96 protein-coding genes and 2 pseudogenes (2 of these 98 running past the window's edge) are annotated in these 115,343 nt (G+C 61.1%); 46 read left to right on the forward strand and 52 right to left on the reverse strand.

What is annotated here, in order from left to right:
- The 7 genes from tatB to ubiE form a co-directional block, all read right to left on the reverse strand.
- On the reverse strand, positions 1–405 hold the 5' portion of the coding sequence (tatB, locus tag PSJE_RS21425; protein ID WP_090452649.1) for a Sec-independent protein translocase protein TatB. It extends 39 nt beyond the left edge of the window; 405 of the gene's 444 nt are visible here — the first part of the coding sequence; it begins with the start codon at positions 403–405; its stop codon lies beyond the left edge, outside the window.
- Positions 406–415: 10 nt separating this feature from the next.
- Positions 416–688: a twin-arginine translocase TatA/TatE family subunit gene (locus PSJE_RS21430; protein WP_057712370.1), complete on the reverse strand. Its 273-nt coding sequence runs from the start codon at positions 686–688 to the stop codon at positions 416–418.
- Between the two features lie 25 nt (positions 689–713).
- The gene (locus PSJE_RS21435; RefSeq protein WP_007975564.1) at positions 714–1,046 is read right to left on the reverse strand and encodes a phosphoribosyl-ATP diphosphatase; all 333 of its coding nucleotides are present in this window, start codon (positions 1,044–1,046) and stop codon (positions 714–716) included.
- Complete coding sequence (hisI, locus tag PSJE_RS21440) at positions 1,039–1,440, reverse strand: phosphoribosyl-AMP cyclohydrolase (protein ID WP_007989281.1); 402 nt, start codon at positions 1,438–1,440, stop codon at positions 1,039–1,041. The genes PSJE_RS21435 and hisI overlap by 8 nt, the downstream gene beginning before the upstream one ends.
- Before the next feature lie 81 nt (positions 1,441–1,521).
- Positions 1,522–3,126 (reverse strand): ubiquinone biosynthesis regulatory protein kinase UbiB, encoded by a 1,605-nt coding sequence (gene ubiB / locus PSJE_RS21445; RefSeq protein ID WP_090452651.1) that lies wholly within the window; start codon positions 3,124–3,126, stop codon positions 1,522–1,524.
- The gene (locus PSJE_RS21450) at positions 3,123–3,746 is read right to left on the reverse strand and encodes a ubiquinone biosynthesis accessory factor UbiJ (protein WP_057712368.1); all 624 of its coding nucleotides are present in this window, start codon (positions 3,744–3,746) and stop codon (positions 3,123–3,125) included. Before PSJE_RS21450 ends, ubiB begins: the two co-directional genes overlap by 4 nt.
- A complete protein-coding gene (ubiE, locus tag PSJE_RS21455; RefSeq protein ID WP_053153319.1) occupies positions 3,746–4,516 on the reverse strand; it encodes a bifunctional demethylmenaquinone methyltransferase/2-methoxy-6-polyprenyl-1,4-benzoquinol methylase UbiE in 771 nt (256 codons plus the stop codon). The genes PSJE_RS21450 and ubiE overlap by 1 nt, the downstream gene beginning before the upstream one ends.
- Positions 4,517–4,671: 155 nt before the next feature.
- Here ubiE and PSJE_RS21460 point away from each other — a divergent pair, with 155 nt between their 5' ends.
- The 3 genes from PSJE_RS21460 (at position 4,672) to PSJE_RS21470 (ending at position 6,462) form a co-directional block, all read left to right on the forward strand.
- Positions 4,672–4,947 (forward strand): polyhydroxyalkanoic acid system family protein, encoded by a 276-nt coding sequence (locus PSJE_RS21460; RefSeq protein WP_090452653.1) that lies wholly within the window; start codon positions 4,672–4,674, stop codon positions 4,945–4,947.
- A gap of 245 nt (positions 4,948–5,192) precedes the next feature.
- Positions 5,193–5,615 (forward strand): phasin family protein, encoded by a 423-nt coding sequence (locus PSJE_RS21465; protein ID WP_057712367.1) that lies wholly within the window; start codon positions 5,193–5,195, stop codon positions 5,613–5,615.
- 10 nt (positions 5,616–5,625) lie between these two features.
- Entirely contained in the window at positions 5,626–6,462 is an 837-nt protein-coding gene (locus PSJE_RS21470) for a phasin family protein (protein ID WP_090452655.1), read from the forward strand.
- Positions 6,463–6,654: 192 nt separating this feature from the next.
- Here PSJE_RS21470 and PSJE_RS21475 read toward each other — a convergent pair whose 3' ends face one another.
- From PSJE_RS21475 to PSJE_RS21520, 10 genes are all read right to left on the reverse strand, one after another.
- Positions 6,655–7,275, reverse strand: a complete 621-nt coding sequence (locus PSJE_RS21475) for a TetR/AcrR family transcriptional regulator (RefSeq protein ID WP_057712365.1) — start codon at positions 7,273–7,275, stop codon at positions 6,655–6,657.
- A 59-nt stretch (positions 7,276–7,334) separates the two neighbouring features.
- Positions 7,335–9,017 (reverse strand): class II poly(R)-hydroxyalkanoic acid synthase, encoded by a 1,683-nt coding sequence (gene phaC, locus PSJE_RS21480; protein WP_090452657.1) that lies wholly within the window; start codon positions 9,015–9,017, stop codon positions 7,335–7,337.
- Positions 9,018–9,132: 115 nt separating this feature from the next.
- Complete coding sequence (phaZ, locus tag PSJE_RS21485) at positions 9,133–9,987, reverse strand: poly(3-hydroxyalkanoate) depolymerase (protein WP_057712363.1); 855 nt, start codon at positions 9,985–9,987, stop codon at positions 9,133–9,135.
- 157 nt (positions 9,988–10,144) lie between these two features.
- The gene (phaC, locus tag PSJE_RS21490) at positions 10,145–11,824 is read right to left on the reverse strand and encodes a class II poly(R)-hydroxyalkanoic acid synthase (RefSeq protein ID WP_057712362.1); all 1,680 of its coding nucleotides are present in this window, start codon (positions 11,822–11,824) and stop codon (positions 10,145–10,147) included.
- 259 nt (positions 11,825–12,083) lie between these two features.
- Positions 12,084–12,455 (reverse strand): gamma-butyrobetaine hydroxylase family protein, encoded by a 372-nt coding sequence (locus tag PSJE_RS21495; RefSeq protein WP_057712361.1) that lies wholly within the window; start codon positions 12,453–12,455, stop codon positions 12,084–12,086.
- A 213-nt stretch (positions 12,456–12,668) separates the two neighbouring features.
- The gene (gene hslU, locus PSJE_RS21500; protein WP_057712360.1) at positions 12,669–14,006 is read right to left on the reverse strand and encodes an ATP-dependent protease ATPase subunit HslU; all 1,338 of its coding nucleotides are present in this window, start codon (positions 14,004–14,006) and stop codon (positions 12,669–12,671) included.
- Positions 14,007–14,060: 54 nt separating this feature from the next.
- On the reverse strand, positions 14,061–14,591 hold the full coding sequence (gene hslV, locus PSJE_RS21505; protein WP_007975582.1) for an ATP-dependent protease subunit HslV: 531 nt from the start codon (positions 14,589–14,591) through the stop codon (positions 14,061–14,063).
- Positions 14,592–14,875: 284 nt separating this feature from the next.
- On the reverse strand, positions 14,876–15,589 hold the full coding sequence (locus PSJE_RS21510; protein ID WP_090452661.1) for an SPOR domain-containing protein: 714 nt from the start codon (positions 15,587–15,589) through the stop codon (positions 14,876–14,878).
- A 1-nt stretch (position 15,590) separates the two neighbouring features.
- Positions 15,591–17,327: an arginine--tRNA ligase gene (argS, locus tag PSJE_RS21515; protein WP_090452663.1), complete on the reverse strand. Its 1,737-nt coding sequence runs from the start codon at positions 17,325–17,327 to the stop codon at positions 15,591–15,593.
- A 251-nt stretch (positions 17,328–17,578) separates the two neighbouring features.
- Positions 17,579–19,798: a primosomal protein N' gene (locus PSJE_RS21520; protein WP_090452665.1), complete on the reverse strand. Its 2,220-nt coding sequence runs from the start codon at positions 19,796–19,798 to the stop codon at positions 17,579–17,581.
- Positions 19,799–20,087: 289 nt separating this feature from the next.
- Here PSJE_RS21520 and rpmE point away from each other — a divergent pair, with 289 nt between their 5' ends.
- The 3 genes from rpmE to PSJE_RS21535 all read left to right on the forward strand — a co-directional run bounded on the left by rpmE (position 20,088) and on the right by PSJE_RS21535 (position 22,582).
- Positions 20,088–20,306 (forward strand): 50S ribosomal protein L31, encoded by a 219-nt coding sequence (rpmE, locus tag PSJE_RS21525; RefSeq protein ID WP_008047849.1) that lies wholly within the window; start codon positions 20,088–20,090, stop codon positions 20,304–20,306.
- A gap of 35 nt (positions 20,307–20,341) precedes the next feature.
- Entirely contained in the window at positions 20,342–21,130 is a 789-nt protein-coding gene (locus PSJE_RS21530; protein WP_090452667.1) for a thermonuclease family protein, read from the forward strand.
- 183 nt (positions 21,131–21,313) lie between these two features.
- Complete coding sequence (locus PSJE_RS21535; RefSeq protein ID WP_008047852.1) at positions 21,314–22,582, forward strand: malic enzyme-like NAD(P)-binding protein; 1,269 nt, start codon at positions 21,314–21,316, stop codon at positions 22,580–22,582.
- Positions 22,583–22,812: 230 nt separating this feature from the next.
- On the opposite strand, the gene PSJE_RS21540 is transcribed toward PSJE_RS21535, so the two are convergent.
- On the reverse strand, positions 22,813–25,251 hold the full coding sequence (locus tag PSJE_RS21540; protein ID WP_407515167.1) for a penicillin-binding protein 1A: 2,439 nt from the start codon (positions 25,249–25,251) through the stop codon (positions 22,813–22,815).
- 217 nt (positions 25,252–25,468) lie between these two features.
- Between PSJE_RS21540 and PSJE_RS21545 the strand changes: the two genes are divergently transcribed.
- From PSJE_RS21545 to gspM, 24 genes are all read left to right on the forward strand, one after another.
- Entirely contained in the window at positions 25,469–26,533 is a 1,065-nt protein-coding gene (locus tag PSJE_RS21545; RefSeq protein WP_090452671.1) for a pilus assembly protein PilM, read from the forward strand.
- Positions 26,533–27,099 (forward strand): PilN domain-containing protein, encoded by a 567-nt coding sequence (locus PSJE_RS21550; protein ID WP_090452673.1) that lies wholly within the window; start codon positions 26,533–26,535, stop codon positions 27,097–27,099. Before PSJE_RS21545 ends, PSJE_RS21550 begins: the two co-directional genes overlap by 1 nt.
- Complete coding sequence (locus tag PSJE_RS21555) at positions 27,096–27,719, forward strand: type IV pilus inner membrane component PilO (protein ID WP_090452675.1); 624 nt, start codon at positions 27,096–27,098, stop codon at positions 27,717–27,719. The genes PSJE_RS21550 and PSJE_RS21555 overlap by 4 nt, the downstream gene beginning before the upstream one ends.
- Positions 27,716–28,243 carry a pilus assembly protein PilP gene (locus tag PSJE_RS21560; RefSeq protein ID WP_090452677.1) on the forward strand — a complete coding sequence of 176 codons (528 nt, stop codon included), beginning with the start codon at positions 27,716–27,718 and terminating at the stop codon, positions 28,241–28,243. Before PSJE_RS21555 ends, PSJE_RS21560 begins: the two co-directional genes overlap by 4 nt.
- A 13-nt stretch (positions 28,244–28,256) precedes the next feature.
- The gene (locus PSJE_RS21565; RefSeq protein WP_090452679.1) at positions 28,257–30,326 is read left to right on the forward strand and encodes a type IV pilus secretin PilQ; all 2,070 of its coding nucleotides are present in this window, start codon (positions 28,257–28,259) and stop codon (positions 30,324–30,326) included.
- 4 nt (positions 30,327–30,330) lie between these two features.
- Complete coding sequence (gene aroK / locus PSJE_RS21570; RefSeq protein ID WP_057712350.1) at positions 30,331–30,849, forward strand: shikimate kinase AroK; 519 nt, start codon at positions 30,331–30,333, stop codon at positions 30,847–30,849.
- A 151-nt stretch (positions 30,850–31,000) separates the two neighbouring features.
- Entirely contained in the window at positions 31,001–32,101 is a 1,101-nt protein-coding gene (gene aroB / locus PSJE_RS21575) for a 3-dehydroquinate synthase (RefSeq protein WP_057712349.1), read from the forward strand.
- Positions 32,102–32,112: 11 nt separating this feature from the next.
- Complete coding sequence (locus PSJE_RS21580; RefSeq protein WP_090452681.1) at positions 32,113–33,714, forward strand: AAA family ATPase; 1,602 nt, start codon at positions 32,113–32,115, stop codon at positions 33,712–33,714.
- A 350-nt stretch (positions 33,715–34,064) separates the two neighbouring features.
- A complete protein-coding gene (gene gltB / locus PSJE_RS21590) occupies positions 34,065–38,510 on the forward strand; it encodes a glutamate synthase large subunit (protein WP_090452683.1) in 4,446 nt (1,481 codons plus the stop codon).
- A gap of 32 nt (positions 38,511–38,542) precedes the next feature.
- Positions 38,543–39,961 (forward strand): FAD-dependent oxidoreductase, encoded by a 1,419-nt coding sequence (locus tag PSJE_RS21595; protein WP_007997363.1) that lies wholly within the window; start codon positions 38,543–38,545, stop codon positions 39,959–39,961.
- Between the two features lie 253 nt (positions 39,962–40,214).
- Complete coding sequence (gene hemE, locus PSJE_RS21600; RefSeq protein WP_057712346.1) at positions 40,215–41,282, forward strand: uroporphyrinogen decarboxylase; 1,068 nt, start codon at positions 40,215–40,217, stop codon at positions 41,280–41,282.
- 290 nt (positions 41,283–41,572) lie between these two features.
- Positions 41,573–43,039: an N-acetylglucosamine-binding protein GbpA gene (gene gbpA, locus PSJE_RS21605; RefSeq protein WP_090452685.1), complete on the forward strand. Its 1,467-nt coding sequence runs from the start codon at positions 41,573–41,575 to the stop codon at positions 43,037–43,039.
- A gap of 77 nt (positions 43,040–43,116) precedes the next feature.
- Complete coding sequence (locus tag PSJE_RS21610) at positions 43,117–43,665, forward strand: cytochrome b (protein WP_090452687.1); 549 nt, start codon at positions 43,117–43,119, stop codon at positions 43,663–43,665.
- A 4-nt stretch (positions 43,666–43,669) separates the two neighbouring features.
- Entirely contained in the window at positions 43,670–44,212 is a 543-nt protein-coding gene (locus PSJE_RS21615; protein ID WP_090452688.1) for a hypothetical protein, read from the forward strand.
- An 8-nt stretch (positions 44,213–44,220) separates the two neighbouring features.
- Complete coding sequence (gene gspD, locus PSJE_RS21620) at positions 44,221–46,140, forward strand: type II secretion system secretin GspD (RefSeq protein WP_090452690.1); 1,920 nt, start codon at positions 44,221–44,223, stop codon at positions 46,138–46,140.
- Between the two features lie 4 nt (positions 46,141–46,144).
- Entirely contained in the window at positions 46,145–47,617 is a 1,473-nt protein-coding gene (gspE, locus tag PSJE_RS21625) for a type II secretion system ATPase GspE (protein ID WP_090452692.1), read from the forward strand.
- Positions 47,618–47,620: 3 nt separating this feature from the next.
- Positions 47,621–48,826, forward strand: a complete 1,206-nt coding sequence (gspF, locus tag PSJE_RS21630; protein ID WP_090452694.1) for a type II secretion system inner membrane protein GspF — start codon at positions 47,621–47,623, stop codon at positions 48,824–48,826.
- A gap of 3 nt (positions 48,827–48,829) precedes the next feature.
- On the forward strand, positions 48,830–49,285 hold the full coding sequence (gene gspG, locus PSJE_RS21635) for a type II secretion system major pseudopilin GspG (protein ID WP_090452696.1): 456 nt from the start codon (positions 48,830–48,832) through the stop codon (positions 49,283–49,285).
- 3 nt (positions 49,286–49,288) lie between these two features.
- Positions 49,289–49,756, forward strand: coding sequence for a type II secretion system minor pseudopilin GspH (gene gspH, locus PSJE_RS21640; protein ID WP_090452698.1), 468 nt, complete (start codon positions 49,289–49,291; stop codon positions 49,754–49,756).
- Positions 49,749–50,132, forward strand: coding sequence for a type II secretion system minor pseudopilin GspI (gene gspI / locus PSJE_RS21645; protein WP_090452700.1), 384 nt, complete (start codon positions 49,749–49,751; stop codon positions 50,130–50,132). Before gspH ends, gspI begins: the two co-directional genes overlap by 8 nt.
- Positions 50,125–50,667, forward strand: coding sequence for a type II secretion system protein GspJ (locus PSJE_RS21650; RefSeq protein WP_090452702.1), 543 nt, complete (start codon positions 50,125–50,127; stop codon positions 50,665–50,667). Before gspI ends, PSJE_RS21650 begins: the two co-directional genes overlap by 8 nt.
- Positions 50,664–51,515 carry a type II secretion system protein GspK gene (locus PSJE_RS21655; protein ID WP_090452704.1) on the forward strand — a complete coding sequence of 284 codons (852 nt, stop codon included), beginning with the start codon at positions 50,664–50,666 and terminating at the stop codon, positions 51,513–51,515. Before PSJE_RS21650 ends, PSJE_RS21655 begins: the two co-directional genes overlap by 4 nt.
- Positions 51,512–52,618, forward strand: coding sequence for a type II secretion system protein GspL (gene gspL / locus PSJE_RS21660; protein WP_090452706.1), 1,107 nt, complete (start codon positions 51,512–51,514; stop codon positions 52,616–52,618). Before PSJE_RS21655 ends, gspL begins: the two co-directional genes overlap by 4 nt.
- A complete protein-coding gene (gene gspM / locus PSJE_RS21665) occupies positions 52,615–53,046 on the forward strand; it encodes a type II secretion system protein GspM (RefSeq protein WP_090452708.1) in 432 nt (143 codons plus the stop codon). Before gspL ends, gspM begins: the two co-directional genes overlap by 4 nt.
- Here gspM and PSJE_RS21670 read toward each other — a convergent pair.
- Positions 53,039–54,319 (reverse strand): MFS transporter, encoded by a 1,281-nt coding sequence (locus PSJE_RS21670; RefSeq protein ID WP_090452710.1) that lies wholly within the window; start codon positions 54,317–54,319, stop codon positions 53,039–53,041. The genes gspM and PSJE_RS21670 overlap by 8 nt on opposite strands.
- 118 nt (positions 54,320–54,437) lie before the next feature.
- On the opposite strand from PSJE_RS21670, the gene PSJE_RS21675 reads away from it, so the two are divergent.
- From PSJE_RS21675 to PSJE_RS21690, 4 genes are all read left to right on the forward strand, one after another.
- A complete protein-coding gene (locus PSJE_RS21675; RefSeq protein ID WP_090452712.1) occupies positions 54,438–55,340 on the forward strand; it encodes a LysR family transcriptional regulator in 903 nt (300 codons plus the stop codon).
- A gap of 90 nt (positions 55,341–55,430) precedes the next feature.
- Complete coding sequence (locus tag PSJE_RS21680; RefSeq protein WP_090452714.1) at positions 55,431–55,736, forward strand: type II toxin-antitoxin system RelE/ParE family toxin; 306 nt, start codon at positions 55,431–55,433, stop codon at positions 55,734–55,736.
- The gene (locus tag PSJE_RS21685) at positions 55,733–56,020 is read left to right on the forward strand and encodes an addiction module antidote protein (protein ID WP_007943750.1); all 288 of its coding nucleotides are present in this window, start codon (positions 55,733–55,735) and stop codon (positions 56,018–56,020) included. The genes PSJE_RS21680 and PSJE_RS21685 overlap by 4 nt, the downstream gene beginning before the upstream one ends.
- 589 nt (positions 56,021–56,609) lie before the next feature.
- Complete coding sequence (locus tag PSJE_RS21690) at positions 56,610–56,873, forward strand: DUF6124 family protein (RefSeq protein WP_090452716.1); 264 nt, start codon at positions 56,610–56,612, stop codon at positions 56,871–56,873.
- 139 nt (positions 56,874–57,012) lie between these two features.
- Here PSJE_RS21690 and PSJE_RS21695 read toward each other — a convergent pair whose 3' ends face one another.
- The 20 genes from PSJE_RS21695 to PSJE_RS21790 are packed head-to-tail and all read right to left on the reverse strand — an operon-like array spanning position 57,013 to position 75,225.
- Positions 57,013–58,239 (reverse strand): beta-ketoacyl-ACP synthase, encoded by a 1,227-nt coding sequence (locus PSJE_RS21695; protein WP_090452718.1) that lies wholly within the window; start codon positions 58,237–58,239, stop codon positions 57,013–57,015.
- Positions 58,239–58,967: a 3-oxoacyl-ACP reductase FabG gene (fabG, locus tag PSJE_RS21700; protein WP_090452720.1), complete on the reverse strand. Its 729-nt coding sequence runs from the start codon at positions 58,965–58,967 to the stop codon at positions 58,239–58,241. Before fabG ends, PSJE_RS21695 begins: the two co-directional genes overlap by 1 nt.
- Complete coding sequence (locus PSJE_RS21705; protein ID WP_057712326.1) at positions 58,967–59,425, reverse strand: hotdog family protein; 459 nt, start codon at positions 59,423–59,425, stop codon at positions 58,967–58,969. The genes fabG and PSJE_RS21705 overlap by 1 nt, the downstream gene beginning before the upstream one ends.
- Entirely contained in the window at positions 59,422–60,618 is a 1,197-nt protein-coding gene (locus PSJE_RS21710) for a beta-ketoacyl-[acyl-carrier-protein] synthase family protein (RefSeq protein ID WP_090452722.1), read from the reverse strand. The genes PSJE_RS21705 and PSJE_RS21710 overlap by 4 nt, the downstream gene beginning before the upstream one ends.
- On the reverse strand, positions 60,615–61,232 hold the full coding sequence (locus PSJE_RS21715) for a hypothetical protein (protein WP_090452724.1): 618 nt from the start codon (positions 61,230–61,232) through the stop codon (positions 60,615–60,617). Before PSJE_RS21715 ends, PSJE_RS21710 begins: the two co-directional genes overlap by 4 nt.
- A complete protein-coding gene (locus PSJE_RS21720) occupies positions 61,232–61,957 on the reverse strand; it encodes a class I SAM-dependent methyltransferase (RefSeq protein WP_090452726.1) in 726 nt (241 codons plus the stop codon). The genes PSJE_RS21715 and PSJE_RS21720 overlap by 1 nt, the downstream gene beginning before the upstream one ends.
- The gene (locus tag PSJE_RS21725; RefSeq protein ID WP_090452728.1) at positions 61,954–63,201 is read right to left on the reverse strand and encodes an NAD(P)/FAD-dependent oxidoreductase; all 1,248 of its coding nucleotides are present in this window, start codon (positions 63,199–63,201) and stop codon (positions 61,954–61,956) included. Before PSJE_RS21725 ends, PSJE_RS21720 begins: the two co-directional genes overlap by 4 nt.
- The gene (locus PSJE_RS21730; protein WP_090452730.1) at positions 63,188–64,348 is read right to left on the reverse strand and encodes a sodium:proton antiporter; all 1,161 of its coding nucleotides are present in this window, start codon (positions 64,346–64,348) and stop codon (positions 63,188–63,190) included. Before PSJE_RS21730 ends, PSJE_RS21725 begins: the two co-directional genes overlap by 14 nt.
- Positions 64,345–66,684: an MMPL family transporter gene (locus PSJE_RS21735; RefSeq protein WP_090452732.1), complete on the reverse strand. Its 2,340-nt coding sequence runs from the start codon at positions 66,682–66,684 to the stop codon at positions 64,345–64,347. Before PSJE_RS21735 ends, PSJE_RS21730 begins: the two co-directional genes overlap by 4 nt.
- Complete coding sequence (locus PSJE_RS21740) at positions 66,668–67,372, reverse strand: outer membrane lipoprotein carrier protein LolA (RefSeq protein ID WP_090452734.1); 705 nt, start codon at positions 67,370–67,372, stop codon at positions 66,668–66,670. Before PSJE_RS21740 ends, PSJE_RS21735 begins: the two co-directional genes overlap by 17 nt.
- Positions 67,369–67,794 carry an acyl-CoA thioesterase gene (locus tag PSJE_RS21745; protein WP_057712319.1) on the reverse strand — a complete coding sequence of 142 codons (426 nt, stop codon included), beginning with the start codon at positions 67,792–67,794 and terminating at the stop codon, positions 67,369–67,371. Before PSJE_RS21745 ends, PSJE_RS21740 begins: the two co-directional genes overlap by 4 nt.
- Positions 67,787–69,331, reverse strand: coding sequence for an HAL/PAL/TAL family ammonia-lyase (locus PSJE_RS21750; RefSeq protein ID WP_057712318.1), 1,545 nt, complete (start codon positions 69,329–69,331; stop codon positions 67,787–67,789). The genes PSJE_RS21745 and PSJE_RS21750 overlap by 8 nt, the downstream gene beginning before the upstream one ends.
- Positions 69,312–70,253 carry a lysophospholipid acyltransferase family protein gene (locus tag PSJE_RS21755; RefSeq protein WP_057712317.1) on the reverse strand — a complete coding sequence of 314 codons (942 nt, stop codon included), beginning with the start codon at positions 70,251–70,253 and terminating at the stop codon, positions 69,312–69,314. Before PSJE_RS21755 ends, PSJE_RS21750 begins: the two co-directional genes overlap by 20 nt.
- Complete coding sequence (locus tag PSJE_RS21760) at positions 70,250–70,984, reverse strand: glycosyltransferase family 2 protein (protein WP_057712316.1); 735 nt, start codon at positions 70,982–70,984, stop codon at positions 70,250–70,252. Before PSJE_RS21760 ends, PSJE_RS21755 begins: the two co-directional genes overlap by 4 nt.
- Positions 70,977–72,656: an acyl-CoA synthetase family protein gene (locus tag PSJE_RS21765; RefSeq protein ID WP_090452736.1), complete on the reverse strand. Its 1,680-nt coding sequence runs from the start codon at positions 72,654–72,656 to the stop codon at positions 70,977–70,979. The genes PSJE_RS21760 and PSJE_RS21765 overlap by 8 nt, the downstream gene beginning before the upstream one ends.
- Positions 72,653–73,198: a COG4648 family protein gene (locus PSJE_RS21770; RefSeq protein ID WP_090452738.1), complete on the reverse strand. Its 546-nt coding sequence runs from the start codon at positions 73,196–73,198 to the stop codon at positions 72,653–72,655. The genes PSJE_RS21765 and PSJE_RS21770 overlap by 4 nt, the downstream gene beginning before the upstream one ends.
- Positions 73,195–73,449, reverse strand: coding sequence for an acyl carrier protein (locus PSJE_RS21775; protein WP_007992314.1), 255 nt, complete (start codon positions 73,447–73,449; stop codon positions 73,195–73,197). The genes PSJE_RS21770 and PSJE_RS21775 overlap by 4 nt, the downstream gene beginning before the upstream one ends.
- 9 nt (positions 73,450–73,458) lie before the next feature.
- The gene (locus tag PSJE_RS21780) at positions 73,459–73,734 is read right to left on the reverse strand and encodes a phosphopantetheine-binding protein (RefSeq protein ID WP_090452740.1); all 276 of its coding nucleotides are present in this window, start codon (positions 73,732–73,734) and stop codon (positions 73,459–73,461) included.
- Positions 73,712–74,524, reverse strand: coding sequence for a lysophospholipid acyltransferase family protein (locus PSJE_RS21785; protein ID WP_057712312.1), 813 nt, complete (start codon positions 74,522–74,524; stop codon positions 73,712–73,714). Before PSJE_RS21785 ends, PSJE_RS21780 begins: the two co-directional genes overlap by 23 nt.
- Positions 74,500–75,225: a beta-ketoacyl synthase chain length factor gene (locus tag PSJE_RS21790; RefSeq protein ID WP_090452742.1), complete on the reverse strand. Its 726-nt coding sequence runs from the start codon at positions 75,223–75,225 to the stop codon at positions 74,500–74,502. The genes PSJE_RS21785 and PSJE_RS21790 overlap by 25 nt, the downstream gene beginning before the upstream one ends.
- 355 nt (positions 75,226–75,580) lie before the next feature.
- Between PSJE_RS21790 and PSJE_RS21795 the strand changes: the two genes are divergently transcribed.
- On the forward strand, positions 75,581–76,351 hold the full coding sequence (locus tag PSJE_RS21795; RefSeq protein ID WP_015093167.1) for a ParA family protein: 771 nt from the start codon (positions 75,581–75,583) through the stop codon (positions 76,349–76,351).
- Positions 76,352–76,480: 129 nt separating this feature from the next.
- Here the strand turns inward: PSJE_RS21795 and trxC are convergent, their stop codons facing one another.
- The 6 genes and pseudogenes from trxC to PSJE_RS32270 all read right to left on the reverse strand — a co-directional run.
- Positions 76,481–76,915 carry a thioredoxin TrxC gene (gene trxC, locus PSJE_RS21800; protein ID WP_090457726.1) on the reverse strand — a complete coding sequence of 145 codons (435 nt, stop codon included), beginning with the start codon at positions 76,913–76,915 and terminating at the stop codon, positions 76,481–76,483.
- A gap of 73 nt (positions 76,916–76,988) precedes the next feature.
- Entirely contained in the window at positions 76,989–78,452 is a 1,464-nt protein-coding gene (gene selO, locus PSJE_RS21805; protein WP_090452744.1) for a protein adenylyltransferase SelO, read from the reverse strand.
- Positions 78,453–78,500: 48 nt separating this feature from the next.
- Entirely contained in the window at positions 78,501–81,869 is a 3,369-nt protein-coding gene (gene mscK, locus PSJE_RS21810; RefSeq protein WP_090452746.1) for a mechanosensitive channel MscK, read from the reverse strand.
- Between the two features lie 34 nt (positions 81,870–81,903).
- Positions 81,904–83,646 carry a potassium/proton antiporter gene (locus PSJE_RS21815; RefSeq protein WP_057712307.1) on the reverse strand — a complete coding sequence of 581 codons (1,743 nt, stop codon included), beginning with the start codon at positions 83,644–83,646 and terminating at the stop codon, positions 81,904–81,906.
- Between the two features lie 282 nt (positions 83,647–83,928).
- A complete protein-coding gene (locus tag PSJE_RS32265; RefSeq protein ID WP_371319461.1) occupies positions 83,929–84,801 on the reverse strand; it encodes a methyl-accepting chemotaxis protein in 873 nt (290 codons plus the stop codon).
- Positions 84,784–85,554, reverse strand: a pseudogene (locus tag PSJE_RS32270) (MCP four helix bundle domain-containing protein); the annotation flags it as partial. The pseudogene PSJE_RS32270 and the gene PSJE_RS32265, both read right to left, overlap by 18 nt.
- 386 nt (positions 85,555–85,940) lie before the next feature.
- On the opposite strand from PSJE_RS32270, the gene PSJE_RS21825 reads away from it, so the two are divergent.
- From PSJE_RS21825 to PSJE_RS32280, 4 genes and pseudogenes are all read left to right on the forward strand, one after another.
- Positions 85,941–86,171, forward strand: coding sequence for a hypothetical protein (locus tag PSJE_RS21825; RefSeq protein ID WP_090452750.1), 231 nt, complete (start codon positions 85,941–85,943; stop codon positions 86,169–86,171).
- Positions 86,168–86,470: a cell division protein ZapA gene (locus PSJE_RS21830; protein ID WP_057712304.1), complete on the forward strand. Its 303-nt coding sequence runs from the start codon at positions 86,168–86,170 to the stop codon at positions 86,468–86,470. Before PSJE_RS21825 ends, PSJE_RS21830 begins: the two co-directional genes overlap by 4 nt.
- A gap of 145 nt (positions 86,471–86,615) precedes the next feature.
- A pseudogene (locus PSJE_RS32275) lies at positions 86,616–87,644 on the forward strand (HAMP domain-containing protein); the annotation flags it as partial.
- A gap of 132 nt (positions 87,645–87,776) precedes the next feature.
- The gene (locus PSJE_RS32280; protein ID WP_408003797.1) at positions 87,777–88,508 is read left to right on the forward strand and encodes a methyl-accepting chemotaxis protein; all 732 of its coding nucleotides are present in this window, start codon (positions 87,777–87,779) and stop codon (positions 88,506–88,508) included.
- Between the two features lie 142 nt (positions 88,509–88,650).
- On the opposite strand, the gene PSJE_RS21840 is transcribed toward PSJE_RS32280, so the two are convergent.
- Together PSJE_RS21840 and putA are read right to left on the reverse strand one after the other, a co-directional pair.
- Entirely contained in the window at positions 88,651–90,453 is a 1,803-nt protein-coding gene (locus PSJE_RS21840; protein ID WP_090452753.1) for an acyl-CoA dehydrogenase, read from the reverse strand.
- A gap of 257 nt (positions 90,454–90,710) precedes the next feature.
- A complete protein-coding gene (gene putA / locus PSJE_RS21845) occupies positions 90,711–94,661 on the reverse strand; it encodes a trifunctional transcriptional regulator/proline dehydrogenase/L-glutamate gamma-semialdehyde dehydrogenase (protein ID WP_090452755.1) in 3,951 nt (1,316 codons plus the stop codon).
- 461 nt (positions 94,662–95,122) lie between these two features.
- On the opposite strand from putA, the gene putP reads away from it, so the two are divergent.
- Both putP and PSJE_RS21855 read left to right on the forward strand, forming a co-directional pair.
- Positions 95,123–96,607 (forward strand): sodium/proline symporter PutP, encoded by a 1,485-nt coding sequence (gene putP, locus PSJE_RS21850; protein WP_090452757.1) that lies wholly within the window; start codon positions 95,123–95,125, stop codon positions 96,605–96,607.
- A gap of 179 nt (positions 96,608–96,786) precedes the next feature.
- The gene (locus PSJE_RS21855; protein WP_057712298.1) at positions 96,787–97,626 is read left to right on the forward strand and encodes a 23S rRNA (adenine(2030)-N(6))-methyltransferase RlmJ; all 840 of its coding nucleotides are present in this window, start codon (positions 96,787–96,789) and stop codon (positions 97,624–97,626) included.
- A 110-nt stretch (positions 97,627–97,736) separates the two neighbouring features.
- On the opposite strand, the gene msrA is transcribed toward PSJE_RS21855, so the two are convergent.
- The 5 genes from msrA to aceE all read right to left on the reverse strand — a co-directional run bounded on the left by msrA (position 97,737) and on the right by aceE (position 107,823).
- Entirely contained in the window at positions 97,737–98,387 is a 651-nt protein-coding gene (gene msrA, locus PSJE_RS21860) for a peptide-methionine (S)-S-oxide reductase MsrA (RefSeq protein WP_090452759.1), read from the reverse strand.
- A gap of 219 nt (positions 98,388–98,606) precedes the next feature.
- The gene (locus PSJE_RS21865) at positions 98,607–101,300 is read right to left on the reverse strand and encodes a putative bifunctional diguanylate cyclase/phosphodiesterase (protein ID WP_090452761.1); all 2,694 of its coding nucleotides are present in this window, start codon (positions 101,298–101,300) and stop codon (positions 98,607–98,609) included.
- A 234-nt stretch (positions 101,301–101,534) separates the two neighbouring features.
- Positions 101,535–102,929 (reverse strand): alkaline phosphatase D family protein, encoded by a 1,395-nt coding sequence (locus tag PSJE_RS21870; protein ID WP_090452763.1) that lies wholly within the window; start codon positions 102,927–102,929, stop codon positions 101,535–101,537.
- Positions 102,930–103,204: 275 nt separating this feature from the next.
- Positions 103,205–105,166: a dihydrolipoyllysine-residue acetyltransferase gene (gene aceF / locus PSJE_RS21875; RefSeq protein WP_090452764.1), complete on the reverse strand. Its 1,962-nt coding sequence runs from the start codon at positions 105,164–105,166 to the stop codon at positions 103,205–103,207.
- An 11-nt stretch (positions 105,167–105,177) separates the two neighbouring features.
- Positions 105,178–107,823, reverse strand: coding sequence for a pyruvate dehydrogenase (acetyl-transferring), homodimeric type (aceE, locus tag PSJE_RS21880; RefSeq protein WP_057712293.1), 2,646 nt, complete (start codon positions 107,821–107,823; stop codon positions 105,178–105,180).
- Between the two features lie 383 nt (positions 107,824–108,206).
- Here aceE and glnE point away from each other — a divergent pair, with 383 nt between their 5' ends.
- The 5 genes from glnE to rfaP form a co-directional block, all read left to right on the forward strand.
- Positions 108,207–111,146, forward strand: coding sequence for a bifunctional [glutamate--ammonia ligase]-adenylyl-L-tyrosine phosphorylase/[glutamate--ammonia-ligase] adenylyltransferase (glnE, locus tag PSJE_RS21885; protein ID WP_090452766.1), 2,940 nt, complete (start codon positions 108,207–108,209; stop codon positions 111,144–111,146).
- 203 nt (positions 111,147–111,349) lie between these two features.
- A complete protein-coding gene (waaF, locus tag PSJE_RS21890; protein ID WP_090452767.1) occupies positions 111,350–112,384 on the forward strand; it encodes a lipopolysaccharide heptosyltransferase II in 1,035 nt (344 codons plus the stop codon).
- Between the two features lies 1 nt (position 112,385).
- Positions 112,386–113,447 (forward strand): lipopolysaccharide heptosyltransferase I, encoded by a 1,062-nt coding sequence (waaC, locus tag PSJE_RS21895; RefSeq protein WP_046039742.1) that lies wholly within the window; start codon positions 112,386–112,388, stop codon positions 113,445–113,447.
- The gene (locus PSJE_RS21900) at positions 113,447–114,568 is read left to right on the forward strand and encodes a glycosyltransferase family 4 protein (protein ID WP_057712289.1); all 1,122 of its coding nucleotides are present in this window, start codon (positions 113,447–113,449) and stop codon (positions 114,566–114,568) included. Before waaC ends, PSJE_RS21900 begins: the two co-directional genes overlap by 1 nt.
- On the forward strand, positions 114,569–115,343 hold the 5' portion of the coding sequence (gene rfaP / locus PSJE_RS21905) for a lipopolysaccharide core heptose(I) kinase RfaP (protein WP_057712288.1). Its footprint extends 32 nt past the window's final position; the window shows 775 of its 807 coding nt (coding positions 1–775); the start codon lies at positions 114,569–114,571; the stop codon falls past the right edge of the window.

Below are 115,343 nucleotides of genomic sequence, written 5' to 3' on the forward strand. Positions count from 1 at the left end.
TGGCGTCGTCGGCGCGGCGGCTGGAGCAACGGGTTCAACCGGCATCTCTGCCACAACAGGCGCAGGTTCCGCCGTCGGAGCAGGTGTCGGGTCGACAGCCGCGGCAGGCGCAAGAATCGTCTGCGTACCCACATGTTCCACCGGCGTCGGCTCCTGCTGGGTCGGCGTGAAGATTTTCCGCGCCTCCTGCTCAAGCGACAGGATGTGCTCGTTGTGCAGTTGCCGACGAATCTCGTCGGCACCGATTTCACGTTCAACTTCCTGTTTGATTGCGTTGAAGCTGCGCTTCAGGCGCCCGACCCACAGGCCGGCGGTGCGCGCAGCGCCCGGCAAGCGCTCGGGACCCAGCACCAGCAGGGCGACGAGGCCGACGAGCAGCAGTTCAGAGAAGCTGATACCAAACATTAGTCAGTGCTCACACGTCTTTGCGGATCGGCTCTTCGACTTTCTGTGCCTGCACGTCGATGGTGTGCGGCTGGTTCACGGATGCCTGTGGCTGAACCGGAGGAACCGGTTGGGCCGGGGTCGCGTTCGGGTCGGCCGGTTTTTCATCGTCGTTCATGGCTTTGCGGAAGCCCTTGATCGACTCGCCGACGTCAGTGCCGAGGTTTTTCAGTTTCTTGGTGCCGAACACCAGTACCACGACAACCAGGATGACGACCCAGTGTTTCCAGTCAAAAATGCCCATGCTGCTGCTCCTCTCTAATAGTTATTCAGGCGGACGGGCGCGAGGCTTTCTCGGCGTGTCCGGAGAGACCGAAACGACGGTCCAGTTCATCGAGTACAGCCTGTGGATGCTGCCCCAATTGGGCGAGCATGACCATGCTGTGGAACCACAGGTCGGCGGTTTCGTAGATCACATCGCTGCAGTCGCCGCTGACGGCGGCGTCCTTGGCGGCGATGATGGTTTCGACCGACTCTTCGCCGACTTTTTCCAGAATCTTGTTCAAGCCCTTGTGGTACAGGCTGGCGACATACGAGCTGTCGGCGGCGGCGCCTTTGCGCTCCTCCAGTACCTCGGCGAGGCGGGTGAGAGTGTCACTCATGTTTGTGCCCTGCGGAATAGATGGCGTGCGGATCTTTCAGGACCGGGTCGACGGTTGTCCAGTCGCCGTTCTCATAGACGCGGTAGAAGCAGCTCTGGCGGCCGGTATGACAGGCGATGTCGCCGATCTGCTCGACCATCAGGATGATGACGTCGGCGTCGCAGTCCAGGCGCATCTCGTGCAGGGTTTGCACATGGCCGGACTCTTCGCCCTTGCGCCACAGCTTGCCACGGGAACGTGACCAGTAAATGGCACGGTTCTCGGCAGCGGTCAGTTCCAGTGCTTCGCGGTTCATCCAGGCCATCATCAGGACGCGCCCGGTCTTGTGATCCTGGGCAATGGCCGGCACCAGGCCGTCAGCGTCCCACTTGATCTCGTCCAGCCAGTTTTTCATCTTCGACTCCGACAGCGGGCTCGACACTTCAATAGCCGAGCTCAGGCGTTCAAACAGTGTGCCAGTCGTTCACACAACTGGCTATCGGCGCACGACCAGATACAAACCGACCGCCATCATGATTCCCGCCGGCCAATAGGCCAACTGGTTCAGCGGTCCGCCAGCGGCAAGGACGGCGCCACCGGCCAGATGGGCCGTACCGAGCAGGCGCAGGAACCAGTCGTCACGGCGTCGACGCCACGGTGGCGGCGGGTCGTAGGCGTGGGGTTGGGACATGCGTTCGAGCAGGTCGCGGGCCATGTTGGCCAGGTGCGGGATCTGTTCGAATTGGCTGTGCACGTTGCCGAGCAGGGCTTTGGGGCTGACCCGCTCGCGCATCCAGCGTTCGAGGAATGGCTGAGCGGTGTTCCACAGATCGAGGTCCGGGTACAGCTGGCGGCCCAGGCCTTCGATGTTCAACAGGGTTTTTTGCAGCAGGACCAACTGCGGCTGCACTTCCATGTTGAAGCGGCGCGCAGTCTGGAACAGGCGCATCAGCACCTGACCGAAGGAAATATCTTTTAACGGTTTTTCGAAGATCGGCTCGCACACGGTACGGATCGCCGCTTCGAATTCGTTGAGCTTGGTTTCCGCCGGCACCCAGCCCGAATCGATGTGCAACTGCGCCACGCGACGGTAATCGCGCTTGAAGAAGGCGAACAGGTTGCGCGCCAGGTAATCCTGGTCTTCCGGGGTCAGGCTGCCGACGATGCCGCAGTCGATCGCAATGTACTGCGGGCTCCACGGACTCACGGTGCTGACGAAAATGTTGCCGGGGTGCATGTCGGCGTGGAAGAAACTGTCGCGGAACACCTGGGTGAAGAAAATCTCCACGCCACGCTCGGCGAGCATTTTCATGTCCGTGCGCTGGTCGGCCAGAGTCGCCAGATCGGTAACCTGAATACCGTAGATGCGTTCCATCACCAGCACTTTCGGCCGGCACCAGTCCCAATAGACTTGCGGGACGTACAGCAGCGGCGAGCCGTCGAAGTTGCGCTTCAACTGGCTGGCGTTGGCCGCCTCGCGCAGCAGGTCGAGTTCGTCGTAGATGGTTTTTTCATAATCGCTGACCACGTCCACCGGGTGCAGCAGGCGCGCATCGGCCGAGAGTTTTTCGGCGGCGCGGGCGAGGATGAACAGCCACGCCAGGTCCTGGGCAATCACCGGTTTGAGGCCCGGGCGGATCACCTTGACCACCACTTCTTCACCGGTTTTCAGTTGCGCGGCGTGTACCTGCGCCACCGAGGCCGAGGCCAGCGGTTCGACGTCGAAACGGCTGAAGACTTCGCTGATTTTCTTACCCAGCTGTTCTTCGATCAGCTTGACCGACACTTGCGAGTCGAATGGCGGTACGCGGTCCTGCAGCTTCATCAGTTCGTCGGCGATGTCCTCGGGCAACAGGTCGCGGCGAGTGGACAGGATCTGCCCGAACTTTATGAAGATCGGCCCCAGGTCCTGCAACGCCAGGCGCAAACGCGCGCCACGGCTCAGGTCCAGGGTTTTGCGCGGGAACCAGCGCCACGGCAAGGCGTAACGCAGCGCCCGCAAGAACCAGGGCAGCGGCAGGGCGAACAGCAGGTCATCGAGGCGGTAGCGGATCACGACGCGCTGGATGCGCAACAGACGGCGGACGGCAAGCAGCTTCATGCGTTATCGCTTGGGTCGAGGGATCGGGAAAGGCGCTCGAAACGCGCCTCGAGACGTTCAAGATCAAGCTTGATCTGGTCCAGCTCACTGAATCGGGCTTCGGCTTCGCGCTGACCGACAAGGGTGCGCGATTCTTCGGCCAGGTACTCACCTAGGTTCTGGTTGAGGCTGGCGAACCCTTGCTGATACCAGCGGGCGCGGCTGCGCAGGTGACCGCCGACCAGTTGCGTGGCCACAGGTCCCAGCCAGCGCGAGAGTTCGTACTCCCAATCCAGTTCCAGGTCCTGGAGGATCGCCGCCAGTTCCAGCAGCACGCCGCTGTCGCCGTCGAGTTCGACTTCAGGGGCGTGCAGGACCGAGGTCTTGTCCTTGCTCATCGCCAGTTTCAACAGGCTCGAGGCCGGTGCACGCAAGGTGCAGTCGGCGCCGGTTTCCCACTGGGAGGCGAGCATCAGACCTTCGTCGCTAGGCAGGATGAACAGTTGCAGCACCGGGCTGCGGCAATCGACGGCAATCACTTTGCCGGTCAAATGCGCCAGCCGCGGCAGCGCCGTGCTGTCGAGACGCAGCACCCGGTTCAGGCCGAGTTCAACGCTGGCGAGCAGGCCGGCGAGCAACATCAGGGCTTGATGCCGCGGTGCAGGGCAACGATGCCTGCGGTCATGTTGTGATAGGTCACGCGGTCGAAACCGGCCTCGACCATCATCGACTTCAGGGTTTCCTGGTTCGGGTGCATGCGGATCGATTCGGCCAGGTAGCGATAGCTTTCCGAGTCGTTGGTGATCAGCTTGCCCATCAGCGGCATGAAGGCGAACGAGTAAGCATCGTAGGCCTTGGACATCAGTGCGTTGGTCGGCTTGGAGAACTCCAGTACCAACAAGCGGCCGCCCGGCTTGAGCACGCGTAGCATCGAGCGCAGGGCATCTTCCTTGTGGGTCACGTTGCGCAGGCCGAAGGCGATGGTCACGCAGTCGAAATGGTTGTCCGGGAACGGCAGTTTTTCCGCGTCGGCCTGGACGAATTCGACGTTGCCGGCCACACCGAGGTCAAGGAGGCGGTCACGACCGACCTTGAGCATGGATTCGTTGATGTCGGCCAACACGACCTGGCCGGTCGGGCCTACCAGGTGCGAGAATTTTTTGGTCAGGTCGCCAGTGCCGCCGGCGATGTCGAGCACGCGGTTACCGGCACGAACGCCCGACAGTTCGATCGCGAAACGCTTCCACAGACGGTGCATGCCGCCCGACAGAAGGTCGTTCATCAGGTCGTACTTGGCGGCTACCGAGTGGAAAACCTCAGCGACTTTTTCCGCTTTCTGGCTTTCCGGAACGTTTTTGAAGCCGAAGTGAGTGGTGGGTTCGGCATCGCTGCCTTTGCGCTGATCAGTCATATCGCTGTCACCAAAAGAGAATGCGCGACATTCTAATCCCCAAGGCATGCTTTGTCTTGGCAAGGCTGAAGGTAAGATGGGCAACCATCGGGACGTTTTGACGCAGCAGTGGTCAAGATGCCTCGGGAAAGCATCCATAAAGCAGGAGTCATTTGATGGCCCGTATTAGTGTTGAACGTGCCCATGGCCTGGGTAAGGAAGCGGCTCGCGAGAAGGCCGACAAGCTGGCGCAGAAACTTTCCGATCAGTATGGCCTGGAGCCGCAGTGGTCCGGCGACACCCTCAACCTCAAGCGCTCGGGTGTGAAGGGTGCGGTGCATGTCAGTGAAGATTCGATCAAGGTCGACGTGGAGCTGGGCCTGATGATGTCGGCCATGGGCGGCATGATCAAAGCGGAAATCGAAAAGGCGCTCGACAAGGCCCTGGCCTGATTTCCAGCTGTAATGAGATCCCCTGTGGGAGCGAGCTTGCTCGCGATGGCGCAGTGTCAGTCGACATTAATTTTGACTGATGAATCGCTATCGCGAGCAAGCTCGCTCCCACAGTTTTTTGCGTGGCGCTCTCAAAGGTTTATGTCATTTGTTAGGGTGCCGTTTCTAATTTTTCTCCCTACTTTGTGCCAGAGCCCGACACTTACCCGGGCAGTTCCTCAAACCTTCTGCGCGTGAGGTGCACCATGGCCAAAGTTATTTTGAAGAAAAAAATCGACCCGTCGACCGGCACGCTGGGCGACGTCAAATCCTATGCCCGCAAGATCTGGCTGGCAGGCCTGGGTGCCTACGCCAAGGTCGGCCAAGAGGGCAGCGAGTACTTTCAGGAGCTGATCAAGGCTGGTCAGGTTGTTGAAAAGAAAGGCAAAAAGGTAGTCGCTGAGAAGCTTGAAGCGGCCAATGCCGAGATCGATGAAGCCAAGAGTGAAGTCAGCACTTTCAAAGGCAAGGTCGAGGTTCAACTCGACAAGGTCGAGAAGGCGTTCGACACGCGTGTCGCAAGTACCTTGAATCGTATCGGTATTCCGTCTAAACATGACGTTGAGACACTCTCTGCTAAGCTCGATGAGCTGACGGCATTGCTCGAACGTGTCGCGCGTAAATCTTAAGGAGAACGGGATGGCTGTTAAAAAGAAAACCGAAAAAGAAGGCAGCTCGTGGATCGGGAAGGTTGAAGATTACTCCCGAAAAATCTGGCTGGCTGGTTTAGGCGTGTACTCGAAGATCGACACTGACGGCAGCAAACTCTTCGATGCATTGGTTAAGGACGGCGAGAAAGCCGAGAAGCTCACCAAGAGCGCTGTTGGCAAGACTGTCGACGCCGCCAAGGACTCCGCTTCTTCGGCCAAGTCGCGCATCAGCGGCGTGAAAGATCGCGCACTGGGCAAGTGGGATGAGCTGGAAGGTGCTTTCGACAAGCGTCTGAACAGCGCCATTTCGCGTCTGGGCGTACCGAGCCGCAACGAGGTCAAGGCACTGCACAGCAAGGTCGAAACCCTGACCAAGCAAATCGAAAAACTGACCGGTGCCAAGGTTGCGCCTGTTGCGGCGAAAACCGCGGCAGCCAAGCCTGCTGCCAAAACCGCAGCCAAGCCACTGGCAAAAGCAGCGGCTAAACCTGCTGCCAAGCCTGCGGCTAAAACTGCAGCCGCCAAACCGGCCGCAGCCAAACCCGCAGCCAAGCCGGTGGCTGCAAAAGCCGCCGCCAAACCAGCGGCTAAACCGGCCGCCAAGCCTGCAGCGAAAACTGCAGCGGCCAAACCCGCTGCGGCGAAAAAACCAGCGGTGAAAAAGCCTGCAGTTCCAAAGGCCGTCGCGCCAAAACCAGCAGTGGCAGCTGCCAAACCGGCAACGCCGGCAGCTCCGGTCAGCGCTTCGAACTCCGCTACCGCACCGACCCCTGCGGTCACCCCGACTGTCGCGCCAGCTCCATCGACGCCAACCAGTCAGTCCTGATTTTCAGGGCTCAAGAAAACGCCCGGCCTGTGTAGGTCGGGCGTTTTTGTTTGTGTGCGAATCTCTGACCGACACAAGCCCAATGTGGGAGCGAGCTTGCTCGCGATGAGGCCATCACATTCAACATTGATGTTGGCTGATCCGCCGCCATCGCGAGCAAGCTCGCTCCCACAGGGTTGGCGGGTGTCAGGCTTACTCGTGGTCTTCCAGGTACTCCATCGCCATCTGTTCGGTCGCGGCCTTCATCGATGGCAGCAGGTGCGGCGCCACCAGCATCATGATCTGGTAAACCACCAATCGCACTTCGCCCTGACGATCAAGAATCCGCTGATAGTCCAGTGAAAAAAGCAGCGTCATGGTGATCTGCTCCACCAGTTGCCCCAGTGCCTGGGTATCGCTGACCAGCAGCCCTTGCGCCTTCAATCGTGCCAGCAGCGACGCCAGTGTGCGCTTGAGTGCATTAAGCAGGTTGCGAATGCCCTTGGCCAGTTTCGGCAGGCGCCCGGCGAGGTTCGACAGGTCCTGGAACAGGAACCGGTAGTGGGACAGGCGTTCGACGATCAGGTGCAGGAACAGCCAGTATTCTTCGGGTGCCAGTTCGGCATCGGCCGGTGGATCGAGCAAGGGGGCCAGTTCGCCCTGGAAACGCTCGAACAGCCCGAGAATCAGAGGCTCCTTGCCGTGGAAGTGGTAGTAGAGGTTGCCCGGGCTGATGCCCATCTCATTGGCAACTTCCATGGTGGAGACATTCGGTTCGCCCTTCTGATTGAACAACTGCAGGGCACATTCGAGGATCCGGTCGCGGGTTTTCATCCAGTCTTCTTAATGATCGGGTCTTGCCACGGCCGACAGTGGCCGTGGCTCGTTGAACGTCAGCGCACGCGCACGTAAGTACCGGGTGCTGCCTCCATCGGTGGATAGTTCTGGTTGCCGAGCGCCATGTGGGTTTCCTTCTGCGCGCCGGAGCGTTCCTGAATCCAGCCAAGCCATTGGGTCCACCAACTGCCATCGACACGCTTGGCGTCGTAGTACCAGGCCCGTGGGTCGCTGCTGAATTTGCCGTTCTCGACGTAGTTGGCTTTCGGGTTGCTCGGCGGGTTGAGGATGCTCTGCACATGGCCGCTGTTGGACAGCACGAAGCGCCGCTCGCCACCGAGCAACAGCGTCGAGCGATACACCGCGTCCCACGGCGTGATGTGATCGTTGATGCCGGCGACGCTGAAGCTGTCGACGGTGACCTTCTGCAAGTCGATCGGCGTGCCACACACTTCCAGGCCGCCCGGGTGAGTCAGCGGGTTGTGCTTGAAGAAGTCCAGCAGGTCGCCATGCAGGGCGGCCGGCAGGCGCGTGTTGTCGTTGTTCCAGTAGAGAATGTCGAACGCCGGTGGCTCCTTGCCCAACAGGTAGTTGTTGACGAAGTAGCTCCAGATCAAATCGTTGGGGCGCATCCAGGCGAAGACCTTGGCCATGTCGCGGCCGTCCAGTACACCTTTCTGATAGGAGCGGCGTTTGGCGGCTTCCAGAGTCTGTTCGTCGGCGAACAGCGTTGCGGGGCTGTCCATCTGGCTGTCGAGCAGGCTCACCAGGTAAGTTGCGCTGGACACCCTGCGCAGCTGCCGTTTGGCCTGCAGGTGTCCTTGCAGCGCGGCAATGGTCAGACCGCCGGCGCAAGCGCCCATCAGGTTGACCTCCCGTGCGCCGGTGATCGCCCGGCAGACATTCATGGCCTCTTCTACGGCTTCCACGTAGGTCGAGAGCCCCCATTCGCGGTGACGCACATCCGGGTTGCGCCAACTGATCATGAAGGTTTGCAGGCCGTTTTTCAGCGCGTACTGGACGAAGCTGTTGTGGGGACTCAGGTCGAAAATGTAGTACTTGTTGATTTGCGGTGGCACCACCAGCAGGGGCTTGGAATACTGCTTTTCGCTCATCGGTTTGTACTGGATCAACTCCAGCAGTTCGTTGCGAAACACCACGGCTCCGGTGGAGGTGGCGACCGTCTTGCCAACCTCGAATGCTTGCTTGGTGACTTGCCGGGGCAGGCCGTCGTTGTGCAGCAGATCGTCCACCAAATGGCTGATGCCACGCACCAGGCTGTTACCGCCGGAATTGAAGAGCTCCTTGACCGCCAGTGGATTGAGCAGGGTGTTGGAGGGTGATACGGCGTCGTTGAGCAAGGTGAACGCAAAGTGGGCACGGGCGCGGTCGTCCGGGCTCATGTCGCTCTCGTCGATCCAGCTCTTGACCTGTTTCTGCCAGCTAAGATAGGCCTGCAGGCTGCGCCGATAAAACGGGTTGAGGCTCCATGCCGGATCGGTGAAGCGGGTGTCCTGCGGGTTGGTCGGGTGCAGGGTTTCGCCCAGCAGCACACGACCAAGCTGGCCGCCGAGTTTGAGGGCATGTCGGGCACTGTGCACCGGATTGCGCAAGCCATGGGCGGCCACACTACGCAGGGTCGATAACAGATCCCGACCGCGCAGGCCGGTAATCGCACTCTGTGCATTGATGAACGCGGCGGGAGTCGGTAAGGAATCCCTCGCTGGTTTCTCGCGCATGAGTCAACACTCCTTCGTCTTCAGGCTAAAAACAAACACACCGAACCAGAACACCATAGACGCTGTAACGGGTTGTTGCGCGGCGTGGCGTCCTGCCGGCCGCTGATGCAGCGGTTTAGCTGCCCAATGGCGCCGGACGCGGATGCATCACCGCGCGCTGGCGCTCCTCTTCCAGGAATTTCATGATGATCGGGGCCACCGCTTCGGCCCGGGTAATCAGGAACAAATGCCCGTCATCGATGATGTGCAACTGGGCGTTGGGGATCCGCCAGGCCAGCAAGCGCATGTTGACCAACGGGATCAGCGGGTCATCGTCGCCGGCCAGTACCAGGGTCGGCTGGCGGATCTTGTGCAACCAGTGGATGCTGGTCCAGCCGAGGCCGGCGAACAGCTGCCAGTAGTATCCGAGCTTGCCCGCTGAACGCACCTTGGCCGCATGGCTCGCGGCCAGCGTCGGGTCGCGACGGAAAGCGCCGCCGTAGATCATCGGCGCAATGCGGATCACGTGGGACGGTTGGATGTAGCGTCGCGGGCTGGCCATCATCCACAGCACTTTCGGCTTGCCCGGTACCATCACCGCACCCGCCGCCGTTGCCGCCAGCACGAGTTTCTTGCAGCGCTCCGGATAGTCGTAGGCGAACTGTTGGGCCAGGGCGCCCCCCCAGGACACGCCGATGACGTTGACCTGCCCGTAGTCGAGATAGTCGAGCATCCGCGCTGTGAGCTTCGCAAGGCTCGGAAAGCGATACGGCCGGTTTGGTGTCGACGAGCCGCCGACGCCGGGTACGTCGAAGGCGATGACTTCCAGGTCCGGATCCAGTGCAGCGATGAACGGGAACACCAGCTCCAGGTTGGCGCCGATGCCGTTGAATATCAGCAGGGGCGTCAAGTGAGGCTTGCCGGGGCGTACCGCCGTGCGGAGCGTCTGGCCATCCAGATCGACGGTACGGAATATGAAGGGTTGCGGCATGCTTCTGGCCCTGTGTGTCGCTTTCTCAAATTCTTCCCCGATCCCTTTGTGGGAGCGAGCTTGCTCGCGATAGCGGAGTGTCAGTCAGCGCATATGCCAAACCTGCCACCGTCATCGCGAGCAAGCTCGCTCCCACAGGGAAGTCGAGGTGTGTCAGTTACCGCTCATGCACATAGGTGCCTGGCGCGGCTTCACCCGCGGGATAGGCCTTGTTGCCCAATTTCAGCGGAGCTTTTTTCAGGTTGCCCGAACGCTGTGCCTGCCACGCCTGCCAATGCAGCCACCAGGAGTCGGCGTGCTTGGTCGACTCTTCCTGCCAGTCATCGGCATTGGCGGGCATTTCAGTGCTGGTCATGTAGCGCGATTTCGGATTGCCCGGCGGGTTCAGAATGCTCTGGATGTGTCCGCTGCTGGACAGTACGAATTCAACGTTGCCGCCGAACAGTTGCGCCGACTTGTAGCAGGAGCGCCACGGGGTAATGTGGTCGCTGGTGCCGGCCAGCGAGAAGATGTCGGCGGTGACCTTCTTCAGATCGATCGGCGTACCGCACACTTCCAGTGCATCGGCACGGGTCAACGGGTTACTTTTGAACATCTCGATCAGGTCGCCATGGAACGCGGCGGGCAACCGGGTGGTGTCGTTGTTCCAGAACAGAATGTCGAATACCGGAGGTTCGTTGCCCAACAGGTAGTTGTTGACCCAGTAGTTCCAGATCAGGTCGTTGGGGCGCATCCAGGCGAAGACTTTCGCCATGTCGCGGCCTTCGAGTACACCGGCCTGGTACGACTGGCGCTTGGCGGCTTCCAGGGTTTGCTCGTCGACGAACAGGGCCACGTCGCTGTCCAGGGTGGTGTCGAGCACGCTGACCAGCAGGGTCAGGGCGTTGACCTTGTTCTCGCCGATTGCCGCGTAGTGGCCCAGCAGCGCGGTGCAGGTGATGCCGCCGGAGCAGGCACCGAGCATGTTCACGTCTTTGCTGCCGGTGATGGCGGTGACCACATCAACCGCTTCCTTGAGCGCTTCGATGTAGGTCGACAGGCCCCACTCGCGCTGCTCCTTGGTCGGGTTGCGCCAGCTGACGATGAAGGTCTGCATGTTGTTGCGCAGGCAGAATCGCGCCAGGCTCTTTTCCGGGCTCAGGTCGAAAACGTAGAACTTGTTGATCTGCGGCGGTACCACCAGCAGTGGGCGTTCATGCACCTGCTCGGTGATCGGCTTGTACTGGATCAGCTCCAGCACGTCGTTGCGAAAGACCACCGCGCCCTCGGTCACACCAAGGGTCTTGCCGACCTCGAATGCACCCATGTTGACCTGGCTCGGCATGCCGCCGTTATGCACCAGGTCCTTGGCCAGGTGCGAGAGGCCGTCGAGCAGGCTCTTGCCACCGGTTTCGAAGAAGCGCTTGACCGCCGCCGGGTTGGCCGCCGTGTTGGTCGGGGCGAAGGCCTCGGTCATGAGGTTGATCACGAAGTGCCCGCGGCTGACGTCCTTGGCCGGCAGGTTACTGTCGTCGATCCAGTCGTGGAGTTCCTTGCGCCACGCCAGGTAGGTTTGCAGATAACGTTTGTAGAGCGGGTTCTGGCTCCAGGCCGGATCCGCGAAGCGACGGTCATCGCTGGTCGGCAGCAGCTCGGATTTGCCGAGCAGCACGTTCTTGAGTTCAAGGCCGAAATGAGCGACATGCCTGGCGCTGTGTATCGGTTGCTTGATGGCCTGCCTGAGCACCATTCGAGCAGAAGCCAGTAGATCCTTTCCACGCAGTCCAACGACAGGATTCAGCCCCAAGGTGTTTTCCGAGGCTTGACTCTTCAAGTCATCGTTATTCTTGTTACTCATCTACGACGCTCCATTGTCCTGAGACGAGTACCGGGTCCTGCTGTGTAGTCACACAGCCAATGCCAGGTACTACTGCTCGGGGTGACCGTTAATACTGCATCGCTGCTTTTTTAATGCAGAGAGCACTGCAGGGAACTTGCCAGTTCCATTGGTTACCCGAGTTTAATTTTTTTCGCAAGCAGGCCAATCGGCGGCCCTGGAGCGGAGCATTCAAACAGATGAAATTAGAAAATGCCCTCTAATGAGCAAGAGGCTCGGATTAGAGCATCAGCCTGACGACGGATTCGTTCGGATCGCGGGTTTTTCCGGCGGCTTTTAGCTCGGCCAGATAATCTTCCCAGAGTGCGTCATAACGTCGCCCCAGCTCGTACAGATATTCCCAGGTGAACAAGCCGCTGTCGTGGCCGTCATCGAAGGTCAATTTCAGTGCGTACTGACCGGCGGGTTCTACCTTGGTCAGTCCTACGTTGATCTTGCCAAATTGCAGGATGGGTTTGCCGTGGCCCTGGACCTCGGCGGAAGGAGAGTGCACGCGCAAGAACTCGGCGGGCAGGGTGTACTCCTCGCCGGACGCGTATTTGAGCGTCAGGGTTTTCGAGGCTTTGTGCAGCTTGATGTCGGTGGGGATCATGGCCAGATGTCCGTCTTGTGCAGAACCTTGTGGGAGCGAGCCTGTGGCGAGGGGGCTTGCCCCCGTTCGACTGCGAAGCAGTCGTAAAACCGATCACCGCATTCTGATTCAGGATCGCGGTGGCTGGTTTTAGGTGCGCTTCGCGCCCCAACGGGGGCAAGCCCCCTCGCCACAGGCTCGCTCCCACAGGATCTCTATCGCTGTAAGTATGGCTTACAGGATATAACGGGACAGGTCTTCGTTCTGTGCCAATTCACCCAGGTGGCTGTTGACGTAGTCGGCGTCGATCTGGATCACCTTGTCGTCATGGGCGCTGGCCAGGTCGCCGGCGCTGAACGACACCTCTTCGAGCAGGCGCTCGAGCAGGGTGTGCAGGCGACGGGCACCGATGTTTTCGGTTTTCTCGTTGACCTGCCAGGCGATCTCCGCGATGCGCTTGATGCCGCTCGGCTGGAACTCGATGCCCAGGCCTTCGGTTTTCAGCAGAGCGCAGTATTGCTCGGTGAGCGAGGCGTGAGGCTCGCTGAGGATGCGTTCGAAATCCTCAGGGGTCAGGGCCTTGAGTTCGACACGGATCGGCAGACGGCCTTGCAGCTCGGGCACCAGGTCGCTCGGCTTGCTCAGGTGGAACGCACCCGAAGCAATGAACAGGATGTGGTCGGTCTTGACCATGCCCAGCTTGGTGTTGACGGTGCAGCCTTCGATCAGCGGCAGCAGGTCGCGCTGCACGCCTTCGCGGGACACATCGACGCCACCGGAATTGCCACGCTTGGCGACCTTGTCGATTTCGTCGATGAACACGATGCCGTGCTGCTCGACCGCTTCCAGGGCCTTGGCCTTCAACTCTTCATCGTTGACCAGGCGACCGGCTTCTTCGTCACGCACCAGCTTGAGCGCTTCCTTGACCTTGAGCTTGCGGGCTTTCTTCTTGCCCTTGCCCATGTTGGCAAACAGGCTTTGCAACTGGTTGGTCATTTCTTCCATTCCCGGTGGCGCGGAGATATCGACGCCGGCCATTTCGGCGACCTCGATTTCGATCTCCTTGTCATCCAGCTGACCTTCACGCAGGCGCTTGCGGAACAGCTGGCGGGTGTTGGAATCGGCAGTCGGGGCGTCGTCGCTGCTGAAGCCCATGCGCGCCGGTGGCAGCAATGCATCGAGGATGCGCTCTTCGGCGGCGTCTTCGGCGCGGTGGCGAACCTTGACGATTTCCTGTTCGCGCAGCAGCTTGATCGCGGCATCGGCCAGGTCACGAATGATCGATTCGACGTCGCGGCCGACATAGCCGACTTCAGTGAACTTGGTCGCTTCGACCTTGATGAACGGCGCATTGGCCAGTTTGGCCAGACGACGGGCAATCTCGGTTTTACCGACACCGGTCGGGCCAATCATCAGGATGTTCTTTGGCGTTACTTCAACGCGCAGCTCTTCAGGCAGTTGCATGCGGCGCCAGCGGTTGCGCAGGGCAATGGCGACGGCGCGCTTGGCATCGTCCTGGCCGATGATGTGGCGGTTGAGTTCGTGGACGATTTCACGGGGAGTCATGGACATAATATTCAGTGGACCTCAAGCAAGAATGAGCCGTGGTGCGATGGCTGCACGGGCTTACTCGGCGCAGTCCTGCTCCTCAATGGTCTGGGTGTGGTTGGTGAATACACAGATGTCGCCGGCGATACCGAGGGCGGTTTCGACGATTTCCCGGGCTGACAGGTCGGTCTTTTTCAGCAGCGCGCTGGCCGCGGCCTGGGCGTAGGCGCCACCGGAACCCATGGCGATCAGGCCATCTTCCGGCTCAACCACATCGCCGTTGCCGGTGATGATCAGGGAGGCGTCCTTGTTGGCGACCGCGAGCATGGCTTCAAGGCGGCTCAGGGAACGGTCGGTGCGCCATTCTTTGGCGAGTTCGACGGCGGCGCGCACCAGGTGACCCTGGTGTTTTTCAAGCTGGCCTTCGAAACGTTCGAAGAGGGTAAAGGCGTCGGCGGTGGCACCGGCAAAACCGGCGATGACCTGACCGTGGTACAGGCGGCGAACTTTTTTCGCGTTGCCTTTCATCACGGTATTACCAAGGGAAACCTGGCCGTCGCCGCCCATGACGACTTTGCCGTGGCGGCGAACTGAAACGATGGTGGTCAAGGGAAGAGTCTCCACGCAGCGGGGCGAAAATGCCTTATGCCCATTCATATGGGGGTGGTGGAGAGGATTTCAACTGAAGGAAGCGGCGGGGGACGAATGGCGTGCAATAACTGTGGTGAGGGGGCTCGCCCCCGTTCGGTCGCGCAGCGGCCGCAAAACCGGTATCCCGGATTTGTGAAGCAACGTGGTGTCCGGGTTTGGGGGCGCTTCGCACCCCAGCGGGGGCAAGCCCCCTCGCCACAGGGGTTGTGGGCGACCTCAAGCAAGGTGCCCACAGGGAGGAATCAGCGGCCCTGGCGTTGTTGTAACAACAAATTGCTGAAGCCTGCGCCCGCCAATTGTTTCTGCGCGGTGGTCAGTTGCTCGCGGTTGCTGAACGGCCCGACCAAAACCCGATACCAGGTTTCGTCCTTCACCGTGCCGGACTCAACCGCCACGGCCTGGCCCAGCAGGATGATCTGCGCCCGCACCTTGTCCGCATCAGTCTCTTTGCGGAACGAGCCAGCCTGCAGGAAAAACTTCGTCACAGGCGCAGCCTTGACCGGTGGTGCAGGAGGCGGAGTAATCCCGGCCAAGGCAGCCTGGGCCCGTGCGGTGTCGATCTTCGCCGCTTCGGCCGGGGTGACCGGCGTGGTCGGGATGGCCGGCACTTGCGGCGTCGGCAGGGTTTTTTCCGGCACGGCATCCGGCGGCACGATGACTTCCGATTCCGGCAGCAAGGTGTAGAAGTCGTACTTCGGCTTCACCGGTTGCGTCGGGCTCGGCGGGGTCTTGTTGGCCTCGGCGATCTTGCTGGCTTTCTGCTGTTGCTGTTGCTCGACCTTTTCACGCTTGACCGTGTCGCTGCCCTTGCCCGGCTCCAGTTTCATCAAAAACACAAGGAACGCACCGACCGTGAGGCCGATGACCATCCACAACCAACCCGGAATCGGTTGCTTTGCAGGAGCTTGGTAACGGCTGGCGCCACGCTTGGGTGCAGGTTTTTTCTTGGCAGCCAACTTACATACGCTCCAGAGTTTCCAGGCCCAAGAGTTCCAGGCCTTGCTTGAGGGTGCGTCCGGTCAGCGCGGCGAGGCGCAGGCGGCTCTGCATTTGTGCCGGGGTATCGGCGGCGAGGATCGGGCAGTTCTCGTAGAAGCTGGAGAACAGGCCGGCGACGTCGTACAGGTAAGTGCAAAGGATGTGCGGGGTGCCTTTTTCGGACACGTTGTTCAGGATTTCGCCAAACTGCGCGAGCTTCGCCGCCAGTTCATGTTCGTGCGCCGCTTCGAGGACGATCTGGCCTTCGACTTCGCTGAAGTCCTTGCCGAGCTTGCGGAACACGCCGGCCACGCGGGTGTAGGCGTACAGCAGGTACGGCGCGGTGTTGCCTTCGAAGTTGAGCATCAGGTCGAAGTTGAAGCTGTAGTCGCTGGTGCGGTGCTTGGACAGGTCGGCGTATTTCACCGCGCCGATGCCCACCACCTTGGCGATGTTGCGCAGCTCGGCTTCGGCCAGCTCCGGGTTCTTGTCCTTGACCAGGGTGTAGGCGCGTTCCTGGGCTTCGGTCAGCAGGTCGATCAGCTTCACGGTACCGCCATCACGGGTTTTGAACGGACGACCGTCCGCGCCGTTCATGGTGCCGAAGCCCATGTGTTCCATTTCCATCGGATGGGTCACGAAACCGGCCTTGCGCGCCACGGCGAACACTTGCTGGAAGTGCAGGGCCTGACGCTGGTCGACGAAGTACAGCGCACGATCGGCCTTGAGCTTGCCGCTGCGGTAGCGCACGGCCGCCAGGTCGGTGGTGGCGTAGAGGTAGCCGCCGTCAGCCTTGACGATGATCACCGGCAGCGGGTCGCCGTCGGCGTTCTTGAACTCGTCGAGGAACACGCATTGGGCGCCGTTGCTCTCGACCAGCATGCCTGCGGCCTTCAAGTCGTTGACCACGTTGATCAGGTCGTCGTTGTAGGCGCTTTCGCCCATCACGTCGGCCATGGTCAGTTTAACGTTGAGCAGTTCGTAGATCTTCTGACAGTGGGACAGCGAGATGTCCTTGAACTTGGTCCACAGGGCCAGGCAATCGGCGTCGCCGGCCTGCAACTTGACCACCAGGCCACGGGCGCGGTCGGCGAACTCTTCGGATTCGTCGAAGCGTTGCTTGGCGGCGCGGTAGAAGTTCTCCAGGTCCGACAGCTCGTCGCTGGTGATCGGGTTTTCCTGCAGGTAAGCCATCAGCATGCCGAACTGGGTGCCCCAGTCGCCGACGTGGTTCTGACGGATCACGGTGTCGCCGAGGAACTCCAGCACGCGGGCCACGCCGTCGCCGATGATGGTCGAGCGCAGGTGACCGACGTGCATCTCCTTGGCCAGGTTCGGTGCCGACAGGTCGACCACGGTGCGCTGCACCGGGCCGGCCTTGCGTACGCCGATGTGGGTGTCGGCCAGGGCCGCGTCCAGGCGCGAGGCCAGGGCGTCGGTGTTCTGGAAGAAGTTCAGGAAGCCCGGGCCGGCGATTTCGGTCTTGGCGACATTTTCGTCAGCCGGCAGGGCGGCGATGATTTTTTCCGCCAGGTCGCGGGGCTTCATGCCGGCGGGCTTGGCCAGCATCATGGCGATGTTGCTGGCGAAATCGCCGTTCTTCTTGTCGCGGGAGTTTTCCACCTGGATCGCCGGCGACAGGCCTTCAGGCAACACACCTTCGTTGACGAGTTGGGTGATGGCTTGTTGGATCAGCTGGCGAATGGTGTCTTTCATGGTCTTCTCTTTCGACCGCAGGCGCGGCGGCGCATCATGCGCTGGTGGAAAAACTGGGCATTATCCGTTGCGAAGACGGGCTTGCCAACCTTAGCAGGCAGGATGTGGATGTGTGGTGACAATTAGGGCCTCTTCGCGAGCAAGTCGAATCGTCGCACCGCCGCTCCCACAGGTTTTGAGGTGGATACAAAATTTAGTTCCACCAGAAAACCACTGTGGGAGCGAGCTTGCTCGCGATGGCAATCTCCAAATTAATACAAATCGACCGGATCAACATCCAAGGACCAACGCACCGCCCGCCCGCTCGGCATCTGCTCCAGCACCAGCAACCAACTGGCCAGCAATCGATGCAAGGGTGCTCGCGCCGTAGCCTGTACCAACAGCTGTGCACGATAACGCCCGGCCCGGCGCTCCATCGGTGCCGGGACCGGTCCCAATAACTCGATTCCGGTCAGATTCTGCTCGGCCAGCAAACGCTCCGCCTCGCTGCAAGCCTCATCCAGGAAGCCTTCGGCCTGACCCGGTTTATGCGCCTCGGCCCGCAGCAGCGCCAGGTGCGCAAACGGCGGCAGACCGGCCGCGCGGCGTTCGCTCAAGGCCTGTTCGGCAAAGGCGAAATAGCCTTGCTCGGTCAATTGCACCAGCAGCGGGTGGTCGGCCAGGTGCGTCTGGATAATCACCTTGCCCGGCTCTTCGGCGCGACCTGCGCGGCCGGCGACCTGCACGATCAATTGAGCCATGCGCTCGCTGGCGCGGAAGTCGCCGGAGAACAGGCCGCCGTCGGCGTCGAGGATCGACACCAGCGTCACCCGTGGAAAGTGGTGACCTTTGGCAAGCATCTGCGTGCCGATCAGGATGCACGGCTGGCCTTTTTGAATGGTCGCGAACAACTGGTTCATCGCATCCTTGCGCGATGTGCTGTCGCGGTCGACCCGCAGCACCGGATAGTCCGGGAACAGAATCGCCAGGCGCTCCTCGGCCCGTTCGGTGCCGGCGCCAACGGGGCGCAGATCGACCTTGTTGCACTTCGGGCACTGGCGCGGCACACGTTCGACGTAGCCGCAATGGTGGCAGCGCAACTCGCCGTAACGCTGGTGCACGGTCATTCTCGCGTCACAGCGCTGGCACTCGGACATCCAGCCACAGTCATGACACAGCAGGGTCGGGGCGAAGCCGCGGCGGTTGAGGAACACCAGGACTTGCTGTCCGGCGGCCAGAGTCTGGCCGATGGCTTGTTGCATCGGCCCGGAAATGCCGCTGTCCAGCGGGCGGCTTTTCACGTCCAGACGCAGGAAGCGCGGCTGTTTGGCGCCGCCGGCTCGCTCGTTCAAGCGCAGCAGCCCGTAGCGGCCGGTGTAGGCGTTGTGCAGGCTTTCCAGCGAAGGGGTGGCGGAACCGAGGACAATCGGGATGTTTTCCTGTCGCGCCCGCACCAATGCCAGATCACGGGCGTGGTAGCGCAAACCTTCCTGCTGTTTATAGGAGCCGTCGTGCTCTTCGTCGATGATGATCAGGCCGGGGTTCTTCATCGGTGTGAACAGGGCCGAGCGGGTGCCGATAATGATGTCGGCCTCACCGTCCCGCGCGGCCAGCCAGGCCTCGAGGCGTTCGCGGTCATTGACCGCCGAATGGATCAGCGCGATACGGGCATTGAAACGCTGTTCGAAGCGCGCCAGGGTCTGCGGGCCGAGGTTGATTTCCGGGATCAGCACCAGCGCCTGCTTGCCGGCCTCGAGGGTTTCGCGGATCAACTGCAGATAGACTTCGGTCTTGCCGCTGCCGGTGACGCCGGCCAGCAGGAACGCGTGATAACTGTCGAAGCCAGCGCGAATCGCCTCATAGGCGGCGCGCTGCTCCGGGTTTAGGGGGAGTTCCGGTTGCGCCAGCCAGTGTTCGTGGCGTGCGCCCGGGGCGTGCCGGCGGATCTCGACCTGCACCAGGTCCTTGGCCAGCAGCAAATCCAGGCTGTCCTTGCTCAGCATCAGTTTGCTCAGCAATTGATGGGCGACGCCATGGGGATGTTGGGCCAGCGTGGCCAGGGCTTCACGCTGGCGCGGGGCGCGGGCGATGCGCGGATCGTCGAGGCTGGCCCCCGGCGCGGCGGACCAGAAGCGCTCCTGGCGTGCTTCGGCTAATTCACCCTGGCGCAGCAAAACCGGCAGCGCCCAGCTCAAGGTGTCGCCGAGGCTGTGCTGGTAATACTGGGATGTCCACAGGCACAGCTTGAACAGCGCGGGCGGCAGCGGTGGCGTAGCGTCGAGCAGGGCCAGGGCCGGCTTGAGTTTCTCGACCGGCACTTCGCTGGTGTCGGTGACTTCTACCAGAATACCGATCATCTCCCGTCGGCCGAACGGTACCCGCAGGCGCATGCCGGGGTGCAACTGGGCGCGCAGGACGCCAGCCGGAGCGCGGTAGTCGAACAGGCGGCGCAGCGGCGAAGGCAGGGCGAGGCGCAAAATGGCGTCGGGCACGCGGGGGATCTCGATCAGCGGAAGATAAAAGCGGGGTTGGATGTCCCCCTGTGGGAGCGAGCTTGCTCGCGATAGCGCCGTGTCAGGCAACGCATATGCCGAATGACACACCCTCATCGCGAGCAAGCTCGCTCCCACAAGGATCGCGTATTGGGCCGGGAGCCTAGCAGACGGTCGGTCTCAGGGACAGCTTGCGTGATTGGCATTGTCTGGTAGAATCCGCGGCCTAATTACGTGCGGTATTCAACAATAGTGTTGGGTGGCGGCACGCTAGCCTGAGGAAGACACCATGAAAGCTGATATCCATCCAGAATACCCAGCAGTTGCTGTTACCTGCAGCTGCGGCAACAAGTTCGAAACCCGTTCGACCTTCGGCAAAGCCCTGGCGATCGACGTTTGCAACGAATGCCACCCGTTCTACACCGGTAAGCAGAAGACTCTGGACACTGGCGGCCGCGTACAGCGCTTCGCCGACCGTTTCGGTGCTTTCGGCGCGAAAAAGGCCTAAGGCCAATCAACTTGGGAAGCCGTTGCGGTTTTTCCATGCTGATGAAAAAGGCGTCCCTCGCGGGCGCCTTTTTTATGTCCGCGATTTGGCTATCCGGCGCCCAGGCGTTTTGCCCGGCACCCAGCGGCCTGGCGCCCGTCGCGGTGCAGCGGGTGGTGGACGGCGACACCCTGCGCCTGAGCGATGGCCGCAGTGTGCGCATGATCGGCTTGAATACGCCGGAGCTGGGCAAGAATGGCCGTTCCGACGAACCGTTCGCCGTGGTCGCGCGCAAGCGACTCGAAGCCCTGGTGGCGGCTAGCGACGGGCAGGTTGGTTTGCTGCCTGGCAAAGAAGGCAAGGACCATTACGGCCGCACCCTGGCTCATGTCTACGGTGCCAATGGCGCCAACCTCGAAGCGCAAATGCTCGCCGAAGGCCTGGGTTTTCAGGTGGCCGTGGCGCCGAATGTCGATCTGGTCACCTGTCAGCAAGCTGCAGAAACCAGCGCTCGACAGGCCGGGCTCGGTGTATGGCGCCAGTCGCCTGTACTGAAGGCGGAGCAGATCAGCACTTCCGGTTTCGCCGTGCTCAGCGGTCGTGTGAGCAAGGTTCAACGCAATCGCGGCGGGGTTTGGATCGAGTTACAGGATTCGGTTGTATTGCGCGTTGCACCCAATCTGCTGGGGCGGTTTGATACGGCCTTGCTGGAAAGGCTCGAAGGCAAGCAGATCGAGGCGCGCGGTTGGGTGCTGGATCGTTCGCGACGTGGCGGACTGAAAGAAGGTCAGGCGCGCTGGATGTTGCCCTTGACCGACCCGGCGATGTTTCAAGTCGTGCAGTGATAAAAAATTGTAGACATTTTTTGCGCTGATTGTGAACAGTCTAACCCTTGTCTGCCGTGGCTCTTGGCCCAAAGTCGTAGGGCCGGGCGCTTGACAGGGGTGACCAGTCAGTCTTGTGGGGACTTTGCGAGGCGCGTATCCTCGCTGACCAGTCTGTCCAACAGTAAAAAGCGGAATGCCAAAATGTCTGATCTGAAAACTGCCGCTCTCGAATATCACGCCAATCCTCGTCCAGGGAAGCTGAGTGTCGAGCTCACCAAGGCCACTGCTACCGCTCGCGACCTGTCGCTGGCCTACAGCCCGGGCGTAGCCGAACCAGTACGCGAGATCGCCCGCGATCCTGAACTGGCCTACAAGTACACCGGCAAAGGCAACCTGGTTGCAGTCATTTCCGATGGCACCGCGATTCTCGGTCTGGGTAACCTCGGCCCATTGGCTTCCAAGCCAGTGATGGAAGGCAAAGGCGTACTGTTCAAGCGCTTCGCCGGCATCGACGTTTTCGACATCGAAGTCGACTCCGAAAGCCCGCAAGCCTTCATCGACACCGTCAAGCGCATCTCCATCACCTTCGGTGGCATCAACCTGGAAGACATCAAGGCACCAGAGTGCTTTGAAATCGAGCGCGCTCTGATCGAGCAGTGCGATATTCCGGTATTCCACGATGACCAGCACGGCACCGCTATCGTGACCGCCGCCGGCATGATCAACGCCCTGGAAATCGCTGGCAAAACCCTGCCGGAAGCCAAGATCGTCTGCCTGGGTGCCGGCGCTGCCGCCATCTCCTGCATGAAGTTGCTTGTGAGCATGGGCGCCAACATCGAAAACATCTACATGGTCGACCGCACCGGCGTGATCCACTCCGGCCGTGACGACCTGAACCAGTACAAGGCTGTGTTCGCTCACGCGACCGACAAGCGCACCCTGGCTGACGCCCTGCAAGGCGCTGATGTGTTCGTTGGTCTGTCCGGCCCGAACCTGCTGAGTGCTGAAGGCCTGCTGTCGATGGCGCCTAACCCGATCGTGTTCGCCTGCTCGAACCCTGATCCGGAAATCTCCCCGGAGCTGGCGCACGCTACCCGTAGCGACGTGATCATGGCCACCGGTCGTTCCGACTACCCGAACCAGGTCAACAACGTACTGGGCTTCCCGTTCATTTTCCGCGGTGCCCTGGACGTTCGCGCCAAGCGCATCAACGAAGAAATGAAAGTGGCTGCGGCCAACGCCCTGCGTGAACTGGCCAAGCTGCCGGTACCTCAGGAAGTGTGCGACGCCTACGGCGGCATCAAGCTGGAATTCGGTCGTGAGTACATCATTCCGAAGCCAATGGATGCCCGTCTGATCACCCTGATCTCCGATGCCGTGGCCAAAGCTGCCATCGAGACCGGTGTGGCGACCCTGCCGTATCCGAAGAACTACCCGCTCAAAAGCGTGGATGACGTGTTCAACGGCTAAGCCGTTGTAGCGCTTCAACGAAAAGCCCCGGCTTGTGAGAGTCGGGGCTTTTTTGTGCCTGAAGGTTTTGTGGGGTTTCTGATGGCCTCTTCGCGAGCAAGCCCGCTCCCACATTGGAATGCGTACCCCTGTGGGAGCGAGCTTGCTCGCGATGGCGATATGACAGGAAGCCCGGATGCAAAAAAGCCCCGCCTTCTACAGAAGAGCGGGGCTTTATGTTGGTCCTGCAATCAGAACAAATCGATCGGCGCCGCTTCATCCGCCGGCAGTGGGCTGCCAGGTGCCAGACCGTTGCCCAGCTCGTTCCCGGACGGTGGCGTATCTTCGACCTTGAACAGTTCAAAGTAGGCCCCCGGGGTGCCCGGGCTGGCCGCGCGACCGCTGATCGGATCGACTCGCAGACTGAGGATGCCTTCGGGCTCCGGTTGAGTATGCGGTGGTTTGCCTTTGAGCGCGGCGCCCATGTAGTTCATCCAGATCGGCAGCGCGACGGTGCCGCCGAACTCCTTGCGACCCAGGCTTTCCGGTTGATCGAAGCCGGTCCACACGGTCGTCACGTAATCGGCGTTGTAGCCGGAGAACCAGGCGTCCTTGGATTCGTTGGTCGTACCGGTCTTGCCGGCAATGTCAGGGCGGCCCAGGGCGAGCGCGCGGCGACCGGTGCCGAGCTTGATCACATCCTCAAGCATGCTGTTGAGGATGTACGTGGTGCGCCCATCAACGATGCGTTCGGCCACGGCGGGTGCTTGTGGTGTCGGCGTAGTGCCCGGTGCCTCGCCCGGCGTTGCGTTGACCGTGAAGGCTTGGGCGGCTGGCACGGCAATGCCATCGCTGGCAGCGCCGCCCTGAGGCACGCTCGGCGGGTTGGCGACGAACAGTGTGTCGCCGTTGCGGCTTTCGATCTTGTCGATGATGTACGGGGTGATCTTGTAGCCGCCGTTGGCGAAGGCGCTCCAGCCGGTGGCGATTTCCATTGGCGTCAGGGTCGCAGTGCCCAGTGCCAGGGACAGGTTGGGTGGCAGGTCCTGTTTGTTGAAGCCGAAGCGCGTGATGTAGTCGATGGTCTTGCCGACGCCCATCGCTTGCAGCAAGCGGATCGACACCAGGTTGCGCGACTTGTACAGCGCTTCACGCAGGCGAATCGGGCCGAGGAAGGTGTTGGTGTCGTTCTTCGGGCGCCAGACCTTGTCCAGGTACTCGTCGACGAACACGATCGGTGCGTCGTTCACCAGGCTGGAGGCGGTGTAGCCGCTATCCAGTGCGGCGGCGTAGACGAACGGTTTGAAGCTCGAGCCCGGCTGGCGCTTGGCCTGCAATGCGCGGTTGTAGTTGCTCTGCTCGAAGGCGAAGCCCCCGACCAGCGAACGAATGGCGCCGTTCTGTGGGTCCAGGGACACCAGAGCGCCTTGGGCCTGCGGGATCTGGCTGAACTTCAGCGAATTGTCCGGCTGACGCTGCACGCGAATCAGATCACCGACCTGGGCCACGTCCGAGGGTTGTTTCGGGTTGGCGCCCATGCTGTTGGTGTTCAGGAACGGCCGGGCCCACTTCATGGTGTCCCAGTTCACGTGTTCCTGGCCGGTGCGGGTCAGTACCTGCAGGCCGGTCTTGTCGACCTGGGTCACGATGGCCGGTTCCAGGCCGCTGATGATGCGTTGTTTGGTCAGCTCGGTTGCCCAGGCCTCGCGGGTCTTGCCCGGCAGCCGCGACTCTGGCCCGCGATAGCCGTGACGCTGGTCGTAGGTCATCAGGCCTTCGTGGACCGCGGTGTTGGCCAGCTCCTGGAGGTCGCTCGGTACCGTGGTCGTGACGCGGAAGCCTTCGGTATACGCGTCGCTACCGTAACGCCCGACCATTTCGGCACGGGCCATTTCGGCGATGTACGGGGCGTTCACTTCCGGGGTCGGCACGTGATAGCTGGCGTTCAGTGGCTCGTTGACTGCAGCGGTGTAGTCGGCCTCGCTGATTTTTCCGAGCTTGTACATGCGCCCCAGGATCCAGTCGCGACGCTCCTTGCTGCGCGCCGGGTTGGCCAGCGGGTTGAAGCGCGACGGCGCCTTGGGCAGGCCGGCGATCATCGCCATCTGCGCCAGGCTGACATCGCGAATCGATTTGCCGTAATAGACCTGCGCCGCCGCCTCGATGCCGTAGGCGCGGTTACCCAGATAGATCTTGTTGACGTACAGCTCGAGGATCTCGTCCTTGGTCAGCTGCTGTTCGATCTGCAGGGCCAGCAGGATCTCGGTGGTCTTGCGTGAAAAGCTGCGTTCGCTGGTCAGGAAGAAGTTCTTCGCCACCTGCATGGTGATCGTGCTGCCGCCGGACTGGATGTGTCCGCTTTTGACCAGTTGGGTCGCGGCACGCATCAGGCTGCTCGGATCGACGCCGTAGTGGTTGGCGAAATTGTCGTCTTCAGCACTTAGTAACGCATTGATGAAATTGGGGGGAATGTCGGCGAAACGGATCGGTGTACGGCGCATTTCGCCAAATTCTGCGATCAACTTGTTATCGCTGCTGTAGACCCGCAAAGGGATCTGCAACTGGATGCTTCTCAGCGCCTCCACGGACGGTAGTCCGGGACTAAGGTAAAGGTACGCCCCGCTCAGACCCAGAAGGAGTCCGCAGAAAACCGCGACGATGGACCAACCGAAAAACTTCAGCAGACGAATCAAGGCTTTTGGATATCCAGGGTAAAAAATGAATTGGGCAACAGGGTTCAGGCTAAACGAGAACGACCCGCGCTTGAGCAAAAGCGGAAAAAAACGCTGGGCATTATAAGCATTTTTCTGATCGGGAGCGTGGCTGGCGCTGCTGTCAAGACGGGTGGATTGAACGCAATGGACATTGCAGAGTCCGTAACTCACGGAAAGTCATAGGGAATTGGTAGTGCCAGGACTCTTCAACAAAAAATCCAATACGCTGCTGGGAATCGACATCAGTTCCACCTCGGTGAAACTTCTTGAGTTGAGCCGTCAGGGTGAGCGCTATCGGGTCGAGGCCTATGCGGTCGAGCCATTGCCGGTCGGCGCGGTGATCGAAAAGAATATTGCCGAGCTCGAAGGTGTGGGGCTGGCCATCACTCGCGCGCTGGCCAAGGCCAGAACCGCCCTCAAGAACGTGGCCGTGGCCGTGGCGGGCTCAGCGGTGATCACCAAGACCATCGAGATGGATGCCGGTCTTTGCGAAGACGAAATGGAAAGCCAGCTGAAAATCGAGGCTGACCAGTACATTCCTTATCCCCTGGACGAAGTCGCGATCGACTTTGAAGTCCAGGGCACCTCCGGGCGTAATCCCGAGCGCGTCAACGTGCTGCTCGCCGCTTGTCGCAAGGAAAACGTCGAAGTCCGCGAGGCCGCCCTGGCCCTGGCGGGGCTGACCGCCCGCGTGGTCGATGTCGAGGCCTACGCGCTGGAGCGTTCATTCGAACTTCTGGCCAGTCGACTCGCGGTTTCCGAGAAACCTTTGACGGTCGCAGTGGTGGACATCGGCGCCACCATGACCACCCTGAGCGTGCTGCACAACGGGCGGATTATCTACACCCGCGAACAGCTGTTCGGCGGTCGGCAACTGACCGAGGAAATCCAGCGTCGCTACGGCCTGACGCTCGAGCAGGCGGGGCTGGCGCAAAGGAAGGGCGGTTTGCCGGATGACTATGCCGCCGAGGTCTTGCAACCATTTCGAGAGGCGCTGGTGCAGCAGGTGTCGCGCTCGTTGCACTTCTTCCTGGCTTCCGGCCAGTACAGTGCCGTCGATCATGTCCTGCTGGCCGGCGGTACGGCGTCGATCCCGGGGCTGGACCGTTTGATCGAGCAGCAATTGGGCACGCCGACCCAGGTCGCGAACCCGTTTTGCGAAATGACTCTGGGCAGCAAGGTCAATGGCGCTGCCCTGGCGAGTGATGCCCCGGCGTTGATGATCGCCTGCGGTCTGGCCCTCAGGAGCTTCGACTGATGGCACGGATCAACCTTTTACCCTGGCGCGAGGAGCGGCGTGAAGTCCGCCGCAAGCGCTTCCTGCTGGTCCTGGTGGCGGCAATGGTGGGCGCGATGGGTGCGGTGCTGGTTGCGAACCAGGTCATTAGCGGTGCCATCGACCAGCAAGTCGCCCGTAACGATTACATCGGCAAGCAAGTCGCCGTGGTCGATGAGCGAATCAGCCAGATCAATGATCTCAAGGCGCGCCGTCAGCAATTGGTCGAGCGCATGGGTGTCATCCAGGGCCTGCAGGGCAATCGCCAAATCAGCGGGCGAATATTTGACCAGTTGGCGCGAGCCCTGCCCGACGGCGTGTATTTCACCGAAGTGAAAATGACCGCAAAGACCTTGTCCATCACCGGTGCCGCGCAATCCAACAACCGCGTTTCAGAATTGATGCGCAACCTCGAGGCATCAGACTGGTTCGATGCGCCGAGCCTGACCGAAGTCAAGGCCACGGCTGTCGGCCAGTTGGAGCAGGCAAACGTCTTCCAGTTGACCGTCCGCCAGACTCAACCCGCAACACCGGAGGGGGGCAAATGAGTCTGTCCGAATGGTTCGAAGGGCTGCGCAAGATCGACATCAATGATCTGGATACCAGCAACATGGGCGCCTGGCCGCCGGCGATCAAGTGTCTGGTGGCTGCTTTGCTCGTGTTTCTGGTGGTGGCCTTTGGCTATAACTTTTCCACCCGCGACCTTGTGAGCCAGCTCGATCTCAAGCGTGAGGAAGAGTCGACGCTCAAGGAGCAGTTCGCCAGCAAGGCGCGCATGGCGGCGAACCTGGATCTCTACACCCGGCAGTTGAAAGAGATGGAGAACACCTTCGTCGTGCTGTTGCGGCAACTGCCCAGCGATACCGAAGTGCCCGGCTTGCTCGAAGACATCACGCGTACGGGCCTCGGCAGTGGCCTGGAGTTCGAAGAGATCAAGTTGCTGCCGGAGGTGGCCCAGCCGTTCTACATCGAGCTGCCGATCCAGATCACGGTCACCGGGGATTACCACGACCTGGCCACCTTCGTCAGTGGTGTGGCCGGGTTGCCGCGAATCGTTACCTTGCACGATTTCGATCTTGCTCCTGTCAGCCCTGAGGGTGGTCCGAAACTGCGCTTGACCATCCTCGCCAAGACTTACCGCTACAACGACAAGGGGCAGCATCAATGAGCCCGGCACGTTGTTTTTCGGTGGTGGTGTTGCTGTCTGCCCTGTCCGGTTGTGGCGGGGGGGATGACTACACCGATCTGGACGCGTACATGAACGAAATGCGCCTGCACGGGCCGGGGAAGATTGAACCAACGCCAGTATTCCAGTCTTACCCTGCATTCACTTACAACGCGGCGAATCTGCGCAGCCCGTTTTCGCCACAGATCAGCACTGATCTGGCGGCCCGGCGGCGGGGTTCGGGTAACGTCAAACCCGACCTGGGTCGGGTCAAACAATACCTCGAAGGCTTCAACATCGAGCAGTTTGAAATGGTCGGCACCCTTTCCAATGCGTCGGGCTCCTATGCCCTGCTGCGCGGGGCGGGTGGGGTGCACCGGCTGAAAGTCGGCGATTACCTGGGGCGTAACGACGGACGGATCGTTGCGATCAGTGGCTCTCAAGTCGATGTGGTTGAAATTGTCTCTGATGGTCAGGGTGCGTGGCTGGAGCGTCCCCGGACCATCCCTTTGAAAGAGCACTCATAGTGGAACTCCAATAATGAACAGGATTCTTTCCACCGTCGGCCTTTCGCTATGGATAGCGTTGTTGTCGCCGATGGTACAAGCGGCCAATCTCAAGGCGCTGGATGTCGCAGCGCTGCCGGGTGACCGTGTCGAGTTGAAGTTGTCGTTCGATGCGCCGCCCCCGGTGCCCCACGGCTACACGACGGATTCGCCAGCCCGGATTGCCCTGGATTTGCCGGGTGTCGCCAGTCAGCTGGCGAGCAAGACTCACGATCTGGGCAGTGGAAATGCCCGAAGTGCGACGGTGGTGGAAGCCCGGGACCGTACGCGATTGATCATCAACCTGACCCAGCCTGCCCCGTACGACTCGCGAATAGAAGGTAACAATCTGCTGGTCGTTGTCGGGCAGGGAGTCAAACCGTCGACATCCAGGCCGGCGGCCGCAGCAATGCCGGTTCCGGCACGAGCCGTCGCGACGGCAGGCAAGGCCATTCGGGGTGTGGATTTCCAGCGGGGGACCCAGGGCGAAGGCAACGTGGTGATCGACTTGTCGGATCCATCGATTGCGCCCGACATACAAGAGCGCGAAGGCAGGATCATCGTCGGATTTGCCAAGACCTTATTGCCCGAGCGATTGCGCGTGCGTCTGGACGTGAAGGATTTCGCCACGCCCGTGCAGTTCGTCAATGCCAGCGCGAGCGGCGATCGAGCCACCATCAGCATTGAACCCGGCGGCACGTTCGATTACTCGACCTATCAGACTGACAATAAGCTCACGGTCAGCGTTCGCCCGGCGACGGTCGACGAACTGCAAAAACGCAATGCCGGGCAACAGGCCTACAGCGGCGAGAAGCTATCGCTGAACTTCCAGGACATCGATGTGCGCTCGGTGCTGCAACTGATCGCCGATTTCACCAACCTCAATCTGGTGGCCAGCGACACGGTCCAGGGGGGAATTACCCTGCGCTTGCAGAACGTACCGTGGGATCAAGCGCTGGATCTGGTGCTGAAAACCAAGGGGCTGGACAAGCGCAAGGTCGGCAATGTCCTGCTGGTTGCGCCGGCCGATGAAATTGCTGCCCGTGAGCGTCAGGAGCTCGAATCGCAGAAGCAGATTGCCGATCTGGCGCCGTTGCGTCGGGAGCTGTTGCAGGTCAATTACGCCAAGGCGGCGGATATCGCCAAGCTCTTCCAGTCGGTGACCAGTGCCGAAGCGAAACCCGACGAACGGGGATCAATCACCGTCGATGAACGCACCAACAACATCATTGCCTACCAGACCCAGGACCGGCTGGATGAGCTGCGCAGGATCGTCACGCAGCTGGATATCCCTGTGCGTCAGGTGATGATCGAGGCGCGCATTGTCGAAGCCAACGTCGACTATGACAAAAGCCTCGGGGTGCGCTGGGGTGGTTCGATACAGAACAAGGGCAACTGGAACACCTCCGGCGTCAGCAATGGACTCAATGGGTCATCGACCATTGGCACGCCCGGCAGTACCAGCACCAACTCACCGTTCGTCGACATGGGCGTAGCCAACAACACCTCGGGAATCGGCATCGCCTTCATCACCGATAACGTCTTGCTGGACCTGGAGCTGACGGCCATGGAGAAAACCGGCAACGGGGAAATCGTCTCCCAGCCCAAGGTGGTCACGTCCGACAAGGAGACCGCCAAAATCCTCAAGGGCACGGAAATTCCCTATCAGGAAGCCAGTTCCAGCGGCGCGACTTCGGTGTCGTTCAAGGAGGCTTCGCTGTCGCTGGAGGTGACGCCGCAGATCACGCCCGACAACCGGATCATCATGGAAGTCAAGGTGACCAAGGACGAACCGGACTACCTGAACAAGGTTCAGGATGTACCCCCCATCAAGAAAAACGAAGTCAACGCCAAGGTCCTGGTCAACGATGGCGAGACCATCGTCATTGGTGGTGTTTTCTCAAATACTCAGAGCAAGGTTGTAGATAAGGTGCCATTTCTTGGCGATGTGCCGTATCTTGGCCGCCTTTTCCGGCGTGATGTGGTTTCGGAGAAAAAATCCGAGCTGTTGGTATTCCTCACTCCGCGTATCATGAATAATCGGGCGATTGCTGTGAGTCATTGATTCTGTGCGAAATTTGATTCTTGTTGGACCGATGGGTGCTGGAAAAAGCACCATCGGCCGGTTGCTGGCCAAAGAGCTGCGCCTGCCATTCAAAGATTCCGATAAGGAAATTGAATTGCGCACGGGCGCCAATATCCCTTGGATCTTCGATAAGGAAGGCGAACCGGGTTTTCGTGATCGCGAGCAGGCAATGATTGCCGAGCTGTGCGATTGCGACGGTGTGGTGCTGGCGACAGGCGGGGGCGCGGTCATGCGCGAAGCCAATCGTCGGGCACTGCATGCCGGTGGGCGGGTGGTTTATCTGCATGCGTCAGTCGAGCAGCAGGTCGGCCGCACGTCCCGCGACCGCAATCGGCCATTGCTGCGCACCGCCGATCCGGCCAAGACCCTGCGGGATCTGCTGGCGATCCGCGATCCGCTTTATCGGGAAATTGCCGACCTGGTGGTCGAAACCGATGAGCGGCCGCCACGAATGGTCGTACTCGACATTCTAGAGCGTCTGCAGCAGTTGCCACCCCGTTAAAGCGCCGCGCGAAATGCGCTATCCTCGGCGTCCCGCCATGACCGTTCGAGGTTGTGGCGGATGGCTACCGAACGGCGTCACACCAGCAGAGGCCGTGGATATTCGTTAACTCAAGGCAGTACGCCTGATTCCATCTTCACTGTGGGGACACATGCAGACACTCAAGGTCGATCTAGGCGAGCGCAGCTACCCGATTCATATTGGCGAAGGTTTGTTGGATCAGCCCGAGCTGCTGGCCCCGCACATTCGCGGACGGCAAGTAGCGATCATCTCCAACGAGACTGTTGCGCCGCTCTATCTCGAGCGTCTGACCCGCAGCCTGGCGCAGTTCTCGGTGATTTCCGTGGTACTGCCCGACGGCGAAGCCTTCAAGACCTGGGAAACCCTGCAACTGATTTTCGACGGTCTGCTGACCGCCCGGCATGACCGCCGCACCACGGTGATCGCCCTTGGCGGCGGTGTGATCGGTGACATGGCCGGCTTTGCCGCCGCCTGCTACCAGCGCGGCGTCGATTTCATCCAGGTTCCGACCACGCTGCTGTCGCAGGTCGACTCCTCGGTGGGCGGCAAGACCGGGATCAACCATCCGCTGGGCAAGAACATGGTCGGCGCCTTCTATCAGCCGAACGTGGTGCTGATCGATACCGCCAGCCTCAATACCCTGCCGGCGCGCGAGCTGTCCGCCGGGCTGGCCGAAGTCATCAAGTACGGGCTGATCTGTGATGAGCCGTTCCTGACCTGGCTCGAAGACAACGTCGACCGCCTGCGCAATCTGGACCAGCAAGCCCTGACCTATGCCATCGAGCGTTCCTGTGCGGCCAAGGCGGCAGTGGTCGGTGCCGATGAGAAAGAGACAGGCGTGCGTGCCACCCTGAACCTGGGCCACACTTTTGGCCACGCCATTGAAACCCACATGGGCTATGGTGTGTGGCTTCATGGTGAGGCTGTGGCTGCTGGCACCGTAATGGCGCTGGAAATGTCCGCGCGCCTCGGCTGGATCAGCGAGCAGGAGCGCGATCGCGGCATTCGTCTGTTCCAGCGTGCGGGGCTGCCGGTCGTTCCGCCGGAAGAAATGACAGAAGCCGATTTCCTCGAACATATGTCCATTGACAAAAAAGTGATCGACGGTCGTTTACGCCTGGTGCTGCTGCGCCACATGGGTGAAGCGGTGGTGACCGACGATTATCCGAAAGAGGTTCTACAGGCCACGCTGGGGGCAGACTACCGCGCCCTGGCTCAGCTTAAAGGTTAAATAAGAACACAATGACTAGTTTGCATGCCGACGAGGCCTTCCTCGGCCATTACCAGTTGAGTCATGACCCTTTTGCTCCACGGGTGCCTGGCTTCAAATTTTTCCCGGCCCAGCGCAAACCCGTGCTGGGACAACTACATCACCTGGCCCGTTACAGTCAGTTGCTGCTAGTGGTCACTGGCCCAGAAGGCAGTGGCAAGACCCTGTTGCGTCAGGCTCTGGTCGCCAGCACCAACAAGCAATCGGTCCAAAGCGTGGTGGTTTCTGCCCGCGGCGCCGGCGATGCGGCCGGGGTATTGCGTCAGGTGGCCCAGGCGTTGAACGTCGGCCAGGCTGATGCCGACGCTATTCTGGCCCAGGTGGTGCAGCTTGCACTGACCGGGCAAGAAGTCTATCTGCTGGTCGATGACGCCGAACAACTCGACGAGTCCGCCCTTGAGGCTCTGATGGTCCTGGCTGCCGGTGCGCCTGAAGGCCGCCCGCATGTGTTCCTGTTCGGTGAGACCTCGCTGATTGCTCAGCTTGAGGCTTTGCATCTCGAGGAAGAGCGTTTCCACGTCATCGAGTTGCAGCCCTACACCGAAGAGGAAACCCGCGAATATCTGGAGCAGCGGCTCGAAGGCGCTGGTCGCGGTATCGAACTTTTCACCGCGGATCAGATCTCTGATATTCACGAAAGCTCCGAAGGTTGGCCTGGCAGCATCAATCAGGTCGCCCGCGATGCAATGATCGAAGCCATGATCGCCAGCCGCTCAGCGGTCAAGCGTCCAAAAATGGGGTTCAATATGCCGAAGAAACACGTGTTGGCGATTTCCGCCGTGGTCGTGGTCGCGGTAGCTGCCGCCTGGTTGATTCCAGGTCGCAACAAGGCACCGACCACCGGTGCGCCGGCCAATGAACAGGCGCAACTGCCGCTTGGCCAGGGTCAGCCAACAGCGAATGGCGGCGCTCCGGCCGTAGAATTCGCTGGCAACACGCAGCCGATGCCATTGCCGTTGGTCGGTAACTCGCAACCGGTGATGCGCGGTCCGCTGGCTGAAGCGGCAGGTGGCATTACCGAAGGTGACGACGGGGTGCCGGTTGAAGGCTCAAGCGCCACTCCGCCGACCGTGACCACCACTGCGCCGCCTGTGGGCGTTCCTGCCGGCCCTGCGCCGACACCAGCGGCCAAGCCGACGCCTGCGCCGACTCAGGTCGCCACCGCCAAGCCAGCGCCTGTACCAGCGCCTGCTCCAGTGGCCAAGCCTGCACCAGCGCCAGCCAAGCCAGCCGTTGCTGCGGCGGCCAAGCCTGCCGAGAAACCGGCTCCGGCGGCCAAGGCCGCTGGCGGCACCTGGTACGCCGGTCAGGCACCGGGTAACTACGTGGTGCAAATCCTCGGCACCAGCTCCGAAACTGCCGCACAAAGCTTCGTCAAGGAGCAGGGCGGCGAGTACCGTTATTTCAAGAAAGTCCTCAATGGCAAACCGCTCTACGTGATCACCTACGGCAACTTCGCCAATCGTGATGCAGCCGTTTCCGCCATCAAGGCCTTGCCAGCGAAGGTTCAGGCTGGTAAACCTTGGCCTCGCACTGTCGCCAGCGTCCAACAGGAACTGGCAACAACTCGCTGAAGATTCGGCGGCCTTACCCAGGCCGCCTCTCCAAGCACCTCAAAATTTCTACAAGTGCGCGCAGCCTTCCGGGCTGCGTGCCTTGTGGTGTCTGCGTCACAGTAGTCTTTGAGTCGTTGCGGTCAAAATTAAAAAAAGTTTTGACTAGCACAGCAGATCGCTTTAAACCTTTCACAAATGCGACATAGATTTGCGACATTTCGTCGTCAAATTTGTGAGCCTCTGTGTCGGTGTGTACAATGACCTCCCTTTTGCCCCCGCAAAGCTGGCGTACGTTCGGCGCGGAGTGCAAGTGGTTGAATTGAAAAGAAATTTGCTTCGATCAGAAGCAGCCTGGTGAGAAAGTGTCTATGAAAGCAGGTCTGTACCAACCAGATGAATTCAAGGATAACTGCGGTTTCGGCCTGATTGCCCATATGCAGGGCGAGCCCAGTCATACCCTTTTGCAAACGGCCATCGAGGCCCTGACCTGCATGACCCACCGCGGTGGGATTAATGCCGACGGCAAGACCGGTGACGGTTGCGGTCTGCTGATTCAAAAGCCGGACGTGTTCCTGCGAGCCATCGCCCAGGAAACGTTCGGCGTCGAAATGCCCAAGCAATACGCTGTGGGCATGGTTTTCTTCAATCAGGACCCGGTCAAGGCCGAAGCCGCTCGCGAGAACATGAACCGCGAGATCCTGGCCGCCGGTCTGCAACTGGTCGGCTGGCGCAAAGTGCCGATCGACACCAGCGTCCTCGGCCGTCTGGCCCTTGAGCGCCTGCCGCAAATCGAGCAAGTGTTCATCGGCGGTGAAGGCCTGAGCGATCAGGACATGGCCGTCAAGCTGTTCACCTCCCGTCGTCGCTCGTCCGTGGCCAACGCCGCCGACACCGACCACTACGTCTGCAGCTTTTCCCACAAGACCATCATTTACAAAGGCCTGATGATGCCGGCGGACTTGACCGCCTTCTATCCGGACCTGAGCGATGAGCGCCTGCAAACCTCGATTTGCGTGTTCCACCAGCGCTTCTCCACCAACACCTTGCCGAAATGGCCACTGGCTCAACCGTTCCGCTTCCTGGCGCACAACGGCGAGATCAATACCATCACCGGCAACCGCAACTGGGCCGTGGCTCGTCGCACCAAGTTCACCAACGACTTGATGGACCTGGAAGAACTCGGCCCGCTGGTCAACCGCGTCGGTTCCGACTCCTCGAGCATGGACAACATGCTGGAGCTGATGGTCACCGGTGGCATCGACCTTTTCCGTGGCGTGCGGATGATCATTCCGCCTGCGTGGCAGAACGTCGAGACCATGGACCCGGATCTGCGTGCGTTCTACGAATACAACTCGATGCACATGGAACCGTGGGACGGCCCGGCCGGCGTGGTAATGACCGACGGTCGCTACGCGGTGTGCCTGCTCGACCGTAACGGTCTGCGTCCGGCGCGTTGGGTCACCACCAAGAACGGTTTCATCACCCTGGCCTCGGAAATCGGCGTCTGGAACTACCAGCCTGAAGACGTGATCGCCAAGGGTCGCGTTGGCCCGGGCCAGATCTTTGCCGTGGACACCGAAACCGGTCAGATCCTCGACACCGATGCGATCGACAACCGCCTGAAGTCCCGTCACCCGTACAAGCAATGGCTGCGCAAGAATGCCCTGCGCATCCAGGCGACCATGGAAGACAACGACCACGGTTCGGCGTTCTACGACGTCGATCAGCTCAAGCAATACATGAAGATGTACCAGGTCACGTTCGAAGAGCGCGACCAGGTGCTGCGTCCGCTCGGCGAGCAAGGCTACGAAGCCGTGGGCTCGATGGGTGACGATACGCCGATGGCCGTGCTGTCCCAGCGCGTGCGCACGCCGTACGACTATTTCCGCCAGCAGTTCGCGCAGGTCACCAACCCGCCGATCGACCCGCTGCGCGAAGCCATCGTCATGTCGCTGGAAATCTGCCTCGGTGCCGAGCGCAACATCTTCCAGGAGTCGCCGGAACACGCTTCGCGCGTGATCCTCAGCTCGCCGGTCATTTCCCCGGCCAAGTGGCGCTCGCTGATGAACCTCGATCGTCCGGGCTTCGAGCGCGCGATCATCGACCTCAACTACGACGAAAGCGTCGGTCTGGAAGCGGCGATCCGCAACGTTGCCGATCAGGCTGAAGAAGCCGTGCGCGCCGGTCGCACCCAGGTTGTGCTGAGTGACCGTCACATCGCCCCGGGCAAGTTGCCGATCCACGCTTCTCTGGCCACTGGTGCGGTGCACCATCGCCTGACCGAAAAGGGCCTGCGCTGCGACTCCAACATCCTGGTGGAAACCGCGACCGCTCGCGATCCGCATCACTTCGCCGTGTTGATCGGGTTCGGCGCCTCTGCCGTTTATCCGTTCCTGGCATATGAAGTGCTGGGCGACCTGATCCGTACCGGTGAAGTGCTGGGCGACCTCTACGAGGTGTTCAAGAACTACCGTAAAGGCATCACCAAGGGCCTGCTCAAGATCCTGTCGAAGATGGGCATCTCGACCATCACCTCCTATCGCGGAGCACAACTGTTCGAAGCGATCGGCCTGTCCGAGGAAGTCTGCAATCTGAGCTTCAAGGGCGTGCCAAGCCGCATCAAGGGTGCGCGTTTCGTCGACATCGAAGCCGAGCAGAAAGCCTTGGCCACCGAAGCCTGGAGCCCGCGCAAGCCGATCCAGCAGGGTGGTTTGCTGAAGTTCGTCCACGGTGGCGAGTACCACGCCTACAACCCGGATGTGGTCAACACCCTGCAAGCCGCTGTGCAGCAGGGCGACTACAGCAAGTTCAAGGAATACACGTCGCTGGTGGACAACCGTCCGGTGTCGATGATCCGCGACCTGCTGAAAGTCAAAACCCTCGACACTCCCCTGGATATGAGCGAAATCGAACCGCTGGAGTCGGTGCTCAAGCGCTTCGACTCCGCCGGTATCTCGCTGGGCGCCCTGTCGCCGGAAGCTCACGAAGCCCTGGCCGAAGCCATGAACCGCCTCGGTGCGCGTTCCAACTCCGGCGAAGGCGGCGAAGACCCGGCGCGCTACGGCACCATCAAGAGCTCGAAAATCAAGCAGGTGGCGACCGGTCGTTTCGGTGTAACCCCGGAATACCTGGTCAACGCTGAAGTGCTGCAGATCAAGGTTGCCCAAGGCGCCAAGCCAGGCGAGGGCGGTCAACTGCCAGGCGGCAAGGTCAATGGCCTGATCGCCAAGCTGCGTTATGCAGTGCCGGGCGTGACCCTGATTTCGCCGCCGCCGCACCACGACATCTACTCGATCGAAGACTTGTCGCAGCTGATTTTCGACCTGAAACAAGTCAACCCGCAGGCGCTGGTCTCGGTGAAGCTGGTAGCGGAAGCGGGCGTCGGCACCATCGCCGCCGGCGTGGCCAAGGCCTACGCGGACTTGATCACCATCTCCGGCTACGACGGCGGCACCGGCGCGTCGCCGCTGACCTCGATCAAGTACGCGGGTGCTCCGTGGGAACTCGGCCTGGCCGAAACCCACCAGACCCTGCGTGGCAACGACCTGCGCGGCAAAGTGCGGGTGCAGACCGACGGCGGCCTGAAAACCGGCCTCGACGTGATCAAGGCGGCCATCCTCGGCGCTGAAAGCTTCGGCTTCGGCACTGCGCCAATGATCGCCCTGGGCTGCAAATACCTGCGCATCTGCCACCTGAACAACTGCGCCACCGGCGTCGCGACCCAGAACGAGAAGCTGCGCAAGGATCACTACATCGGTACCGTCGACATGGTGGTGAATTTCTTCACCTATGTCGCCGAAGAAACCCGTGAGTGGCTGGCCAAGCTGGGCGTGCGCTCCCTCGAAGAGCTGATCGGCCGTACCGATCTGCTGGAAGTCCTCGAAGGCCAGACCGCCAAGCAGCATCACCTGGACCTGACCCCGTTGCTGGGCAGCGACCACGTGCCGGCGGACAAGCCGCAGTTCTGTGGCGTTGAACGCAACCCGCCGTTCGACAAGGGCCTGCTGGCCGAGAAAATGGTCGACATGGCCACCTCGGCGATCAACGACTTGAGCGGCGCTGAATTCGACCTGGATATCTGCAACTGCGACCGTTCCATCGGCGCACGGATCTCCGGCGAAATCGCGCGCAAGCACGGCAACCAGGGCATGGCCAACGCGCCGGTCACGTTCCGCTTCAAAGGCACGGCCGGGCAGAGCTTCGGCGTGTGGAACGCCGGCGGCCTGCACATGTACCTTGAAGGCGATGCCAACGACTACGTCGGCAAGGGCATGACCGGCGGCAAGCTGGTGATCGTTCCGCCGAAGGGTAGCGTCTACCGTACCCAGGACAGTGCCATCATTGGCAACACCTGCCTTTACGGCGCCACTGGCGGCAAGCTGTTTGCCGCCGGCACCGCGGGCGAGCGTTTCGCCGTGCGTAACTCCGGTGCCCACACCGTCGTGGAAGGCACTGGCGATCACTGCTGCGAGTACATGACCGGTGGTTTCGTCTGCGTATTGGGCAAGACCGGTTACAACTTCGGCTCTGGCATGACCGGCGGTTTCGCCTACGTGCTCGACCAGGACAACACCTTCGTTGACCGGGTCAACCACGAACTGGTGGAAATCCAGCGGATCAGCGGCGAGGCGATGGAAGCCTACCGTAGCCACCTGCAACGCGTGCTGAACGAGTACGTCGAGGAAACCGACAGCGAGTGGGGTCGCGAACTCGCCGAGAACCTCGATGATTACCTGCGCCGTTTCTGGTTGGTCAAGCCGAAGGCTGCCAGCTTGAAAACGTTGCTTTCCAGCACCCGTGCCAACCCGCAGTGATATGCGCCTGAAGAGTTTGATGAGGTTTTAAAATGGCTGAACGTCTGAATAATGACTTCCAGTTCATCGAGGTCGGGCGCAAGGATCCGAAGAAGAAACTGTTGCGTCAACGCAAGAAAGAGTTCGTGGAAATCTACGAACCCTTCAAACCCCAGCAGTCGGCCGACCAGGCCCACCGCTGCCTGGGTTGCGGTAACCCGTATTGCGAATGGAAGTGCCCGGTGCACAACTTCATTCCCAACTGGCTGAAACTGGTGGCCGAGGGCAACATCCTCCAGGCCGCCGAGCTGTCGCACCAGACCAACACCCTGCCGGAAGTCTGCGGCCGGGTGTGCCCGCAGGACCGTCTGTGCGAAGGTGCCTGCACCCTCAACGACGGCTTCGGCGCGGTGACCATCGGTTCGGTGGAGAAGTACATCACCGACACCGCATTCGCCATGGGCTGGCGCCCGGACATGTCCAAGGTCAAGCCGACCGGCAAGCGTGTCGCGATCATCGGTGCGGGCCCGGCGGGCCTGGGTTGTGCCGACGTGCTGGTGCGCGGTGGCGTGACCCCGGTGGTGTTCGACAAGAACCCGGAAATCGGCGGTCTGCTGACCTTCGGTATCCCCGAGTTCAAGCTGGAAAAGACCGTGCTGAGCAATCGTCGCGAAGTCTTCAGCGGCATGGGCATCGAGTTCCGCCTCAACACCGAGGTGGGCAAGGACGTGACCATGGAGCAACTGCTCGAAGAATACGATGCCGTATTCATGGGCATGGGCACCTACACCTACATGAAGGGCGGTTTTGCCGGTGAAGACCTGCCGGGCGTGTACGACGCACTGGACTTCCTGATCGCCAACGTCAACCGCAACCTTGGCTTTGAAAAGTCGCCGGAAGATTTCGTCGACATGAAAGGCAAGAAGGTTGTGGTACTCGGCGGCGGCGACACGGCGATGGACTGCAACCGTACGTCGATCCGCCAGGGCGCCAAGTCGGTGACCTGCGCCTATCGTCGTGACGAAGCGAACATGCCAGGCTCGCGCAAAGAGGTGAAGAACGCCAAGGAAGAAGGCGTGAAGTTCCTCTACAACCGCCAGCCGATCGCCATTGTCGGTGAAGACAAGGTCGAAGGCGTGAAGGTGGTCGAGACCCGTCTCGGCGAGCCGGATGCCCGTGGCCGTCGCAGCCCCGAGCCGATCCCGGGCTCCGAAGAGATCATCCCGGCCGACGCCGTGGTTATCGCCTTCGGTTTCCGTCCGAGCCCGGCGCCGTGGTTCGAACAGTTCGAAATCCAGACCGACAGCCAGGGCCGCGTGGTGGCGCCTGAGCAAGGTCAGTACAAGCACCAGACCAGCAACCCGAAAATCTTCGCCGGTGGCGACATGGTTCGCGGTTCTGACCTGGTAGTGACGGCGATCTTCGAAGGCCGTAATGCGGCTGAAGGGATCCTGGATTACCTGGGCGTCTAAAACCCGATTTCAATTTGAAATGGGATCAAATGTGGGAGCGAGCTTGCTCGCGATAGCGGTGGATCAGTTGACAGAAATGTTGAATGTGACACCGCCATCGCGAGCAAGCTCGCTCCCACAGTTGTTTCGTGGTGTAACGAATACTGCGTTTACATTGCGACAAATTGACCCGATAGACAAAAGGCTGACCTGCAACCGTGCCTTTTGCGCCCGGCTCTGAGAAAATGCCCTCACTTTTTTTCCGGATGCCGACATGACTGCCCTGAAGAACGACCGTTTCCTGCGCGCCCTGCTCAAGCAACCCGTAGACGTCACCCCCGTGTGGATGATGCGTCAGGCCGGTCGCTACCTGCCTGAATACCGCGCCAGCCGTGCCAAGGCCGGTGATTTCATGAGCCTGTGCATGAACCCGGCGTTCGCTTGCGAAGTCACGATGCAGCCGCTCGACCGCTATCCACAACTGGACGCGGCGATCCTCTTCTCCGATATCCTGACCATCCCCGATGCCATGGGCCAAGGCCTGTACTTCGAAACCGGTGAAGGTCCGCGCTTCAAGAAAGTCGTCAGCACCCTGGCCGACATCGAGGCCCTGCCGATTCCTGATCCGCACAAAGACCTGGGCTATGTGATGGACGCGGTCAGCACCATCCGCCGCGAACTGAACGGCCGTGTGCCGCTGATCGGCTTCTCCGGCAGCCCATGGACACTGGCCACCTACATGGTCGAAGGCGGTTCGTCGAAAGACTACCGCAAGACTAAAACCATGCTCTACGACAATCCGCAAGCCCTGCACCTGCTGCTGGACAAGCTCGCGCAGACGGTCACCAGCTACCTCAACGGCCAGATCATGGCCGGTGCGCAAGCGGTGCAGATCTTCGACAGCTGGGGCGGCGCCCTCTCGGCGGCGGCGTACCAGGAGTTCTCCCTGGCCTACATGAAGAAAATCGTCAGCGGCTTGATCCGCGAGCACGAAGGCCGCAAGGTGCCGGTGATCCTGTTCACCAAGAGCGGCGGTCTGTGGCTGGAAAGCATCGCCGACGCCGGTGCTGATGCACTGGGCCTGGACTGGACCTGCGACATCGGCAGCGCCCGCGCCCGTGTCGGCGACAAGGTCGCACTGCAAGGCAACATGGACCCGACCGTGCTCTACGCCAAGCCGGAAGCGATTCGCGCGGAAGTCGGACGTATCCTGGCCAGCTACGGCAAAGGCAGCGGCCACGTGTTCAACCTCGGCCATGGCATCACGCCGGAAGTCGATCCGGAACATGCTGGCGCGTTCCTGCGCGCGGTACATGAGCTGTCGGCGCAGTATCACGAATAGCGATTGCCCGTTTCGACAAAGCCTGTCCCGCCTCGTGCCGGACAGGTTTTTTTGTGCCGTTCAAAAGCTCAATCGATAAAGCATCACTTGTTGTAAGAATGTTTTCTTTCTTTGTCGGACCGAGGAATGGAGAGACTGTTCCTGCCTCGTGCGGCGATTACTCCTACATAGAATTTTCTTCCATCCCCGTAAGGTTCCAGGCCCTTGTCCGGCGTATCGCCGAACAATCACGAAGCGAACAGGGGCGCCCACAAGGCGCCCTGTTTTCGATAAGCAGTCTGGAATACATCATGAAAATCAAGTTTGAAAAGAGAAGTGCCTTAACCGCCTGCACTTCATCGATGATCCTGTTATCGGCAATGCTGGCCTCTCAAACCGTTTCCGCCCATGGCTATCTGGAAGTGCCGCCTTCGCGCGCGCTGGCTTGCCAGAAAGGCTTGAACACCAACTGCGGTGGCGCCCAGTACGAGCCGCAGAGTGTCGGTGAAACCTTCAAGGGCTTTCCGGCAGGCGTCGGCGGTGCTCCCTTGCAAGGCCCGGTCGATGGCAAGATCGCCAGCGGTGGTCACTCGCTGTTCTCTGCCATGGACGCACAGTCCGCCACTCGCTGGCACCTGACAGAAATCAAGGATCGCAACATTGATTTCCAATGGCATTACAAGGCAGTTCATCCGGCCACCAAACACGAGTACTTCATCAGCCGCAACGGCTGGAATCCGAACGAATCGCTCAAGCGCGCCACCTTCGAAAGTACCCCGTTCTGCACCGTCGATGGCGGCAATAAAATGCCGTCTAACAGCGACAAGCACAACTGCACTATCCCGGCAGATAAATCCGGCCAGCATGTCATCCTGGCGATCTGGACCGTCGGTGATACCGATGCAGCGTTTTATAACGCCGCCGACGTGAACATTCTCGCTGAACCGGCGCTACCGGGTGGCTGGTCTTCCGTAGGCAGTATTTCCGCCGCGACCGAGCTGCTGGTCGGCGACAAGGTCAAGGCCCGCGCATTCTCCGCCAATGGCGAGAACCCGGATTACAGCGTCGAAATCAGCATCGACAACGCTGAGGAAGGCTCGCCGCAAGACTGGTCCTTCAAGCTGGCGGAAAAAATCAACGCGACCCACAAGCTCATCCGCGCCGGTATTCGTGATGAAAACGGCAACATCGAGCCGATCCGGGGCAACAACACGCTGTACGCACAAAAAGAAAGCGGTGTAACCCGCTACGAAGTGCAACTGGACATGAAGGAAGACACCGCAGCGCGCATGTCGGTGGCCTCGCAGCAAGCCGAATACGTTCTGGATAAAGGCCGGGCCAAGGTCGAGTTCAGCATGATTGCGAACCGCCCGATGAACGTCGAAGCGACCTTGCTCGACCAGAACAACAAACCGGTAGGCACCACGTCGGCACAAGTGGCCAGCGGCTCCACCTGGCTGTCCATGGATGTACGCAGCAACCCGGGTGCGCACACCCTGACCCTGGTCGGCACCACCCTGGATGGCCGCACCACCCGTCAGGACACCCAGACCACCCAACTGACTGGCGAAGGTGCCGGCGTCGAATACGATTTCGTGTTCCCTGAAGGCCTCGGCGACTACACCGCCGGTACCAAGGTTCTGCAACCGAAGACCAACGAAGTCTTTGAGTGCAAGCCATTCCCCGAGTCGGGTTACTGCAAGCAGTACAGCCCCACTGCCAACGGTTTTGAACCAGGTGTCGGTGCTCACTGGCACATGGCGTGGAACAAGTTGTAAGTCCCCCTTGTAGCACTTCAGGCGATCGGTAGCCGATCGCCTGAAGCTTTATTCTTCTGACGTTGATCGAGTTGAAAATGACTGTTTCGGGTTATTCCAGACAGCGCGTGCTGCTGCATTGGTTGTCTGCCGCGGTGATCCTGTGGACCTTGCTGTCTGGTTTTCTTGTGGCCGGTTTCGAGGTGTCAGCGCACATCAAGGAGTCGGTTGCGTTCTTCAATGTTTCGCTGACGACAGTGTTCATACCGTTTTACCTGTGGCGCCTGTTTCTGTTTTTCACTCATACCCGTTTTTCGGGCATGAAGTCGTTGTCGCTTGTCGAAGTGCTCGCATTGTTTGCCCACGCATTGATTTACCTCTTCGTCGGTGCCGTTCTGGTGACCGGCGTGTTGATGATGGATCGCCCGATCGATGTATTCGGGGTGATCGAGATCGATCAGCCGTTAAGCGATCCACAACTGATCGTTCTGTTCGTCACGGTTCACACGTGGGTATGTGTGGTGCTGTCGCTGCTGCTGGTCGCGCACATCGGCGCCGTCATCGTGCATGAGGCCTGCAACCACCGGGTGCTGCAACGGATGTCTTTGCGCCTGTGTGGCAAGCCTGGGTCCGGGCGACTTGAGTGAGGCCATGGTGATGTTTTCGCGCGAACGCTTGACCGGACTTGCCTTGCTTTTGAGCAAGGCGAGCCTGCTGGTTGTGCCGCTGGCCTATGGGGCGTTCCTGGGCTGGCAGGAGTGGCGCTATCGCGAACAGTTGGTGCTGCCGGCACCGGTCGAAACCTCGCGAACCGCTCCCGCACCCCGTCAAGCGCTCGACGCAACGGCGGTTGCAACGGTGCTCGGTCTGACGACGGGTGCCGAATTGCTGCCGAGCGCGGAACCGCTGACCTTGAAGGCAAGCTTCGTCGTCACTCACGGCTTGTCCCGGGTGTTGCTGGCTGACTCGCAAGGCGCGCGCATCTACCAGGTCGGCGAGCGCTTGCCCGGTGGCAGCATCTTGCGTCGCGTTGAGCCCGATCACGCGGTGTTGTGGAGCAAGGGCCGAGAGGAACTGTTGACGCTCCAGCCTCCCGTCACGGGTTTCCTGCAACGGCTCGCCCCCCACGGCAAGCCGCAAGTGCCGAACGTTTCTCCGCGTTTTTTTAGCCCGCTTGCCGGGCCGACAGAGTGATCAACTTCATGAATAGCTTTCTCGGTGTACAAGCACTGCGGTCGGTGCTTTTTTTCGTCGCCATGGCGCTAACGCTTTCCCACGGCACACTTCAGGCCGAGGAAGAAAAATGGCAATTGGCGATGAACAACGCAGAGCTGCGCGACATCGTCGAAGAGATCTCCAACATTCTGGGGACCACCGTGGTACTGGACCCCAAAGTCTCCGGTCGAATCACCGTCATGTCCCGGCAGGCCCTCGATCGTGAAGGGGTGCGCCGGTTGTTCTATTCGGTGCTCGATGCCCATAACTTCACAGTGATCGATGAGGGCGACCGGATTCTCATCACCCCGGTTGCCGAGGCCAGGACACGGGCCGGCCAGGGCACGGTAAAAACCACCACGGCGTCGCAGTTCGTAACCGAAGTCATCGGCTTGAACACCGGTAGCGCCACCGATATTGCCGGGTTGGTGCGGCCATTGGTCTCTGCCAATGGTTATGTCGGCCCCTCGGTGTCGGCCAACGCGTTGGTGCTGACCGATACGGCCGCCAATGTTAAGCGCATCGCCCGGGTGATCCGCGAACTGGATTCCGGTCAGAACAACCTGCACGCGGTGGTCCAGCTCAAGCATGCCCAGGCGGGCGATGTCGCGCCGGTGATCGAGGCCTCCATGGGCAAGCGCAATGCCGAGTCAGCCATACAGGTGCTGGCCGACACCAGGACCAATCGCCTGATTTTCATTGGTCCGCCGGTCGTCCGCCAGCGCTTGATCGAGCTGGCCCGAGGTCTCGATACGCCTGCCACCACGACCCTCGACAATGCCCGGGTGATTCGCCTGCGTCACAGCGATGCCAAGCAGTTGGCCGAGATTCTGGAGTCGATGGGGCAGGGCAGAAAGCAGACTTCCGCCGTCGGCAGCGCCAAGGACACGACTGGCGGTGCAGCCTTCATGATCAAGGCCGACGAAAGCCAGAACGCGCTGGTGCTGATCGCCGAACCCGCGCAGGTGCGGACCATCGAAAACATCGTGCGTCAGCTGGACCAGCCACGGGCCCAGGTGTTGATCCATGCCGCCATCGTCGAAATCTCCGGTGACATCGCCGAGGCCGTCGGCGTGCAGTGGAACCTCAACACGGGTGACGCCAAGGGCTTCATCAACTTTCCCGGCACCGACATTCCGATCATCGGCGGGTTGAAGTTCGACGAGAAAAGATCGGCGCCGGAAGGGGCGATCCTGCAACTGGGCGGCGACCGCTTCGGTGCGCTGGTTTCGGCCCTGGCCAGCAACACCCACAGCAACCTGCTGTCCACGCCAAGCCTGTTGACCCTGGACAATCAGGAAGCCGAAATCATCGTCGGCCAAAACGTGCCGTTCAAGACCGGCTCCTATGCCACCAACAGCAACGGCGCGGAGAATCCGTTCACCACCGTCGAGCGCAAGGACGTCGGCATCAGCCTGAAGATCAAGCCTTACATCAACGAAGGCTCGACGTTACGCCTGGAGGTCGAGCAGGAAGTGTCGGACATCGCGCCTTCGGTGTCGGGCATTGATTCCTCGGACCTGATCACCAACAAGCGAGCGCTCAAGAGCACCATCCTCGCCGACGATGGCGAAATCATCGTGATCGGCGGCCTGATCAGGGACAGCGTGCGTACCCAGAAAAGCGGCGTGCCGCTGTTGAGGGACATTCCCTACCTCGGCGCTATCTTCCGCTGGAATCGTGACACCCAGACCAAAAGCAACCTGATGGTGTTCTTGCGCCCGACCATCGTGCGCAGCAAGGAAGACCTGTCCCAGGTCAGCCAGCAGCGTTACAACGCGCTGCGTGACTTGAGCAAATCAGGGGCGGGGGAAAACAACTCGTTGTTGCTGCCGTCCGAGGCGCGCGGGTTGTTCGAACCGGCCACCGACGCGCCAGTGTTCGATTTGCGCGGCAAGGCGAAATGAATCCATGAGCGAACTCTGCGAGCAATTGCCCTTCGGCTTCGCCCGGCGTTTTGGTGTGTTGCTGGAGCATGACGGCGACGACCTGCGCCTTGCCCTGCGTAGTGATGCGCCGCTCACCGCATTGGCGGAAGCGCGCCGGGTGTGCGGACGGGCGTTGCCGTTTCAAATCGTCGGGGCCGATGAGTACGCCTCGCGCCTGGCGGTGGCCTATCGCGAGGGGCGCAGTGCGGTGGAGCAAGTTGCCCAAGGGCTGGACGAAGAACTGGACTTGCTCAGCCTGGTCGATCAGGTCCCGCAAACCGCCGACCTGCTGGAGCAACAGGGCGACGCGCCGATCATTCGCCTGATCAACGCGTTGCTCGGTGAAGCGGTGCGTGAGCATGCCTCGGATGTGCACCTGGAAACCTTCGAACAGTACCTGTCGGTGCGTATGCGGGTGGATGGCCAACTGCGTGAAATGCTCAGGCCCAAGCGCGAACTGGCGACACTGCTGGTATCGCGGATCAAGGTCATGGCGCGCCTGGACATCGCGGAAAAACGCGTACCCCAGGATGGGCGAATGGCGTTGCGCCTGGCCGGGCATGAAGTCGATGTGCGGGTCTCGACGCTGCCTTCGGCCCACGGCGAACGGGTGGTGCTGCGTTTGCTCGACAAGCAGGCCGGGCGCCTGGAACTGCAACGGCTGGGCATGCCGGACGATATCCTCGCGGCCCTGCGCCATCTGTTGGGCAAGCCCCACGGTATTGTGCTGGTGACCGGGCCGACCGGTTCCGGCAAGACCACCAGCCTGTACGCCGCCCTGAGCAGCCTGAACGACCAGACCCGCAACATCCTCACGGTCGAAGACCCGATCGAATACCACCTGCCGGGGGGCGGCCAGATGCCGGTCAATCCGAAGGTCGACATGACCTTCGCCCGGGGCCTGCGGGCGATCTTGCGCCAGGACCCGGACGTGGTGATGGTTGGCGAAATCCGTGACCGCGAAACCGCCGAAATCGCTGTCCAGGCGTCCTTGACCGGGCATCTGGTGCTCTCGACCTTGCACACCAACAGCGCGGCCGGCGCAGTCACGCGGCTGGTAGACATGGGCGTCGATGCCTATCTGCTGGCGTCCTCGCTGGTGGGCGTCCTGGCCCAGCGTCTGTTGCGCACCTTGTGCCCCCATTGCAAGGTTTCGTACCTCGCCGATGCGGCGGCCTGCCAGCGTCTTGGGCTCGACACGAGCACGCCGCACACCCTGTTCAAGGCCTCGGGCTGCGAACAGTGTCAGCACGGCTATCGCGGCCGCATTGGCATTTACGAGCTGATCAGCGTCACACCCGCCGTCTCGGCGCTGATCCATCAGGGCGCCAGCGAGCAAATCCTCGTCGACGAAACGCGCAAGGTCTCGCGCAGCCTGTTCCAGGACGGGCGCCAGCGGGTGCTGGAAGGATTGACCAGTCTCGATGAGTTGCTGCGTGTGACCCAGGAGAACTGACCGGTGCCGACCTTCGACTACCGCGCCCGCGATGCCCGGGGACGATCCTGCAAGGGACGGCTGGAGGCCGATGGGCCCCGCCATGGGCGACAGTTGTTGCGTGAACGTGGTTTGTGGCCGCGTGTCTTGACCGAGGTCAGGGGCGGCGGTGCGGGTCAGCAGTCGCGAGGTGGACGCCTGAGTGCTGCTGATCTGGCGTTGTTGACGTTGCAACTGTCAACGCTGGTTCAGGCCGGACTACCCCTGGAGGAAGCGCTCGATGCGGTGGCGAAGCAGAGCTCGAAGCGCAAGGTTGCGAGCTTGCTCTGGGCGGTCAGGAGCCGGGTGATGGAAGGCCACGCACTGGCCTCGGCATTGGGGCAGTTTCCCAGGGCCTTCCCCGAGTTGTTTCGCGCCACCGTGGCCGCCGGGGAACGCTCGGGGCATCTGGGCCATGTGCTGGAGCAACTGGCGGCCTACACCCAGGCCCGCCAGGCCTCGCGGCAAAAGATCCAGATGGCCCTGGTGTACCCGTTGATCCTGATGTTGGCCAGCCTGGTAATCGTCGGTTTTCTGCTCGGATATGTGGTGCCGGATGTGGTGAAGATCTTCGTCGACAGCGGTCAGCCGTTGCCCTGGCTGACCCGGGCGCTGATTGGCGTGAGCAACGGCCTGCGCAACCATTTCCTGTTGTTGATGAGCGTGCTGGCGACGCTGTTCGGCCTGTGGCGCTGGAGCTGGCAGCAGCCGCAGTGGCGCCTGCGCTGGCATCGTTGGGTGCTGAATGCGCCAGTCCTCGGTGAAGTGCTACGTGCCATGGAAGCCGCACGGTTTGCCAGCACCCTGGCAATCCTCGGCAAAAGTGCCGTGCCGTTGGTGGACGCCCTGGAAATTGCTGCCGCGGTCATCGGCAACCTGAGCATCCGAGCGCGGATGGTCGATGTCGCCCGCTCGGTCCGCGAAGGCGCAACGCTGACCCGTGGCCTGGAGCTGAGCGGTGACATCCCGCCGATGATGCTGCACATGATCGCCAGCGGCGAACGTGCCGGCGAACTCGACCGCATGCTGGCCCGGGCCGCCGAACAACAGGAAAACAGCCTCGCCGCGCGCATTGCGCTGGTGGTGGGCCTCTTCGAGCCGGCCATGCTGGTGTTGATGGGCGGCGTCGTGCTGCTGATCGTCATGGCCATCCTGCTCCCGATTCTCAGCCTCAACCAATTGGTGAATTGATCCATGCAACCTGTCTGCAAAAACCTCTCCCGCGCGCAACGCGGTTTTACCCTGATCGAAATCATGGTGGTGGTAGTCATCATCGGCGTGCTGGGGGCTATCGTGGTGCCACAGTTCATGAGTCGCCCCGATCAAGCCAAGGTCACTGCCGCCAGAATCGATATTCAGGCCATCGCCACAGCCCTGGAAATGTATCGCCTCGACAACGCCCATTACCCATCGACCCAGCAAGGCCTGGAAGCGCTGGTCAAGCGCCCCTCCGGACTGCCCGTGGCGCGTGGCTGGAACCCTCAGGGCTACCTCAAGAGCATGCCGGTCGACCCGTGGAACACGCCTTATCAGTACCTCAACCCGGGTGTGCGGTCGGTAGACGGCACTTACGACCTGTATTCCCTGGGCGCCGATGGCGTTGCGGGCGGCGAAGGGTTTGCAGCCGAAATCGGCAATTGGGGCCATTGATCCGTGGGTTACCGCTGTCGGGGGTTTACGTTATTGGAGCTGATGATCGTGATTGTCGTGGTTGGCGTCTTGCTGGGCATGGTGAGCTTTGTCGGTGGGGGGAGTCCCGCGCGCGAAGTCAGGCAGGAAGCCGAGGCGATGGTTCAGGTGATTCATCAGTTGCGTGAGCGTGCGGTGTTCGAAGGCCAGGAATATGGCCTGCGACTGAGTGCCCGTGGCTACCGGCTGATGCATCTGGGAGTTCGTGGGTGGAAGCCGGTGAAGGAACTGACTGACTGGCCCCTGAGCGTGCGAGTACGTTTGCAGCAGGACGGCTATGCGGTAGGGCTGGACGCTGAAGAAGGCCCGCCGCAGTTGCTGTTGCTCAGCAACGATGAAACCAGTGCCTTCACGCTGACATTCGAGTCCGGCAACAAGACCTGGTTGAGCCTGTCCGGCGATGGCATCGGCGAGGTGGCGATCGATGGCTAGCCGGTCATCCTTGTCGTCCATGGGCGGCTTCACGCTGCTGGAAATCATGGTGGCCCTGGCGGTCTTCGCGACACTGGCGGCAGCCGTGCTGTCGGCCAGTCAATATGCGGTGAAACAGCGCAACGCCGTCGAGACACGGCTGTTCGCGGCGTGGCTGGCGGATAACCGGTTGAACGAGCTGCGCCTGCAATCCGGCCTGGCGGCCGGCCAGCAACAACAGGTCGTGTCCATGGATCAGCGCGACTGGGTGCTGCAACAGCACATCAGCGCCACCCGCAATCTGCGTTTACTCCAGGTCGACATTCAGGTCAGCCCGGCGAACAGTGCGCACGCGTTGTATCGTGCCAGCGGCTGGATACCCGCGAGCCATGAGTAGGCAGCGTGGGTTCACCTTGCTGGAGCTGGTCATCGCCATGGCCATCTTCGCCGTGCTGGGGCTGGCCAGTTGGGGCTTGTTCGATAGCGTGCTGCGAGTGCAACAGGGCACGGCGGCCCACGAGCGAGAGCTGAGGAACCTGCAACGCGCGATGGCGGTGATCGAGCGGGATCTGCTGCACGTCGCTGCGCAGCCGATGGTGCTCGCACCGCCGCTTTTTCAGTTCCAGCGCAGTCACTGGCGCAATCCTCTGGACCAACCGCGCAGTGAGCGCCAGATGCTGACCTATCGACTCGAAGGCAGCGTGCTGTGGCGCGAAAGCCAGGGCGAAGGTACGGAGTTCGTGCAACGGCAAAGACTGCTCGAAGGTGTTCGTGAGTTGCGCTGGCGTCTGTTCGACAGCCAGTCCGGCTGGGTCGCTCATTGGTCGGCCGGGCAGGATACGAAGGCGCTCATGGCGCTGGAGGTGCAAATCTCGGCCGGGCGCTTCAAATCGATTCGTCGGGTGTTGCCGATGCCGGGTGCATTGCCATGAACGGGCGCCAACGCGGCATTGCGTTGATCAGTGTATTGCTGGTCATGAGCCTGGCGCTGCTGATCACCGGCGGCTTGTTGCGCAGCCATCACCTTTCGCTGCAAAGCAGTGGGCAACAGTTGCTGCAGATACAGCTGCGGCAGCTCGCATCGGGCGGGGAAACCTGGGCGTTGTTGCTGTTGCGCGACGCGTTACAGGACTCTGAAAAAACCGTCGAGCGGTTTCAAGGCTGGACGGCCATGGCGCCGGGTTTCGACGTTGAAGATGCGCAGATCCGAATTGATATCGATGACCTCGCCGGGCGCTTCAATCTCAATGCGTTGTTACGCCAGGGGCAGGTGGATCAGGTCACCCTCAACCGTTGGGCGCGCCTGCTCGAACTGCTCGAACTGCCTCCTCTGCAACTGAGCCAGGTGGGACCGCTGGAGGAACTGAGCCAGCTGCGCTTGCTGCCTGGCATTGACGCTCGCCTGCTGCAGCGGCTGGAGCCCTGGGTGACGCTGCTGCCCACCGACACCGCCTTGAACATCAACACCGCGCCGGCGCTGCTGGTGAGAACACTCGGCGAGGTGGACGCCGCGACCGCCGATGCGCTGGCGCGTCAGGCGGCAACCACGCCCTGGGCGAGCGTCCAGGCGTTTACCCAGGACCCGCTGCTCTCCGGGCAGGGCCTGAGCAATCACGGACTTGGTACCCAAAGCCGCTGGTATCGGATAAGGGTGCAGGTGACCCGGGACGGGCGCGAACTGCGCCTGGCCACGGATGTCGGACACGACCCCAAGGCTCGACAACTGACGGTGCTGCAACGACGTTTTCTTCCCATGAGTAGCCACGAGAGACCGCGATGAACACTTGGCTTTACCTGACCGCCGAGGGGCAGGACGCGCCATCCGGCCTCTGGCCCTGCGTCCTGTGGTCGCCAACCTGTCAACGTCAGCCGATGCCACTGAATCAGGCGGCCTCGGCATTGCAGGGGCAGGCGGTTGATGTGCTGCTGCCCATGGAACTGTGCAGTTGGGTTCGCAGCGAGCCATGGCCTTCGCGACGCAGGCCCGAAGCCCAGGCCATGGCTTACGCCGTGGAAGATCAACTGAGTGAAGCGCTGGAAGTTGTGCATCTGAGCGTTGGCGCTCGTGATCGTGAAGGCTGCTACCCGGTCATGGTCATCGGCCGCGAACGGTTGGCCGCCGTGCTCGACTTGCTGCGCGAGGCGGGTATTGAGGTGCGCGGGGTGTTCGTCGATGCCGATCTGTTGTCCGGCGATCAGCCGTGCGGCGCATGGTGGTTCGGGCGCTGGTTGTTGGGTGCAGGCCTGTCGGCGCGCCTGGCGATGTCGCAAGACGACTTGGCGCTGCTCACTCCGTCATTGCCCAACGACATGCAATGGCTGGATGAGCGTGAGTCCCCCGCCGTCATCGACCAATGCCTGACTCAGCGCCCGACCCGGGCCATCAACCTGCTGCAAGGCGCATTCGCCCCACGGGGCAAGCGTCTGCCCTGGCGTGCCGGCGGGTGGGCGCTGTTGATGCTGGCGCTGTTGACCTGGGGTGCCAGCGAAACGCGGATCCGCTTCCTCGACAGCGAAGCCAGCCGCCTCGCAGTCCAGAATGAACTGCGATTCAAGACGCTCTACCCGGAGCAAAGCCGCATCGTCGACATGGCCGCGCAACTCAAGACCCTGCAAAGCCAGCCTGTCGAATCGCAAAACACCCGCATTGCCGGGCTGGTCCGGTTGATTGAGCAGGTGATTGGCGCCAGCCCGGTCGAGGTCCAGCGCATCGAGTTTCGAGCAGGCGAAGGCTGGAAAATCCAGCTGACCGCCAGCGGCTTTACCGAGCTGGAGCAGTTGCGGGAGCGCGGACGACAACAAGGCATGCCCGTGAGGCTCGATAGCGCGAACAAAGCCGCTGACCGGGTGCACGCCACCCTCACCGTGGAGGACGAGGCATGAAGCAGGCATGGCGGCGCATTTCCGTGCGCGAACAGCGGCTGTTGCAGGTATCGGGGGCTTTTTTGTTGGCGGTTGTGGCTTTCAGCCTGATCTGGCAACCGACCCGGCAGCGGCTGGAAACAGTCGAGCGACAGTATCAACAGCAGGCGGGGCTGGCCGCGCAACTGCAGCGGGCGTTACCGCGCAGCCATGTCCCCGTCGACAGCGAAAAACCGCTATCGCTGCGCATCAGCGAAAGCGCCACGGCGGCGGGGCTGGAAATCCGTCAGATGGAGAGTGAAATCGATCTGCTGCGCGTGACCCTCAATGGCAACGCGCAAACCTTGATGCAGTGGCTCGATGGGATCGAGCGCGATGGCGTCGCGCTACAAACCCTGACGCTGGAGAAGCGTGACGACGTCCTCGAGGCGCGGGTGGTGCTCAAGTAGCCGAGGTGTTCTGCGGCAACAACGGCAACTTCGCCAGCTTCAACGCGATCAGCAGCGCAATCACCAGCAGCGTGCCGATGAACAACCCGATCCCGTTCCAGCCGCCCAGGTGCCAGAACACGCCACCCACCGTACCGGCGATGCTTCCCCCGGCGTAGTAGCTGAACAGGTACAAGGACGATGCTTGCCCCTTGGCCCTGGTGGCGCGGCGGCCGATCCAGCTGCTGGCCACCGAGTGGGCGCCGAAGAAGCCGAAGGTAAAGATCAGCATGCCGATGATCACCAGCGGCAATGGCGTAAACATCGTCAGGGCAAGACCACCGATCATCAGCGCGATGGTGCTCCAGAGCACTTTGCGGCGGCCGAGTCTGTCGGCCAGCGAGCCGATTTTCGCTGAGCTGTAGATGCCCGACAGATACACCACCGACAGCAACCCGACGAAGGCCTGTTCCATGTGGTACGGCGCGGCCAGCAGGCGGTAGCCGATGTAGTTGAACAGCGTGACGAACGCGCCCATCAGCACAAAGGCTTCTAGAAACAGCAGCGGCAGGCCGGCGTCGCGAAAGTGCATGGTGAAACCGTCGAGCAGGCTGCGCGGGTGCAGCGAGCGGGCGCGGAAGTTGCGCGATTCAGGGAGGATTTTCCAGAACACCGCCGCGGCAATCAGCGCCAGGCCACCGATCACCAGCATCGCCGTGTGCCAGCTGACGAAGTCGATCAATACCCCGGTGATCAAGCGTCCGCTCATCCCGCCAATCGCGTTGCCACCGATGTACAAACCCATGGCGAGGCCGATGTGCTGTGGGTGGATCTCTTCGCTCAGGTAGGTCATGGCGACCGCCGCCAGACCGCTCAACGACAATCCAATCAGCGCACGCATCAGCAGCACACCGTGCCAGCTCGGCATCATTGCACTGGCCATGGTGCACAGCGCAGCGGCGAACAGAGCTGCCACCATCACCGGTTTACGTCCGATACGGTCGGAAATCGGGCCAGTGATCAGCAGGCCGATGGCAAGCATGCCGGTGGCGATAGACAGGATCAGGCTGCTTTGCGCCGCGTTGATGGAGTACTCGTCGGACAGCAGCGGCATCATCGGCTGCACGCAGTAGAGCAGGGCGAAAGTCGCGAAGCCGCCGCAGAACAACGCCAGCACCGTGCGCATGAACGCCGGGGTGCCTTTTTCGATGTAGATCTCCGCCAGCTCAGCGGCGATAGCGTCCGGCGCTGAAGGTGAAACTTCATGGGCGAGTGGGGCGACAGCAATTTTCACGTTGGACCTCGGAGGGCGCAGCCGGTCAGGCAGTGAAAAAAGCATATAGCTGGCTAATGATTCAATCCAATATATTGTTCGACCTGTTTGATAGCTTTTACGACCTAATGGGGTTTCCATGGAATTGCGTCATCTGCGCTACTTCATCGCCGTCGCCGAAGAACTGCATTTCGGCCGCGCCGCACAAGTGCTGGGTATCTCCCAGCCACCGCTGAGCCAGCAAATTCAGGCGCTGGAACAGGAAGTCGGCGCCCGGTTGTTCGAGCGTACCAATCGTCGGGTCGAACTGAGCGAGGCCGGTCGGCTGTTTCTGGAAGAGGCGCGGCTGGTGCTGGCGCAGGTCGACAAAGCGGCAGATGTCGCGCGACGTGCGCAACTGGGCGAGTTGGGTGAGCTGAAAATCGGCTTCACCTCGTCGGCACCCTTCAACTCGACCATTCCCCAGGCGATTTTCTCTTTCCGCCAGCGCTTCCCCGCGGTGCACCTGAACCTGCGGGAAATGAGCAGCACCCAGGTGGCCGATGCGCTGGTGGACGAGTCGATTGAAGTCGGGATCATGCGCCCGCTCGGGCTGCCGGACTGCCTCAGCGTGGTCGAGCTGATGCGCGAACCGCTGGTCGCGGTGCTCAGTTCCAAGCATCCGCTGGTCGAGGGCAGCGAGGAGGGCTTGTTCCTGTCTGCCCTGGCGCTTGAGCCCTTTGTGTTTTTTCCACGCAGCTACGGCAGTGGCCTGTATGCGCAGCTGCTCAGCCTGGCCAGGGACTCCGGCTTCAGCCCGCACTTCGCCCAGGAGGCCGGCGAGGCGATGACCATCATTGGTCTGGTGGCGGCGGGGCTCGGTGTGTCGGTGTTGCCGGCGTCTTATCAGCGGATGCGCATTGATGGCGTGGTCTATCGGCCCTTGCTCGATCCGGCGGCGGTGTCGGCGGTGTGGCTGGTGCAGCGCAAGGATCAGAAGTCGCCGATGGCCAAGGCGTTTGTGGAGTTGTTGACACGGAAAGTTGAGCCGTTGGAGGTGTGACTGCTTTGCAGTGAATTGATTTGTCTGCCGGGCGTCGACACATCAGAAAGACTGGTTGAGCGGGTGTAGCTCAACGGCTACACTCGGTGCATGACGGAGATCCTTCGAAGTTCAACATTCTCTGGCTGGCTGTTAAAGCTGGCCGATAGTCGCGCCAGGATGCGTATTCAGGTGCGAATTGACCGCATGGCCGATGGGAATTTCGGTGATGTAAAAGCCATCGGAGAAGGGTTGAGTGAAGCACGTATCGACTATGGTCCCGGTTATCGGATCTATTTCATGCAGCAAGGCAGCCAGTTGGTCATTCTCCTTTGTGGCGGAGACAAAAGCAGCCAACCCCGTGACATCAAACAAGCCAGGCTCATTGCGAAATCCTGGCAGGAGCAAAACCCATGACCGAACAATTCACTCGCTGGGACTCTGCCGAGTACCTCAAGACCGAAGAGGACATGGCTAATTACCTGGATGCTTGCATGGAAGAGGCGGGAGATGACCCTGCGTTCATCGCCAAAGCACTAGGGACTATTGCACGTGCTCGCGGCATGACTCAGGTCGCACGGGATGCGGGGCTTTCTCGGGAAAGTCTTTATCGTGCATTGTCAGGTGAGGGGAATCCGGAGTTCGGCACCATCCTGAAAGTCGTTAAGGCATTGGGCTTGAAATTACACGCCAGCACCTGAAATACTGCCGATGTCCCCGAACGGGGCTTGTGAGACTCTGAGGATCCTGGGCAACCAGCTATCGCAGAGCCAGGCAGGTACAGGGCGATGACAAGCCGACCTGTCTGTGAAGGGGCGCCGAAAGGCGCCCTTTGTCGTTTCTGGGTTTTTGACTGTAGGAGCGAGCCTGCTCGCGATGAACTAAAGAACGCCGCGTTAATCCAGGAAACACGCGTCATCGTTAACGACCATCGCGAGCAGGCTCGCTCCTACAGAAGATCAGAAGCTTCACCACTGTTTGTGGGACTTTTCTGAAGTGCTTCCGACAGGCTACAGCGCCTTGCGGCGTTACCTACAACTACTCCAGAATCCGCCGGCTTGTGCGCTTTGAGGGGCATCGCTAACTTGATTCGCGTCACTGATTGTCAGTGGTCGGGTTTAGTAGCCCGCTTTCCATATCTAGCGCATTGGCGCTCCTGATAGGCAGGTATCTCTATACCTGCCCTTGACGGTAGCTGTGCGCAGGGCGCCTTCGGGTGCGCCGGATTGATGTGGACCGGTCTACTAACCTGCGTACAGCTGCCACCCTTCTTTTTCAGGACGCTGAATCATGACCCATACGCCAAAGCCACCGGATACCGATCCAGACGCGCCACGCCAACCCGGCACGATCTTCCTCATTGCCCCCGACATCGACAACCACACCTTGCTGGAATACGCCTGTATGTCGCTGGCATCAGCCAATGTCATGGCCAGTGACTTCGCCAGAGGCCTGAAGGGATCACAGGGCCACACACTGTTGGGGATTCAGCAGTCGATCATGTTGGGGGAGCTGGCGGTGAATCGGGTGCTGGATAACCTTGATCCACCGTGATCGTCCGGGGCGGCGAGAACCCTTGTGGGAGCGAGCCTGCTCGCGATGGACGTCAACGATAACGCGGGCAGCCTGAATGAACGTGGTGCCCGGACGTTTTTCGCGAGCAGGCTCGCTCCTACAGGGGAAATATTTCAGGTTACGGCCAGCGCTTGAAAATCAGCGACGTATTCACCCCGCCAAACGCAAAGTTGTTGTTCATCACGTACCGGTTGCTCATCTGCCGAAACTCGCCGCGCAGGTAGTCGAGCTTGCCGCAATGGGGGTCGACTTCGTCGAGGTTGAAGGTGTGGGCGTACAGGTCGCGGTTCATCATTTCGATGCTGAACCATGATTCCAGCGCACCACAGGCGCCGAGGGTGTGGCCGAGGAAGCTCTTTTGCGAGCTGATCGGCATGTGTTCGCCGAACAGGCTGCTGGTGGCCAGGGTTTCGGCAATGTCGCCCTGTTCGGTGGCGGTGCCGTGGCCGTTGACGTAGCCGATGTCCGAAGGTTTCAGCCCGGCGTCCTCCAGGGCCAGTTCCATGGCCCGGCGCATGGTGATTTGTTCGGGACGGGTGGTGTGCTGGCCGTCGGCGTTGCTGCCGAAACCGACGATCTCGGCATGGATGCGGGCGCCACGGGCCAGGGCGTGTTCCAGTTCTTCGAGCACCAGCATGCCGCCGCCTTCGCCGATCACCAGGCCGTCGCGTGCGGTGTCGTAAGGGCGCGGGCTGCGTTGTGGGGTGTCGTTTTTCAGGCTGGTGGCGTAGAGCGCGTCGAAGACCATGGCTTCGGTCGGGCACAGTTCCTCGGCACCGCCGGCGAGCATCAGCGGCAGGCGCCCGAACTTGATCGCCTCGTAGGCATAGCCGATGCCCTGGCTGCCGCTGGTGCAGGCGCTGGACGTCGGGATCAAGCGACCGGTGAGGCCGAAGAAGATGCTGATATTGGCCGCGGTGGTGTGCGGCATCATCCGCACGTAGGAGTTGGCGTTCAGGCCTTCGGCCACTGAGTTGAGCAGCATGTTGCCAAACGCCTTGATCTCGTCGGTGCTGCCGGTCGAGGAGCCGCAGGCGACGCCCATGCGCCCGTCCTTGATCGATTCGTCGCCCAGCAGGCCGGCATCGGCCAGCGCCATCTCCGCCGCACCCACGGCAAGCCGCGAGACCCGGCCCATGCTTCGCAGTTGCTTGCGGGTCCAGTGGCTCGGCACCTTGAAGTCATCGATGGGGCCAGCCAGACGCGTGTTGAGCTCGGTAAAACGATCCCACTCGTCCATCCGGCGGATGCCGCTGCGGTTGGCCGCGAAGTTGCCGGCGATGGTGTCCCAGTCGCTGCCCAGTGAGGTGATGCCGGCCATGCCGGTGACGACGACGCGCTTCATCAGCACAGGCCTCCGTTGACGGCCAGAACCTGCCGGGTGATGTACGAGGCTTCCGCCGACATCAGGAAATTCACGGCGCCGGCCACCTCTTCAGGGGTGCCCATGCGTTGTGCGGGGATCATTTTCATCAGTTCTTCCACCGGCACATTCTCGTCGAGCATGGCTGTGTCGATCAGGCCGGGTGCGACACAGTTAACGGTGATTTTGCGCTTGCCCAGCTCGATCGCCAATGCTTTGGCCGCGCCGATCAAGCCGGCCTTGGAGGCGCTGTAGTTGACCTGGCCACGGTTGCCGATCAAACCCGACACCGAGGTGATGCAGACAATCCGCCCGGCGGCGCGACGACGGATCATCGGCATCATCACCGGGTGCAGCACGTTGTAGAAACCGTCGAGGTTGGTGCGCATCACCACATCCCAATCCTCCTCGCTAAGGGCGGGAAAGGCACCGTCGCGGGTCAGGCCGGCATTGAGCACTACGCCGTAATAGGCGCCGTGGGTTTCCACGTCGGCTTCGAGAATTTCCTTGCTGCGGGCGCGGTCGGCCACGTCGAACTGCAGGATGCGCGCACGACGGCCCAAGGCCTCGACTTCGGCCTTGACGGCTTCGGCGTCGGCCAGGCCGCTGCGGCAATGCAACACGATGTCGTGCCCGGCCTGGGCCAGGCGCAAGGCGATGGCGCGGCCGATGCCACGGCTGGAACCGGTGACCAGTACGGATTCAGTCATCACTGGACTCCTTCGGGTTCATGGAGATATTGAGCGGCCTGGGGTGGGCGGAACACATTCAGACGGGCGGTAACGTGAATGCCGGGGGCGTTGATGTGGCATTCGAACACGCCCATGCCGTTATCGTCTTCCAGGGAGCGAATACCGTGGATGGTCAACTCGGTGCCGGCCGGAAAACTTTCGACGTTGCATTCGAATTTTCGGCTGCCGAGCAGGAATCCCAATTCCACCTCATCACCGCGCTGGCGCGCATGGCAACCGGCGAAGGCGGCCACGCTCTGGGCCATCAGTTCGATGCCGACCCAGGCCGGCAGGCTGCCGTCGGGGAGGTTGAACAGGCCATCGGGCTTGACGGTCAGGCGCGTGTGAATCTGCTCTTCATCGAACGCCAGGATCTGATCGATAAGAATCATGTCACCCGCGTGGGGCAGCAGTTCGGCGATCGGCCAGTCAATCATGGGGCGTCTCCGATAATCAGGCTGACGTTGTTGCCACCGAAGGCAAAGGAGTTGCTCATCAGGTAGCGGGGTGCAATGGACGTCAGGCGAGTGGCCGGGGTCACCCATTGCAGCGGCGGCAATTCGGGATCGGGCTGTCCGTCCCAGACGTGGGGCGGCAGGGCATGCTCGCGATTGTCCGGGCTCAGGCTCAACCAGCAGAACGCCGCCTCCAGCGCCCCGGCGGCACCGAGGGTGTGGCCGGTCATGGGTTTGCTCGACGAACAGGGTACGCCAGTCGGGAACAGGGTCGCCACGGCCTGGCTTTCCATGGCGTCGTTGTGCTGGGTGGCGGTGCCGTGCAGGTTCAGATAAGCGATCTGCTCCGGTTGCAGGTTGGCGCGGCCCAGGGCTTTGCGCATCGCTTGCAGGGCGCCACGACCAGTCGGCTCCGGGGCGGAGATGTGATGCGCATCGGAACTGGCGCCGCTGCCGAGCAAGGCAATCGCCTGGCTGTCGGCTGCACGTCTGGTCATCAGGAACAGCACCGCCGCTTCGCCAATGTTGATGCCATTGCGGTTCACCGAAAACGGATTGCAGCGTTGTTCCGAGACCGCTTCGAGCGCCGAGAAACCGTTGAGTGTCAGCTTGCACAAGGTGTCGACACCGCCACACAGCACCGCGTCGCACATGCCAAGGTCCAACAGGCGCTGGGCGCTCATCAAGGCCCGGGCGCTGGAGGTGCAGGCCGTGGAAATGACATAGGTCGGCCCGCTCAATTGCAGCCACTCGGCGAGGAAGTTCGCCGGCGCCCCGAGTTCCTGTTGCTGATAGTCGTACTCGGCAGGGAACTGCTTTTCACGCAGGTAATGCGCCAGTCCCTGGCTGGCCTCGTCGATACCCGAGGTGCTGGTGCCCAGCACGACACCGATGCGGTCGCGGCCGTAGGTCTGGATCGCGCTGTCGATGTCCGGGCGGATTTGCAGCGTGGCCTCCAGCAACAACTGATTGTTGCGACTGTGATGGCGCGACATGTCGGCCGGAATGCTTGCCAGTTTGCCCAGGACCGCACCGACCGGCAGTGTGCGTTGCGGCACCCACCCGGTTTGTTCGCGCATGCCGCCGCAGTCGCCGGCAAACAGGTTGCGGGCGACTTCCTGTTTGTCGCGGCCCAGTGCGCAGACCAGTCCGAGGGCATTGAGGTAAACCGTCATGGCGTTTCACCGCTCAGGGGCGTGACTTGATAGCTCGGACCATGCGGTAGCTTCAATTCAAAATTCTGCGGTTGTGCGTAGCGAATGTCCCAGCGCTCGGGCAGGGACCGTTGTCTGCCGTACTGCCAGGCACCGGGATAGTTGGCCGCCAGTTCTTCTTGCGGCGTCAGCGCAAACAGCAGCGCCGCGAACAGTTCCCGGGCTTGCGGATTGGGCGGCAGGAAACCATCGGACTCCCAGGTTTTATCGATCAATTTCTGGCGGGCCTGGGGAATGCCCAACAGGTCCATCATCGACCAGCGAATACCCGTCTCTTCACGCTGGATCACCAGCACCCAGTCCTGGCGGTCGTCGGGCTGCAAGAGCTGGATGTGCAGTTGCAGCGGCAACGGCAGATCCGGGTTTTGCTCGGGCAGCGGCGCCCGGCCGGCGCAGGCGCTCAACAGCAGGGCTACGGCAAGTAACAGAAATCGCATAACGCCGGTTACCCCTGTGGGAGCGAGCTTGCTCGCGATGGCGGCGATACATTCAACATTGATATTGACTGACCCACCGCTATCGCGAGCGAGCTCGCTCCCACAGGTTTGGTGTTTCAAGCGGTTGGCAATGAACATCACACAGTTCCTTCAAAAGGTTTGCGCGCCACCACATTGACCAGGGTTTCTTCCCGTTGGCCAAAGGGTTTTGGCTTGCACACACCCAAATATTCGAGCAGGCCGAAATCCTTGGCGCGACTCCACCAGAGATACGGATAAGACACGTTTTGCGCGGTAAATTCGAAACCTTGCCGGCGAATCATTTGCAGGTACTGCGCAGCGCTTTTTTGCACGTGCATGGGGTGGCGAAACAACCAACGGATCACCCAGGTATCAATGTAAGCCTCGGTGGATTCGGCGAACAGCAGATAACCGCCGGGTTTGAGTACGCGGTAGAACTCGGCCAGTGCCTGTTCCTGCTCCACCAGGTGATGGAAGGTCTGGTGACAGAACAGCAGGTCGATACTGGCGTCCGGCAGGTTCAGGCTGGCGCAGTCGCCGCCGATCAACTCCACTTCCATGCCCTGGCGGGCCGCTTCTTCGCGGCTCTGGATCAGGCTTTGTGGATCAGCATCGACGCCAATCAGACGACCGGGCGCAAAGGCCTGGCGCAGCAGCGGGAATGACTTGCCCTGGCCGCAACCGGCATCCAGCAGCACCGGGCTGACAGGCAGCGCTTCACTGAACAGGTTGTGCAAGTCGTTGATCGCCAACCGCAGCACATAGTGTTGCCAGATCTGGCTGCGCAGGAACCACAAACCGAAACGGGTTTCTTCGACGTAGTTGTCGCTCAAGTAGTTCATGACGCATCCCTTGCACAGAACTCCGAAATCGCCTTCAACCGGCGCCTGGCTGCGCTGACGAACGGATTGCGTCGGTCCCAGGCATATCCGGCAAGAATGGAACTGATCATCCCGCGGATTTCCGGTGAGCTGCTCTCATGGAAAATCACGTCCTGGAATGTCCCCGCGTACCAGCCTTCGACATAGCAGCGGAACGTGTCGACGCCGCGCTTGAGCGGTTCGGCGAACTCGGTTTGCCAGTCGACGGCTTCGCCTTGCAGCTGACGGTGCAATACCCCAGCGGCCATGCTCGCCGAACGCATGGCGATGGTCACGCCGGAGGAAAACACCGGGTCGAGGAATTCCGCGGCATTGCCCAGCAGCGCGAAGCCCGGGCCGTGCAGGGTTTTGACGTTGGCCGAGTAACCGCCGATGGTTCGGGCCTCGGTGTCCCACTGCGCATTTTGCAACACGCGGGCCAAGCTTGGCGTCTCGGCGATAAAGCCGCGCAGGCACTCGTCCAGATTGTCGCTGCGGCCTGCGAAACGCTCCTCTGCGGCGACCACGCCGACCGAGCAGCGCCCGTTGCTGAACGGGATGGTCCAGAACCAAACATCGCGCTGGGTCGGATGAGTGGTCACGAGGATTTTGCTGCGGTCGAAGCCCGGGTGGTCGATACGGTCTTCGACGTGCGTGAACACGGCCTGGCGCACCGGGAAATTCGACGGCGCCTCGAGGTCGAGCAAGCGCGGCAGCACGCGGCCGTAACCGCTCGCATCAAGCAGGAAGTCAGCCTCGATGCGGTACTCGCTACCGTCTTCGCGGCGCACGCCGAGCTGCGGTTTCCCCGGGGCAATGTCGACGCTGACGATGGTTTCGCCATAGCGGATCTCCACGCCTTGCAGCGCGGCCTGATCGGCCAGCAGCTTATCGAAATCGGCGCGCTGGACCTGAAAGGTCGTCGATTTGCCGTGGCTGAACGTCTCGCCGAAATCGAAGGCGCTGTAGCGCTCGCCCCAGGCAAACGCGGCACCGGTTTTCAGCTGGAAGCCGGCGGCGTTGACGGCGTCGAGCATGCCCGCTTCTTCGACGAAATCCAGGCAATGGGCCAATAGGCTTTCGCCGATGGAAAACCGTGGAAAATGCTGCCGCTCGATCACCAGCACATCGTGTCCCTTGCGCTTGAGCAACGCGGCGGCGATGGCGCCGGAAGGTCCGGCGCCGATGATCACGACCTGGCGGCATTCCATCTCAACGGTTGGCATGGGGGCTCCTTGCGGGGACAGCGGCTTTCAGGGGGATACGGTGCATGCCGGTCAGGGCTGGCAGCAGTGTAGCGATCAGGCCCATCAGCATCAGGGCAAAGTACAACGGCGGGCTGATGAGTTGCTGTTGCAGCAGCAGGTTGAGAAAAACGATCTCGCTCAAGCCACGGATGTTCAGCAGCACACTTTCCCGCCAGCGGCTGGCACCCTGGAACGAGGTCCCGGCCCAGCCGAGGCCGAGCCAGTTGCCCAGCAGTTTGCTCAGCATCGGCAACAGCAGCAGGGCGACCAGTTGCATCCAGCCGAGGCTGTCCATCGCGCTGTGCACGTTGATCTGCACGATGCCGAACGTGAGGATCAGCGGGATGGCGATGTACGTCTGCAAGCGGCTCATCCACATGGCCGGCAACGGCAGGACCAGTGGGGCTTTCAGCGCGGCCATGATCAACACATAGCCGATACCGAAAATCAGTGCATTGAGCTTGAAGTGTTCGGCGACGACCAGCAGGGCGAAAAAGCTCAGGCTGTAGAGCCACGTCTGGCGCAGGCCCAGCAGCCGCAGCAGCACCGGGAGGCACGCGCCGGCCAGGGGCAGCAACAGGCTGCTCAGGTGCAGGCTGCCCTGGGCGATACCGAACAGGGTCCAGCAGGCGAGGTCGATGAGGATCGCGGTTTGCACCAGTCGCCGGGTGGCGGCGGGCGGGTAATCGATGTGCCGCAGGTACAGGTACAACACTGGAATCGCGGTGATGGCGAACAACAGGCCGACGGCCAGCGAGCTGATCCACGGTTGCGGCGGCAACAGCCAGATGGCCGTGGCTAGGCCGCAGGCAAACGGAATGCAAAAACTGGGCAGGGCGATTTTCAGGCTTTGGCGATCCAGTTGCAGGTCGATCACATCGCTGAGGATGTAGCCCAGCAACAGGGCAAAGCTCAGGCTGTAGAGGTTCTTCAGCCAGCCCGGCGACACCAGCTGCGCACCGCTCAATTGCCATTGGGGCTCGATCCAGAAATACATCAACAGCGGCAAGCCGAGGGTCGCCAGCAATAACTGGCTGACGATGGGAATCAGGCCGAAATGCCGGCCGACACGGGTCGCCAAGGCGAACAACACCAGTGCCATCGCCCAGAACAGAACGACCATCATGTTGCCCGCTCCACGGCCGTGGGCTCATGCACCTGGCGACCGGCCCATGGTGCGAGCAGGAAGCTGAAGATCAGGCCCAGGCTCACCGACAGTCCGAAGTTGCTCACCGCCGGGGTGCTCGATACCGCCAGCAGGCCGAACGACAGCCAGGTGGTCAATGCCGCCAGCAGGGTGCCCAGCAGGCTCACGGCTGCGCCGCCGACCTGTTCGCGCATCAGGATCGCGTAATCGACGCTGATCGCCGTCACCAGCAGCAGGCCGAACAGGCTGAACAGGGTCAGCGGCTGCCCTAGCCAGCCGAGGCTGGCCAGGCTGCACAACGCCGCCAGCAGGGGCAGGGATACGATGCGCAACGCGCCGCCGAGGCCGAACGGCAGGATCAGCACCAGCACGATCAACACGCAGGAGGCGAGTTTCAGTTCCGCGGCACTGATTTGGGTGGCCGCGAAGACGTTGTTCAACTCGCCCAGTCGATCCACCAGTGTCACGCCGGGTAAATCCTCGCCCTGGAGCCGCAGCAGGGCCGTGTTGTTGATGCCTTGCAGGCTGACCATTGCCGCCACGCCGTCTTCGGTCGGCCCCAGCCACAGGGCCCGGTAGGGTTCTGCCAACGGGCCGCTGAGCGCTGCTTCGATGTCCACGGTCGGCAATGCCTGAAGCTTCGCCAGCTCGGCTTGCAGCGCCTCGACCGGTACGCCGATTTCGAGCAAGGGTTGCCAGAACGTAGACAGTTTGCTCAACGCTGCGCGCACCTGTTGCTGTTCGTTCGGCGGGCTGACCAGTTGATTGAGCGACAGATAACCCTGGAGCTTTTCCAGGCCTGTCAATTGATCCAGTCGTTCTCTCAGAGCGGTCTGGCGTTCGAGCAGTTGCTGCTGGTTGGCGGCGCGTATCAGGAAGAACTGGCTGGTGGGTTGATAGCCGGTGATTCGAGCAATGGCCTGGGCTTCGTCGGTCAATTGTTGCGGTGCGCTGATCCACTGGCGGATGTCGTTTTTGCTGCTCAGCTGCAACAGGCCGCCCACGCAAAAGGCGACCAGCAGCGCCAGCAAGACTGGCGTTTTCAGCTGTTTGAGCAGCGCTTCACGACATCCCAGCAAAAACTCGCAAACGCGCAATGGCCAGTGCGCCGGGCGCAGGTCTACGCCCTTGAGCAATGCCGGCAGCAGGCACACGGCGGACAAATAGGCGCCGAGCAACCCTGCGGCAGAGAACGCGGCAATCTGGGTCAGCGCCGGGAAGGGTGTCCAGGCCAGGGCCAGGTAACCGATGCCGCTGGTGATCAGGCTCAGGGTCAAGCCGGGCAAGGTCAGGCGCAGGGCTGGCCAGCTGCGCCAGGGTTTCAGGCTCCAGCTCTTGGACAGGTAATGCAGGGGGTAGTCGACCGCGACACCAATCAGGCTCGAACCCAGCACCAGGGTCATCACGTGCATATGGCCGAACAACGCCACGCAGGCCACCGCACCGAAGAGCATGCCCACCAGCACCGGCACGAAGGCCAGCAAAACGCGCCAGCGCCGGAAGGCCAACAGCAGCAGCAACAAAATCCCCACGGTGGCACCGCCGCCGACCCAGGTCATCTCCCGGGCGGCCTGCTGCTGCCCGCTGGCTGCGTACAACAGGCCGCTGGCGGCGAGCAGTTGCACGTCGTGCCGGGCGGCTTCTTCGCGGCTGTGCTTGAGCAGGTCCGCCACTTGCAGCGGCAGGTTCATGTCGAAGGCGTTGCCGGTGGTGCGCGCGCGCAGGAGCACCCAGCTCTTGCCATCGGCATCGGCGACCAGGGCGCCGCTACCGATGTCCAGTTGCACCGAACCACGTTGCGGCTGGCTGTTCTGGATGCGCCCGGTCAGGCCCAGCCAGTCGTCCTGGCTCGGTACCAGGCTGTAACCGTTGAACGGGTCGAACAACGCCTGCACCCGCTGCTGGATAAAGGTGTCGGGGTGCTCGATCAGAAGTTGTCGGTCCGCCGCCTGGAGCATCGCCAGGCGACCTTGCAGCAACTGCGTGCGCAGCGCCGGCAAGTCGGCTTGCAGGGTCCACTGGACTTTTTCGAACAAGCCGCTGGCCTGCCATTGCTCGCCGAGTGTCTGCGCCATGGCGACGGCCTGCTGGCGATCGCTGTGGCCGACCAGCACCAGCATTTCGCGGTTCAGCGGTTCTTGCATGCGCTGTTCGGCGCGCAGTTCCAGGGCATCGGGCGCTGTGCCGGGCACCAGATCCATCAGGTTGGCCGACAGCGGCGCGCCGTCACGCCATTGCCAACCGGCGAGCGCCAGTACTGCCAGCAGCAGGATCAGAAACAGCCGTGGCAACCACCGTTCACTCGGCAAAGTCATGCTGCTCCGCATCGCTCAACGGTTGGGTGCTGGTGCTGTCCTGCATGCGCAACAACGTGCTGTCGCCCTGGGTCTCGAGCAGTTCGATGCTGTGTACCAGTTCTGCGCCGGTAATGTTGATCTGGTTGAACACTTGCTTGAGCAGCATCGAGCGTGGCAGCAGCGTGAGCTTCCAGTTCTGCGCGTCGCCGCTCAGGGACAGCTCGAAATCCCGTTGCAGGCCACTGCTATCGCCTTGCAGCACGGCGAGGAACAAACGGTTCTGCTCGGCACCGGCGCTTTTGCCCGGCAGCATTTGCCAAACACTGCCGTCACGTCGGGCAATGCCTTTGGCGGTGATGCGGTAGTCCTGTTGCAAGGGCGTTTTCAACAGCCATAACAGGCCGTGGTTTTTTGCCAGCACGAACGTGCCCTTGCTGGTCAGCGGCTGGGGCAGGGCGCGCAGGTGTTTTTCCTGGATGAAATTGCCGTGGATCACCTCGGGTCTGGCCAGTTGATCGCTGAGCTGTTGCAGATCGAAGGCATGGGCCAGTCCAGGAATACCCAGTAGCACGCAGAACACTGTAGGAGCGAGCTTGCTCGCGAAAAACCTGAGAGCGCCACGGGGTGTCAGATACCCAGCGTTATCGTTAACGACCATCGCGAGCAGGCTCGCTCCTACAGGGGAACGGGGATGGCAGAAAATCATGGCAGGGCCTTCTCAACAGCGTCGGTGAAGACCTTCGGCGAGGCCAGTTGCATCTCGCGGCTGGCAATGTCGACGGCGACCTGCACCGACATGGCCCGGGTCAGACGCTCACCGGTTTGCAGGTCGCTGATCAGGTAGTTGATCTTCAAGCGGTTCTCCCACTCCACCAGGTTGGCGCGCACGTTGAGCTTCTGACCGAACACCGCCCCGCGCACGTAGCGCAATTGCAGGTCGATCACCGGCCACGCATAGCCGGATTCGTTCATCGCCGTGTAGTTGTGGCCGATCTTGTCCAGCAGCGCACAGCGGGCGACTTCCAGGTATTTGACGTAATGGCCGTGCCAGACCACGTGCATGCTGTCGACGTCAAAGAACGGTACGACGATTTCCGTGTCGGTGTAGAGAAATCCCTTGCTACGCATGCAGCCTCCAGTGTTGTTCGGCGATGCGTTGCAGGCACAGGCGCAATTCGCCTTCCAGTGCGCGGTCTTCAATGACCGGTGGGAAGTCCTTGGCCAAGGCTTCATGCATGGCGGCCAACGCGGGTGGCAGGGGGCGTGCATCTTCGGCCTGGCCGCGCAGCCAGACGCCCTGATTGGCCGCCAGCAGCGTAGCGGCCGCCACCTGTTCGGTGAGTTCCAGCACGCGGATCGCATCCCGGGCGGCGATGGTGCCCATGCTCACTTTGTCCTGGTTGTGGCATTCGGTGGAGCGCGAGAAGACGCTGGCCGGCATGGTGTTCTTCAGCGCTTCGGCGGTCCAGGCGCTGGTGCCGATTTGCACCGCCTTGAAGCCGTGGTTGAGCATGGCGCGGTCGGCCGTGGCGCCCGACAGGTTGCTCGGCAAGCCATGGTTGTAGCGCTCGTCCACCAGCAGCGCGAGCTGCCGATCCAGCAGATCGGCGACGTTGGCCACGAGGTTTTTCAGGCTGTCCATGGCGAACGCAATGTGCCCGCCGTAGAAGTGCCCACCGTGCAGTACGCGCTCGGCCTCGGCGTCGATGATCGGGTTGTCGTTGGCGCTGTTGAGCTCGATCTCGATGAACGAGCGCAGCCAGTTCAGGCTGTCTGCCAGTACGCCCAGCACATGGGGCGCGCAGCGCAGGGAATAACGGTCTTGCAGGCGATGCAGTGGGGCAGTCGGCGCGTCGATGGCCAGATCCTTGCGCAACCACGCGGCGACCTGCATCTGCCCCGGGTGTGGCTTGGTCGCGAACAGGCGCTCGTCGAAGTGCTCCGGGTTGCCTTGCAGGGCGACCACGTTCAGCGCGGTGATGCGCGTGGCCAGATGCAGCAGGTAATCGGCGCGGGCGTACGCCAGGCAGGCCAAACCGGTCATCACCGCGGTGCCGTTCATCAGCGCCAGGGCTTCTTTTGGACGCAACACCAGTGGCTGCCAGCCGAGTTCGCGGTGCACATCGGCAGCCTGCCGGCGCTCGCCGCGGAACATCACTTCGCGTTCGCCGGACAGCGTGGCGGCAACGTACGAAAGCGGCGTCAGGTCACCACTGGCGCCCACCGAACCTTCCTCCGGAATCAGCGGCAGGATGTCGTGTTCAAGGAACGCCTGCAGGCGCTCCAGCAGCTCCACGCGCACCCCGGAAACACCGTGGCACAACGACTGCAAACGCGCCGCCAGTACCGCGCGGGTGGCCTGGGCGTCGAGCAGTTTGCCCAGGCCGCAGCCGTGGAAGGTGTACAGGTGACGGGGCAGCGCCTCGACGTGATGCAGCGGCACCGCGACCACGCAGGAATCGCCATAGCCGGTGGTTACGCCGTAGATCACGCCTTCCTTGTCCAGCAGAGAGTCCAGAAAACGCGCGCCCTTGGCGATGCGCTCGCGGTAGGCAGGGTCGCTTTGCAACTGCGTCGGCACCTTGCGGTTGGCCAGTGCCAGCACATCTTCAATGCGCAAAGGGCGTTCGCCGAAGGTTACCGGCTCAAGCGTTGGCGTCGTCATCGGTCTTCCAGAAAGGGTAAAAGTTAAACCATTGTTGGGGCGCTTCGAGGCAATAGTGACCCAAGCGTTCGGCGTAGCGGGAGGCCCACTGATGAATGACCTGTTCACGGTCGCTGCGCTTCCAGGTGATTGCGTCAGCGAAGGGTTCAATGGTCAGTCGATAGTCGCCGTCGGGCTTTTTCAGGCACAGCAGCAGGTTGACCGGGCATTTCAGCAGGCCGGCCAGCAGCCACGGGCCCTGGGGGAACCTGGCCGGATGACCGAGAAAGTCCACGGTCGCGCAGCGCCCGCCATGCAGCGGCACTCGGTCGCCGGCAATCGCCAGCCACTCGCCGCGTTCCAGGCGCTCGCTCAGTTGCAGCATGATCCCGGGGTCCAGTTCGCTGACCTGGATCAGGCGCAAATTGGTCGCCCCGGCTTCGCCCAGCAAACGGTTGAACTGTTCGGCGTGCTTGGTGTGCACCAGCACGTTCATCGTGACTTTCTCGCCGAGCTCCGCCAGTGCGCGGCAGACTTCCAGATTACCCAGGTGCGCGCCCACCAGCATTTGCCCGCGGGCGCCGCGCAACTGGTCGCGCAGCAGCGCCGGGTCGATGATTTCGATCTGTTCGATGCTCAGCTTGCCGTTCCATACGTCGAGTTTGTCGAGCATGGAATCGGCGAAAGCCATGAACTGGCCGAACACTCGCCAGTGGCTCGGGCGCAATTCGCTGCGACCGCTCCAGTCGGCCAGGCGTTGTTGGTATTGCCAGGCGCTGTGTCGGGCGCTGCGGCCGAACAGGAAAAAGTACAACACGATGCCGTACAACACTGGGCTCAGTACTCGACGGCCCAGCACTTTGGCACCGAACGCGGTGAGCTTCATCAGCCAGAAACTGCCCCGTTCTTCGCGGTCGGCCCAATGCTGCTTGTCTGAACTCATGCCCGCCACCGTCGCCAGAGGATCACTGGCGCGCGCAGCAACATGCCGAAGAACAGCCGCGTGTGCATGCTGGAAATCAGGACGTTGTCGTGGAACATCCGAAAATGCGAAACGCCGTCCAGCGGGTAATGGACTTTGGTTTGCAGCCATTGCATCGGCTGATTGCGCCAGGTCAGGCGCACCAGGATGTCCGAGTCGAAGTCCATGCGCTTGCCGATTTTCGCTGACTCGATCACCGCCAGGACCGGCGGCAATGGGTAAACCCGGAAACCGCACATGGAGTCGCGAATCTGCAATGACAGGGTGTTGATCCAGACCATGACGTGAGTCAGGTAGCGCGCATACAAACGGCCTTTCGGCACGCTGGCGTCATATTGCGGATAGCCGCAAATCAACGCTCGTGGGTAGCGGCGTGATTGTTCGATGAAACGCCTGACGTCCTGCAAATCGTGCTGGCCATCGGCATCCACCTGCAAGGCATGGCTGAAACCCAGGCGCGAAGCTTCGCGCAAACCGGTCATGACCGCGCCACCCTTGCCCTGGTTTTCGGCCAGCCGGATCAGGTAAACCATTTCACGCTGGGCCAGGCGATCCAGCACCCGGGCGCAGCTCGGGCTGCTGGCATCGTCCACCAGAATGCACGGCAGGTTGCTGGCGATCAGGGCATCGACCACCGTGGTGATGGCGCTTTCGTGGTTGTACACGGGGACGACGGCGCAGGGGCTATGCATGCTCCGCCTCCAGCAAGATCCGCCCGCTGGAACACGTGGCGGTTTCGTTGCGATAGGCGAAATACAATTTGCCGCGCGCCGGGTCGTAGCGCAGGTGCAGCTGGATTTCGTCGCCCGGGCGCACCAGTTGCTGGAACTTCAAGACTTCCATGCCGGCGAATTTTTTCGGCAGGTTCATCAGTTGCCGGCCCAGGCTCAGCGCCCAGTCCACCTGCACCACGCCAGGCAACACAGGCGCCTTGGGGAAATGACCGCTGAAATAGGCCAGGTCCGGTGGCACGGCCAGTTGCAGGCTCCACTCGCCATTGCTTTCGACTTGCTCCAGCACCTCGGGCGCTTTGGGGCGCGGCGCCAACAGCAGGGCGTCGACGTCGGCCTGGGGCAGTTTGCCCTGAGCGTTCAGTGGCAGTTGTCGTAGCAGGCGCCAGCGTCTTGGCAGGGCCAGGGCTTCGCAGTGTTGGCTCAGGTGCTGGCGCAATTGCTCGGTGAGGCTGCGTCGACCGTGATTGCGCAGCACATGCAAACCGGCCTCGCTCAGCACCAGCAACGCCCCCAGGGAGGCGCGGTTTTCCTGAACGACGCCGAGCCGAGCTTCGATGACCCATTCATGGGCCGTCAGCGCCTGTTCCAGCATCGGCAGCGAGATGCGTTTTTCTTCCAGTTTGACGATCCGGTCCAGTCGCCCGAGCAACTCGAAGCGACCATCGATGGCGATGCGCGCTGAATCGGCCGTGTGTTCGATTTGACCGACGGGTAAGTAGGGCGAAGCGATCAGCAGCGCCCCATCACTGTCTTGTGTCAGCGTGACATCGGCAAAGGGTCGCCACAGTTCCGCGCCCTGACGCCAGGCGATGCCGCCGGTTTCCGAGCTGCCGAAGATTTCCGTTGGCCATTGCCCCAGACGCTCATGCAGGCTCTGTGCGGCCTCGACCGGCAATGCGCCGCCGGAGGAAAACACCCGGCGTACGGCGCTCAAGGCCGGCCAGTCGAGGTTGTCGCCCATGCGCTTGAGCAGCGCCGGGCTGGCCACCCAGGTGAAGGCCGGGTATTCGCGGCTGGCGCGTTGCAGGTCTTCCGGAAAGGCCAACTGCCGACGCAGGAACGGGCGCCCGGCGCACAGTGGCCAAAGCACCCGAAACAGCAGGCCGTAGATGTGCTGGGTGGCGACGCTGCCAATGATGCACGCCGGGCCCAGGTCGGCGCCCCACAGCTGTTCCAGGGCTTCGACTTCATTGGCCAGTTGGCGCAGGTTTTTTTCGATGCGCTTGGGTTCGCCGCTGGAGCCGGATGTGCACAGGCTGAGTCGGCAGTTATCCAGGTCCAGCGCGGCGGCACTAAGCGGCGACTGTTGGAGGTCGCCAAGGTGCGCATCGTCGGGCTGATCGCTCAGCCACAGATCAACATCACCTGACCAGCGTTGGCGGGTCTGCGGTTGCAGGTCGGACGGCAGCAGCACACTGACCCCGGCACGCCAGGCGCCGAACAGGGCAATCGCCAGGTCGGCGGCATCCTCAAGGTGCACGGCCATCTGCCGGACACCCCGGGCTTGCAGGCCGGCGGCCAGGCGCAGCGCCTGTTCGCACAGTCGGGCGTGATCCAGTGCCGGAGCAGTGGTTACGGCGCGCTCCGGCTGAGCCTTGAGCAGCAGGTGCTCAAGTTTTATCCAATTCATGGGTGGCCTCGTACCCTTATTCGTATGAGCCATTCAATGGCAAACATCAGGCCTATCAATCCGTAGGAAATCAGACCGGTGTACAACGTCCACCAGCTCAGCGGCGCCCAGAGGGTCAGGGCGGCGGCACACAAACCGTTGCAAAGAAAAAAAACGCTCCAGGCGATGGTCACCTGACGGGTATAGCGAATGCCCTCGGCCGGCAATTGCGGCTCGCGTACCCGGGCCAGGCGTTCAACGATCGGAGGGCCGAATGTCAGGCTCGATCCGAACAGCACCAACATGAAGCTGCTGATCAACACCGGATACCAACGCAATAGCGCCGGGCTGTCGAACAGTGCCAGCAACAGGCAGAACACAATGGCCACCGTGGCCATCCACAGGCTGCCAGGCCGTCGTTTGCCGGTCAGCGCCCGGGCCAGCCACAGCCCGCCCAGCAGCAGCCCGAACTGCCACGGGGCGAAATGCTCCATGCCGAAATACACCGCAAAGGGATACAAAAGGCCTGCCAGCAGCAGGCCGAGGCCAATCAGTCGATTCATGCGGCGGGTTGAACCAGACGGTAGACCGCCTCGACCACGTCACTGACGGTACGCACCGATTTGAATTCTTCGGCGGCGATTTTCTTGCCGGTCTGACGTTTGATGTGATCGATCAGGTCGACCGCGTCGATGCTGTCGATTTCCAGGTCCTGATACAGGTTGGATTCCAGGCTCACACGCTCAGGGTCCAGTTCGAAAAGCTCGACCAAGGCATCGCGCAGGGTGTTGAAAATGTCGTCACGAGTTTGCATGGTCCGGTCTCAAGCTGCCTGTTTTGCGGTGACGAACGCCGCAAGGCTCGCCACGTTACTGAAGTGGTTGCGTGTGTCCTTGGCATCGGCGTCGATTTTGATGCCGTACTTTTTCTGGATGGCCAGGCCCAGTTCCAGGGCGTCCACCGAGTCCAGGCCCAGGCCTTCGCCGAACAGCGTCTGCTCGTTGCCGATGTCTTGGGCGCTGATGTCTTCGAGGCCCAGGGCGTCGATGATCAGTTCTTTGATTTCCAGCACCAGGCTAGGGGTGTTCAGATCGCTCATCTTCGGCGAGCTCCTTGATGAAGTAAGAATGCAAATAATCGTTGAGCTTGCGCGAGGCCTGCGGAGCCGGCCCCTGCGTGGCGAAGGTCTTTGGGTCTATATCGGCCCCGACCCGGAAACTGAAGTGCACGCGCCGCTTGGGGATGCGATACCAGGGTTCGGCCTTGGTCAATGTGGTCGGGCTGACCTTGATAATGACCGGGGTGAGGATTTTCGCACCACGCAGGGCGATTGCCGCGCCGCCCCGATGAAAGGCCGGCGGCTGGCCGGGCTGAGTGCGCGTACCTTCCGGGAAAATGATCAGGGTCTGACCGTCTTTCAGCGCGTCGGCAGCCGCGTCGAGCATGTCCATGCTGCCATCGTTGCTGATGTATTCGGTGCAGCGCAGCGGCCCGCGGGTGAAAGGGTTTTCCCAGAGGCTTTGCTTGACCACGCAGTTGGCGTGACGCACCAGGCCGATCAGAAACACCACGTCGATCAGCGATGGGTGATTGGCAATGATCATTTGCCCGGGGCGACCGAGTTTCTCCGCACCCTCAATGTTATAGGTCAGTACCCCGGTACGGGCCATGAAACGCACAAAAATCCAGAAACAGCGGCTGACCGTTTGCCGGGCCCGCAGCCGATGGGTCCGGGCGTCGCCCGGCAGCCAGTTCAGTACAGGGAAAATCACCAGGCGCAGGCACAGCCCGCCCAGCCCGAACAGGGCGAAGCTCGCGGCGGTGGCCAGCAAACGCCAGTAATAGGCGTCGCGGTTTTTCTCGGTCATGGGTTGCGTTGCCAGGTCCATACACGATTTTTCCAGGCATGTTGGCAGGTGGTTTGCTGGCCGAGCAGCGCACACAGCAGATTCAGCGCGTGAGGCCAGCGGGGTTTGGACAACGCATCCGAGGGGCTGTTCAGGGACAACTGCCAGTCGGTACCGGGTGTGATCAGCAAGCCGACGGCATAAGGGAACGGCACGTCGTCGATCCAGGTCGAGTAAGCCTCGGGTGGCTTCTCTTCGGTGACCACCAGCAGTACCGCGCGAGCGCCTTCAGCCAGCAGCGCGGCAGCTTCAAGCATGCCGTGTTCCAGGCCATCGCCTGCGGCGGCCAGGGCGGTCATTTCGCTGGTTTCACCCCGCATGATCGACCACAAGCCGATGATCGCGTTATGCACCGACAAGCTGAACCGGGTCGGCGACAGCGGCTGGTCGGCGGCCAGATCACTGAGAATATCGACGGTGCGGGGCGTTTCGCCGTGACGGGAAACAAAGACCAATGGCAGATCCTGCCGACCTTCGGCCAAAGGCCAGCCGACACTGAATGCCATGCGCGCCAGACGGCTGAGCCGTCGACGCTGCATGGCCGGCAGAAAGGAAACGTCGGGAGCGGCATCGCTGTCCGGCAGCACGACCGGTTGTCGGCACCAGGCCTGCCAATCGGACACGCTATCAAGCCCCGGGGCCCAGGCGCGCCATTGGGCGATGTTGAAGTTGATCACAGACATTCATCCCACCCTCACGGGCTTACTTGACGCGGGGGAGTGGCCGAGGGCCGAGACTTACCCTGCGTGGCGTTTGGCGCCGAGTGGCGCGCATTATCCCGGTGCCGGGAACGTGTAGCAAATGCTGGTTACATTTTGCTCAGAAGATGAAGCGGCTGGTTCGCAAAAATTGAATGATTGGCAACTATTCACAGAATTATTACCCCGTCTGTCGGTTCTGGCGTCGAACCGCCGGGCCGCTCAGGGCTTTTCATGCAAGAGAAGGCAACTGACTGTGTAGTCCTTGCACTGGTGAGGTAGCGTAGCCATACCGTGGACCACTACACTCGGTCATTCTTTGATACACGGAGGTTTTGACATGCGGCGCGTGGTGTTCAATCAGAAAGGTGGCGTTGGCAAATCCAGCATTGCCTGCAATCTGGCGGCAGTCAGTGCCAGCGAGGGTTTTCGCACCTTGTTGGTGGACCTCGATGCCCAGGCCAACTCCACTCAGTACCTGACGGGGCTCACCGGTAGCGATATCCCGATGGGCATCGCCGATTTCTTCAAGCAGACGCTGTCTTCCGGGCCGTTCTCCAAAAAGAATCAGGTCGATATCTATGAAACCCCGTTCGATAACCTCCATGTCATTACCGCCACCGCCGAGCTGGCGGACTTGCAGCCAAAGCTTGAAGCCAAGCACAAGATCAACAAGCTGCGTAAGTTGCTTGAAGAGCTGAGCGAAGACTACGACCGGATTTACCTCGATACCCCGCCCGCACTGAATTTTTATGCGGTTTCAGCGTTGATTGCCGCCGATCGTGTGCTGATTCCCTTCGATTGCGACAGTTTTTCACGCCAGGCACTGTACGGCCTGATGGCGGAAATCGAAGAGTTGAAGGACGACCATAATGAAGGCCTGGAAGTCGAAGGCATCGTCGTCAACCAGTTCCAGGCCCGCGCCAGCCTGCCCCAGCAAATTCTCGATGAGCTGATCGCCGAAGGCCTGCCGGTGCTGCCGGTGTACCTGGCCAGCTCGGTACGCATGCGTGAATCCCACCAGGCCAATACGCCGCTGATCCATCTCGACCCGCGGCACAAGCTGACCCAGCAGTTTGTCGAGCTGCACAACCTGCTGGAAAACGCCTGATTCTGGCTGATAACACAGAACCCCTGTGGGAGCGGGCTTGCTCGCGAAAGCGGTGTATCAGGCGACATCTCTTTTGAATGTCAGCCCGCCTTCGCGAGCAAGCTCGCTCCCACAGGGTTCCGTGTTGTTTCAGATGCCTTGACTACGCAACCAGTTCATCAGTTGCTGTAACGGGAACGCCCCGCTCTGCCGGGCGACTTCCCGGCCGTTCTTGAACAGGATCAGGCTCGGAATCGAGCGAATCCCCAACTGCGCCGACAACTGCTGGTTCGCCTCGCTGTCCAGCTTGGCCAGGCGACACTTGCCCGCCAGTTGCCCGGCTGCCTGCTCGAACACCGGTGCGAACGACTTGCACGGCCCGCACCAGTCCGCCCACACATCCACCAGCAGCGGCAGATCGCCCTTGATCTGGCTGGCGTAGTCGCCTTGCTTCAATTCAAACGGTTTGCTCAACAGGACTTCGGCCTTGCAGCGCCCGCATTTCGGGTGGTCGTTGAGGCGCTCGGCCGGGATGCGGTTGAGGCCATTGCAGTGAGGGCAGGGGATGAGGAGTGGGTCGGTCATGACAAATCGTCCAATCGAAAGCGAATGATCCATATCTGGAGACATGACTCCAGATTTTCAATCGTGCAGTGCCTCACGATGAACAACTGATCTCCAGATGCTTGCCCCATTCCGGTGGCCGCTCGGCGTAGCTTTCCATCCCCGGTTGTTCCTCGAACGGATTGCTCAGCACCGTGTGCAGTCGACGGACTTCCGAGTAGTCGCCGTTCTGCGCTGCCTCGATGGCGTTTTGCGCCAGGTAGTTGCGCAGGATGTACAACGGGTTGACCGCGTGCATCCGCTGGCGGCGCTGCTCTTGATCAAGCGTGCCTTCACGGGAAACCCTGGCGACGTAGAGCTCGCCCCAGGCGTCAAAGCCCTTGAGGTCGACGAAGTCATCACGCAAGCGGGTGATGGCCTGTTCCGGCGTTTGATCACCCAAACGGCGGAAAAACAGGCTGTAGTCGACGCTGCTGTTTTGCATCAGTTGCAGCAAGCTCTCCAGCAGTTTCTGGTCGTCATCCTCGGCGGTGGTCAGGCCGAGGCGGCGGCGCATCAGGTCCAGGTAATGGGCCTGGAACAGTGGCAGGTACAGGCCGAGGGTTTCGCGCAAGGCTTCGACGCTGATGAACGGCGTCAGGGCCTGGGCCAGGGCGCTGAGATTCCACTGGCCAATCGGCACCTGGTTGCTGAAGGAGTAACGGCCCTGGTCGTCTGAGTGATTGCAGATGAAGTTGGCGTCGAAGTCATCGAGGAACGCAAATGGGCCGAAATCGAAGGTGATGCCCAGGATCGACATGTTGTCGGTGTTCATCACCCCGTGGCAGAAACCATAGGCCTGCCATTTGGCGATCAGTTCGGCGTTGCGCTCCACCACTTCGCGGAACATCGCCAGGTACGGCTCCGGTTGTTCCAGGCACTGCGGGAAGTGCATGGCCAGCACGTGATCACCCAGCTCTTTCTGTTGCTCGGGGCGCTTGGTGTAGTAGAAATATTCGAAGTGTCCGAAGCGCACATGGCTCGGCGCCAGGCGCAGGATCATGGCTGCGCGTTCCTGCTTTTCGCGCCACACCGGGGTGTCGGAGCCGATTACGCACAAGGCGCGGGTGGTCGGGATATTCAGTGCGTTCAGGGCTTCGGAGGCGAGGAATTCGCGGATCGACGAGCGCAGTACCGCCCGGCCATCACCCATGCGTGAAAATGGCGTCTGGCCGGCGCCCTTGAGGTGCAGGTCCCAGTGTTCGCCGGCCTCGTTGTACACCTCGCCGAGCAACAGGCCGCGACCGTCGCCCAATTGCGGGTTGTAGGAACCGAACTGATGCCCGGAATAGACCATCGCCCTTGGGATTGCGTCGGCCCAGAGCTTGTGGCCGCTGAACAGTTCGGCGAACTCCGGGGTTTCGGCCACGCTCGGGTCGAGGTCCAGCAGCGCCATGGCGGCGGGGCTGGCCACGACCAGGCGTGGATTATCGATGGGCTCGGGCAGCACATGGGCGGAAAACGCATCGCCCAGGCGGTCGAAGCGATTATCGAAGGTGAGTTCGTCGAGGGCTTTCAAGGGCCGGCTCCAGCAGAATGTCCGAGCATTCTGCTGGGGAATGGCCGGTTAGTCGAGTTTGGCGGCGGGCGGTTCTTGCGCGGGCCTGCCGTCGACGATCGGCACGATGGTTTTCGCTTCCGGCTCGATCGGCACCATCTTGTATTCCTGGCCGTGCAGGTTCTTGAGGTAGACCTCCATCTGCCGGAACGAGATGTTGATGTGCTGCTTCTTGAACTCGCGGTTGATGAAGCGGTTGACCTCGTCGAGCACCGGGTTGCGGTCGCCGAGGTCGCGCACGTGCATGCGCAACTCGTGGTCGAGGGTACTTTCGCCGAAATTCAGGAAGTACACGTGGGGCTCCGGGTCTTTCAGCACGCGCGGGTTTTCGCGTGCGGCCTTGAGCAACAACTCTTTCACCAGGTCCAGGTCCGAGCCGTAGTCGACGCCGAGCTTGAGGGTCACCCGGGTGATGGTGTCGGTCAGCGACCAGTTGATCAGTTGCCCGGTAATGAACGTCTTGTTCGGGACGATGATGTCCTTGCGATCGAAGTCGGTGATGGTCGTGGCGCGGATGCGGATCTTGCTCACGGTGCCCGACAGGTTGCCGATGGTGATGGTGTCACCGATCCGCACCGGACGTTCGAACAGGATCATGATGCCGGAAATGAAGTTGGCGAAGATCTCCTGCATGCCGAAACCGAGGCCGACCGACAGCGCCGCCACCAGCCATTGCAACTTGTCCCAGCTCACGCCGAGGGTCGATAGCGTCGAGACGAAACCGACGCCGGCGATCACGTAGGACAGCAACGTGGTGGTCGCGTAGGCGCTGCCCTGGGCAAGGTTGAGCTTCGACAGCACGAACACTTCGAGCAAGCCCGGCAGGTTGCGCGCCAGGGCGAAGGTGATGCCGATGATGATCAGTGCGCCGAGCATGTCGCCGATGCTGATCGGCACCATGCTCATGTTGGCGCCGGTACCGCTGGTGTATTCGTAGAGGGTGACGTTGTCCAGATACGAGAACACCGTGATCAGGTCGGCCCAGACCCAATACAGTGCCGCCATGAAGCCGCCGAGCAGCGCCAGGCGGATCAGGCGCAGGGACTGTTCGTTGACCTTCTCGATGTCCATCGTCGGTTCTTCGATCACGGCTTCGCCATCGCCGGCCTCTTTGGCGGCCAGCCGCTTGGCCAGGGCGCGCTGGTAGGCCAGGCGCCGGGCCGCCACACTGAGGCCGCGCACGAAGGTGGCTTCGATCACCAGCCAGAACATCAGCAGGTACAGGGTGTTGATCAAACGGTCGCTGAGCTTCAGCGCGGTGTAGTAGTAGCCGAAGCACACCGCCACGAACAACGCGATGGGCAGGGCGGTGAACAGGATCCCCACCAGTTTGCGGAACAGCGAAGCGTTTTCGTGGGTCGGGCTGCTGATGAGCAGGCGGCTGAGCAGCAAGGTCATCAAGGCGTAGCAGATCAGCACCACCGGCATGCCGAGCACGTCATCGGCCAGTGCCGCCGGTTGCAGTTCGGCAACGGCGACTACGGTCACCAGTGCCATGACCACGATGCCGAGGCGGCGGATCCATCTGCGCAGGAATTCCACCTGGGGCTTTTCCCAGCGGAAATGCAGTTCTGCCACGCCACCCGGCGCGAGGATCCGGTAGGCGGTGTAGAACACCAGCCAGGCCCCGGCCATTTGCAGCAGCGCCGCGCCCATATTGGCGTTCTGCCCACGGGCGTCGATTTGCAGGGCCAGCCCGCACAATGCGAGGCCCAGTGAAACCGGCATCGCCAGGAGAATGTTGATCAGAATTGCCTGCGGCGTATGCCACTGGCTGTCGCGTTTGAAGTGACCGATGTCCTGGTGAACCTTGTTCAGTCGCGCGTATAGACTCTTGCGCCGCCACAGCAGTGCGCCGATCAGCAAGGCCAGTGGCAGGAACAGCAGCGGGCGCTGGGTCAGGCCGTCGGTCAGTTCGCTCAGGCTTGAAAGTACCGGCAGCGTATCGACTTGCCGCTGGAGACGGTCCGGCACACTGTGAATCCACTCCAGGTCCAGCGGCTTGTTGCTGGGAATCCAGAACATCTGTTCATCGAGGGTCGCCCGCAGGCTTTGCGCGGTGCTGAGCAATTGCTTCTGGTTCAGTTGCAGGGTGATGGATTCATTGAGCACCGCGCTCAGTTCGCGGTTCAGTCGCTCCAGCAGGTCGGCGCGGGTGGTGGCCAGTTCCATCAGGCTTTTGCGCAGCTGCGCCGTGACTTGCTCGGGGGGTTGGGTCGACAGCAGGTTTTCGACGTAGGTGGTCGGATTGCTCAGCAATTCCCGTTGCTGGCTGACTTCGAACTGATAAAGGCGAATGTCGGCGATCTGATCGGCCAGGTTGCGGTCGAGCCGTAGGCGTGGCAGCGCCTGTTTCTGTTTGTAGAGAATCTTCGAGAGCAGCAGGCTGCCTTTGAGCACGTTGATTTGCTCGTCCAGGGCCGCATCGCTCTGGGTCAGGCTGTCCAGCTGCTGCTTGGTCTGCAGGTTCTGCTGGGTGACTTCGTTGAGGCGGTCGGTGCTCTTGAGCAGGTAGTCCGAGAGCTTCAGGTTGGCCGCGCTTTCGGTGGCCAAAAGGCTGCTGCCGCCGGCCTTCTGCGCTTCGATGGATTGCTGGGTGACCGTTTCCTGGGACAGCGCCAGACGCTTCTGGTTGATCAGGGTTTGCAGTTCCTGGATTTCCTTATCCAGGCGGTCGGATCGCTCCGACAACAGGTCATGCTGGCTGTTGCCGAGGTCTTGCAATTGGGTATTGCCGGCCAGTTCCTGGCGCCGCAGCGGGATCAGGGCGTTCAGCGCCGCCAACTCGGCATTGAGCTGGTCGCGCTGCTCGGCGCTCAGGGTCTTGCCAGCGTCCTTGCCGTTCTTGAGGGTGGTGTTTATCTGCTGAATGCGCGTCTGGCTGCTGGATATCTCCGCCTGGGCGCGCTCGGGGCGGGTCTGGGCGGTGATGATCAGGCTGTTGGCATCGGCCAGGGCCTTTTGCAGGTCGCTTTGCTGGGTGGAGCGCTCGGTGAGCAATTGTTCAAGCTGCTGGATCGGTTCCTTGGCGAAACGCTGCGCCACCGGCACCACGGCACTGGCCTTGAGGCGGGTCAGTTCACGCTGGTTCTCGATGGTCTGTTTGGGCGCATTGCTCAATTGCTGCTTGAGCGCGACCAGCTTCTGCTCGTAGTCACGCTTGTTGTTGAGCTGGCTCAGCGTGCCTTGCAGGACCGATTGCAGGGCCTTCAGATCGGCTTCCGGCAGTTTGCGGTCGGCGATCTTGTCCAGGCTCGCTTGCACGGCTTCGCTGGAAGGCGGTTCGGCCGCTTGCGCCGCTTGCGATAAACCAAGGGTGCTGACAGAGAGACTCAAGCCCAGCAGGGCGACGGCGAAAATGGAGCGCAGATTAGGCATAAAGACCGGTCAAGCAAGTGATAGTGGAAGCAGTTTAGAGGAAGAGTCCGGGACCCGGGCGACTTCCTTCGGGGAATCTGACGCCCACTTTACCGATCTTGTTCCCGTCCATGACGGCCACGGTCCAAATGGTGTTGTTCCATTCCACCTGGTCACCCACCACCGGCGCACCGCCAACCTTCTGGGCAATGAAATGGCCCAGGGACATGTCCGGATCGATGCCTTCGACCTTCAGGCCATAGAGGGCCGCAACCGCGGCCAGCTGGGCGTCTCCTTCGAGTACGAAGTCGCCGAAGAAGCGCAGATCGAGGCCCCGTTGTGGCGCCTGGCTGAAGAGTTTTCCGAGGGCTGGCAGGTTGTGTTCATGGCCGATAACACACAGCAAATCATCGACTTCCAGCACCGTACTACCCGACGGATGGAGCAATTGCTGGCCACGAAACAGGGCGGCGATACGGGTGCCTTCGGGCATATTCAGCTCGCGAAGGGGCGAACCGATGCACCATTTTTCCGCGCCCAGGCGATAGACGAACAGTTCCCACTCGCTGGTGACGTGCACTTCCAGGGCCGAGCGGGAGATGGGTGCAGGCTCCGGGGGCACCGTCACCTTCAGCAGCTTGGCGACCCACGGCAGGCTCGTGCCCTGAACCAGTAGCGATACCAGCACGATAAAGAACGCGAGGTTGAAGTAGAGCTGAGCGTTGGGCAGGCCGGCCATCAGCGGGAACACCGCGAGAATGATCGGGACCGCGCCGCGCAAGCCGACCCAGGAAATGAACGCCTTCTCGCGACCATGGAATGCCTTGAACGGCAGCAGGCCAACTATCACCGACAGTGGCCGGGCAAACAGAATCATCCACAGCGCCAGGGCCAGTGCCGGCAAGGCGATAGGCAGCAGGTCGTGGGGCGTCACCAGCAGCCCCAGCACCAGGAACATGCCGATCTGCGCCAGCCAGGCCATGCCGTCGAGCATGTGCAGGATGCCGTGGCGGCTGCGCACCGGACGGTTGCCGATCACCAGGCCGCAGATGTATACCGCCAGGAAGCCACTGCCGTGCAGGGCGTTGGTCAGCGCAAACACCACCAGGCCGCCGGCAATCACCAGGATCGGATACAGGCCGGTGGCCAGGTTGATGCGATTGACCAGTTGCAGCATGAGCCAGCCACCGCCCAGGCCGATGACTCCGCCGATGCCGAATTCGCGCAGCAAGTGGGTCAGCAGGCTCCAGTGCAGGCCGGTCTGGCCGCTGGCAAGCATGTCGATCAGGGTGACGGTGAGAAACACTGCCATCGGGTCGTTGCTGCCGGATTCGATCTCGAGGCTGGCGGTTACCCGTTCGTTCAGGCCCTTGCCGCCAAGCAGCGAGAACACCGCGGCGGCGTCGGTAGAACCGACGATGGCGCCGATCAGCAGGCCTTGAATCAGGTTCAAGTCGAACAGCCAGGCGGCCGCCATGCCGGTCAGCCCGGTGGTAATCAACACCCCGACCGTCGCCAGCGACAGCGCCGGCCATAACGCCACGCGAAAACTCGATACCCGGGTGCGCAAGCCGCCGTCGAGCAGGATCACCGCCAGCGCGAGGTTGCCCACCAGATAAGCCGTGGGGTAGTTATCAAAAAGAATGCCGGCGCCATCGACACCGGCCGCCATGCCGACGGCCAGGATGATCACCAGAATCGGGATGCCGAGACGGGACGAAAGTGAGCTCACCAGAATGCTCGCACCTACCAGCAACGCGCCGATCAAGAACAGGCTGTTGATGGTCGTCGCATTCAAAGGCAGTACTCCAGAAAGCTGAAAGGCGGGCGCAAACTGACCATGCAGTCTGCGTGCCAGCGATTCTAACCTGTTGAAATGTGATGCTGTCAAAAAGCTTTTTGCAGGCGATTCTTCACGCCGGGTGAAATCATTGTGGCGAGGGGGCTTGCCCCCGTTCGGCTGCGAAGCAGTCGTAAATCCGGTAGATGCGATTTAATGGATGTACGCGGTTAACAGGGAAGGGGCCGCTGCGCAGCCCCACGGGGGCAAGCCCCCTCGCCACAGAGTCAGCGGTGCTCGTTAAAGGCTAAACCGCCCAACCAGGGTGTTCAGGTCTACCGCCAGGCGCGACAGTTCATTGCTCGCCGCACTCGTCTGATTCGCCCCGGTGGCCGACTGCACCGACAGGTCACGGATGTTAACCAGGTTGCGATCCACTTCACGGGCCACCTGTGCCTGTTCTTCAGCGGCGCTGGCGATCACCAGGTTGCGCTCGTTGATTTCGACGATGGCGCTGTTGATGGTGTCCAGCGACATCCCGGCGCCGCGGGCGATGTTCAGGGTCGATTCGGCGCGTTCGGTGCTGTTGCGCATCGAATCCACCGCGTGCTCGGTGCCGCTCTGGATGCTGCCGATCATGCGTTCGATCTCGCTGGTCGACTGCTGGGTGCGGTGAGCCAGGGCACGTACCTCGTCGGCCACCACTGCAAAACCACGACCGGCCTCACCGGCGCGCGCGGCTTCGATGGCGGCGTTCAAGGCCAGCAGGTTGGTCTGGTCGGCCAGGCCACGGATCACATCCAGTACCTTGCCGATGTCACGGGACTCGTTGGCCAGGTCGCCGATCAGGGTCGCGGTGCTCTGCACGTCGGCGCTCATGCGTTCGATGGCGCTGACGGTTTCCTGCACCAGGTCACGGCCGTCACCGGCAGATGTGGTGGCGTTCTTCGAGGCCTCGGACGTGCTGACCGCGTTGCGCGCGACTTCTTCCACGGCGCTGGTCATTTCGTTGACTGCGGTGGCAGCCTGTTCGATTTCGTTGTTCTGCCGGGTCAGGCCACGGGCGCTTTCGTCGGTGACGCTGTTGAGTTCTTCGGCAGCGGATGCAAGTTGCGTGGCCGAGCCGGAAATGCGCTGCAGTGTGTCGCGCAGTTTTTCCTGCATCTTCGACATGGCCAGCAGCAAACGGCCGGCTTCATCCTGGCCGTCAACGGTGATCGGGCGCGTCAGGTTGCCTTCGGCAATCTGTTCGGCGGCGCCCAGGGCATTGGCGATCGGTTGGGTGATGCTGTTGGTCAGCAACCAGGCGAGCAGCAGCGTCAAGGCGGTGGCGATCACCAACAGGGTGATTACCAGGTTGAACGCCGAATCGTATTGATCCGCCGACTGCTGGTTGGTGTCGTGGCTCTGCTGGGTATTGATCTCCAGCAGGCGGTTCAGCACGGTGTTGACCGCTTCGGAGTTGTTGAGCAAATCGGTGTTGAGCAGGCTGCGCAATTCATCGATCTGATTATTGCGCGACAGGGTCTTCATCCTGTCTTCGATCTGGCGGTATTGGCCCAGCAGCTGTACGTATTGATCGTAGGTTGCGCGTTCCTGTGGGCTGGCGATCAGCTTTTCGTAGGTTGCCTGGGCGGTGCGAATCTGCTGGTTGCGCGTCTCCAGCAATTCCATGGTTTTCTGCTGCACATCAGGCTCGCGGTTCACCAGCAAGCGATAGGACAACACGCGCAGGCGCAAGGTGAGCTGGGTGAAGTCGTCCAGGCTCTTGATGCTCGGCACACTGTTGTTGGTGATGTTCTCGGCCGCGCCACGGATCTTGCTCATCTGATTCAAGGCAAACACCCCCAGAACCATCATCAAGCCGCCAATCAGGGCAAAGCTGAGGAACGCCCGAGGGGCGATATTCATATTACGAAGGGACATGGCAATCACCGAAAAGAGCGCATCCGTGCGGGGCTGAGGCTGCTGTATGGATGACTTATCGGTCGCCGGACTGAAGTCTTGAGTCCTTGCGCGTTTTTACTGCGACCGGGTGGTTACCTTTTAGGAGCGAGCCCGCTCGCGAAAAACGCATGGACAACGCAATCATTCAGACAGGGCGCGATATCGTTCGCGTCCATCGCGAACAAGCTCGCTCCTGCATAGGCGGGCGACGAAGTGCAGGAACCAGATCGGGGTATCACAGTCTCTACAGTTCGCGAGAAAGGTCACTCGTCAGCAAAATCAAGGCTTTGCGCCTGTATAACCCTGGCATCCAGGGTGACTTTTCTTTATCGTACGCGCCCTTTGAAAAAGCCCGGAAAATCAAAATGTTGGAAGCATCCCTAAGCCAATTGGAACAACTGGTCAGTGACCTGGTGCAACAGAACCAGACGTTGCTCGGCACCAACCAGACCCTGACCGCAGAACTGGCCCAGGCCAAGGATGAAAACGAAAGCCTGCAACTGAACCTGATGGAGCAGGAAGAGAAGCAAGGCGCCACGGCGGCTCGCATCCAGGCCCTAGTTGAGCGCGTCAGCGCAGGCCCTGTCAGCGCATGAGTTACAACGCCGCAGGGGTAAAAGTCGTCTCGATCCTGGGGGAGGACTATTCGATCAAGGCACCGGCCGGGGAAGAACAGACCCTGCTGGACGCCGCGATGATGTTGAAGGCAGCCCTGGCCGAAACCAAGAGGAAGTACCCGACGCTGATCGGTGACCGACTGCTGGTGCTGGCGGCGATGAATCTGTGCTCCCAGCAGATCGAAATGCAGAAACAGCACAAGCTCGACCTCGACCGTTACCAAGAGCAAGTCAGCGCCACGGTTGAAGTGATTTCCAAGACGATCAATCAGGCCTGATCGGCTTTGCGCACAACCAAAGAATAAATTGTCGGTTGGTTTGTATACAATCGGCATGGCTGTTGCAGTGTTTCAGCCTCTTATTCTTTGGGGGTGCTCCATGCAGTTCTGGCGACGCAGTATTCAATGGCAGTTGATCCTGAGCATGGGCACCGCCCTGCTGGTCAGTATCCTGATCGTGGTTGGCATTTATACCCTGGTGGTCAACCGCCTCGCCCAGAGCTATCTGGTCGAGCAAGCCTTGCCGTCGAGCATCGAAGCGATGCGCAACGACATCGAGCGGATCCTCGTCCAACCCCTTACCGCCGCCAAGGACATCGCCAGCAACAGCATGGTGCGCGACTGGCTGGCCGGGGGTGAGGACAGCGCCAAGACCGCCAGCTTCGCGCAGTATCTGGAAGGCATTCGCGCCGAGCACAAAGCCTTTACCGCGCTGATCATCGGCACCGCGTCCAGCCATTACATTACCGAAAAAGGCCTGGATCGCACCCTCAGTCGTTCCAATCCCAAAGACGCCTGGTTCTACTCGTTCCTCGACAGCAACCAGCCGCGCACCCTCAATATCGACATCGACACGGCCACCGGAGAACTGGCGCTGTTCATCGACCTCAAGGTCGAGCAGGCCGGTAAAGTCGTGGGCGTTGCCGGGCTTGGCCTGAGCATGAAAGAGCTGTCGGAGCTGATTCACAATTTCAGCTTCGGAGAGCGCGGCAAGGTCTATCTCGTGCGTTCCGACGGTTTGATCCAGGTTCACCCAGAGGCGCAATTCAGCGGCAAGCGCACCTTGACCGAGCAGATTGGCGAGTCAGCCGCGCAACCGGTCATGGGTCAAAAAACTGCCACCAACAGCAGCTTCCAGCGTGATGGCGAAGACTTTCTCGCGTTGAGTCTGCCTTTGCGCGATCTCGGCTGGACCCTGGTGGCCGAAGTGCCGCAATCACAGATTTACGCCGAAGCCCGACGCGCCATGTGGATGAGCAGCGGTATCGGCCTGGCGGTGGCGATTGTGTGTCTGTTGCTGGTGGTGGTGCTGGCCCGTGGGTTGGTACGCCCGATTCGTCAGGTAACAGCGGCATTGGTTGCCATTGGTAGCGGTGGTGGAGATTTGACCCAGCGGTTAGACTCCAGTCGCGCCGATGAACTGGGCGACCTGGCGCGCGGCTTCAATCGCTTTCTCGACAGCCAGCGCGACATGATCGGCGAGGTGCTGACCACCAGCGAGCGACTGCGCACCGCTGTCGGCCAGGTTGCACGGGTGGTGGATAACACCGCTGAGCGCTCCGGCCGCCAACAGGAAATGACCGACATGGTGGCAACCGCTGTCCATGAAATGGGCCTGACCGTTCAGGAAATCGCCCATAACGCCGGTAATGCGGCGCTCGCATCACAAACGGCTCGGGATGAGGCGATGCAGGCACGGGAAGTGGTGGGTGGCTCGATCCGCCATATCGAAAGCATGTCTGACGAAATCGGCGTCGCGGCCACAGCGGTGGGTGAACTGGCCCATCAAGTGGCGTCGATCGACCAGGTGCTGGCGGTGATTCGGGGGATTTCCGAGCAGACCAACCTGCTGGCGCTCAACGCCGCTATCGAAGCGGCGCGAGCCGGGGACATGGGGCGCGGGTTTGCCGTGGTGGCCGATGAAGTGCGGACTTTGGCGCGGCGTACGCAGGCATCTACCGATGAAATCCAGCAGATGATCGGCAGTCTCAAGCAAGGTGCGGAGAATGCGGTGTCGTCGATGCATTCCGGGCAAGCCGCGACCGGCACGGGTGTCGAGTCCAGCCAGCGTACCGGGGCTTCGTTGACCGCGATTACCGGGCAAGTGGAGCGCATCAGCGACATGAATCATCAGGTGGCGACGGCGACGGAAGAGCAATCGGCGGTGACCGAGGAGATCAACCGGAACGTACAGGGGATTTCTGACCTGGCGCGGGCGACGGCGGGGGAGGTCAGGGCCTGTCGGGAGGATTGTCAGACATTGCAGCGGTTGGCGGATGATTTGGCGCGGCAGATGGGTGGGTTCAAGCTGAGCTGATGTATTGATAGTGCTGACGCCATCGCGAGCAAGCTCGCTCCCACAGGGTTTGTGTGTTGAACACAAGATTTGTGGCCAACAGGGATTCCTGTGGGAGCGAGCTTGCTCGCGATTGGTTTTCAGCTACACCACAAAGGTTGGATCAGAACCACTCATTCTGCATGCCCAGGCACACATCATCCCGAGCCTCAAGAATTGCCAGCTCATGATGGCAACCCGGCACTTCCCACGTCAGGAAGTAGCGCGCCGCCTGCAGCTTGCCTTTATAGAAGGCCACATCCGCCGCATTACCCTTGGCCAAACCTTCCTCGGCACGAATCGCCTGTTCCAGCCAGCGCCAGCCGATCACCGTGTGACCAAACACTTTCAGGTACAGCGCCGAGTTCGCCAGGCTGCTGTTGACCTTGCCTTGGGCCAGATCAGTCAGCAGGCCGATGGTCACGGCTTGGAGGCGTGCCACCAGTTTCTCCAGGGGCTCGCGCAGCGGCGTCAATGAATCAAACGCCTGTGCTCGTTCGCCAGTGTCGGCGATCAGGCGGATCAGTTGCTTGAGCCCCGCGCCACCGTTCTGCGCCAGTTTGCGGCCCAAAAGGTCCAGCGACTGAATACCGTGGGTGCCTTCGTGGATCGGGTTCAGGCGGTTGTCGCGGTAGTACTGCTCCACCGGGTACTCACGGGTATAACCGTGGCCGCCGAGGATCTGGATCGCCAGTTCGTTGGCCTTCAGGCAGAACTCTGACGGCCAGGATTTGACGATCGGTGTCAGTAAATCCAGCAGTTCATGGGCCTGTTTGCGTTCGGCTTCGGTCGCAAGCGTGGTGGTGTCATCGAACAGTCGCGCCGCATAAAGACCCAAGTCAAACGAGCCTTCGACGTAAGCCTTTTGCGTCAACAGCATGCGTTTCACGTCGGCATGCTGAATGATCGCCACTGGTGCAGTGTTCGGGTCCTTGCTGTCTGGCACGCGTCCCTGCGGACGCTCGCGGGCGTATTCCAGCGAGTACAGATAGCCGGCGTAGCCAAGCATCACCGCGCCCATGCCGACGCCGATCCGGGCCTCGTTCATCATCTGGAACATGTAACTCAAGCCATGGTGCGGCTTGCCCACCAGATAGCCGACGCACTCACCGTTATCGCCGAAATTCAGTGCGGTGGAGGTGGTGCCGCGCCAGCCCATCTTGTGGAACAGCCCAGCCAGCAGCACGTCATTGCGCTTGCCCAGGCTGCCGTCATCGTTGACCAGGAACTTGGGCACGATGAACAGCGAAATGCCCTTCACCCCGGCCGGTGCGTCCGGCAGCTTGGCCAGCACCATGTGCACGATGTTTTCCGACAGCGGATGATCGCCACCGGAGATGAAAATCTTGTTGCCCTTGAGGCGATAGGTGCCGTCAGACGCAGGTTCTGCGCGTGTACGAATATCCGACAGCGATGAGCCTGCGTGGGGTTCGGTCAGGGCCATAGTGCCGAAGAAACGGCCATCGATCATCGGTTGCAGGAAGCGGCGCTTCTGCTCTTCAGTGCCGAAGCTCTCGATCAGGTTCGCCGCGCCCATGGTCAGGAACGGGTACGACGTCGAAGCCGCGTTGGCCGATTGAAAGTGCGCGAAGCAGGCCTGGGACAGCAGCGTAGGAAGCTGCATGCCGCCAGCGTCGAAACTGCGCGCGGCGTTGAGGAAGCCGGCTTCGAGGAAGGCGTCTACCGCCGGTTTCACTTCCGGAATCAGAATCGCCTGACCGTTCTCGTAGCGCGGCTCGTTCTCGTCGCCCTTGCGGTTGTGCGGGGCGAAGAACTTCTCGGCGATGTTGCGGGCGGTGCCAATGGCGGCATCGAAGGTTTCGCGGTTGTGCTCGGCGAAACGCTCACGCTGGGTCAGGCCCTCGGCATCAAGGACTTCATACAGCTCGAAAGCCAGATTACGGGAACTGAGCAACGTCTCGGACATGGCGGCCTACCTTTTATTGGAATGGGCCGAGTCTAGGCTTGTGAATTTATGCTGAATAGCATGATTGATGAGCGTGATGGTGGGGCAGAGCAGAGCCTTAGCAGGAGCTACAAAACAACTGTGGGAGCGAGCTTGCTCGCGATGGCGGCAGATCAGTCAATATGGAAGGTGACTGATGGATCGCTATCGCGAGCAAGCTCGCTCCCACAGGGGGATTGCATACCGGGCGGCCAATGCGGCAGCCCGGCTTATCGGTTTTAGCCGATGGTCATCAAACTGGCATTACCACCCGCCGCAGCGGTGTTGACGCTCAATGCACGCTCAATCACCAGACGCTCCAGCGCAATGTTGGTTTCGCCCTGCGACAGGCCCTGAACCCCAACGATGGCGCCGGCACGCTTGGCAACCTGCTGGCACACCGCACGCAACTGGTCGGAATGGCCGTGATGCAGAACCGCATCAAACACCACTTCGTCCTTGTTCCAGTCGGAAACCAGCTTGATGCGCGCCTGAATGTCCTTCGGCAGGCGTGCGAACAAGGCTTTGGTCATGTCAGCTTCCGGCCATACCGCCGAACCGCCGACAGCCAATACCGCCGCCAGTTGCGTCAGCAGGTCGCCTTCGACTTCCGCCAGGCACAGCACGTGTTCCCGTGGCAGGATCGCATAGCTGTTGCGTTCGCCGGTCGGGCCGGCCAGGAGGCGGGTGATACCGCTTTGCGATTGCGCGGCGAACTGCACGCACAGGGAGCTCAGGTCGGCGAACTTGTGGTTGTCGGCCCAGGCTTTCAAGGCGGTCAGCGGCTTGCTCATGGCATCGCGCAGACGAACGTCCGGTGCCGCGGCGGCATCGCCGCGAGCGAAGGATTGTTCGATCGCATCCGCAGGGCGGGTCGACAGCAGGCGGTACAGGTACAGCGGGCCGCCGGCTTTCGGGCCGGTACCCGACAGGCCTTCGCCGCCGAATGGCTGCACGCCTACTACTGCGCCAACAATGTTGCGGTTGACGTAGACGTTACCGGCGTTGACGTTGTCGATCACCTTGGCAATGGTCTCGTCGATGCGGGTGTGCACGCCCAGGGTCAGGCCGTAGCCGGAAGCGTTGATCTGACCGATCAGTTGATCGATGTCCTTGCGCTTGTAGCGAACCACGTGCAGCACCGGGCCGAAGATCTCCCGCTGCAGTTCGTCGAAGCTTTCCAGTTCGATCAGTGTCGGCATCACGAAGGTGCCGCGTTTGACTTCTTCGGCGTCGGCGATGGCCACCTGGTACACACTGCGACCTTTGTCGCGCATGGCCTGGATGTGCTTCTCGATGCCAGCCTTGGCTTCGGCGTCGATCACCGGGCCGATGTCCACGGACAGACGCTCAGGGTTGCCGAGACGGCTTTCAGCCATCGCGCCCTTGAGCATTTCGATGACGCGGTCGGCGGAATCTTCCTGCAAGCACAGTACACGCAGAGCCGAACAACGCTGGCCGGCGCTGTCGAACGCCGAGGACACCACGTCGATCACAACCTGTTCGGTCAGTGCCGAGGAGTCGACGATCATCGCGTTCTGGCCACCGGTTTCGGCGATCAGCGGGATTGGACGACCCTGGCTGTCCAGGCGGCCGGCGATGTTGCGTTGCAGCAAGCGCGCGACTTCGGTGGAACCGGTGAACATCACGCCTTTGACGCGATCGTCGCCGACCAGGCCGGCACCGACGGTTTCGCCACGGCCCGGCAGCAGTTGCAGCACGCCTTCCGGGATGCCGGCTTCGAGCATCAGGCGCACGGCCTGAGCGGCGACCAGCGGCGTTTGTTCCGCAGGCTTGGCCAATACCGGGTTACCAGCGGCCAATGCAGCAGCCACCTGACCACTGAAGATCGCCAGCGGGAAGTTCCACGGGCTGATGCATACGACTGGGCCCAACGGACGGTGAGCGTCATTGGTGAAATCGTTGCGTGCCTGCACCGCGTAATAACGCAGGAAATCCACGGCTTCACGCACTTCGGCGATGGCGTTGGCGAAAGTCTTGCCGGCTTCGCGGGCCAGCAGGCCCATCAGCGGCTGGATCTCGGCTTCCATCAGATCGGCGGCACGTTCCAGGATCGCGGCGCGCTCGGCGGGCGGCGTGGCCTGCCAGATCGGTGCAGCGTTGAGGGCGCACTGGATCGCGTTGTCGACGTCTTCGACGGTCGCTTCCTGCACATGACCGACCACGTCACGCAGATCGGACGGGTTCAAGACCGGTGCCGGGGCTTCGCTGCTGGAAGCGCAACCGAGCATCGGCGCCGCTTTCCAGTGGTTGTGTGCGGTTGCGAGAAGCGCGCAGGACAGGGATGCCAAACGATGTTCGTTGGCCATGTCGATGCCGCTGGAGTTGGCGCGCTCGGAACCATACAGGTCACGCGGCAGCGGAATGCGCGGGTGCGGCAGGCCGAAACCACCTTCCACGGTCGCCATTTGCTCGATGCTGGCTACCGGATCGGCCACCAGTTCCTGGATCGAAATCGACTGGTCGGCAATACGGTTGACGAACGAAGTGTTCGCGCCGTTTTCCAGCAGGCGACGCACCAGGTAGGCCAGCAGGGTTTCGTGGGTGCCGACTGGAGCGTACACGCGGCACGGACGGTTCAGCTTGCCTTCGGAAACTTTGCCTACAACCTGTTCGTACAGCGGTTCACCCATGCCGTGCAGGCACTGGAACTCGTACTGGCCCGGGTAATAGTTCTGACCGGCGATGTGATAAATGGCCGACAGGGTGTGGGCGTTGTGCGTGGCGAACTGCGGGTAGATGACTTCCGGTACCGACAGCAGCTTGCGGGCGCAAGCGATGTAGGACACGTCGGTGTACACCTTGCGGGTGTAGACCGGGTAGCCTTCCAGGCCTTCGACCTGGGCGCGTTTGATTTCGCTGTCCCAGTACGCGCCTTTTACCAGGCGGATCATCAGGCGATGACGGCTGCGGCGAGCCAGGTCGATCACGTAGTCGATCACGTACGGGCAACGCTTCTGGTAAGCCTGGATCACGAAACCAATGCCGTTCCAGCCAGTCAGTTGCGGCTCGAAGCACAGGCGCTCGAGCAGATCCAGTGACAGCTCCAGGCGATCGGCCTCTTCGGCGTCGATGTTCAGGCCGATGTCATATTGCTTGGCCAGCAGGGTCAGCGACAGCAGGCGCGGGTACAGCTCGTCCATCACGCGCTCGTATTGGGCGCGGCTGTAACGCGGGTGCAGGGCGGACAGCTTGATCGAGATGCCCGGGCCTTCATAAATCCCGCGACCGTGGGAGGCTTTGCCGATCGAGTGGATGGCTTGTTCGTACGAGGCCAGGTACTTCTGCGCGTCGTGCTCGGTGAGTGCGGCTTCACCCAGCATGTCGTAGGAATAGCGGAAACCTTTGGTTTCGAACTTGCTGGCGTTGGCTAGGGCTTCGGCGATGGTTTCGCCGGTCACGAACTGCTCGCCCATCAGGCGCATGGCCATGTCGACGCCCTTGCGGATCATCGGCTCGCCGCTCTTGCCGATGATGCGGCTCAGGGACGAAGTCAGGCCGGCTTCGTTGTGGGTCGACACCAGTTTGCCGGTCAGCAGCAAACCCCAGGTGGCGGCGTTGACGAACAGCGACGGGCTGTTGCCCAGGTGCGGCTGCCAGTTGCCGGTGCTGATCTTGTCGCGGATCAGGGCGTCGCGGGTGCCTTTGTCCGGGATGCGCAGCAGCGCTTCGGCCAGGCACATCAGCGCCACACCTTCCTGGGACGACAGGGAGAATTCCTGCAGCAGGCCCTGGACGATGCCGGCACGGCCGCCAGCGCTCTTCTGGTTGCGCAGTTTTTCAGCAATCGAGGCGGCGAGTTTGTTGGTGGCTTCGGCCATCGGTGCCGGCAGGCGAGCCTGCTCGATCAGCATCGGCACGACTTCCGGCTCAGGGCGACGGTAGGCGGCGGTGATCGAGGCGCGCAGTACCGATTGCGGCAGGATGCTTTCGGCGAATTCGAGGAAACACTGGTGGGCGTGATCCAGAGGCGCGTCGACGGAGTCGTCGGAATCCTTGGTCGAACCGTTCAGCTCGGACAGGGTTGCACCACCCTCGAGTTTTTCCAGGTAATTGAAGATTGCCTGCTTGATCAGCCAGTGCGGCGTGCGATCAATCGAGGTCGCGGCGGCCTTGAGGCGTTCGCGGGTCGGGTCGTCAAGTTTGACCCCAAGGGTGGTGGTAGCCATGTTTTTATCCTCATGTTTGCCACGACTGCGTGGCATCAGCTGGCGGCAAGATTAGCCGTGCGACTGTTGAGGTGCAACCGGGTGCAACCCTTTTTTTGTCGGAATATTACGCAGCTCGTCAGGAAATAAATTCTGGTACGGCGGTGCTGCCTTTGCTTGGTGCTTTTTAGGGTGGTTGGCCCGAGTTCTTGCTCCGAAAAGGAGCAAAAAACCGGGTTTGAAATTTATTTCCGACTGGGTGCAACTTATTCTCAAGAAACTGGTTGCACCTTATTTGCTTTGTTGAATAGCATTCGCGCCCAAGGTGCAACCCGGTCGAAACCCGGGTGCTCCGGCTGATGGCTTTCCTGGGGAAACATCAGTCATAAATGCGCGGGAATCCGGATCGTCTGTCAAACGTATGCGTTTGCGAGCGGTTCACCAGCCGCAGCTACATAAAAACAAAGCCAGGGCGTAACTTAATGAGCGTAAGCAATCCAACCCTGATCACGTTCGTGATCTACATCGCAGCAATGGTGCTGATCGGCTTGATGGCCTATCGCTCCACCAACAACCTTTCCGACTACATTCTGGGCGGTCGTAGCCTGGGCAGCGTCGTGACCGCACTGTCCGCCGGTGCCTCCGACATGAGCGGCTGGTTGTTGATGGGCTTGCCCGGCGCGATCTACATGTCCGGTCTGTCCGAAAGCTGGATCGCCATCGGCCTGATCGTCGGCGCCTACCTGAACTGGCTGTTCGTCGCCGGCCGTCTGCGTGTGCAGACCGAGCACAACGGTGATGCACTGACCCTGCCGGACTACTTCGCCAGCCGTTTCGAAGACAAAAGCGGTCTGCTGCGGATCATCTCCGCGGTCGTGATCCTGGTGTTCTTCACCATCTACTGCGCTTCCGGCATCGTGGCCGGCGCCCGTCTGTTCGAAAGCACCTTCGGCATGTCCTACGAGACTGCGCTGTGGGCCGGTGCTGCGGCGACGATTGCCTACACCTTTATCGGTGGTTTCCTGGCCGTGAGCTGGACCGATACCGTACAAGCCACCCTGATGATCTTCGCGTTGATCCTGACGCCGGTTATCGTGTTGCTGGCCACCGGCGGCGTAGACACCACTTTCCTGGCCATCGAAGCGCAAGATCCAAGCAACTTCGACATGCTCAAGGGCACCACCTTCATCGGCATCATCTCGCTGATGGGTTGGGGTCTGGGCTACTTCGGCCAGCCGCATATCCTGGCGCGTTTCATGGCTGCCGATTCGGTTAAATCGATCGCCAACGCCCGTCGCATTTCCATGACCTGGATGATCCTGTGCCTGGGCGGCACCGTGGCAGTCGGCTTCTTCGGTATCGCCTACTTCTCGGCGCACCCGGACGTGGCTGGCGCAGTCACCGAGAACCACGAGCGTGTGTTCATCGAACTGGCCAAGATCCTGTTCAACCCATGGATCGCGGGTATCCTGCTGTCGGCCATTCTGGCTGCCGTCATGAGCACCCTGAGCTGCCAGTTGCTGGTGTGCTCGAGCGCCCTGACCGAAGACTTCTACAAGACCTTCCTGCGTAAATCCGCTTCGCAGCTGGAACTGGTGTGGGTCGGCCGTGCCATGGTGTTGTTGGTTGCCCTGGTGGCGATCGCCCTGGCGTCCAACCCGGAAAACCGTGTACTGGGTCTGGTGAGCTACGCCTGGGCCGGTTTCGGTGCCGCATTCGGTCCGGTCGTGCTGATCTCCGTGATCTGGAAAGACATGACCCGCAACGGCGCACTGGCCGGTATCCTGATCGGCGCGATCACCGTGATCGTCTGGAAACACTTCGAACTGCTGGGCCTGTACGAAATCATCCCTGGTTTCATCTTCGCCAGCCTGGCGATCTACTTCGTCAGCAAAATGGGCACGCCGACTGCCGGCATGTTCCAGCGTTTTGCTGCTGCTGAGGCCGATTATCGCTTGAACAAGTGATCGGGATGAGTGCATGCGCTGACCCGATGACTTGAAAAAAATGGCCCGCGTCCTTTTGGACGCGGGGCATTTTTTTTGCATTTTCACTGCAGTGTTCTCCGCGGCTGACCCGCTCAGCCGCCAACCCCTGACTTGCCGGCCGGTAAAAGGTAAACTTCCCGGCCTTCGCAGGAGCAGCCATGAATTATCGTCACGCCTTCCATGCCGGCAATCACGCCGATGTGTTCAAACACCTGACCTTGACCCGCCTCATCGCCCTGATGTCGCGCAAGGAGCAGCCGTTTGCCTATCTCGATACCCACGCCGGCATCGGTCTGTATGACCTTCAGGGTGATCAGGCCAATCGTACCGGTGAGTACCTGGAAGGCATTGCGCGTTTGTGGGATCAGCCGGATCTGCCGATCCTGACCGCTGATTACATGCAGGTGCTGCACGAGATGAACCCGGATGGCCAGTTACGCTATTACCCGGGGTCGCCGGAGTTGGCGCGGCGTCTGACCCGTCCGCAGGATCGTGTGTTGCTCAACGAGAAGCACCCGGAAGATGGCGTGCTGCTCAAGGACAACATGGCCGGTGATCGCCGGGTCAAGGTTCACCTGGGTGAAGGCTGGCACGTGTCCCGGGCCTTGCTGCCGGTGCCGGAGAAGCGTGCGGTGATGTTGATCGATCCGCCGTTCGAGAAGCTCGACGAGATGCAGCGCTGTGCCGCGTCGTTGAAGGAAGCGATTGGCCGGATGCGTCAGACCGTGGCGGCAATCTGGTACCCGGTGAAGGATCAGCGCGCGCTGCGCCGCTTCTATCAGGACCTGGCCGGTACCGGTGCGCCGAAGTTGTTGCGGGTGGAGTTGCTGGTGCATCCATTGGATACGCCCAACAGCCTGAACGGTTCCGGGCTGGCGATCGCCAATCCGCCGTGGGGGCTGGAGGAAGAATTGCGTGAGCTGCTGCCGTGGTTGTCCGAGAAGCTTGGGCAGACCCAGGGTGGGTGGCGGATGGATTGGTTGATTGCCGAGAGTTGATCTGTAGGAGCGAGCTTGCTCGCGAAGGTCGTGAACGTTAACGCGTAAAACCGGATGCCCAGCGGCGTCCTTTGGTTTTTCGCGAGCGGGCTCGCTTCTACAGTCAGTTGTCAGATCGGGCAGGTCACGCCTGTGCCGCCAATTCCGCAGTAGCCTTCCGGATTTTTCGCCAGGTATTGCTGGTGATACGTCTCGGCAAAGTAGACGGTCGGGGCCTGGTCGATTTCGGTGCTGATTTCACCGAGACCGGCCTTGGACAGCTCGGCCTGGTAGGTTTCCTTGCTCTTGAGCGCCGCGTCCAGTTGTTCCGGGCTAGTGGCGTAGATCACCGAACGGTATTGGGTGCCGATGTCATTGCCCTGGCGCATGCCCTGCGTCGGGTTGTGCAGTTCCCAGAACATCGCCAGCAGTCCTTCGTAGCTGACCTTGGCCTTGTCATACACCACCAGCACCACTTCGGCGTGACCGGTCAGGCCCGAGCAGACTTCTTCGTAGGTCGGGTTCGGCGTGAAACCGCCGGCGTAGCCGACCACGGTGCTGACCACGCCTTCACGCTGCCAGAAGCGGCGTTCCGCGCCCCAGAAGCAGCCGAGGCCGAAGATCGCGAAGTCGACATCTTCGAAGAACGGGCCGAGCAAGGGGGTGTCTTTAAACACAAAGTGCTTTTCAGGCAGGGTCATCGCGGTTTCGCGGCCAGGCAGAGCTTGTTCTTTAGTAGGGAGCACGTTTTTGTTCACCAGAATTTCCGAGCGCAGAACCATGATCAGTCCTCTCAGTCAGGTTGGGTTGTAAATAAACAGACTGTCAGTGTGCCCAATACCTGCCCGATACGCACTACCCCTGTAGGGGTGAGCCTGCTCGCGATAGCGGTGTGTCGGTGTCATGGGGGGCTGACTGGTCCACCGCTATCGCGAGCAAGCTCGCTCCCACAGGTTTTTTGCCTGCCACAGAGTTTATGTCTGCCACAGGTTCTGTGTCTGTCAGGCGATTGGGCCACGCGGGTAGCGTTTGAGCTTGTCGATCAGCTCATTGCCCGGGATCGGACGGTCGAACAGGTAGCCCTGGCCGACGTCGCAGCGGTGACGGCGCAGGAACGACAACTGCTCGGCGGTTTCGATGCCTTCAGCCACGACCTTGAGTTTCAGGTTGTGGGCCATGGCGATCACCGCGGAGGTGATTTCCATGTCGTCCTGGTTGTCCGGGATTTCGTGGATAAAGCTTCGATCGATCTTGATGATGTCGATGGGGAATTTTTTCAAGTAACTGAGCGACGAGTAACCGGTGCCGAAGTCGTCCATGGCCAGGGTCAGGCCCAGGCGCTTGAGCTGGTCGAGCTGCAAGTGGGTGTCTTCGGTAGCCTCCAGCAGCAGGCCTTCGGTCAGCTCCAGCTCCAGCAAATGCGCCGGCAGGGCTTCTTCCTTGAGGATGTTGGCAATGGAGGCCACCAGGTCCGGGTCGGAAAACTGCTTGGGCGACAGGTTGATCGCCACTTGCAGGTTGCCCAGGCCGGCGGCGGTCAGCGCTTTGCTCATGCGGCAGGCCTGGCGGGCGATCCACTTGCCGATCGGAATGATCAGCCCGGTTTCCTCGGCGACGCTGATGAACTGATCCGGGCGGATCATGCCCTTTTCCGGATGGTCCCAGCGCAGCAGGGCTTCCATCCCCAGCAGGCGACCGCTGCGCAGGCACAGCTTGGGCTGGTAGAACACGTCGAGTTCGTTCTGGGTCAGGGCGCGGCGCAGGTTGTTTTCGACGAACAGCTTGTAGCTGGCCTCGGCGTTCAGCGCTTCGGTGAACACCTGCACCTGATGTTTGCCGTTGGCCTTGGCCTTGTGCAGCGCCAGCCCGGCATTGCGCATCAGGGTTTGCGGGTCGCGCCCGTGCAGTGGCGCACAGGCCAGGCCCACGGAGCCGGTGACGCTGATCAACTGGTTGTCGACGAACATCGGTTTGTCGAGGGTCGCCAGCAACTGGTTGGCCACTTGCTGGCCCGTCGTGAGGTCGCTGTTGTCCAGCAACACGGCGAATTCGTTACTGGCGAATCGCGCCAGGCTGCCGCTCGGGATCAGGCTGTTGCGCAGGCGCCGGGCCAGGCTGATCAGCAGTTTGTCGCCGGTCTGGTGGCCGAGGCTGTCGTTGATCCGCTTGAAGTTGTCGATGTCCACCAGCAACAGGCTGATCGGCGCGTCGCTGTCCCGAGCGAAGCGTTCATCGAGGTTGCGGATGAACGCCGGGCGGTTGCCGAGGTTGGTCAGGTTGTCGGTGTAGGCCAGGCGCTCGATACGTTGTTGGGCGAGCTTGGTCTGGGTGATGTCTTCGTAGATGCCGATGTAGTGGGTCAGCTCGCGGTTGTCGCCGTAAACCTTGGAGATCGACAATTGGCCCCAGTAGGGTTCGAGGTTTTTCCGGCGGCTCTTGAATTCACCTTGCCAACTGTTGCTCTTGGCCAGCGCCGAAGGTGCATCGAACAGCAGTTCGCTGAGGTTCTCCAGGGCCGGTAGTTCTGACAGCCGCTGACCGTGCACTTCTTCGGTGGAATATTGGGTGATCGCGGTGAAGCTCGGGTTGACGTATTCCACCACGCCATCGCAGTTGACCAGCAAAAAGGCGTTGGCACTTTGTTCGACCGCGCGCTGGAACAGGTGCAGGGCGCTGGTGGCGGTTCGCCGGTTGTGGTTGCTGATGACCTGGGCAAACTGGTCCGCCAGTTCTCCGGCGAACGCGATTTCATCCGACTGCCAGGCGCGGGTTGCCCCGGTTTGCTCCAGGCACAAAACGCCGACCACCTGGCCATCGACGCGGATACTGGCGTCGAGCATTGCGTTGACGTCCCGCGGGCGCAGGCTTTCGGCCATCTCCCGGGTGCGTGGGTCGCGCATGGCGTTATGGGCGTCGATGGCACGGCCGGTGTGCAGGGCGTCGAGGTAATCGGGGAAAAGACTGACGTCGATCGGTTGCGGCAGCAGGTATTCCTGATTCGTGCGGTGATAGGCCGAGATCGGCACCAGCATCGAGCCTTCGAGGTGCCACAGGCTGGCACTGTCGATTTCGTAGATGTCGCAGGCGCTGCGGGTGATCAGCTCGGCGGCTTCGCGCAAGGAGTTGTTGCTGCTGTAGCGTTGACGGGTGAGCAGCAGGATCAGATCCTGCTGGGCCCGCACCCGCTCCAGATGCAGCAGTTGCTCCTGCTGGGCACGCTGATTGAGTTCCAGGGCGATTTGCAGGCGCGAGTTCTGGGTTTCAAGGTCCATGGCCGGTTGCAGCGGGTCATCCTCGAACAGGCCGTCGATGACCAGCAGGTAGCCGCGCAACAGGTGTCGATTGTGTTGTTTGTAGGCTTCGCCCAGCTCCAGCAAAGTCAGGGAGCCAGCGGCGGTGTGCAGGGTATAGCGGATCAGGTAGTGCGGGCTTTCAGTCAGCTGTTGCTGGACTGCGTCGTGCAGTTGATAGCGCGCTAGCGGCTCCATCAGGCTGGCGTAGGGCGAGCCCACCAGCGCACACAGTTCCACGGCTGGCAGGCCGAACTGGCGTTCGCAATTGGGATCGAGAAACAGCAGCGCCCAGCTGGGTTCATTAAGCCGTTCGAAACGCAGCATGCCGAGCCGCGAGGGCACAGGCAACTGCGTCACTACCTCGGCCACCATACGGCTGGCGGCATCGGGCTGGCTTTTCATGGAGGGAAACTCGCTTCGAATATGCTGAACGCGCTGGGCTCTCGCCCTCTTTACTGTTGCCTGCGGCAAGGTTGCATCATTGCGACACCGACTGACAAGAGAGATGAAGGCCAAGTGCTATAAGAATATGTCGGCAGACGACAAGTTTTCTTCAGTCGGTGGCAAAAAGTATTGCCAGTCGCTGAAAAATCGCAGTTTTGCAAGTATTGCCAGTGACTGCGATCTGCTTCCGGGTCAGCGAATCGGGATGCCAATGGACTGCAAATGCTTGCCCTCCCGGTCGTGGAAATTCACCTGAAGCTGCCCGGCATCGACGACCAGGTGTGCAAAATTATCCTGGCTGATCACCTTGCTGGTCAGTTCATGTCGATAGTCGCCTGCGGCGGTGCGGACCAGGGGGTGATCGAGGACGAATGTGGCCGTCGTGGCATAGGGCAGCATTTTGCTGTTGCACAGCGGTGACGAGACGATGGTGTGGACCTCGAAGTCCGCATCCTCGCTGTGGCTCAGCCGACTGGTCAGCGAGCCGTGGACATCGCCGGAAATGAAGAAGACATTCTTGATGCGGTGTGTGCGAATGGTCTCCAGCAACCGTAGCCGTTGTTCTGGAAAGGCCTGCCAAGCGTCATCATCCGTGCGTTTGCGGTCAGGGTAGAACATGACACTGGTGACCACGAATTTGACCCGTGCCGGGCTGTGGATCAGCCAGTCGCACAAGGCTTGTTCCTGGGCTGCGTCGAGAATGCGTCGGTCAGTGGCCGACAGATTGCGTCGGGTCCGACTGTCGGTAACAAACCATTCGATATCACCTTCAGTAAATTGATACCAGTATTTGTCCAGTCGTTTATTTGTCAGTCCATCATCAGTTAGTGCATGGGCAGGACTATGACTGGCCTGATACAACTCATAGGCCCTGATTGCGTTTGCATATAAGTACTCATCGGACTTGCTCTTGTTGGCGGGCCAGTTGTCCTCTATTTCATGGTCGTCAAGGATCATGTAAGTGGGCAGATTGGACATTAACCTGGCGATATTTATCTGCGAAAACGCCACGCGATATTTATGGAGGATTTCCTTGAGTTCCCGATCAGGGGCAATAATGTTCAAGTCATCGACATAGATTTGGTCTCCCGTCATCACCAGCGCGCTGACGGGAGGACTGGCTTGCTCCACCAAACGTGAAATCGAAGCAAAGACTCTGTCACCCAGATGAGGGGCGGATGCTATGCCTGCGGTCATGCGCAGGTATCGGCAAGAGCCGACAATGTAGGCCCTTGGCAGGCTGGCCTGGCTGGAGCGGGTACGCAAGTGATAAACCTGCCGTGACCATTGCAGCGGCAGTTCCTTCACCGTGTCGACGGTGTGCGCCGGGCTGGTCAGGCTGAACCACCCGGCCTGATATTCATAGTCGGAGTCGGCAGACAGGTTGTTCAGCACGATAACTTCGCACATGTCGTGCTCGGGTTCGAGTTTCGCAAAGTTACCTTTTGACCAGTGATCTTCACCTTGTCGTCTATAGCGAATGCCAGCAAATGCCAAGGTGTCTTTGTTGTGTTCGCCGCGTAAAAAAATACGGGCGTGATTAGTTGTGGTGTGGCCAATAATCGGGCCGACAGTGGGTTTGAACATGTTTGAGTCCATTCGGCTGCTAATGAATTAGTCAGATGGTTGTTTCGGATGTAATAAGTAGTCTTCCAGCCAAGACTAGTTATTTGGCCCGAAAAAATATCTGGCAGAAATGGACTCGAGTTGTGGGCGGTATCAGCCACAAATGTAGGAAGACGTTTTAAGTAATAACTTCAGGCAAAAAAAAGCCCCGCCAAATTGGCGGGGTTGAGGTACGAGCGTGGCGCTCGGAAACGTGGAACGCAACAGGCCCTCCGGAGAAGGAGGGCCGGTCGGTGTTACAGGAGCATGGTGCGGATGTCGCCCAGCAGATCGCTCAGACGCTTGGTGAAGCGTGCAGCAGCGGCGCCGTTGATCACACGGTGATCGTAGGACAGCGACAGCGGCAGCATCAGTTTCGGCTGGAAGGCTTTGCCGTCCCAGACTGGCTGGATGGTTGCCTTGGAAACACCGAGGATCGCCACTTCCGGCGCGTTGACGATCGGCGTGAAGCCGGTGCCGCCAATGTGGCCGAGGCTGGAAATGGTGAAGCAGGCGCCTTGCATCTCGTCCGACGAGAGCTTCTTGGTCCGGGCTTTTTCAGCCAGGGAAGCAGCCTCGGCGGCCAATTGCAGCAGGCTCTTCTGGTCGACGTTCTTGATGACCGGTACCAGCAGGCCATCCGGGGTGTCGACGGCGAAGCCGATGTTCACGTATTTCTTGCGGATGATCGCTTTGCCGCTTGGCGCCAGCGAGCTGTTGAAGTCCGGCAGTTCCTTGAGCAGGTGCGCGCAGGTCTTGAGCAGCAACGGCAGGACGGTCAGCTTGACGCCGGCCTTCTCTGCAACGGCTTTCTGGGCAACACGGAACGCTTCGAGCTCGGTGATATCCGCCGAGTCGAATTGCGTCACGTGCGGTACGTTCAGCCAGCTGCGATGCAGGTTGGCGGCGCCGACCTGCATCAGGCGGGTCATCGGCACTTCTTCGATTTCACCGAAGCGGCTGAAGTCCACGACCGGAATCGGCGGGATGCCCGCGCCACCGGTTGCGCCAGCAGCAGCGGCCGGTGCTTCCTTGGCCTTCTGCATCATGGCTTTGACGTAAACCTGCACGTCTTCCTTCAGGATGCGACCGTGCGGGCCGCTGGCGCCAACGGCGCTCAGCTCGACGCCGAATTCGCGGGCCAGTTGACGCACGGCAGGGCCGGCGTGAACTTTGGCGCCTGGCTTGGCTGGAGCAGCAACCGGGGCAGCAGCAGGAGCAGCGGCAGCCGGAGCAGCAGCGGCTGGAGCTGGAGCGCTCGGAGCAGCAGCGGCAGGTGCGGTCGCAGCAACAGGTGCAGCAGGAGCGGCGCCTTTGACTTTCAGTTTCAGGATCAGGTCGCCGGTTCCGACTTCGTCGTCGAGCTTGATGGAAACGCTTTCCACCACGCCAGCGGCTGGCGACGGGATTTCCATGCTCGCCTTGTCGGATTCCAGGGTGATCAGCGACTGGTCGGCCACAACGGTGTCGCCGGCCTTGACCAGGACTTCGATGATCTTGGCCTTGCCCGCCGAACCGATGTCCGGAACATGGATGTCCTGAACGCTGTCGGCCACTGGAGCGGCCGGGGCTGCGGCAGCAGCAGGTGCAGCGGCGGGTGCCGGAGCGGCAGCCTGGGCCGGAGCAGCAGCCGGCGCAGCAGCGCCCGCCACTTCCAGGTCCAGGATCAGGTCGCCGGTGCCGACTTCGTCGTTGAGCTTGACGCTGATGGTCTTGACCACGCCAGCGGCAGGCGACGGGATTTCCATGCTCGCCTTGTCGGACTCCAGGGTGATCAGCGACTGATCAGCCGCGACGGTGTCGCCGACCTTGACCTGGATCTCGATGATCTGGGCCTTGCCCGACGAACCGATGTCCGGCACATGCACTTGCTGAACGCTGGCAGCAGCCGGCGCAGCAGGAGCAGGAGCGGCGGCAGGTGCAGCAGCCGGTTTGGCTTCAGCCTTGGCCGCCGGTGCGGCAGCCGCAGGGGCCGCAGCAGCGGCACCTTCGACTTCCAGCTCCAGCAGTTCGTCGCCTTCTTTCAGGCGATCGCCCAGCTTCACTTTCAGGCTCTTGATGATACCGGCCTTCGGTGCAGGCACTTCCATGCTCGCCTTGTCCGACTCAAGTGTCAGGATGCTCTGGTCGGCTTCGATACGGTCGCCGACCTTCACAAACAGTTCAATTACTTCACCTTCACCGCTGCCGATGTCAGGTACGCGAATGAGTTCGCTCACAGAATCTCTCCTCAGCAGTCCAGTGGGTTGCGTTTTTCCGGGTCGATCCCGAACTTGGCGATGGCTTCAGCCACCACTTTAGGTTCGATATCGCCACGGTCAGCCAGTGCTTCCAGGGCTGCCAACACCACGAAATGACGGTCGACTTCGAAGAAATGACGCAGTTTCTTGCGGCTGTCGCTGCGGCCGAAACCGTCGGTGCCCAGGACTTTGAATTCCTTGGACGGTACCCACTGACGGATCTGCTCGGCGAACAGTTTCATGTAGTCGGTAGAGGCAATGACCGGACCTTGACGGCCGTTCAGGCACTCTTCCACATAGCTCAGCTTAGGCTTCTGGCCAGGGTGCAGACGGTTGGTGCGCTCAACGGCCAGGCCGTCGCGACGCAGTTCGTTGAAGCTGGTAACGCTCCACACGTCGGCGCCGACGTTGAACTGTTCACGCAGGATCTTCGCTGCTTCACGGACTTCACGCAGGATGGTGCCGGAGCCCATCAGCTGAACGTGGTGCGCCGCTTCGCGGTTGTCTTCTTCGAGCAGGTACATGCCTTTCTTGATGCCTTCTTCGGCACCGGCCGGCATGGCTGGCTGCTGGTACGACTCGTTCATCACGGTGATGTAGTAGAAGACGTCCTGTTGCTCTTCGGTCATCTTCTTCATGCCGTCCTGAATGATCACCGCCAACTCGTAGCCGTAGGTTGGATCGTAGGTGCGGCAGTTCGGGATGGTCGCGGCCAGCAGGTGGCTGTGACCGTCTTCGTGTTGCAGGCCTTCACCGTTCAGGGTGGTACGGCCGGCGGTGCCGCCGATCAGGAAGCCACGGGTGCGGCTGTCGCCAGCGGCCCAGGCCAGGTCGCCGATACGCTGGAAGCCGAACATCGAGTAGAAGATGTAGAACGGCAGCATCGGCTGGTTGTGGCTGGAGTACGAAGTACCGGCAGCGATGAAGGAGCTCATGGCGCCCGCTTCGTTGATGCCTTCTTCGAGGATCTGGCCCTTCTGGTCTTCCTTGTAGAACATCACCTGGTCTTTATCGACTGGCTCGTAGAGCTGGCCGACGGAGGAGTAGATGCCCAGCTGACGGAACATGCCTTCCATACCGAAGGTACGGGCTTCGTCCGGGATGATCGGTACGATGCGTGGACCGATTTCCTTGTCCTTGACCAGTTGCGCGAGGATCCGCACGAAGGCCATGGTGGTGGAGATTTCGCGGTCGCCCGAGCCGTCCAGGATCGCCTTGAGGGTTTCCAGTGGCGGGGTCGGGATGTTGAAGCTCTTGGCGCGACGCTGAGGTACGAAGCCGCCCAGTGCGGTACGGCGCTCGCTCAGGTAACGGGCTTCGGCGCTGCCTTCTTCCGGTTTGAAGAATGGCAGGTTTTCCAGTTCATCGTCCTTGACCGGGATGTCGAAGCGGTCGCGGAACAACTTCAGGCTGTCGACGTCGACTTTCTTGGTGTTGTGCGCAGTGTTCTTCGCTTCGCCGGCACCGGTGCCATAACCCTTGATGGTCTTGGCCAGGATGACGGTCGGTTGTTCTTTGTGGTTGACCGCTTCGTGGTACGCCGCGTAGACCTTGTACGGGTCGTGGCCGCCACGGTTGAGTTTCCAGATCTCGTCGTCGGACAGATCTTCGACCATCGCCTTGAGTTCTGGCGTGTTGAAGAAGTGTTCACGTACGAACGCGCCGTCTTTGGCTTTGTAGTTCTGGTACTCGCCGTCGATGACTTCGTCCATGCGGCGTTGCAGGATGCCGTCGACGTCCTTGGCCAGCAGTGGGTCCCAGAAACGGCCCCAGATGACTTTGGTCACGTTCCACTGAGCACCACGGAACACGCCTTCGAGTTCCTGAATGATCTTGCCGTTGCCGCGAACCGGGCCGTCGAGGCGCTGCAGGTTGCAGTTGATGACGAAGATCAGGTTGTCCAGCTTCTCGCGGCCGGCCAGGGAGATAGCGCCCAGGGATTCCGGCTCGTCGCACTCGCCGTCGCCCAGGAAGCACCAGACTTTCTGTTTGCCTGGCTGGATGAAACCACGGTGTTCCAGGTACTTCATGAAGCGTGCCTGGTAGATCGCCTGGATCGGGCCCAGACCCATGGATACGGTCGGGAACTGCCAGAAGTCAGGCATCAGCCAAGGGTGCGGGTAGGACGACAGGCCCTGACCGTCGACTTCCTGGCGGAAGTTGTTCATCTGGTCTTCGGTGATGCGGCCTTCCATGAATGCGCGGGCGTAAACGCCTGGCGAGGTGTGGCCCTGGAAGTAGATCAGGTCGCCGCCGTGTTCTTCGGTCGGGGCCTGGAAGAAGTAGTTGAAGCCGATGTCATACAGGGTCGCACTGGAGGCGAAGCTGGAGATGTGACCGCCGAGGTCAGAATCCTTCAGGTTCGTACGCATTACCATGGCCATCGCGTTCCAGCGTACCAGCGAGCGAATGCGGCGTTCCATGAACAGGTCGCCAGGCATGCGTGCTTCGTGGGTTACCGGGATGGTGTTGCGGTAAGGCGTGGTGATGGCGTAAGGCAACTGCGAACCGCTGCGGGTCGCCAGTTCACCCATACGGGTCATCAAATAGTGAGCACGGTCTTCGCCTTCTTTGTCGAGAACCGATTCCAGGGCGTCCAGCCATTCCTGGGTTTCGACGGGATCGAGGTCTTGCATGGCTTGCTCCAGGGCGGAAAGGCTACCAGAATCGGTTGCCTGAGTTAGCGACTGGCCTTGTGGGCAGACGTTATGAATTCTTGGATTGCCGACAGGTTGTTCCGGCGGCGTGTAGTTTTACTACAAATCATCCGGCATTTCAGCCCGTCTAATGTATATACGAGTAGTAAAACTACAGAAGAGCGGCTTGTGCCCCCCGGCTGCGTTGTGAGAATAATCGTTAAGGTTGGTCTTTTTCCAACTACTAAAGGTAAAAGCTTGATGCTGGCTGCCAAAATAAAAGAAATTTCAGCTATTTCTAACTTTTGTTCGACACTCCCTCAGGTAGTGGGTTTTCGAAAACCACTACATGCAGCCCGTTGCACGCCGATCAAGGATAGACCATGAGCCTCCCTTCGCTTGCCGAACTGCCCGCCATTCTCCTGCCGTTTGTCACCCGTGCCGAGCAGTCGTTCCGGGCTGCCGTCGCCGCTCTGGACGATGACCACGGGCTGTCCGCCTGGACGCCGGAACGCTGGGCGCAATTTGCCCGCGTCACCGCCGCCAGCGATTTCGTGATTGAACAGTGTGTTCGTGACCCTTTGATGTTGCTGAGGCTGGTGCAGTCCGGCGAACTGGACCGCGGCTTCGCTCCCGGTGAGTTGTGCGGGCAGATCGCGGCCGCCGCGAACGTGGCCGAGACCGATGATCAGCTTGGCCGCGCCTTGCGCCGCCAGCGTGCACGCCATCAGGTGCGGATCATCTGGCGCGACCTGACCCGCCAGGCCGATTTGATCCAGACCTGCCGCGACCTTTCGGACATGGCCGATGCCAGCATCGATCAGGCCTATCAATGGTTGTACGTGCGGCATTGCCAGCAGTTCGGCGTGCCGACCGGGCGGCGCAGCGGCGAGCCGCAGCAGATGGTCATTCTCGGCATGGGCAAGCTCGGTGCCGTGGAGCTGAACCTGTCATCGGACATCGACCTGATATTTGCCTATCCCGAGGGTGGCGAAACAGTTGGCGTCAAACGCCCGCTGGATAACCAGGAGTTTTTCATCCGTCTGGGCCAGCGGCTGATCAAGGCCCTGGACCCGATGACCGTCGACGGCTTTGTATTTCGCGTCGACATGCGTTTGCGTCCCTACGGTTCGGCGGGCGCGCTGGTGCTGAGCTTCAACGCGCTGGAGCAGTATTACCAGGACCAGGGGCGCGACTGGGAACGCTACGCGATGATCAAGTCGCGGGTGGTGGCCGGGGATCAAGTAGCCGGCGCGCAACTGCAAGAGATGCTGCGGCCATTCGTTTACCGGCGTTACCTCGACTTTTCCGCCATCGAAGCGCTGCGCACCATGAAGCAGCTGATCCAGCAGGAAGTGCGGCGCAAGGGCATGGCCGACAACATCAAGCTCGGTTCCGGCGGTATTCGCGAAGTCGAGTTTATTGCCCAGGCGTTCCAGTTGATCCACGGCGGCCGCGATCTGAGCTTGCAGCAGCGCCCACTATTAAAGGTACTGAGCACGCTGGAGGGTCAGGGGTACCTGCCGCCGAACGTGATCAGCGAGCTGCGTGAAGGTTACGAATTCCTGCGTTACACCGAACACGCGATTCAGGCGATTGCCGATCGCCAGACGCAAATGTTGCCCGATGGCGAGCAGGACCAGGCGCGCATTGCCTTTATGCTGGGCTTCGCGAACTGGACGGCGTTCCACGAACAACTGATGTATTGGCGCGGCCGAGTGGCCTGGCACTTCGGGCAGGTGATCGCCGATCCCGATGAAGAGCAGGGCGCCGAAAGCGAAGTGGTGGTCGGCGGTGAGTGGTTGCCGCTGTGGGAAGAGGCCCAGGACGATGAGGCCGCCTGCCGTCAACTGGAAGAGGGTGGTTTCAAGGATGCCCCAAAAGCCTTGAAAGCCCTGGCTGGCTTGCGCGGCAGCCCGCAATTGAGGGCGATGCAGCGTCTGGGTCGCGAACGTCTCGATGCTTTTATTCCGCGTTTGCTGGCTCAGGCCGTGGAACATGACAATCCGGACCTGGTACTGGAACGGGTGCTGCCGCTGGTCGAAGCCGTGGCCCGTCGTTCCGCGTACCTGGTGCTGTTGACCGAGAACCCCAGTGCGTTGCGGCGTTTGCTGACGCTGTGCGCGGCGAGCCCGTGGATCGCCGAGCAAATCACCCGCTTCCCGCTGCTGCTCGACGAATTGCTCAACGAAGGCCGGCTGTTCAAGCCGCCACTGGCGCCAGAACTGGCGGCAGAGTTGCGCGAGCGCCTGACACGGATTCCCGAGGACGACCTCGAACAGCAAATGGAAGCTCTGCGCCATTTCAAGCTGGCGCACCGCTTGCGAGTGGCCGCCTCGGAAATCGCCGGCAGCCTGCCGCTGATGAAAGTCAGCGATTACCTGACCTGGCTCGCCGAGGCGATCCTGGAGCAGGTACTGGCACTGGCCTGGCGGCAAACCGTGGCCAAGTACGGCACGCCGCTGCGCACCGATGGCACCTTGTGCGATCCCGGCTTCATCATTGTCGGTTATGGGAAAGTCGGCGGCCTGGAACTCGGGCATGGTTCGGACCTGGACCTGGTGTTCATCCACGACGGCGATCCGCAGGCTGAAACCGATGGCATCAAACCCATCGATGGCGCGCAATTTTTCACCCGATTGGGGCAACGGATCATTCACTTGCTGACGGCGCAGACCAACTCCGGGCAGTTGTATGAAGTGGACATGCGTCTGCGACCGTCCGGGGCGTCGGGCTTGCTGGTGAGTTCCCTGGGCGCGTTTGCCCGCTATCAGGAAAACGAGGCCTGGACCTGGGAGCATCAGGCATTGGTGCGCGCGCGGGTGTTGGTGGGCAGTCAGGATGTCGGCCAGGCCTTCGAGAAAGTCCGTGCCACGATATTGGGCAAAACACGTGATCTGCCGACCCTGCGCCAGGAAGTCAGCGAGATGCGTGCCAAGATGCGCGATAACCTCGGCAGCAAGAGCACCGCGGCCGGCACCGGGGCAAATGCCTTCGAAGCCACGGCGCCGTTCGATATCAAGCAGGACGCCGGAGGTATCGTCGATATTGAATTTATGGTGCAATACGCAGCCCTGGCGTGGTCCGAAACACACCCGCCATTGCTACGCTGGACGGACAACATCCGCATTCTGGAAGAGCTGGAGCATGAAGGGTTGATGCCCGTCGAAGATGCCAGCCTGTTGCGTGAAGCGTATAAAGCGTACCGTTCCGCCGCCCACCGGCAGGCCTTGCAGAAGGACCCCGGGGTGATTCCGGGCGATCAGTTCGCGGACGAACGGCGGCAGGTCATGCGGATCTGGCGTGAGCTGGGGCTAAGCTGAAACGGGATATTTGATACGCCAATATTCCCTGTAGGAGCGAGCTTGCTCGCGATGGTCGTTAACGATAACGCGGCGAGCCTGACACCCCGCGGAGTTCTCGGGTTCATCGCGAGCAAGCTCGCTCCTACAGTAGATTTGCGTTGTTCTGTAGAATTTTCGAGGCGGGGAGGCGTAGGCCTCCCCGGTTCGTTTATGGAAACCACATGAAAATTCTGATCGTTGGGCCCAGTTGGGTCGGTGACATGGTGATGGCGCAGACACTTTTCCAGTGTCTGAAACAACGCCACCCGCAATGCGAAATCGACGTGCTGGCCCCCGAGTGGAGCCGGCCGATTCTTGAGCGCATGCCCGAAGTTCGCCAGGCCTTGAGCTTTCCGCTCGGTCACGGTGTCCTGGAACTGGCAACGCGTCGGCGCATCGGCAAATCCCTGGCAGGCCAGTACGACCAGGCGATCCTGTTACCCAATTCACTGAAGTCGGCGCTGGTGCCGTTCTTTGCCGGCATCCCGAAGCGCACCGGCTGGCGTGGCGAGTTTCGCTATGGCCTGCTCAATGACGTACGCACGCTGGACAAGGATCGTTATCCGCTGATGATCGAGCGCTTCATGGCCCTGGCTTACGAGCCGGGCTTTGAGTTGCCAAAGCCGTATCCACGTCCGAGCCTGCAGATCGACCCGGTTACCCGCGAAGCGGCGCTTGCCAAGTTCGACCTGACCCTCGACCGCCCGGTGTTGGCCCTGTGCCCCGGCGCCGAGTTTGGTGAGTCCAAGCGTTGGCCGTCCGAGCATTACGCCAAGGTTGCCGAAACGAAGATCCGCGAAGGCTGGCAAGTCTGGCTGTTCGGTTCGAAAAACGACCACGCCGTGGGCGAAGACATCCGCGCGCGGCTGATTCCCGGCCTGCGTGAAGAATCGGTCAACCTCAGCGGCGGCACCTCGCTGGCCGAAGCCATCGACCTGATGTCCTGCTCCGATGCGGTGGTGTCCAACGACTCCGGCCTGATGCATGTTGCCGCCGCCCTGAATCGCCCATTGGTGGCGGTCTACGGCTCGACGTCGCCAGGTTTCACGCCACCGTTGGCCGAGCACGTCGAAGTCGTTCGTCTGGGCATCGAGTGCAGCCCATGCTTCGACCGCACCTGCCGTTTCGGCCATTACAACTGCTTGCGCCAACTCATGCCGCAAGCGGTGAACGAAGCCCTGCAGCGGTTGCAAGGCACTCCGGTCGAGGTCAAATAGCTTGCGGGTTCTGTTGATCAAGACTTCTTCGCTGGGCGACGTCATTCATGCGTTGCCGGCGTTGACCGACGCGGCGCGGGCGATCCCCGGCATCAAATTCGACTGGGTGGTGGAAGAAGGCTTTGCCGAGATCCCGACCTGGCATCCGGCGGTGGGCAAGGTGATTCCGGTGGCGATACGTCGCTGGCGCAAAAACATCTGGCAGACCATCAAGAGCGGTGAGTGGAAGCGCTTCAAGCAAAGCGTTCGCGCCACGAAATATGACTTGGTGATCGACGCCCAGGGCTTGCTGAAAAGCGCCTGGCTGACCCGTTACGTCAAGGCGCCGGTGGCCGGCCTCGATAAAAACTCTGCACGCGAACCCATCGCTGCGCGCTTTTACGATCGACGCCTGGCCGTTGCCCGTGGGCAGCACGCGGTGGAGCGAGTGCGTCAGTTGTTCGCCATCGCGTTGGGTTATGACTTGCCCAAAGGCTTGGGCGACTACGGCCTGAATATCGAGCGCCTGGTGGAATTGCCGCGCAAGAATCCGTACGTGGTGTTTCTGCACGGCACCACCTGGGACACCAAGCACTGGCCCGAAGCCTATTGGCGTGAGCTGACCGAGCGGGTCGGCTACCTGGGCGTAGGGGTGAAACTGCCGTGGGGCAATGCGCTGGAGAAAGCCCGGGCCGAGCGCATCGCAGCCGGTTTCAAACACGCCGAAGTGTTGCCCAAACTGAACCTGGCCGGTGTCGGCAAGGTACTGGCGGGCGCGCAAGCTTGCGTGGCGGTGGACACCGGTCTGGGTCATCTGGCCGCCGCGCTGGATGTGCCGACGCTGTCGCTGTTCGGCCCGACCAATCCGGGCCTGACCGGCGCCTATGGCAAGGTGCAGATTCACCTGGCCAGCGACTTCCCTTGTGCGCCGTGCCTGCAAAAGAAATGCACTTATCAACCGACGGCTGAAGATGCCCGTCAGTTTGACCTGAAACGCGAGTGGCCGTTGTGCTTCACGCGTCTGAATCCCGAGCGTGTCGCGAGCCGACTGAGCACGTTGTTAATGGCTGAGGAGCTGCGCTGATGCAATTGGCATTTGTCTTGTACAAGTATTTTCCATTTGGCGGCTTGCAGCGCGATTTCATGCGAATCGCCCTGGAGTGCCAGAAGCGCGGCCATCAGATTCGCGTCTACACGCTGATTTGGGAAGGCGACGTACCGCCGGGTTTCGAAGTGCTGGTGGCGCCGGTCAAGGCGTTCTTCAACCATCGGCGCAACGAAAAGCTCAGCGAATGGATGGAAGCGGACTTGGCCAAGCGCCCGGTCGACCGCCTGATCGGCTTCAACAAGATGCCGGGCCTGGACGTCTACTACGCCGCCGACGGCTGTTTTGAAGACAAGGCGCAGAACCTGCGTAACTCGCTGTATCGCCGTTGGGGCCGCTATCGCCACTTCGCCGAATACGAGCGGGCGGTGTTTGCCAAAGAGGCGAAGACCGAAGTGCTGATGATTTCCGAGGTCCAGCAACCGCTGTTCATCAAGCATTACGACACGCCGCTGGAGCGCTTTCACCTGCTGCCACCGGGTATCGCCCAGGATCGTCGTCGGCCGGCCGATGCCGATGAAATTCGTGCCGGGTTCCGCGCTGAATTCAATCTCAAGGACGATGAACTGCTGCTGGTGCAGATCGGCTCCGGGTTCAAGACCAAGGGTGTCGATCGCAGCCTCAAGGCACTGGCGGCATTACCTGCCGATTTGAGGAAGCGCACCCGGCTGTTTGTAATTGGCCAGGATGACCCCAAGTTATTCCAGATGCAGAGCGCGACCTTGGGGCTGGGCGACAACGTCACGTTCCTCAAAGGGCGCAGTGACATTCCGCGTTTCCTGTTGGGTGCCGATCTGTTGATCCACCCGGCGTACAACGAGAATACCGGCACCGTGCTGCTCGAAGCCCTGGTGGCCGGCTTGCCGGTGCTGGTGAGCGCGGTGTGCGGTTACGCCCATTACATCGCCGAGGCCGATGCTGGCCTGGTGCTGGACGAACCGTTCGATCAGGCACAGCTGACGCAGTACCTGACCGGCATGTTGAACGACGCTCAAGCAAGGGCGGCCTGGAGCCGCAATGGTCTGGCCTTCGCCGAAACGGCCGACCTCTACAGCATGCCGCAGCACGCGGCGGATGTGATTCTGGCGGAGCACGCTTAAATGAAGTTGATGCTGGCTGAACCGTTCAAGAGCCTCTGGGCCGGACGCGACCCGTTCGCCGAAGTCGAGGGGCTCAAGGGCGAGGTGTACCGCGAGCTGGAAGCACGCCGGACATTACGCACGGAAGTCGACGGCAACGGGTTTTTCGTGAAAATCCACCGTGGCATCGGCTGGGGCGAAATATTCAAGAACCTGCTGACGGCCAAGCTTCCTGTACTGGGTGCCGGTCAGGAATGGAAGGCGATTCAGCGCCTGCAGGAAGTCGGCGTGCCGACCATGACCGCCGTCGCGTATGGCGAGAAGGGCCGTAACCCGGCCGATCAACATTCGTTCATCGTCACCGAAGAGCTGGCGCCGACGGTCAGCCTGGAAGACTTCAGCATCAACTGGACCCGGCAGCCACCGGAGCCAAAACTCAAGCGCGCACTGATCGCCGAAGTCGCGCGCATGACCGGCATGATGCACCGCGCCGGGGTCAACCACCGCGACTGCTACATCTGCCATTTCCTGCTGCACACCGACAAACCGGTGACCGCCGACGACTTCAAACTTTCGGTGATCGACTTGCACCGTGCCCAGACCCGCCCGGCGATCACCTTGCGCTGGCGCAACAAGGACCTGGCTGCCCTGTACTTTTCCGCGCTGGACATCGGCCTGACCCGCCGCGACAAGCTGCGCTTCCTCAAAGGCTATTTCCAGCAACCGATACGACAGATCCTGTGTGAAGAGGCAGCTTTGCTGGCATGGCTCGACGGCAAGGCCAACAAGCTCTACG

The sequence above is a fragment of the Pseudomonas jessenii genome (assembly GCF_002236115.1).
Classification (GTDB): Bacteria; Pseudomonadota; Gammaproteobacteria; order Pseudomonadales; family Pseudomonadaceae; genus Aquipseudomonas; species Aquipseudomonas jessenii.

Bases quoted from the DNA above. Each gene is read 5' to 3' on its own strand.
- PSJE_RS21465 (WP_057712367.1), top strand. From the start codon at position 5,193: ATGGCCAAAGTTATTTTGAAGAAAAAAATCGACCCGTCGACCGGCACG.
- PSJE_RS21430 (WP_057712370.1), bottom strand. From the start codon at position 688: ATGGGCATTTTTGACTGGAAACACTGGGTCGTCATCCTGGTTGTCGTG.
- PSJE_RS21770 (WP_090452738.1), bottom strand. From the start codon at position 73,198: ATGAATCGACTGATTGGCCTCGGCCTGCTGCTGGCAGGCCTTTTGTAT.
- trxC (WP_090457726.1), bottom strand. From the start codon at position 76,915: ATGACCGACCCACTCCTCATCCCCTGCCCTCACTGCAATGGCCTCAAC.
- PSJE_RS21560 (WP_090452677.1), top strand. From the start codon at position 27,716: ATGAGCCCGGCACGTTGTTTTTCGGTGGTGGTGTTGCTGTCTGCCCTG.
- PSJE_RS21865 (WP_090452761.1), bottom strand. From the start codon at position 101,300: ATGAAAAGCCAGCCCGATGCCGCCAGCCGTATGGTGGCCGAGGTAGTG.
- PSJE_RS21785 (WP_057712312.1), bottom strand. From the start codon at position 74,524: ATGGACCTGGCAACGCAACCCATGACCGAGAAAAACCGCGACGCCTAT.
- PSJE_RS21580 (WP_090452681.1), top strand. From the start codon at position 32,113: ATGACTAGTTTGCATGCCGACGAGGCCTTCCTCGGCCATTACCAGTTG.
- PSJE_RS32280 (WP_408003797.1), top strand. From the start codon at position 87,777: ATGGTGGCAACCGCTGTCCATGAAATGGGCCTGACCGTTCAGGAAATC.
- PSJE_RS21795 (WP_015093167.1), top strand. From the start codon at position 75,581: ATGCGGCGCGTGGTGTTCAATCAGAAAGGTGGCGTTGGCAAATCCAGC.
- PSJE_RS21750 (WP_057712318.1), bottom strand. From the start codon at position 69,331: ATGACGACGCCAACGCTTGAGCCGGTAACCTTCGGCGAACGCCCTTTG.
- PSJE_RS21610 (WP_090452687.1), top strand. From the start codon at position 43,117: ATGACTGTTTCGGGTTATTCCAGACAGCGCGTGCTGCTGCATTGGTTG.
- PSJE_RS21740 (WP_090452734.1), bottom strand. From the start codon at position 67,372: ATGATTTTCTGCCATCCCCGTTCCCCTGTAGGAGCGAGCCTGCTCGCG.
- PSJE_RS21755 (WP_057712317.1), bottom strand. From the start codon at position 70,253: ATGAGTTCAGACAAGCAGCATTGGGCCGACCGCGAAGAACGGGGCAGT.
- PSJE_RS21680 (WP_090452714.1), top strand. From the start codon at position 55,431: ATGACGGAGATCCTTCGAAGTTCAACATTCTCTGGCTGGCTGTTAAAG.
- PSJE_RS21775 (WP_007992314.1), bottom strand. From the start codon at position 73,449: ATGCAAACTCGTGACGACATTTTCAACACCCTGCGCGATGCCTTGGTC.
- PSJE_RS21555 (WP_090452675.1), top strand. From the start codon at position 27,096: ATGAGTCTGTCCGAATGGTTCGAAGGGCTGCGCAAGATCGACATCAAT.
- PSJE_RS21690 (WP_090452716.1), top strand. From the start codon at position 56,610: ATGACCCATACGCCAAAGCCACCGGATACCGATCCAGACGCGCCACGC.
- argS (WP_090452663.1), bottom strand. From the start codon at position 17,327: ATGAAAGACACCATTCGCCAGCTGATCCAACAAGCCATCACCCAACTC.
- hslU (WP_057712360.1), bottom strand. From the start codon at position 14,006: ATGTCCATGACTCCCCGTGAAATCGTCCACGAACTCAACCGCCACATC.
- hemE (WP_057712346.1), top strand. From the start codon at position 40,215: ATGACTGCCCTGAAGAACGACCGTTTCCTGCGCGCCCTGCTCAAGCAA.
- PSJE_RS21720 (WP_090452726.1), bottom strand. From the start codon at position 61,957: ATGAACTACTTGAGCGACAACTACGTCGAAGAAACCCGTTTCGGTTTG.
- PSJE_RS21765 (WP_090452736.1), bottom strand. From the start codon at position 72,656: ATGAATTGGATAAAACTTGAGCACCTGCTGCTCAAGGCTCAGCCGGAG.
- fabG (WP_090452720.1), bottom strand. From the start codon at position 58,967: ATGACTGAATCCGTACTGGTCACCGGTTCCAGCCGTGGCATCGGCCGC.
- PSJE_RS21735 (WP_090452732.1), bottom strand. From the start codon at position 66,684: ATGACTTTGCCGAGTGAACGGTGGTTGCCACGGCTGTTTCTGATCCTG.
- gspD (WP_090452690.1), top strand. From the start codon at position 44,221: ATGAATAGCTTTCTCGGTGTACAAGCACTGCGGTCGGTGCTTTTTTTC.
- PSJE_RS21855 (WP_057712298.1), top strand. From the start codon at position 96,787: ATGAATTATCGTCACGCCTTCCATGCCGGCAATCACGCCGATGTGTTC.
- PSJE_RS21595 (WP_007997363.1), top strand. From the start codon at position 38,543: ATGGCTGAACGTCTGAATAATGACTTCCAGTTCATCGAGGTCGGGCGC.
- PSJE_RS21790 (WP_090452742.1), bottom strand. From the start codon at position 75,225: ATGTCTGTGATCAACTTCAACATCGCCCAATGGCGCGCCTGGGCCCCG.
- ubiE (WP_053153319.1), bottom strand. From the start codon at position 4,516: ATGACTGATCAGCGCAAAGGCAGCGATGCCGAACCCACCACTCACTTC.
- PSJE_RS21535 (WP_008047852.1), top strand. From the start codon at position 21,314: ATGTCTGATCTGAAAACTGCCGCTCTCGAATATCACGCCAATCCTCGT.
- PSJE_RS21655 (WP_090452704.1), top strand. From the start codon at position 50,664: ATGAACGGGCGCCAACGCGGCATTGCGTTGATCAGTGTATTGCTGGTC.
- PSJE_RS21710 (WP_090452722.1), bottom strand. From the start codon at position 60,618: ATGACGGTTTACCTCAATGCCCTCGGACTGGTCTGCGCACTGGGCCGC.
- PSJE_RS21900 (WP_057712289.1), top strand. From the start codon at position 113,447: ATGCAATTGGCATTTGTCTTGTACAAGTATTTTCCATTTGGCGGCTTG.
- PSJE_RS21830 (WP_057712304.1), top strand. From the start codon at position 86,168: ATGAGTTACAACGCCGCAGGGGTAAAAGTCGTCTCGATCCTGGGGGAG.
- PSJE_RS21450 (WP_057712368.1), bottom strand. From the start codon at position 3,746: ATGTTGCTCGCCGGCCTGCTCGCCAGCGTTGAACTCGGCCTGAACCGG.
- PSJE_RS21760 (WP_057712316.1), bottom strand. From the start codon at position 70,984: ATGCATAGCCCCTGCGCCGTCGTCCCCGTGTACAACCACGAAAGCGCC.
- putA (WP_090452755.1), bottom strand. From the start codon at position 94,661: ATGGCTACCACCACCCTTGGGGTCAAACTTGACGACCCGACCCGCGAA.
- PSJE_RS21460 (WP_090452653.1), top strand. From the start codon at position 4,672: ATGGCCCGTATTAGTGTTGAACGTGCCCATGGCCTGGGTAAGGAAGCG.
- PSJE_RS21870 (WP_090452763.1), bottom strand. From the start codon at position 102,929: ATGTTCAAACCCACTGTCGGCCCGATTATTGGCCACACCACAACTAAT.
- gspL (WP_090452706.1), top strand. From the start codon at position 51,512: ATGAACACTTGGCTTTACCTGACCGCCGAGGGGCAGGACGCGCCATCC.
- PSJE_RS32265 (WP_371319461.1), bottom strand. From the start codon at position 84,801: ATGTCGAAGATGCAGGAAAAACTGCGCGACACACTGCAGCGCATTTCC.
- PSJE_RS21470 (WP_090452655.1), top strand. From the start codon at position 5,626: ATGGCTGTTAAAAAGAAAACCGAAAAAGAAGGCAGCTCGTGGATCGGG.
- PSJE_RS21725 (WP_090452728.1), bottom strand. From the start codon at position 63,201: ATGCCAACCGTTGAGATGGAATGCCGCCAGGTCGTGATCATCGGCGCC.
- phaZ (WP_057712363.1), bottom strand. From the start codon at position 9,987: ATGCCGCAACCCTTCATATTCCGTACCGTCGATCTGGATGGCCAGACG.
- rpmE (WP_008047849.1), top strand. From the start codon at position 20,088: ATGAAAGCTGATATCCATCCAGAATACCCAGCAGTTGCTGTTACCTGC.
- mscK (WP_090452746.1), bottom strand. From the start codon at position 81,869: ATGCCTAATCTGCGCTCCATTTTCGCCGTCGCCCTGCTGGGCTTGAGT.
- msrA (WP_090452759.1), bottom strand. From the start codon at position 98,387: ATGGTTCTGCGCTCGGAAATTCTGGTGAACAAAAACGTGCTCCCTACT.
- PSJE_RS21780 (WP_090452740.1), bottom strand. From the start codon at position 73,734: ATGAGCGATCTGAACACCCCTAGCCTGGTGCTGGAAATCAAAGAACTG.
- PSJE_RS21650 (WP_090452702.1), top strand. From the start codon at position 50,125: ATGAGTAGGCAGCGTGGGTTCACCTTGCTGGAGCTGGTCATCGCCATG.
- PSJE_RS21745 (WP_057712319.1), bottom strand. From the start codon at position 67,794: ATGCGTAGCAAGGGATTTCTCTACACCGACACGGAAATCGTCGTACCG.
- PSJE_RS21695 (WP_090452718.1), bottom strand. From the start codon at position 58,239: ATGAAGCGCGTCGTCGTCACCGGCATGGCCGGCATCACCTCACTGGGC.
- PSJE_RS21550 (WP_090452673.1), top strand. From the start codon at position 26,533: ATGGCACGGATCAACCTTTTACCCTGGCGCGAGGAGCGGCGTGAAGTC.
- glnE (WP_090452766.1), top strand. From the start codon at position 108,207: ATGAGCCTCCCTTCGCTTGCCGAACTGCCCGCCATTCTCCTGCCGTTT.
- putP (WP_090452757.1), top strand. From the start codon at position 95,123: ATGAGCGTAAGCAATCCAACCCTGATCACGTTCGTGATCTACATCGCA.
- PSJE_RS21715 (WP_090452724.1), bottom strand. From the start codon at position 61,232: ATGTTCATTGCCAACCGCTTGAAACACCAAACCTGTGGGAGCGAGCTC.
- aroB (WP_057712349.1), top strand. From the start codon at position 31,001: ATGCAGACACTCAAGGTCGATCTAGGCGAGCGCAGCTACCCGATTCAT.
- PSJE_RS21565 (WP_090452679.1), top strand. From the start codon at position 28,257: ATGAACAGGATTCTTTCCACCGTCGGCCTTTCGCTATGGATAGCGTTG.
- gspG (WP_090452696.1), top strand. From the start codon at position 48,830: ATGCAACCTGTCTGCAAAAACCTCTCCCGCGCGCAACGCGGTTTTACC.
- PSJE_RS21435 (WP_007975564.1), bottom strand. From the start codon at position 1,046: ATGAGTGACACTCTCACCCGCCTCGCCGAGGTACTGGAGGAGCGCAAA.
- PSJE_RS21840 (WP_090452753.1), bottom strand. From the start codon at position 90,453: ATGTCCGAGACGTTGCTCAGTTCCCGTAATCTGGCTTTCGAGCTGTAT.
- aceE (WP_057712293.1), bottom strand. From the start codon at position 107,823: ATGCAAGACCTCGATCCCGTCGAAACCCAGGAATGGCTGGACGCCCTG.
- gspM (WP_090452708.1), top strand. From the start codon at position 52,615: ATGAAGCAGGCATGGCGGCGCATTTCCGTGCGCGAACAGCGGCTGTTG.
- phaC (WP_057712362.1), bottom strand. From the start codon at position 11,824: ATGAGTAACAAGAATAACGATGACTTGAAGAGTCAAGCCTCGGAAAAC.
- gspI (WP_090452700.1), top strand. From the start codon at position 49,749: ATGGCTAGCCGGTCATCCTTGTCGTCCATGGGCGGCTTCACGCTGCTG.
- phaC (WP_090452657.1), bottom strand. From the start codon at position 9,017: ATGCGCGAGAAACCAGCGAGGGATTCCTTACCGACTCCCGCCGCGTTC.
- PSJE_RS21675 (WP_090452712.1), top strand. From the start codon at position 54,438: ATGGAATTGCGTCATCTGCGCTACTTCATCGCCGTCGCCGAAGAACTG.
- PSJE_RS21685 (WP_007943750.1), top strand. From the start codon at position 55,733: ATGACCGAACAATTCACTCGCTGGGACTCTGCCGAGTACCTCAAGACC.
- PSJE_RS21615 (WP_090452688.1), top strand. From the start codon at position 43,670: ATGGTGATGTTTTCGCGCGAACGCTTGACCGGACTTGCCTTGCTTTTG.
- PSJE_RS21730 (WP_090452730.1), bottom strand. From the start codon at position 64,348: ATGATGGTCGTTCTGTTCTGGGCGATGGCACTGGTGTTGTTCGCCTTG.
- PSJE_RS21705 (WP_057712326.1), bottom strand. From the start codon at position 59,425: ATGATTGACTGGCCGATCGCCGAACTGCTGCCCCACGCGGGTGACATG.
- ubiB (WP_090452651.1), bottom strand. From the start codon at position 3,126: ATGAAGCTGCTTGCCGTCCGCCGTCTGTTGCGCATCCAGCGCGTCGTG.
- waaF (WP_090452767.1), top strand. From the start codon at position 111,350: ATGAAAATTCTGATCGTTGGGCCCAGTTGGGTCGGTGACATGGTGATG.
- gbpA (WP_090452685.1), top strand. From the start codon at position 41,573: ATGAAAATCAAGTTTGAAAAGAGAAGTGCCTTAACCGCCTGCACTTCA.
- gspE (WP_090452692.1), top strand. From the start codon at position 46,145: ATGAGCGAACTCTGCGAGCAATTGCCCTTCGGCTTCGCCCGGCGTTTT.
- PSJE_RS21475 (WP_057712365.1), bottom strand. From the start codon at position 7,275: ATGAAAACCCGCGACCGGATCCTCGAATGTGCCCTGCAGTTGTTCAAT.
- PSJE_RS21825 (WP_090452750.1), top strand. From the start codon at position 85,941: ATGTTGGAAGCATCCCTAAGCCAATTGGAACAACTGGTCAGTGACCTG.
- hisI (WP_007989281.1), bottom strand. From the start codon at position 1,440: ATGAAAAACTGGCTGGACGAGATCAAGTGGGACGCTGACGGCCTGGTG.
- gltB (WP_090452683.1), top strand. From the start codon at position 34,065: ATGAAAGCAGGTCTGTACCAACCAGATGAATTCAAGGATAACTGCGGT.
- PSJE_RS21530 (WP_090452667.1), top strand. From the start codon at position 20,342: ATGCTGATGAAAAAGGCGTCCCTCGCGGGCGCCTTTTTTATGTCCGCG.
- PSJE_RS21495 (WP_057712361.1), bottom strand. From the start codon at position 12,455: ATGATCCCCACCGACATCAAGCTGCACAAAGCCTCGAAAACCCTGACG.